Source organism: Rhodopseudomonas sp. RCAM05734, assembly GCF_052658035.1.
Genome location: NZ_CP199742.1, coordinates 2098085 through 2212928 on the forward strand (window position 1 = coordinate 2098085; position 114844 = coordinate 2212928).

Here is a 114844-nt window from a genome sequence, read left to right on the forward strand (position 1 = left end):
GATCTCTTTCTCAACGAGACCGCCAACTACGCCCATGTATTCTTCCCGGGCTCGACCTTCCTGGAAAAGAACGGCACCTTCACAAATGCCGAACGCCGCATCCAGCGCGTGCGCAAGGTGATGTCGCCGAAGAACGGCCTGGAAGACTGGGAAGTCACCCTCGGCTTCGCCAGGGCGCTGGGCTACGAGATGCACTACAATCATCCTTCGGAGATCATGGACGAGATCGCGGCGCTGACGCCGACCTTTAGCGGCGTGTCCTATGCCAAGCTCGACGAGCTCGGCTCGGTGCAGTGGCCCTGCAACGAGAAGATGCCGCTGGGCACGCCGGTCATGCATATCGACGGCTTCGTGCGCGGCAAGGGCAAGTTCATGCGCACCGAATACGTCGCCACCGACGAGAAGACCGGGCCGCGCTTCCCGCTGCTGCTCACCACCGGCCGCATTCTCAGCCAGTACAATGTCGGCGCGCAGACGCGGCGCACCGAAAATGTGGTCTGGCATGAGGAGGACCGGCTGGAGATGCATCCGCACGATGCGGAGATGCGCGGGCTCCGGGACGGCGACTGGTGCAAGCTGCAGAGCCGCGCCGGCGAGACCACCTTGCGCGCGTTGATCACCGAGCGCGTCGCGCCCGGCGTGGTTTATACCACGTTCCATCACCCGACCACGCAGGCCAATGTGATCACCACCGAGTTCTCGGACTGGGCCACCAACTGCCCGGAATACAAGGTCACGGCGGTGCAGATCTCGCCGTCGAACGGACCTTCGGAATGGCAGAAGGAATATGACGAGCAGGCCCGTCAGTCGCGACGCATCGCGGTGCCGGCCGTGGAAGCCGCGGAGTAGACATGCACGACCCGGTACGCTCGGTCACACGCACGATCTGGCGCCGCGACGGCGCCAGTGAAGGCGTGCGTGCGGTGCCGGAAGAGACCGCGCTGGCGATCACCTACAATGGCGGCACCTATGCCGTGATGATGGGGACGCCGCAGGACCTCCACGACTTTGCCATCGGCTTCAGCCTCAGTGAGGGCGTGGTTGCTTCGGCCGCCGAGATCCAGTCGTTCGAGGCCGTTGAATTCGACGACGGCATCGAACTGCGGATGTGGCTGGACGCCGCCACCGCGGACGGCATCAGCGCGCGGCGAAGGCGGATGGCCGGCCCGACCGGCTGCGGGCTATGCGGCATCGACTCCATCGCCGAGGCGGTCAGGCCGGCAGCGATCGTCGGCGCCGGCCGCCGCTTCTCGCCGCAGCAGATCGTGGCGGCGATGCAGGCGGTGCCTGCCTTGCAGAAGATCAACACCGAGACCCGCGCCGCCCATGCGGCGGCATTCTGGACGCCGGCGCGCGGCATCGTCGCCTTGCGCGAGGACGTCGGCCGCCACAACGCGCTCGACAAGCTCGCCGGGGCGCTCGTGCGCGATCGCATCGACGCCGCCGACGGCATGGTGCTGCTGACCAGCCGGGTGTCGGTGGAGATGGTGCAGAAGGCCGCGGCGCTGGGCGCGCCGCTGCTGGTGGCCGTGTCGGCGCCCACCGCGCTGGCGGTACGCATGGCCGCCGCCGCCGGCATCACGCTGGCGGCGATTACCCGCGGCGACGGCTTCGAAGTCTTCACCCATTCGCACCGCGTCGCCTTCGACGCCGTGACGCAGGAAACGGATCATGCAATCACCTTCGTCGCCTGAACGTCTGATCTATATGGCCAACCAGATCGGGACCTTCTTCAACAGCCAGGGCCAGGACAAGGCCGTGCCGGGCATCGCCGAGCACATCAAGAAGTTCTGGGATCCGCGCATGCGCAAGGCGATCATGGCCCATCTCGACGCCGGCGGCGCCGGCCTCGACATCAACGTCCGCGATGCGCTGGTGAAGCTGAAGGGCTAGCTGTCGTTCCGGGCTCGCTCGGGCTACGCCCTCGCGCCGGAATGACGGCGCGGTCCGAGATCTTGCAAAGCTTGCGCCTTCGGCCGATTGGCCCACCATCCCGTCGGATGGTGCGAATGGAGCGCGTCATGAACAAGTTTCTGCGGTGGTCGAGTTTGGCCGCCATCCTGCTGGCCCCGGTCTCGGTGCATGCCGACAGCTACCCCTCGCGGCTGATCAAGGCGATCATCCCGTTCGGTGCCGGCAGCGCCACCGACGTGGTGCCGCGCATCGTGTTCGAGCGGCTGGGCCCTGAACTCGGCCAGACCATCGTGGTGGAAAATCGCGTCGGGGCAGGCGGCACGCTGGGCACGGCGGCGGTCGTCAAGGCGGACCCCGATGGCTACACCATTCTCGGGCATTCCTCGGCGCTGGCGATCGGGCCAGCGATCTTCCCCAATCTACCCTATGACGTCGCAAAGGACCTGTCGTCGGTGCTGATGATCGGCGCCAACGCCAATGTGATGATCGTGCCGATGGACCGTCCGTGGCGGTCGGTGGCGGATTTCCTAACCGCCGCAAAGGCCAAGGGGTCGGCGATCAATTTTGGCTCGGTCGGCGTCGGCAGCGCCGTTCATATCAGTGCCGAAAAATTCCGCCGCGCCGGCGGCTTCGAGGCCACCCATGTGCCGTATCGCGGCGGGCCCGACGTGATCACCGACATCCTCGGCGGCCGCATCGACTTCTATTTCTGCCCGCTGGCCACCGCGCTGCCGCTGATCCGCGAAGGCCAGGTGCGGGCGCTGGTGGTCTCGACCGCCGTGCGCGCGACGGAATTGCCCGAGGTGCCGTCGATGGCCGAGGCCGGCCTGCCGGACGGCGCCAGCACGGTCTGGATCGGCGTCTTCGCGCCGTCGAAAACGCCGCGCGACATCGTCGACAAGATCCACGCCGCCGGCGTCAAGGTGCTGGCGGAGCCCGCGATGCAGGCCAGCCTGAAGAAGCTCGGCGTCGAACCCTATCCGATCGAGCCCGCGGCGATGGATACGCTTGTCGCCAAGGAGCTTGCCGCCAACATGCTGCTGCTCAAGGATGTGAAGTAGCAACTTCACCTCTCGCCGCCTGGCGAAGCTTGCTTCGCCGGACGGGGAGAGGGAAGTAACGCCATCCTGCCAGATCAGCGAACCAAGCCTAGCCCCCGAGATACGCTTCCCGAATCCGTGGATCGTCGGCCAGGACCGAAGCCGGCCCGGATAGTGTGATGCTGCCGGTCTCCAGCACGAAAGCGCGGCTGGCGATCTCCAGCGCCATCGCCGAATTCTGCTCCACCAGCAGCACGCCGAGACCGGTGCGCTTGTTGAGCTCGAGGATCTTGTCGAACACCTGCTCGATGACGATGGGCGCCAGTCCCAGCGACGGCTCGTCGAGCATCAGCAGGCTCGGTCGGCTCATCAGCGCGCGGCCGATGGCCAGCATCTGTTGCTCGCCGCCGGACAGCGACCAGCCACCCTGCTTGAGGCGCTCCTTGAGGCGCGGAAACAGCTCGAACACCAGCGCAAGGTCGTCCTCGACCTCGGCCTTCCTGTAGCGCCGCGACGCGGTGCCGGTGATCAGGTTCTCGCGCACGGTGAGTCCGGGAAAGATCCGCCGTCCTTCCGGGCAGTGCGCCAGCCCGGCGCCGACGATGGTTTCCACCGCGGTGCCGTGAATGGCCTCGCCCTTCCAAACGATGCTGCCGGCGGTAGGGCGGAGCAGGCCGGAGATGGTGCTCAGCGTGGTGGTCTTGCCGGCGCCGTTGCCGCCGATCAAAGCGACGATCTCGCCCATCTCGACGCTGAAGGAGATGCCCTTCAGCACCTCGATATGGCCGTAGGAGACGTGGAGGTTGTCGACCTTAAGCATGACGGTGCCGCCTGCCGAGATAGGCCTCGATCACCAGCGGATTGCGCTGCACCTCGGCGGGAGCGCCCTCGGCGATCTTCCTGCCGAAGTCCAGCACCGCGACACGGTCGCTGATGCCCATCACCAGCCGCACATTGTGCTCGACCAGCACCACCGTGATGCCGCGGTCCTTGAGCTTTGCGATGGTCGCGAGCAGTGTCATGCTCTCGGTCATGTTCATGCCGGCAGCAGGCTCGTCGAGCAGCAGCACGGCGGGCTGCGTGGCCAGCGCGCGCGCGATCTCCAGCAGTCGCTGCTGGGCATAGGGCAATTGCGCGGCGCGGTCGCGGGCGCGGCCGGCGAGGCCGACCGTCTCCAGCGCGTCGCGTGCGGCCTGTTCGATGCCGGCCTCGTTGGCCTTGTGGCGTGCATTCGACGTCATGATGTTGAACAGTGACGCCGGTGCCTTGCAGGCAGCCGCGACCATGACGTTCTCCAGCACGGTCAGGTTGGTGAAGATGCGGATGTTCTGGAACGTACGCGCCAGGCCGATGCGCGCGATGCGGTGCGGCTTGAGGCGGAAGATCTCTTCGCCAGCGATGCGGACCGAGCCGGCATCGGCATGGGAGGCGCCGGACAGCGCGTTGAGAAGCGTGGTCTTGCCGGAGCCGTTCGGGCCGATGATGGCCTGCACGATGCCGCGCGGCACGTCGAGGTCAACGCCGTCCAGCGCCACCAGGCCGCCGAAGCGCCGCGCCACGCCGCGTGCGGCGATGATCGGAGCATCCGTCATCGCGCACCTGCCTGGCGTAGCCGCGGTATCAATGTCGCGATCGACGCCAGCCCGCCCGGCGCCAGCACGATCACGGCGATGACGCCGAGGCCGTAGAGCACGAGGTACCACTGGCCGAGGAAGCGCAGCATCTCCGGCAGAACGGTCAGCGCCACTGCGCCGATGATGCAGCCGGTGATCGAGCCCATGCCACCGACGATCAGCATGGTCATCAGCAGGATCGCCTGCACCCCGGAGAAGCTGTCGGGACTGATGAAGCGGATCGACGAGGCATAGAGGCAACCGGCGAGGCCGGCATAGACGGCGCCGATCATGAAGGCGAGCAGCTTGGTGCGGACCGTGTCGACGCCGCTCTGCTCGGCCGCGATCTCGGAATCTTTGGTGGCGATCATGGCGCGGCCGAGCGCCGAATGGCGGATGCGGGACGCGACGAGGGCGGCCAGCGCCAATGCGGCGACCAGCAGATAATAGTGTTGGATCTGGCCTTGCGGCGCGAGGCCGAACACGCTGATGCCCGGGATCGCCCGCAGGCCGGAGGTGCCGCCGGTGACCGGCTCCCAGTGCACGATGATCAGCCTGATGATTTCGCCGAAGCCGATGGTGGTCATGGCGAGGTAATAGGTGCGCAGCCGCAGTGTCGGCAGGCCGAGCGCCAGGCTGGCGATCATCACCACGGCGACGGAAAGCACGGGCGTGGCGATCCACGGCATGCCGGCCTTGCCAGCAATCGCGGTGGTGTAGGCGCCGAGGCCATAGAAGGCGGCCTGGCCGAAATTGATCTGGCCGGTCCAGCCGGTGGCGAAGTTGAGGCCGAGCACCACGATGGCGTTGAGGATGGCGATGTTCAAGAGCTGGATGACATAGCCGTCATGGCTGACGAGCGGCAAAGCCAGCACGGCGGCGGCGACCAGGGCGAGGGGGAGCTTGCTGATCACCTCACACCTTCTCGCTGCTCTTCTCGCCGAACAGTCCGCGTGGCCAGGCCACGAGGACGGCGATCATCACGATGAAGGCATAGGCGTCGCGGAAATTCGACGAGATGTAGCGCGCGCCAAAGGTTTCGATCAGGCCCAAAAAGAGTCCGCCGATCACCGCGCCGGGCAGGTTGCCGAACCCGCCGATGACACTGACCACGAAGCCCTTGAGGCCGAGACTGCCGCCCATGGTCGGCTCGGCAAGGAAGATCGGAGCCACCAGCAGGCCGGCAACGCCGGAAAGCATGGCGCCCAGCGCGAAGGCCACGGCGATGGTACGGTTGACGGAAATGCCTACCAGGCGCGCGGTGTGAAGGTCCTGCGCGGTGGCCTGCATCAGGATGCCGAAGCGCGTCTTCGTCAGCATCAGATACTGCAGCAGCAGGATCACCGCCAGCGTGCCGAAGATGAGCAGCTGGTGCATCGAGATCACCACACCGGCGAAGCGCAGAGGCGGTCCGCGCACCGGGGAGGGCAGCGACACCGGTAGCGGCCCCCAGATGATCATCGCGATGTTTTCCAGTACGATGCCCATGGCGATGGTGGTGAGGATCACCAGGAACGGCGGCCGCCCGCGCAGGGGAAAGTACACCAGCACCATGAAGACGATCCCGACCAGCGCCATCGCCGCCAGAGTCACCAGCCACGCCACCGCCACCGGCAGTTCATGGGTGACTGCGCCCGAAATGCCGATGAAGGCGCCGAGCATCAGGAGTTGGCCCTGCGCGAAGTTGACGATCTGCACGGTGTTGAAGATCAGCAGCAGCCCCAACGCCACCAGCGCATAGATGCTCCCCAGCGCCAGGCCGTTGACGATAAGCTGTCCCATGAAAGGCCTAGAAACCCTTTTCCTTGATGTTGCCGGCGAGTTCCGGCGTCTTGCCCTTGTTGCGGTAGATGCCGAGCGTATGCGCGAGATCGCCCTTGGCGTCGGCCTGGTAGCTGATCAGCATGCCCTTCCAGTCCTTGGTGGCGGCAAGGCCGTCGCGGATCGCCGCCTTGTCGCAGCCGACCTTTTCGATGATCGACTTCAGCAGCAGCACGGAGTCGTAATAGGAGACGGTGAAGTTGTCGGCCGGCACCTTGTACTTGTCCTGCACCCGCTTGGCCCAGTCGATGATCTTGGGATCGGTGGAGGTCTGCGGGATCATGCCGCCGATCGCATAGCCGCCGTCGGCCTCCGCGGCGCTGAGGTTGTTCAGCGTGGTCTGCGCGACAATGCTGGTGTTGCCGATCACCGGCATCTTGATGCCGAGGTCGCCCATCTGCTTCAGCACCAGGGTGATATCCGAGGGCCGGCCGAACAAGATCAGGCTGTCGGCGCCCTTGTCCTTGATCTCCAGTAGCTGTGCGCTCATGTCCTTGTCGGACGGTGCGTAGGAAGTGATCGCCACCGGCGATACCTTGAGTTCGCCGAGTGCGGCCTGGATGCCCTTGGAGGCGCCGAGGCCGTAATCGTCGGCCACCGCCATGATGCCGGGCTTGGTCTTGGCCAGCGTCTTGACCAGATACTCCGGGATCAGGTCCGCGAGCTGGCCATCATGCACGTGGGTGCGGAACAGCCACTTCGAGCCCTGCGACGTCACCTTGGCATTGGTGGCGCCGACCACGAACGGCGTTTCGGACTTGTTGACGGCTTCGGTCTGCGCGAACACGTGCGGCGAGATCATCGAGCCCATGATCACCAGCGGCTTGCCGTCGATGATGCGGTTCATAGCATTGAGCGCGTCGGTAGAGGAGGCGCCGGTATCCTCGGTGGTCAGCGCGATTTTCTTGCCCGCGATGCCGCCGGCGGCATTGATCTCGTCGACGGCGAATTCGGCGCCGTTGCGCGCCTGGGTGCCGAGCAAAGCGAGGTTGCCGGTGAGCGGCGTGGTCAGGCCGATCGGAATGGTCGCCGGGCACGCGGCGGGCTCCGCTTGCGCCTGCTGCACCAGGGCGCTGGATAGGACGGCGCCGGCCATCAGCATCTTCATGGATATCTGGAACATCGGTGTTTCCTGTTTGCGCGTGGCGTGAGCGGTCTGTCCACTTGCATGCAAATGAAGTGCCACTTCGTACGGGATCTGCGGCAGCGCGCGGCCGCGAAATTGCATTGGTGTCGGTATCATGGCAATCACGCTGCCAGTTTTCCGGTGATGACACGCGATGGCCAAGCCGACCCAGATCCGAACCACCGACCGCGGCGCCGTCATCTACAAGGCGCTGTGGCACGCGATCATCGAGCAGGCGTTGCAGCCCGGTGCGAAGCTGCCGGAAGACGCCATCGGCGAAAAATTCGGCGCCAGCCGCACCATCGTCCGTGCGGCGCTGGCGCGGCTGGCAGCGGAGGGGCTGGTCGAGCTGCGGCGCAACCGCGGCGCGGCGGTGGCGACGCCGAGCTGGAGCGAGGCCCGCGATATCTTCGATGTGCGCATCGGCCTCGAGCGGCTGGTGGTGGCGCGGCTGGCCGGCAGCATGACCCGCGAGCAGATCAAGACGCTCAAGGCCCATGTGGATGCCGAGCAGGCGGCGCAGGGCGGCAACATGCCATTGCAGATCCGCCTTGCGACGGCCTTTCACATCAAGCTGGCGGAAATGACCGGCAATCCGGTGCTGGCGCGCTATGTCAGCGAAGTCGCCTCGCGCTGCGGGCTGATCCTCGCGCTTTATAACCGCCCGCACTCGCCGGAATGCGCCGTCAGCGAGCACCGCGACATCATCACCGCGCTGGCCGCCGGCGATGTCGCCCGCGCGACCGCGATCATGGATCATCATCTCGACGCCGTCGCCGACCGCGCGTTGATCTCGGCGCATCCAGCCAAGGAGCGCGACATCCAGGACATTCTGGCGCCGTATGCGAACGAAGCGGTCGCGACGAAAGCGAGGAAGAAGCGGTGACTTCCTTACCTCCCCCGCCTAGCGAAGCTTTGCTTCGCCTTGCGGGGCGAGGGAAGAAGCGCCCCTACGCCTCGATATCCAGCCGCACCAGGATCCGTTCCGCGCTGTCGTTCCAGACGTCCATCTGCACGATCTTGCCACCGCGCACGACAAACCTGTCCACGTAGCGGTTGCCCTCGAAGCTGGTACCGTCGTGCCATTCGCCGTAGAGCGTGCCGGTATTGTAGACCACCGTCTCGCCGTGGCCCGGCGACACATCGGTGCGTTCCATTTTCTTCTTCACCCATTTGTAGCGCATGGCGTTGAAGGCGGTGGTCTCGCGCGGATGCCTGAAGGTGCGCCCGCCGGTGAAGGTGATGGCGACATCCGGCGCCATGAAGCCCGCCGCGGTCTCGGGATCCGGGACCATCGAGGCCACCAGGAACCGCTCGACGATGCCGGCGGCTTCGGCGGTTGCATCGGGGGCGGCGGCTGAAAGCGGCATGGTGTGGTCTCCTGAGAGGTGGCGAACTGGCGATCGCCAAGCAAGGCGGGTGCCAGTCATGCCGAAAGATTGTATACGATCTGGGCGGCAAATGGGCGGATATTAGGCGCGCCAATCGCGGAAACTGCAATGGCGGCGGGGCTATCTTCGATTTCGCAGGCTTTCCAATCGCATACGTCGTGGCACACCGCTTGCTTGGAAATGCGCAGCGTCATTCAATCCGAAGGGGTCCGTCATGACATCAGCATTGCCCAGATTTTCCCGCCGCCTGCTGCTCGCCGCCGGTGCCGCGTCGCTGTCGCTTGTAGTCTCGCTGCCTGCTTGGGCGCAGGAAACCGTGAAGATGGGCGTGGTCGCCGCCATGTCCGGCCAGTCGGCGAAATCCGGCGAGGCCATCGTGCGCGGCCTGTCGCTGGCCATCGACGAGATCAACGCCAAGGGCGGGCTGCTCGGCAAGAAGGTCGAGCTGGTGGTGCGCGACGACGAGAGTAATCCCGCCAAGGGCGTGATCGCCGCGCGCGAGCTGGTGCAGCGCGAGAAGGTAGTGGCTTACTTCGGCGGCGTCGATACGCCGGTGTCGATGGCCATCGTGCCGTTCGCCAACCAGTCCAAGGTGCCGTTCATCGGCGTCTGGGCCGCCGGCACCGCGATCACCCGCAACGGCGCCGCCGAGAACTACGTGTTCCGCGTCTCCGCCGTCGATGCGCTGGTGGACGTGGCGCTGGTTGACTACGCCGTGAAGAAATATGCCGCCAAGAAGCCCGGCATGATCCTGATCAACAATCCCTGGGGCGAATCCAACGAGGCCGGCCTGAAGAGCGCGCTGGAAGCCAAGAAGATCCCGTTCGCCGGCATCGAGAAGTTCGAGACCGGCGATGTCGACGTCGTCCCGCAGCTGACCCGGCTCAAGGATGCCGGCGCCGACGCCCTGTTCCTGGTCGCCAACGTCGCGCCCTCGGCACAGGTGGTGAAGTCGCTGGACCGCATGGGCTGGAACGTGCCGATCGTGTCGCATTGGGGCCCCGCCGGCGGCCGCTTCACCGAACTTGCCGGTGCGTCCGCCGAGAAGGTGCACTTCATCCAGACCTTCAGCTTCTCCGGCAACACCTCGCCGAAGTCACAGGCGGTGTTCGAGGCGCTGAAGAAAAAGTTCCCGGAGATCAAGACCGCGGCCGACGTCACCCCCGCGGTGGGCATCGCCAACGCCTATGACGCCATGCATCTCACCGCGCTGGCGATCGCCAAGGCCGGCTCCACCGAAGGCCCGAAGCTGCGCGAAGGCTTTTACGAGATCGGCAGCTATGACGGGCTGATCAAGAAGTACGACAAGCCGTTCTCCAAGGACAATCAGGACGCGCTGTCGCCATCGGACTATCTGTTCACCTACTTCAAGGGCGACGAGATCCTGCCGCTGGTGAACTGACAACGAAGGCGTACCTTACCCTCCCCTGGAGGGGGAGGGTCGTATCGCACAGCGCGCAGCGCCGTGCGATACGGGGTGGGGTGAAGTGTTGTGCGCCGTCACTGCCGCTGTCACCCCACCCCGACCGCGCCTGACGGCGCGCTCGACCCTCCCCCTCCAGGGGAGGGGAACGTCTGTTAGGATCTCCCATGCTCGCCTCCGCCATCATATCGGGCATCGGTCTCGGCTCCATGTACGGGCTGATCGCGCTTGGCTTCCACATCACCTATGTGGTTTCCAATACCGTGAACTTTGCCCAGGGTTCGGCGATGATGCTGGGCGCCGTGCTCGGCTACACCTTTGGAATCAAATACGGCTGGCCGATGCCGCTCGCCATCGTCGCATCGCTCGCGATCTGCGCGCTGTTCGGCCTCGTCGTCGAGCGCATCCTGGTTCGGCCCTTCGTTGCCAAGGGCTCCAGCGCCTGGCTGATGGCCACGGTCGCCGCCGGCATCGTGCTCGACAATGCCGTGCTGTTCACCTTCGGCAAGGAGCCGCGCGGTTTTCCATCGGCGCTGGCCAGCAAGCCGGTCCAGATCTTCGGCGCCGGCGTCTATCCGCTGCAGCTGGTCATTCCGCTGGTCGGCGTCGGCATCGCGCTGGCGCTGCATCTGGTGCTGCGCAACACCCGCCGTGGCAAGACGCTGCTCGCGGTGGTGCAGAATCCCGATGCCGCACGGCTGATGGGCATCAACGTGCATCGCACGGTGGCAATCTCCTTTGCACTGTCCACAGCACTGGCCGGCCTCGCCGGCATCCTGATCGCGCCGTTGTTCAGCGTGAGTTCGGAGATGGGCACGCTGTTCGGCATCAAGGCCTTTGCCGTGGCGATTCTCGGCGGCATGGGCTCGGCCTGGGGCGTGGTGATCGCCGGGCTGATCTACGGCCTCACCGAAGCGCTGGTCACCTCCTATCTCGGCTCGGTCTATACCCAGATCGTGGTGTTCTCGATCGTTATCGCCGCCCTCGCGCTGATGCCGAACGGGTTGTTCGGCCGCGCCGCGATCAACAAGGTCTGAGCATGACGATGCTGTCCCGCCTTTCGTTGCGCGCCTGGGTGATGCCGCTGACCGTGTTGCTGTTGACGGGCGCGGCGCTGCTCTATGCGGCGAAGGCCGACGGCTATGTGCCGTTCGTCCTCGCGATGGTGGCGCTCACCGCCATCGTCGGCGTCGGCCTCAACGTGCTGGTCGGTCTCACCGGCCAGATCTCCATCGGCCATGTCGGCTTCTATGCCATCGGCGCCTATATAGTGGCGATCCTGACCCTCAAGGGCGTCAGCTTCTGGATCGCGCTGCCTTTGGCCGGCCTGATCTCCGGCGCCATCGGGTTGCTGCTGTCGCTGCCGGCGCTGCGCGTCAGCGGGCCGTATCTGGCCATGGTCACCATCGCCTTCGCCTTCATCGTGCAGCATCTGTCGATCGAATGGCGCGGCCTCACCGGCGGCTCCAACGGGCTGATGGGCCTGCCGTCGCCGACACTGGGGGGCGTGATGTTCACCGAACGCGAGATCGCGCTGCTGGCCATATCGATTGCCGGCGTGGCGACGTTTCTGTTCCACCGCCTCGCCAACTCCGCCTGGGGCAAGGCGATGGTCGCGGTGCGCGACGCCGAGGTGGCGGCGCGCTCCATCGGCCTCAACCCGGTCAGCGTCAAGGCCGCGGGCTTCATGCTGTCGGCGGTGTTCGCTGGTCTGGCCGGCGGCATCTTCGCGTCGCTGCTCGCCTTCGTGTCGCCGGACTCGTTTCCGTTTTCGCAATCGATCCTGTTCCTGTTCGCCTGCATCGTCGGCGGTGCCGGCTGGGTGCTCGGTCCAGTAGTGGGCGCGGTGATTACCGTAGTGCTGCCGGAGCTGCTGTCGTCGCTCGCCGAATATCGCCTGCTGTTCTTCGGCGCGCTGCTGCTGGTGGTGTTGTGGCTGGCGCCGGAAGGCATTCTCGGCACGCTTGCGCGACTGGTCCGCCGTATCGATCCGCGCACCGCGCAAGCCGGCGGCTTCGACGTGGCGGCGTTTCTCACGTCGGGCAACGACCGTGCGCCGCTGGAAGTACGCGATATCGGCATCAGCTTTGGCGGCATCAAGGCGGCGTCGGAAGTCTCCTTCAGCGCGGCGCAGGGCCGCGTCACCAGCGTGATCGGCCCCAACGGCGCCGGCAAGACCACCGTGCTCAACATGATCGGCGGCTTCTACAAGCCCGGCACCGGCAGCATCCGCCTCGGCGGCGAAGAGCTGGCGGGCGCGCCGGCATGGAAGGTGGCGCGCGCCGGCATCGGCCGCACCTACCAGACCACAAAGCTGTTCGAGACCATGAGCGTCATCGACAATGTGCTGATCGCCATGCGCCGCGGTCGGCTCGGCTCGATGCTGTCGGCGTCGGCTACCGCCAGCGATGAAGCCGCCGCCGAGGCGCTGATCGCCTTCGTCGGCTACAGGGGCGCACTCGCGGCCACTGCCGGCGACCTGCCTCATGTCGACCGGCGCCTGGTGGAGATCGCGCGTGCGCTGGCGATGCGGCCGCGGGTGTTGCTGCTCGACGAGCCCGCCGCCGGACTGATGGCCTCCGACAAGGAAGAGTTGAGCCTGCTGCTGCGGCGGATCGCCGATGTCGGCATCGCCGTCATTCTCGTCGAGCACGACATGCGCCTGGTCATGGGCATCTCCGACCACATCGTGGTGCTCGATGCCGGCAAACCCATCGCTGCCGGCACGCCGAACGATATCCGCCACGACGCAAAAGTGCTCGCGGCCTATCTCGGCGCCGCCGGCATGCAGGCGCGCCCGCGCGCCGCGCCATGGGCGGGCTCGCAGGATGCGGTGCTCACCGCGCTCGACCTCAGCGCCGGCTACGGCGCGGCGCCAGTGCTGCAAAAGATCAGTTTTCAGGTGAAGCCCGGCGAGATGGTGGCGCTGATCGGCGCCAACGGCGCCGGCAAGTCGACCATGATGCGGTCGGTCGCCGGTCTGCTGCGCCCCGTGGAGGGCGACGTTATCCTCGACGATATCCGAATCGAGGCCATGGCGGCGCACCGCATCGCCGCGCGCGGCCTGGCTTTGGTGCCGGAAGGCCGCCAAGTGTTTCCCGAGATGACTGTCTGGGACAATCTCGAACTTGGCGCCAATACCCGCGACAACGTCGATTATGCCAGCGAGATCGAGGCGCTGCTGCAGCGCTTCCCACGGCTGCGCGATCGCATCGACAGCCGGGCAGGGCTGCTGTCCGGCGGCGAGCAGCAGATGCTGGCGATCGCGCGCGGCATGATGGCGAAGCCGCGCATCCTGCTGCTTGATGAGCCGTCGCTCGGCCTTGCACCGGCGATGATCCAGGAACTGTTCGACGTGCTCGCCGACCTCCGCGACGAGGGCATCACCATTCTGCTCGTGGACCAGATGGCGGTGCTGGCACTTGCCGTCGCCGATCGCGGCTATGTCATCGACTCCGGCAAAATCGTCCGCGAGGACAGCGCCGCCAATCTCGCCAGCGATCCCGAAGTCGAGGCCGCTTATCTCGGCCACGTCGAGGCCGCGCAGTAGATGGTCATTACTCAGCCCGTGTCCCGGACGCAGTGCATTGCGCCGCCTCTCGGCGGCGTAGTGCACTGCAGATCCGGGACCGCCACAAACGCCGCGCTTGCTACGGTCCCGGATCTGCGGAGCGGCATAGCGGCGATGCAAGTGCATCGCCTGAGAATGCCGCACCGCGTCCGGGACACGGCTCCAACTTGCTTCAAGACAAGGACCCACCCATGATCTTCGATCTCATTCTCCGCAACGCCGCCATCGTCGACCGCGCAGGCCTGGCCGATATCGGCATCAGCAATGGCCGCTTCGCCGCGATCGAGGCGGGGCTCGCCGCCACCGGCGCGCCGGAAGAAGACGTGAAGGGTCGTCTCGTCATCCCCGGCTTCATCGAGACCCATATCCATCTCGACAAGTCCTGCCTGCTTGGCCGCTGCAATTGCGAGAAGGGATCGCTGGACGAGGCGATCGGCGAGGTGGCGAAAGCCAAGCGCGGCTTCACGGAGGAAGACGTCTATGCGCGGGCGTCAACGACGCTGGAGAAGGCGATCAAGAACGGCACCAACCGGATGCGCACCCATGTGGAGGTCGATCCCCGCGTCGGCCTCACCAGTTTTCGCGCGCTGAAGCAGTTGAAGAAGGACTACGCCTGGGCCATCGACCTGCAGCTCTGCGTGTTCCCGCAGGAAGGCCTGCTCGACGATCCCGGCTGCGAGGACGTCATGCTGCAGGCCATGCAGGAAGGCGCCGACGTGGCCGGTGGCGCGCCCTACATGGACAAGGATTCGCACGGCCAGATCGCAAAGATATTCGCGATGGCGCAACAATTCGGCACCGACATCGATTTCCATCTCGACTTCGGCCTCGATCCCGCGCATCTCGATCTCGACGAGGTCTGCCGCATGGCGGACGCCACCGGCTGGGGTGGCCGCGTCGCCATCGGCCACGTGACGAAACTGTCGGCGATGCCCAAGGCGGATTTCGAGGCCGCCGCGAAGCGGCTCGCCAATGCCGGCGTCGCGGTCACCGTGCTGCCGGCCACCGACCTGTTCCTCACCGGGCGCGACAGCGCATTCAACGTGCCGCGCGGCGTCACCTCCGCGCATGGGCTGCGTGCGCGCGGGGTCAACGCCAACATCTCCACCAACAACGTGCTCAACCCGTTCACGCCGTTCGGCGACGTCTCGCTGATCCGCATGATCAACCTCTATGCCAACGTGCTGCAGGTGGGCGCCATGGCCGAACTCGCCGGCTGCCTCGACATGGTGACCTCCTGCTCGGCGAAGATCCTCAATGCCGCGGATTACGGCATTGCCGTCGGCCACCCCGCCGACCTCGTGGTGCTGGATTGTGCCACCAAGGCGGAAGCGGTATGCGAGATCGCGCAGCCGCTGTTCGGCCTCAAGCGCGGCGTCCGCACCTTCACCAAACCGGCGGCGTCGTTGCACAAGCCCGCCTGATTCATCTCCGGAGATTTCGATGCCGATCAACGACACCCTGAATGCCTTTGTCGCCCATGGCCGCATCGACGTGCAGACCACCACCGAAGGCCCGCTGGCGGGCCTCACTTTTGCGGTGAAGGATTTCTACGACATCGCGGGCATGCCGACCGCCGCCGGCAGCCCGGAATGGCTGGCAACCCATCCGGTGCCGACGGTATCGACACAGATCTACGACCGCCTGCTGGCCGCCGGCGGCAAGTTTGTCGGCAAGACCCACACCGACGAACTGGCGTGGAGCCTGAACGGCGAGAATGCCCATTACGGCACGCCGACCAATCCGGCTGCGCCCGGCCGCATTCCCGGCGGCTCGTCGAGTGGTTCGGCATCGGCCACCGCCGGCGGCCTCGTCGACTTCGCCATCGGCTCCGACACCGGCGGTTCGGTGCGGCTGCCCGCCAGCTATTGCGGCGTCTACGGCATCCGCACCACCCACGGCCGCATTCCGCTCGACGCCGCGGTGCCGCTGGCGCCGAGCTACGACACCGCCGGCTGGTTCGCGCGCAGCCCACAGATAATGGAAGAGGTCGGCAAGGTCCTGCTCGACGGTGCGCGCCCGGCGCGTCCGGTGAAGAAGCTGCTCATTGCACGCGACCTGTTCGCCGCGGTCGATCCAAAGGTCAGCGCCGCGCTGCAGCCGGCGCTCGAACACCTCGTCAAGCTGGTCGGCAGCAGCGAGGATGTCGACGTCGCCCATGGCGACTATCCGGCCTGGCGCAACGTGTTTCGTGTCCTGCAGTCGGAGGAGGCCTGGGCGGCGCAGGGCGCGTGGATCGAGGCGGTGAAGCCGAAGCTCGGTCCGGGCGTCAAGGAGCGCTTCGCCGCCGCCGCCGTGACGGACAAGAGCGAGATCGCCGATGCCAAGGCGCTGCGTGAAAAGATCGTGGCGCGGCTGCTGTCTCTGATATCGGCGGATACGGTGATGGTGCTGCCGACATCGCCGGGCATCGCGCCGCTGCTCAACACGCCCGCCGACCAGCTCGACCTGTTCCGCGCCCGCGCCATCGAATTGTTGTGCCTCGCCGGCCATGCCGGCCTGCCGCAGATCTCGATTCCGGCGGCGACCCTGGACGGCTGCCCGCTCGGCCTCTCGATCATCGGCGGCAGGAATTGCGATGAGGATATCCTGCATCTGGCGGTGCAGATGGGGCAGGCTTAGCTCTTTTTACCTCTCCCCGCTTGCGGGGAGAGGTCGGAGGCCTGAGCGAAGCGAAGGGCTCCGGGTGAGGGGACTATCGGGTGAGACTCTGCCAGCCCCTCACCCGGCATACGCGCTGACGCGCGATGCCGACCTCTCCCCGCAAGTGCGGGGAGAGGTGAAGACGACAGCGCTCGCGTCAGCTACTTCCCTTTGCTGGCGCCCTTTTCCGCGGCGCGGCGCAGCGCTTCGGCGAAGGCGCCGCCCACCGCCGGCTCGCCGGGCTTGCGCGGCGCCGACGAACTCATCTTCTGCCGCTCGTTGACGCGCGGGCCGCGGTCGGCCTGCGGGCGGTCCGCCTTGGGGCCGACGGCATCGTCCATGCGCAAGGTCAGCGCGATGCGCTTGCGGGCGACTTCGACTTCCAGCACCTTGACCTTGACGATGTCGCCGGACTTCACCACCTCGCGCGGGTCCTTGATGAAGGTGTGCGACATGGCCGAGATGTGCACGAGGCCGTCCTGGTGCACGCCGATGTCGACGAAGGCGCCGAAGGCGGCGACGTTGGTCACCGTGCCCTCGAGGATCATGCCGGGCTTGAGGTCGCTGAGCTTCTCGACGCCCTCCATGAACACCGCAGCCTTGAAGGCGGGACGGGGATCGCGGCCGGGCTTCTCCAGTTCGCGCAGGATGTCGGTCACCGTCGGCAGGCCGAACTTGTCGTCGACGAAATTCTGCGGCTTGAGCTGGCGGACGATCTCGGCGCTGCCCAGCAGCGCCTTGATGTCGCTCTTGGTGGCTTCCAGAATCCGCCTGACGACCGGATAGGCTTCCGGATGCACGCCGGACTTGTCGAGCGGATCCTCGCCATCATTGATGCGCAGGAAGCCGGCGCATTGCTCGAACGCCTTCGGCCCAAGCCGCGGCACTTCCTTCAGCGCCTTGCGCGACTTGAACGGGCCGTTGGCGTCGCGATGCTGCACGATGCTCTGCGCGAGGCCCGAGCCGATACCCGACACTCGCGCCAGCAGCGGCGCCGAGGCGGTGTTGGCATCGACGCCCACCGCGTTCACGCAGTCTTCCACCACGGCATCGAGCGATTTCGCCAGCTTGCTCTCGCCGAGATCGTGCTGATACTGGCCGACGCCGATCGCCTTGGGATCGATCTTCACCAGTTCGGCCAGCGGATCCTGCAGGCGCCGCGCGATCGACACCGCGCCGCGCAGCGTGACGTCGAGTTCCGGCAGTTCTTCGGAGGCGAAGGCCGAGGCCGAATAGACCGACGCGCCGGCTTCCGACACCACGATCTTGGACATCTTGAGATCCGGCAGCAGTTTCACCAGCTCCATGGCCAGCTTGTCGGTCTCGCGCGAGGCGGTGCCGTTGCCGATGGCGATCAGGTCGACCTTGTGCTTGACCGCGAGCTTGCCCAGCGTTGCCAGCGAAGCGTCCCACTGCCGCTGCGGCTCATGCGGATAGACCGCGGTGGTGTCCACCACCTTGCCGGTAGCATCGACGATGGCGACCTTGACGCCGGAGCGGAAGCCGGGATCGAGGCCCATGGTGACGCGCGCACCGGCGGGAGCCGCGAGGAGGAGGTCGCGCAGGTTGGAGGCGAACACCCGCACGGCTTCGGTTTCCGCCGCATTCCACAGCCGCATCCGCAGGTCGATGTTGAGATGCACCTGGATTTTTGTGCGCCATGCCCAGCGCGCGGTCTCGGTCAGCCACTTGTCGCCGGGGCGGCCCTGATCGGAGATCGCAAAACGCTGCATGATCTTCAGTTCGTACGAGCTCGGCACGCCCGGCACCGCCGGCTGCGCATCGGGCTGCATCTGCAGTTCGAGAATCTCTTCCTTCTCGCCGCGGAACATCGCGAGAATGCGATGCGACGGCAGCTTGTGCAGCGGTTCGCTGAAATCGAAGTAGTCCTTGAACTTCTCGCCTTCGGCTTTCTTGCCGTCGCGGACCTTGGACGCCATCAATCCGTTCGACCACAACTGCTCGCGGATCGCGCCGATCAGGTCGGCGTCTTCGGCGAAGCGCTCGACCAGGATGGCGCGGGCGCCGTCCAGCGCCGCGGCGACATCGGCGACCTGCTTCTCGGCGTCGACGAAGGATGCGGCGACCACCAGCGGATCGTTCTGCGGCTGCGTCAGCAGCAGCTCCGACAGCGGCTCGAGGCCGGCTTCCTTGGCGATTTCCGCCTTGGTGCGGCGCTTCGGCTTGAACGGCAGATAGATGTCCTCGAGGCGGCCCTTGCTATCGGCGGCCATGATGGCAGCCAGCAGCTTGTCGTCGAGCTTGCCCTGTTCCTTCACCGACTCGATGATCACCACGCGGCGCGCTTCCAGCTCGCGCAAATAGTTGAGCCGTTCTTCCAGCGTGCGCAATTGTGCGTCGTCGAGGGCGCCGGTGATTTCCTTGCGGTAGCGGGCGACGAACGGCACCGTGGCGCCGCCGTCGAGCAATTCCACGGTGGCGGCAACCTGCTGCTCGCGCACGCCCAGTTCTTCCGCGATCTGTCGATTGATGTTTGCCACGCAAAGTTCCTTGTCACGTCGCGGCGGATCACGTCCCCGCCGTCGGGTCACGCTTATGGACCCATGGCGAGCGATTCATCAACCCCGCATGACATCGGGAAATTGTTCTGTGGATGAGCCTGTTATTGCTGCAAAAAGCGCCGCTTTCGAGCAAATCGGCAGCCCGGTGCGCTGCGAAAATATAACACTAGATCGCTGCCGCCGATCTGTGTAGACGGACGTTCCTCCCGGGAGCGGTCATGTCAACCTGCGGTCTTGATTTTGGAACGTCGAATACGACGCTGGGCACCGTCGTGGACGGGGTTCCGGTGCTGACCGCGCTTGAGGGCAGCCACACCACGATCCCCAGCGCGATCTTCTACGAGGTCGATGGCGCCGTGCTGATCGGCCGCAAGGCGATCGAATCCTATGTGGAGGGCGCACCGGGCCGGCTGATGCGCAGCCTCAAATCGGTCCTCGGCACCTCGCTGATCGAGGAGACCACGCGTACCGGCCGCGAGCGCACCAGCTTTCGCGACATCATCGCTTATTATCTCGCCGCGGTGAAACGCCGCGCCGAGTTCGCCACCGGCAGCGAGTTGCGCAACGTGGTGCATGGCCGCCCGGTGTTTTTCGTCGACAACGCGCCGGAGCAGGACCGCAAGGCCGAGGCGACCTTACGCGATATTGCCTCCGACATCGGCTTCGACGAAGTCACCTTCCAGTTCGAGCCGATCGCGGCCGCGCTGGATTACGAGCGCACCATTGCGCAGGAAGAGATCGCGCTGATCGCCGACATCGGCGGCGGCACCTCGGATTTCTCCATCGTGCGGCTCAGCCCGCAGCGGCATCGCCATGCCGAGCGCAAGGACGACATTCTCGCCAACGACGGCGTGCGCATCGGCGGTACCGATTTCGACCGCCAGCTCAGCCTCGGCGTGATCATGCCGCTGCTCGGCTACCGCACGGCGATGAAGCGCGCCGGCCTCGACGTGCCCTCGGGCTATTTCCACGATCTCGCCACCTGGTCGAACATCAACCGCATGTACGAGCAGAAGGTGATGAGCGAGGTGCGCCAGGTCCGCTACGAGGCAAAGCAGCCGGAGCTGCTCGATCGTCTGGTGCGCGTGCTCGACGAGCAGCGCGGCCACACGCTGGCGATGGAAATCGAGGAGGCCAAGATCGGCCTGTCGGAGGCGCAGAAGACCCGCATCGCGCTGGAATGGATCGAGCCGGGGCTGGCCGCCGGTGTGGCCCGCAAGGATCTGGTGGGGCACACCCAGCCGCTCGCCGACCGTATCACCGCGCGCATAAAAATCTGTCTCGACCAGGCGGGGCTGGGACCGGACGATATCGACGCCGTATTCCTGACCGGCGGCTCGGTGCAACTCGCCCATGTCCGCAAGGCCATCATCTCCGCGGTGCCATCCGCCCGCGCCATCGATGGCGACACGTTCGGCGCCGTCGGCAAGGGACTGACCATCGAGGCCGTCCGGCGCTACGGATCGCTGGGGTAGCAAAAAGCCGTGTCTGTCGTCCCTGCGCATGCGGGGACCCAGTAAACACAGCCGCCGCGGCTCCATCACCCACACCTGAGTTTACTGGGTCGCCCGGTCCTGGCGCGCAATTGCGCGCCCGGCCGGGCTACGACAGCTCGGCGCGTGGCCAAACCAACTTCCCCTTTCCCGCCAATCCCTTGACAACAAAAGATGGACGGCCATCTTGAAGGGATGACCAAGCTCTCCAACCGCGACCGGCTGCTCACCGAAGGCCTCAGGGTGGTGCATGCGCACGGCTATGCCGGAGCCAGCGTGCGGGACATCGTGCATGCCGCCGGGGTGCCGCAGGGCTCCTTCACCAATCATTTTGCGTCCAAGGAGGCCTTCGGCCTCGAAATCCTCGACATCTATCTGGCCCACGGCCGGGAGGCGATGGCGGCAACGCTGCGCAACGACGCGCTGCCGCCGCTGCAACGGCTGGCGGGCTATCTCGACGGGCACACCGCCCGCCAGTGCGATGAAAGCGTGCGCAACGGCTGCCTGTTCGGCAATTTCAGCGCCGAGACGTCCGACCACTGCGAGTCGATCCGCCTGCGGCTGGTGGAGATCTTCGCCGAATTGCAGGAGGCTTTTGCCTATTGCCTGCGCGCCGCGGTAACGGCGGGCGAATTGCCGGCCGATTTCGCGGTCGACGCCGTCGCCGGCTTCATCGTGTCGTCGCTGCAGGGGGCACATCTGTTGGCCAAGGCGGAGCGCAGCCCGGTGCCCATCGATCGCTTCCGGCAGGTGCTGTTTTCCCAGGTGCTGCGCCAGGCATCTCCCGATCTTCCGGTCGCCGCAAGGTAACCGGCTTCCCTCTCACATTGGATGGTTTCATGAGCGCCTTGTTCTCCCCGATCACCCTGCGCGGCCTGACCTTGCCCAACCGCATCGTGATCTCGCCGATGTGCCAGTATTCGTCCGAGGACGGCAAAGCCAATGAATGGCACGTGATCCATCTGGGCTCGCTGGCGCTGTCCGGCGCCGGCTTGCTGTGCCTTGAGGCCACTGCGGTGGAGGCGCTCGGCCGCATCACGCCGGGTGATCTCGGGCTCTACGATGACGCCACCGAGCAGGCGCTGAAGACGGCCCTGGCGGCGATCCGCAAGCATTCGAAGATGCCGGTGGCCATGCAGGTCGCCCATGCCGGCCGCAAGGCGTCGAGCCATGCGCCGTGGGACGGCGGCCAGCAGATCCCGGTGTCTGAGGGCGGCTGGATCGCTAACGCCCCATCGGCGCTGGCGCAGAAGCCCGGCGAGGTAGCGCCGGTGCCGTTCGACGAGGCCGGCCTCGCGCGCGTGCGCGATGCCTTCATTGCCACCGCCAGGCGCGCAGCACGGCTGGGCATCGACGCGCTGGAGATCCACGCCGCGCACGGCTACCTGCTGCACGAATTCCTGTCGCCGATTTCCAACCAGCGCAGCGACGCTTACGGCGGCTCACTGGAAAACCGTATGCGGTTTCCGCTCGAGGTGTTCGACGCGGTGCGCGGCGCATTCCCGGAGGACAGGCCGGTGGGCGTGCGCGTCTCGTCCACCGACTGGGTTGAGGGCGGCTGGGATCTCGAACAGACCATCGTGTTTGCGAAGGAATTGAAGAAGCGCGGCGTCGACTGGATCGATGCGTCTTCCGGCGGCGTGTCGCCGCTGCAGAAGATCGCGCTGAGCCCGGGTTACCAGGTGCCGTTCGCCGAGGCCATCAAGGCGGCGACGGGACTGCCGACCATCGCGGTCGGTCTGATCACCGACCCGCAGCAGGCCGAGGAGATCGTGGCGTCGGGCAAGGCCGACATGGTCGCGCTGGCGCGCGGCGTGCTCTACGATCCGCGCTGGCCGTGGCACGCCGCAGCAGTGCTGGGCGCCACGGTGGAAGCCCCGCCGCAATACTGGCGCTCGCAGCCGTCGACGCAGAAGGAATTGTTCGGCGCGACGAAGTTCGGGGGAAGGTAGCTTTTTCTTACCCTCCCCTGGAGGGGAGGGTGAAGAAAGAGGGCCGCTCAATCCTCGCCGCTGACGTGCTTGCGCCTGATGCTGCGCACCGTCCACCAGATGGCGAGCGCGGCCACCGGCACGAAGGCGGCGGTGACGATGCTCGGCTCCAGATGCAGCCGGCCGCTGTCATGTGCAGCTTTGGCGAGATAGCCGAACAGGCTGACCACGTAATAGGTGATCGCCGCCACTGACAGCCCTTCCACCGTGGTCTGCAGCCGGAGCTGCAGCCGGGTGCGGGCGTTCATGGATTTCAGCAGTTCCTGGTTCTGCTGTTCCAGTTCGACATCGACGCGGGTGCGCAGCAGGTTGGCGGCGCGGGTCAGCTTCACCGACAGGTTGGCCTGGCGGTTCTCGATGGTGACGCAGGTGCGCAGCGCCGGCTTCATGCGGCGGGCGAGAAACGAGGTCCAGGTCGGCAAGCCCCCGACCTTGCGCTCGCCGATCGTCTGCAGCCGCTGGGTGACGATATCCTCATAGGCGCGGCTGGCGCCGAAGCGGAAGCCGCTGATGGCCGCGCCGGCCTCGACGTCGGCGGCCAGCGCCGTGAGTTCGTAGAGCAGCCGGTGGTTGCTGGCGAGGTCGCCGGGCTGGCGCATCTCCTGGGTCACCTCGGCGAGGCGCTGTTCGCTGGCGCCGATCGACGGCGCCAGCCGTTGCGCTTCCGGCAGGCCGAGCAGCGCCAGCGTGCGGTAGGTTTCCAGCTCGATCACCCGCTGCGCCAGCGCGCCGGCGCGTTCCGCCGACATGCCGCGATCGACCAGCAGGATACGCACGAAGCCCGACGGCCCCGGCTTGAAATCGGTGGCATACAGCGCCGCCCCGTCGGAATTCTCCGCCACCGCGAGGCTGGCGCGGTCGAACAGGCGCTCCGGCGCGGTGCGCACGCCGTCCTCCGGCAACGCGTGCAGGTCGATGGCGACCAGCAACGGGCCGGGCTGCGGCACGAGCGTCATCGGCGAGGCCAATGAGGCAGCCTCGGGATGGAACGGAACGCCGCCGGGATCGGAGCGCATCTCCCAGCTATAGGTGGTGAATTCCGAATGCTGCTCCCAGCGCAGGGTGATGCTGCCGAAGGGGGCGCGGTGGTGCTTTTCCTGGGGTCCCGGCGGCTGCAGGCCGCGGGCCTCGCAGAACCGCACCAGATTGGCGCGGTCGACCTGGGCCTGGCTCCCGGAGGTGTCGAAGGCAAAATGGATGATGCGGCAGGGCACCTCGATGGCCGTGAAGGGCCGCGCATGGACCTCGCCGAGAACCGCCGCACGCAGCGGGTGCGGCACCAGATGCGCGCCTTGGCCTTCGCCGATCAGGACTTCTGCAGTCACCCGCGTCCCCATTCCCAATCGTCGGCCCCTGGCCGCGCCAGCCGGCCTCCTGATTAGCATTGCGGTCCCGCCGATAGAAGCCGAATCGGGTGGCGGGCGGATGTCGCGGGGATGACCATTTGCGCCGCAGCGGACGCATCCGTTTGCATTCCGTCGCCGGCTGGTTTTAATCTTCCCGAAGAGTCGCCGCGTTCCTCGCGCGGTCGGAATGGAGCGTGCTTGGTGACAGTTTCAATGCGGATCGGCACGCGCAAGAGCACGATGGCGCTGGCCCAGACCGAGGAAATCGCGCGCCGCCTGATTGCCGCCGATCCCGCCCTCGATGTCGAGATCGTCAAGTTCGAGCCGGTCGGCGACCGCGACCAGACCAGCAACCTGCTGCGCCATGGCGGCAAGGGCGGCGCCTTTGTCGGCGAAATCCGCAATGCCGTACGCGAGGGCCGGCTGCACGCAGCGATGCATTCGCTCAAGGACATGCCCGGCAACGAGGACACGCCCGGGCTGGTGATCGGCGCCGCCTTGGTGCGCGATCCGCCCACCGACGCGCTGGTGCTGCGTCCGGGCCTTACGCTGGAGGATCTCCGGCGCACGCGCGGCGAGGGCTACAGGATCGGTACAAACGCGGTCCGGCGCGCGGCCTATATCAGGCGATTGTTTCCGGCCGTCGAGGTGATTCATTTTCGCGGCGCCGCCGACACAAGGGTGCGCAAGCTCGACAATGGCGAGATGCAGCGGCTGCCCGGCGGCGGCGAAGTCGGCCCGGCCGACGCGCTGATCATGGCGCGCTCCGGCCTCGAGCGTGTCGGCCTGGCCAACCGCATCGCCTGCGATTTTTCGCCGCTGGACATGCTGCCGGCCGCCGGACAGGGCATTGTCGCGGTGGAATGCGCGGCGAATGACTGGCAAACGCGAAAAATTCTCGCATTGATCGACGATCCCGCGGCGCACCTGTCCTGCGACGCCGAACGTGAGGTGCTGTGGGTTCTCAACGGCCACTGCAACTCGCCGATCGCCGCCTATTCGGTGATTTCAGGCGGCGAAATGTCGCTCACGGCCTCGGTGCTGGATGAGGCGGGCGGTCATTTCATCGAAGTGACGCGGGTCGGCCCTGCCGACCGGCCGCGCGAACTCGGCCGCGCCGTCGGGCTCGATTTGCTGCACAAGGGCGCCGGCGACATCATCGAGCGCAGCCGGCCGGAGCATTAGGGGGTTACGTGTCCCGGACGCGCTGCGGCGTTCATGCCGCTGCGCAGAGCCGGGACCGTATCAAACGCAGGAGCTTGGTACGGCCCCGGATCTGCGGCGCACCACGCCGCAAGGGCGGCGCATTGCTCCGCGTCCGGGGCACGAAGCCCTGCGGCCCCCGCTTACCCCTCATCCCCCTCCGACATCCCCACCGCCCACAGCGCGAACGCATAGACGATGGCGATTTCGTCGAGGCGGTTGAAGCGGCCGGAGGCGCCGCCATGGCCGGCGCCCATGTTGGTGCGCAGCAGCACCGGGCCGCCGCCGGTCATGGTGGCGCGCAGCCGCGCGATCCACTTGGCCGGCTCCCAATAGGTGACGCGCGGATCGGTCAGCCCGCCCATCGCCAGGATCGCCGGATATTCCTGCGCGCTGACATTGTCGTAGGGCGAGTACGACAAAATGGTCTTGAAATCCTCGGCGCTTTCGATCGGGTTGCCCCATTCGGGCCATTCCGGCGGCGTCAGCGGCAGGGTGTCGTCGAGCATGGTGTTGAGCACGTCGACGAACGGCACCTCGGCGACGATGCCGGCGAACAGGTCGCCGGAGCGGTTGGCCACCGCGCCCATCAGCATGCCGCCGGCGCTGCCGCCGTGGCCGACGATGCGCTGCTCGCTGGAATAGTTGTCCGCGATCAGCGCGCGCGCCGCCGCGGCGAAGTCGTCGAACGAATTGGTCTTCTTCTCCTTCTTGCCGTCGAGATACCAGCCCCAGCCCTTGTCGGCGCCGCCGCGGATATGGGCGATGGCATAGACGAAGCCGCGGTCCACCAGCGACAGCCGGTTGGCGGAGAACGAGGCCGGCATCGCCATGCCGTAGGAGCCGTAGCCGTAGAGCAGCAGCGGCGCCGCGCCGTCGCGCACCAGGTTCTTGTGATGCAGGATGGATACCGGCACTTCGGCGCCGTCATGGGACGTCGCCATGATCCGCGTGGTGACGTAGTCGTCGGGATTGTGGCCCGACGGAATTTGCTGGCGCTTGCGCAGGTGGCGCTCGCGCGTCGCCATGTCGTAATCGTAGACTTCCGATGGCGTGGTCATCGACGAATAGGCGAAACGCAGGTTGGTGGTGTCGAATTCGTAGCCGCCCATGGTGTCGAGCGAATAGGCTGATTCGTCGAAGGCGATGGCGTGCTCGTCCTTGTTGACGAGGTCGCGGATCACGATGGAGGGCAGCGCGTTGGCGCGTTCCAGCCGAACCAGATGATGGGCATAGAGCTCGATGTCGATGATGTACACGCCGGCGCGGTGCGGGATCAGGTCGCGCCAATGTTCACGCGATGGCGACGCCAAAGGCGCGGTGACGATCTTGAAGTCGATCGCATGGTCGGCATTGGTGAGGATGAAAAGTTCGTCGCCGCGATCGGCCAGCGAGTACTGCACGCCTTCCTCGCGCGCGGCGACGAGGCGCGGCGGCGCGTCGTAGTCGGCGAGGTCGATCAGTTGCTGCTCGGAGGTCTCGTGGTCGCCGCCGGCGATCACGCAGAAGCGGCCGCTGGCGCTTTCATGGATGTGGGTGAACCAGCCGGCATCCTGCTCCTCATAGATCAGTCTGTCCTCTGCCTGCGCGGTGCCGAGGGTGTGGCGCCAAACCTGCATCGGCCGGTGGTTGTCGTCGAGCTTCACATAGAAGAACGCCTTGGCATCCAGCGTCCACACCACGCCGCCGTCGGTCTCCTCGACCAGGTCGGTGCTGTCCGTGCCGGTCGCCCAGTCGCGCACCCGGATGGAAAAATATTCCGAGCCCTTGATGTCCGCGGACCATCCCTCAAGCTTGTGGTCCGGCGAATGGCGGGCGCCGCCGAACTTGAAGTATTTGTGGTCGGCGGCAAGAGCGTCGCCGTCGAGGATGATGTGCGGCTCGCCGCCGTCGCGCGCCGTGCGGCCATATTGTTCGTGCTGGCCGCCCTCGCGGTATTTCCTGAGATAGGCGAACGGCCCATCCACCGCCGGCACGCTGGAATCGTCCTCCTTGATGCGGCCGCGCATTTCCTTGACCAGGGTCTTCTGCAGCTCAGCGGTCGAGCCGAGCAGGCTCTCAGTATAGGCGTTCTCCGCCTCCAAGTAGGTGCGGATTTCCGGATCCAGCACCGTGGGGTCGCGCAGCACCTCCTGCCAGTTGGTATCCTTCAGCCAGGCATAGTCGTCGGACACGGTAATGCCGTGGGCGGTGAAGCTGTGGGGATGGCGTGGCGCCACCGGCGCAGGGACGGGCTTGGTCATGACGGCTCTTTTCGGCAAAGGCTTGATCGGGAAGGCGGGATCGGACTAAGGCTGAAACCGCCGCGCAGTGCGGTATCCGGCGACGTCAGCAGGGATGCATCATGGATATAGAGATTCTCGACCGGCTTGCCATCCGCGACCTCGTCGAAAACTGGGTGCTGTGGCGCGACGCCGGCGACTGGGACCGCTTCCGCACCGTCTGGTTCGACGATGGCCGCATGATGGCGACCTGGACGCAAGGCACCGCGGACGAATTCATCGCCATGAGCAAGGAAGGCTGGGCCAAGGGCGTGTCGATCATGCATTTCCTCGGCGGCCAGTCGATCGATCTCAAGGGCACCCGCGCGGTGTCGCAGACCAAGATGACCATCGCCCAGCGCGCGCCGGTGCATGGCGTCGTGGTCGACGTGACGCTGACCGGACGGTTCTACGATTTTCTCGAAAAGCGCGACGGCAGATGGGGCATGGTGCTGCGCCAGCCGATCTACGAGAAGGACCGCATGGACACCGTGATGCCCAACGCGCCGCTGGTGCTGGACGAAAAATTGCTCAACAGTTTCCCGGACGGCTATCGCCACCTAGCCTATCTGCAGAGCCAGATCGGCTACCAGATCAAACCCGACATGCCCGGCCTGCGCGGCGCCGCCGTGGAAGCGCTGTATGTCAGCGGGAAGAAATGGCTGAATGGGGAGACGCTCGACAGGTAGATAGAAGCGCGCTGCTTCTCCCCTCCCCCTTGCGGGGAGGGTCGGGGGTGGGGGGCCACAATCGCTACAGATGAGTTTGCCCCCCCCCCCCCCCCCCCCCCCCCCCACCCCGGCCTCCACTTCCGACGATGCTGCGCATCGTCGTCGTTCGGCCGACCCGCCCCCAGCAAGGGGGAGGGCGACCATTCGCTTCGGTGCTACAACAACAAAAAAGTAAAAGGGAGACTCCACATGCCCGACTTCATCACCCTCGACGCGCTGGTGCGCAACACGGCCGAGGCCAGCCCTGCGAGGATCGCCGTCATCGATGGCGACCGGCAGCTCACTTACGCGCAGCTCGATGCGCTGATCGATCGCGTCGCTGCGGCCCTGCAGGCCAGCGGCGTGCAGCCACGCGAGGCGATCGCGATCTGCGCGCTGAGCTCGATCGAATATGTCGCCACGTTCCTCGGTGCCCTGCGTGCCGGCGTCGCGGTGGCACCATTGGCGCCGTCATCGACGCCCGTCGACTTCGCCGCCATGGTCAAGGATGCCGACGCAAGAATCCTGTTCATGGACGACGCCACCGCAGTCTCGCTGGCCTCGGCGGCGATTGAGCCTAGCGTGCAGCGTGTCGCGCTAGACAACGGCAGCGCCGGACAGACATTCAGCGCCTGGTGTGACGCCGCTCCCGCAAAACCCGCGCCGGTGACGGTCGATCCGGACTGGGTGTTCAACATCATCTATTCCTCCGGCACCACGGGCACGCCGAAGGGCATCGTCCACACCCACCACCTGCGCTGGCGGCAGTACGGCCAGCTCGATCCGCTCGGCTATGGGCCGGACGCCGTCACCGTGCTGTCAACGCCGCTTTATTCCAACACCACTCTGGTCTGCTTCAATCCGACCTTCGCCGGCGGCGGCACCGTGGTGCTGATGAAGAAGTTCGACGCCCGTGGCTTCCTCGAACTCAGCGCCAAACACCGCGCCACCCATGCCATGCTGGTGCCGGTGCAGTATCGCCGCATCATGGCGCTGCCGGATTTCGACAGCTTCGACCTCTCCTCTTTCGTGATGAAGTTCTCCACCTCGGCGCCGTTCGGCGCGGCGCTGAAGGCCGACATCCTCAAGCGCTGGCCCGGCGGGCTCACCGAATATTACGGCATGACCGAGGGCGGCGGCTCCTGCGCGCTGCTGGCACATGAGCACCCGGACAAGCTGCACACCGTGGGCCAGCCGATGCCCGACCACGAGATCATCCTGCTTGACGACGACGGCAAGCCGGTCGGCCCGGGCGAGATCGGCGAGATCTTCGGCCATTCGCCTGTCATCATGCAGGGCTATCTCAACCAGCCCGCCAAGACCGCCGAAACGTTCTGGCACGACGCCACCGGCAAGCGCTATGTCCGCACCGGTGATGTCGGCCGCTTCGATGAGGACGGCTTCCTCACGCTGATGGATCGCAAGAAGGACATGATCATCTCCGGCGGCTTCAACATCTATCCCAGCGATCTCGAGGCCGTGCTGACGGGGCATGCCGACGTGCTGGAAGCCGCTGTCGTGGCGATGCCGTCGGAGGAATGGGGCGAGACCCCGGTGGCGTTCGTGGTGCTGCGGCCGGGTGCGGCGGTGGATGCCGCCGAGCTGAAGCAATGGACCAATTCTCGCGTTGGCAAATTCCAGCGCCTCAACGACGTCGCGCTGGTCGATACTTTGCCGCGCAGCGCCATCGGCAAGGTGCTGAAGCGCGAGTTGCGGGATCAGAGACTGGCGATGGGGGCTGCATCGTAAGCAGCGAGGCAGGCTTCTTATCCCTCCCCCCAAAGCGAAGCTTCGCGTGGTGGGGAGGGTGGCCGGCCGTCAGGCCGGTCGGGTGGGGGCGGCGCAACATACGCCACCGAGCTTGGTGCGCCCCCACCCCGGCCTCCACTTTAGCGATGCTGCGCATCGCTTCGTTCGGCCGACCCTCCCCACCTCGCGCGGCTGCGCTGCGCTCCGGGGGAGGGAGACCATTTGCGCCTTCGCTTGATCTCAATAATGCGGCGGCGGTTCGTTGCTGGGCGCGCCGGAATTGTGCTCGGCTTCCTGCACGCGCTCGCCCAATGTCGCGACCTGCCTTGTCAGCGCGTCGATCTGCTTCCATTGCGCGGTGATGGTGGCGTTGAGCGTCTCGATGGTCTCGTCCTGATAGGTCAGGCGGGTTTCCAGCGCGTCGATGCGCGCGCTCAGTTCGGCCTCAGTCATGGGCGGCCTCTTTCGCGCGCGCGTGCAGCAGGTCGAAATCGTCGGAATTGATCGGCGCGTCCGCGGCGATCGACTGGCTTTCCTTGAGTCCATGGCCGAGCGCGATGCGGCCGTCGAACACGAAGCAGTCGCCGCGCCAGCGGCTCTCCCGCTCCGGCACCTGCTCGAGATATTTCAAAATGCCGCCCTTGAGGTGAAAGACCTCGGCAAAGCCCTGCGCCAGCAAATAGGAGCTGGCCTTCTCGCAGCGGATGCCGCCGGTGCAGAACATCGCGATCTTCCGGTGCTTCGCCGGATCGAGCGTGCGGGCGACGAAGTCCTTGAACTGGCCGAAGCTCTTGATCTGCGGATCGACCGCGCCTTCGAACGTGCCCATCGCCACCTCGAAGGCGTTGCGGGTGTCGAGCAGCAGCGTGTCGTCATCGGCCATCACCGCGTTCCAGTCGGCGGGATCGACATAGGTGCCGACCTGCCGGGTGGGATCGGCGTGCGGCGCGCCCAGCGTGACGATTTCCTTTTTCAGCCTGATTTTCAGGTGCAGAAACGGCATCGCCGAGGCGCGGGAGAATTTCAGTTCGAGCCGGTCCAGCCGTCCACCGAACAGCGCGCCCTGCGTCAGCTCCGCCACCAGGGCGTCGATGGCGTCGTCGGTGCCCGCCACGGTGCCGTTGATGCCTTCCTCGGCCAGCAGCACGCTGCCCCGGAGATTGAGGCCGGCACACAGCACCCGCAGCGGTTCGCGCAGCTCGGCGAAATCCGGCAAAGCGGCAAACTGGTAGAGAGCGGCAACCTTGAACATGGCGGGGGTTTACCAGCGCCGCGGAGCCGGGGAAAGGCCGGCGCACAGCCGTCATCCCGCTCTGAGCATTGCCCTCGACGGCCTTGGCATGCCAGATACGCTGCGTTCCCCGTCTCCAAACCGGCGCCCGATCGGCGCAAACCACCTGAAATGAGAATCTTGGCATGAGGAATTTCCATCTCGCCGGCCGCTCCACGGTCCATTCACTTAACGGCATGGCGGCGAGTTCGCATCCGCAGGCGACGCTGACCGCCATCGAGGTGCTGAAGGCCGGCGGCACGGCGGCGGACGCGGCGGTGGCCGCCTGCGCGCTGCAGGGGGTGATCGAGCCGCAGTCCACCGGCATCGGCGGCGACTGCTTTGCGCTGATCCAGCCCAAGGGCGAGGGCCGGGTGCATTCCTACAATGGCTCCGGCCGCGCGCCGAAGGCCGCGACCGCGGAGTGGTACATGGAGCGCAAGATGTATGCGATCCCGACCACGGGCCCGCACGCGGTTACCGTTCCCGGCTCCATCGATGCCTGGGCGACGATCCTGAAGGATCACGGCAAGTTCGGCCTCGACACCCTGCTGCAGCCGGCCATCAAGGCCGCCGAGGAGGGCTATGTGGTGGCGCCGCGCGTCGCCTTCGACTGGAAGAACAATCTCGAGAAGATCCGCGCCGGCATCAATGCGCCGCGCTATCTCTTGAAGAACAACGAGGCGCCGGTGGCCGGCGACGTCATGAAGCAGCCGGAACTGGGCCAGACCCTGCGCACCATCGCCAGGCTCGGCCCCGACGGCTTCTACAAGGGCTATGTCGCCGAGGACATGGTGGAGACGCTGCGCGCCAACGGCGGCCTGCACACCATGCAGGACTTCGCCGACCACACGACCGAGCGCACCACGCCGCTGTCGACCAACTACAAGGGCCTCGACGTCTGGCAGTGCCCGCCCAACGGCCCGGGCATCACCATGCTGGTGATGCTCAACATCCTCAGCAACTTCGATCTGGCCAAATATCCGCCGTTGAGCATCGAGCGCTTCCACCTCGAGGCCGAGGCTGCGCGCATCGCCTACCTGATGCGCGAGCAGGACATCGGCGATCCCGCTTATGTCGGCATCGACATCGAGCGCATTCTCTCCAAGCAGTTCGCCGCCGACTGGGCCGCAAAAATTCGCATGGACGCTTTGGTCGAACTGCCCGACGTCAAGCCGCCGATCAATCCCGAGACCGTCTACATCACCGTGATCGACAAGGATCGCAACGTCTGCTCGTTCATCAATTCGGTGGCGCATGCGTTCGGTTCGGCTGTCGTGTCGAACAAGACCGGCGTGGTGATGCAGAACCGCGGCGCCGGCTTCCGCGTGCAGCCCGGCCATCCCAACTGCATCGCCCCGGGCAAGCGCCCGCTGCACACCATCATCCCCTCCATGACGACGGAAAACGGCCGCGCCAAAATGTCGTTCGCTGTGATGGGCGGCCAGTACCAGCCGGTTGGGCAAACCCACGTGCTGACCAACATGGTCGACTACGGCATGGACGTGCAGGAGGCCATCGACCTGCCGCGCGGCCTGCATTACGAGGGCGTCTATGGGCTTGAGAGCGGCGTCTCCAGCGAGATCGCCGACGGACTGGCGAAAATCGGCCACGTCATCGGACGCCCGGTTTCGCCGTGGGGCGGCGCCCAGGCGATCTGGATCGACTGGGAGAAGGGCACGCTCACCGGCGGCTCCGAACCCCGCAAGGACGGCTGCGCGCTGGGGTATTGAGGGTCTCGTGACGAACCGAGGGACCGTTCCCCGGACGCAGCGCACCAAGCCGCGAAGCGGCGTGGTGCGCTGCAGATCCGGGGTCCCGCCGTTGTCACGCACGGGGATCCCGGACGCGGAGCGGCATGAAGAATGCCGCACCGCGTCCGGGAAACGGGTCGTGTCCTGGTAACTCCTGAACGCAAAAAAACCGGCCCCTTGCGGGACCGGCTTTCGCAGCGTCGCCTCAGCGTACGGAGGAGTCAAAACTCCGCCCGCTGAAATTCGCTCAGAGTTTCTTGTGCGCGAAGTCCGCGGCCTTGTCGGCGGCATCCTTGGCGGCCTGCTTGGCATCGCCGACGGCCTGCTGCGCGTGGCCCTTGCCTTCCTGGATCAGGCCTTCGCCCTGCAGGCGATCGTTGCCCGTGGCTTCGCCAATGCCCTGCTTGGCCTTGCCGGCCAGTTCGTTCGCGGTTCCCTTGATCTTGTCTGTGGTGGCACCCATGGGGTACTCCTCTCGGGTTGAGGCCGGCATCGGGAAAACGACTTTCCGAATGCCCGGCCCTGCGTGAGCTTCGCCGAGACAAGCGCCAGCTCAGTTGAATGTTCCTCGCTCTCCGGGACGTGATGTCGCATCCTTTCGCGACGCGCCGCGGAACCACCGAAAGCAACATCATGTCCGGACACGACCACAATCATCCTCACGACCATTCGCACGATCATTCTCACGACCACGATCACAGCCACGATCCCGACCGCTGGAAGCACGACGGCATTCGCGTGATCCCTGCCGACAAGCTCGATCCCAACGTGCCGTCCACCGCCGGCATGGACCGCAAGGCGGCGATCAACTTCGCCCGCACCGGCGCGCAGAAGCTCTGGGCCGGCACCGTGTCAATCAAGCCCGACGCCAAGACCGGCGCGCATCACCACGGCCACCTCGAAAGCGTGATCTACGTCGTGAAGGGCAAGGCCCGGATGCGCTGGGGCGATCGCCTGCAGTTCACCGGCGAGGCCGGTCCCGGCGATTTCATCTTCGTGCCGCCTTACGTGCCGCATCAGGAAATCAACGCCAGCCCCGACGAGGTGCTGGAATGCGTGCTGGTGCGCAGCGACGGCGAGGCAGTGGCGATCAATCTCGACATCGAGCCGGCGGAAAAGGTCGAGAACGTGCTGTGGGTCGATCCCACCCATCCCGACGGCGCGGTGACGAAGTAACCGCGATTCTCACCTCTCCCCGCTCTGCGCGGGGAGAGGTCGACATTCGCGAAGCGAATGTCGGGTGAGGGGCGGGGCACTGACTCAATATTCACTTGCTGATGTGCCTGCCGCTCAGTCGCGGTGATGCCGTGCCCCGACCCTCACCCCGGCCCTCTCCCCGCGCAGAGCGGGGAGAGGGAGCGCCACCCCAGCACGCTCTCCACCCATTTCGCCACCTGCAGCAGATGCAGGTCCTGCCTGTAAGCCCCGACCAGTTGCAGCCCGAGCGGCAGGCCCTTGGTGCCGAAGCCCGCGGGCAATGCGATTGCCGGCACGCCGAGCAGCGTCCACGGCGCGCAATATTCGGCGTCGCCGGTGTAGCCCAGTCCCTCCGGTGCCTCGCCGAAGGCCGGCAGCGTCAGCACCGCGTCGAAGCCGGCGAGATCGTCGGAGAAGGCCGCCTGCAGTTTTGCCTGTTGCGCACGGGCTGCGAGATAATCGGTGGCGGCGATGGCCTTGCCGCTCTGCACCAGCTCCTTGAGCCTGACGCTGGTGCGATCCGGAAACCGCGTCACCAGGTCTTCGAAGATCGAAGCACCCTCGGCAGCGAGGATGGCATTGATCGCATCCCAGTTGCCGGCGTCGAGTGCGGGCAGCTCCAGTTCCTCCACGACAGCGCCGGCGCTGCGCAATTTTTCGATTCCAGCGTCGAGCAACTGCTGTTGCGCTGCTTCGACGCGATCGTATTTGGCGAAGCGCACCACTGCGAGCCGCGGCATCGCCTGCGGTTGCACGCCATCCGCGATCGATACTTCGAACGCGGGCAGCGTGCGTCCATGGCGATCGCTGTCGCTGCTGCCTGCCAGCAGTGACAGTGCCAGCGCCACGTCGTCGACGCGACGCGCGAAAAATCCGACATGATCGAGCGAGGGGCTGAGCGGATGCACGCCGCTGCGCGGGATCGCGCCAAAGCTCGGCTTGAAGCCGACCACGCCGTTGAACGCCGCCGGGCGGATCACCGATCCCAGCGTCTGCGAGCCCAGCGCCAGCGGCACGATGCCGGCGGCCACGGCCGCGGCCGAGCCGGACGACGAACCGCCCGGCGTGTGCTTGGCGTTCCATGGATTGGTGGTGGGGCCGGGATGCCGCCAGGCGAATTCGGTCGAGACGGTCTTGCCGAAAATCGTCGCGCCCAGATTGCGCAGCCGCTCCACCACCCAGGCATCGGCGGCCGGCACGTGGTCCCTGTAAACAGGCGAGCCGTTGGTGGTCACCATGTCCGCTGTGGCGATGATGTCCTTGATGGCAACCGCAATGCCGGACAGCGGCCCGGGCTTTCGCGTGATGTCGGTCGGCAGCACCTCGAACGCCTTCAGCACCGGCTCGATGGCCTTTGCTTTTTCGAGCTGCGCGGCGGCGTAGGTGTCGGCCGAGGCTTCGTCGGCCCTGAAGCTGCGCAGCAGTTCGAGAACCCCGGCGTCTGGAACGATGAGGGAGGTCATGGTGGTGTTTCCTGAAATAAGCGCCAGACGCAAAATTTGTGTCCCGGAGGCGATGCGGCATTTCAGGCGATGCACTTGCATCGCCGCTATGCCGCTTCGCAGATCCGGGACCCACTACTTTAACAGCAAGCTGGGCCCCGGATCAGCGGCGCACCACGTCGCAAGTGCGACGCGTTGCACCGCATCCGGGGCACGAGCCTGAGATCTGCTGTCCGACCTTACTTCAGCTTCAGCGCCGGTTCGATGTACTTCTTCACCACGAACTTGTCGTAGTCGGGCTGCGCGGAAAGATTGCCGAGTGCAATCTGGGTATCCATGGAGACCTTCAGCGACGGCGCGGAGATGTCGACGCTCGGGGGATAGACGCCGTCGGCGATCATGCGCTTGACGGCGGATTCCACCACCGCCGGGTCCAGCGTCGGGAATTCCTTCTGCGCGACGGCCACCGTCTTGGCCGGGTCCTTGGCCATGAAGCGCATGGCCATTTCCATGCCGTTGGTGACGCGCTGGGCGAGGTCGGGGTCGACGTCGTTGCGCGCGGTGACGGCGGAGAAGGCGTAGGCGCCGTAGGCCTTCGGGAAGCCGAACACCACCTTCATGCCCTTGGCGACCACCTGGTCGAGGCCGGGCTCGTACATCACGGCGACGTCGGCCTGCTTGGCCAGGAACGGTCCGGGCTCGGTGCCGATCGCCACCTGGATCATCTCCACATCGGTCTTGGCGTCCAGCCCGTTCTCCTTCAGCAGCTTGATGAACAGCGAGGTGCTGGTGGTCGGCATGGTGCCGGTGACGATCTTCTGGCCCTTGAGGCCCTTGATGTCGGTGAACTTGAAGTCCGGCGCGGTGGCGATCCACACCGCGGCGCCGTTGACCACATTGGCGATGATGCCCACCGGCGCGCCCTTGGAGGCGGCGATCGCGGTCCATTCCGGGCCGTGGATCGAGAACTGCGCGCTGCCGGAAATCACCGCGGACAGCGCCACGCTTGGCGCGCCGGCGGTTTCCTTGGTGACGTCGAGGCCCTGCGCGGTGAAGAAGCCCTCGTCGATGGCCACGTAGAGCGGCAGGTACAGCATCGACTGGAACGCCTGCGAGATCACCACCTTCTTTGTCTGGGCCATCGCCGGGGTGGCGAGCAGCAATCCGGCCAGCGCGGTGGCGCCGACGATACGCTTGAGCAACGACATGGAAAGGTCTCCGTGGGTGGGAAGGAAATTCAAACCTGGATCTGGTGCGAGGTGCCGGTCATCTTCCACGGCAGCGTTTTGCGCTCGATGATGTCGATCACGTAATAGAGGACGAAGCCCATCACCATCAGCGTGAACAGCCCGACCCAGACCGAGTTGAGGTCGTACAGGCTGGAGGCGATGAAGATCATGTGGCCGAGGCCGCGCTGCGACGAGATGAACTCGCCGACCACCGCGCCGACCAGCCCGAAGCCGATATTGATGCGGAAGGTGGCGATGATCGCCGGCAGGGTCGACGGCACCACCGCCTGCCAGAACACCTGGTGCTTGTCGGCGCCCATGGAGATCATCAGCGACTGCAGGTCGGTGTCGGCGTCCTTGGCCGCCTGATAGGCCGCGATCAGCGCCACCAGAGCGGTGAGCGATACCGCCAGCGCCACTTTGGAGATCAGCCCGGTGCCGAACCACAGCACCACGATCGGCGCCAGCGCGATCTTCGGCACCGAATTGATGGCGACGATGAAGGGCTCGACAAGTTTGGCGACGAATGTCGAGTACCACAGCGCCAGGCCCACCAGCGAGCCGGCGATGGTGCCGATGATGAAGCCGAGGATCGCCTCGAACAGCGTGTACCAGGTGTCGGACAGCAGCTCGCCGGTCACGATCAGCTTCCACGCCTGGGCAAAGATGCCGAACGGCGAACCCATCAGGAAGGCCGAGATCCAGCCGATGCGCACGCCGGCCTCCCAGATCGCGAAGAACACGATCACCGCCAGCAATTGCAGCGCGGCGCGGCCGAGCGTGGTGTCGAAGGCCGAGCGTTTTCTGGCGCGACGTTTGGATGTCTTCAGCGGCGTGGCAGTGGTGGCGTTGGGGATCACGAGGCTCACGATGTCTTCTCGGTCTGGATGTCCAATTCGGCGCACAGCTTGTTGAAGTAGCCGGAGAACCTTGCGTCGTTGCGCGCCTCGATGGGCGAGTGCGCGGAAATGTCGATGTTGTGCACGATCTTGACCCGCGCCGGACGGCCCGACAGCACCACCACGCGCTTCGACAGCGCCACGGCCTCGTCGATGTCGTGGGTCACCAGGATCACCGTCTTGTGGTAGGTCTCGACCGCATCCTTCAGCACGCCTTCCAGATATAGCCGCGTCTGGTAGTCCAGCGCCGAGAACGGTTCGTCGAGCAGCAGGATGTCGGGATCCATGATCAGCGTGCGGATCAGCGCCACGCGCTGCCGCATGCCGCCGGACAGCGTTTTCGGATAGGCGTTCTCGAAACCGGCAAGGCCAAAACCCTTGAGATAGTCGCGCGCCTTGGCCTCGGCTTCCTGCCTGTCGACGCCGCGCGTCTCCAGCCCGAGCAGCACATTGCCGAGCACGGTGCGCCACGGAAACAGCAGGTCCTTCTGCATCATGTAGCCGACGCGGCCGCGCAGGCTTTCGATCTCCTCGCCGCGGTAGTGCATGGTGCCGCCATCGGGTTCCAGCAGGCCGGCGATGATGTTGAAGATCGTCGTCTTGCCGCAGCCGGACGGGCCGATGATGCTGACAAAATCGCGTTCGTTGATGGTGAATGAGAGATCGTCGAGCACGCGCACCTCGCCGGCCTTGGCTGCGAAGGACTTGGTGACGTTGCTGACGGTGAGTTGGACGGGCATGGGCGGCATCGGTTCTCCCTGATGCCGCCTCTAACGCAACTTGCGTGCCATTATCTGGCATTGCCGATGCCAGAAGAAGTCGGAGGTTTGGTGGGCCATCCGCGCGTCGCCTGCTCCCGCTTTGGGCAAGCTTCGAAACATTGAGGCGCGAATTTGTGCAACGCGCGAAATTGCATTTTTTAAAAACGCTTCAGTGTTCTTTGTTCAGAACACCCGACTTCAAGAGGTTGCGCGTTCGTGTGCGTGCGCTCAGCGCAGCGCCAGCAGGCCGCCGGCCACCGTCATGGTTGCCAGCGCCGACAAGGCCAGCGACCAGTGGATGCCGATCAGGCTGCCGACAAGGCCGACAGAGATGCCGCTGAAGGCGCGCAGGCCAAGGCTCGCCATGTTGAACAGGCCGATGACGCGTCCGCGCATCTCCATGGGCGCGTTGAGCTGCACCAGGCTCTGCGCCATGGCGCTGAACGACAGTTCGAGGAAGCCCGCGGCGAACAGGAACAGCAGCGCCAGCGTATAGCTGCGCGACAGCGCGAAGGCAGTCAGCGCGGCGCACCACGATATCGCCAGCAGCACCGCGGTGCGCGGCCGCGGCGGCAGCAGGCCGCGTCCTTCCAGCGCGAGGCCGGCGGCCATTGCGCCGGCCGCATCCGCCGCCAGCAGCGAGCTGTAGGCGACGCCTGGGTCGCCATGGCCGAGATCGCCGGCGAAGCCCGGCATCTGCGAACTGTAGGCGTTGCCGACGAAGAACGACGCCGCGCCGGCGAGCAGCGTCATCGACACGATCACCCGGTGCGGCCGCACATCGCGCATGGTCGTGACGATGTCGGCAAGGCCGCGCACAGCACGGCGCGGCGGCGGCGTGCCCTTGCGGAATTTGGGGCCGTAGGGCGCCTTCATCAGCCACAGCACCAGCGGCAGGTAGAAGATGGTGTTGAGCATGATGCCGTGGGCCGGGCCGAGCGCCAGCAGGATCACGCCGCCCACCGCGGGGCCGATCAGGATGCCGAGATAGCGCGCCATGGCGTTGAGCCGCACCGCGCTTTCCAGATCCTTGCCGCCGACCACGTCGTAGAGCAGCATCTGGTTCGGCGTCTGCCACAGCACGCCGGCGCAGCCGTGAATCACCAGCAGCACCATGGCCTGCCACATCTGCAGCGTGTCGGTGACGAAGAAATAGCCCCAGCCGAGCGAGGCGGTGATGAACAGGCCCATGCCGGCCTGGATCACGCGGCGCGGATCGAAGCGGTCCGCCAGCGCGCCGGAGGCCACCGAGAACAGCAGGAACGGCAGCCAGTGCGACAGGATGGCGAAGCCGCCAAGCGCTGGTGACTGGAATTTCTGGAACACCACCCAGTAGCTGATCACGTGCTCGATATTGTCCGCCATCATGGCGATCACATAGGTGATGAACTGGGCGCGGAAGCCGGGGTGGCGCAGCGCGGCAAAGGATTTTTTCGCAGGCGCGGCGGCAGGCGTTGCAATGGCTTCGGTCATGAGCGGCGGGTCATCCTTGAAGGAGAGGTCATTGCGAAGAACACTTGCGACGAAGCCATCCGGTCATTCTTCTTGTGGTTCCCAGATTGCTTCGTCGCTTCACGCTTCGCAATGACGAACCCGGCTGGGCGGGTATGCGTTGGGTGCGACGACAGTCGCCGGCTGCGCGTTCTCTGCAGAGCAGAGTTTCGCCGGCGACCGAAGCCTGCGCCGACCTGGCCGCATTTCGCCCACCGGCCGGCGGGGTGGCGCGCGACCGTGAAGTCGCGCCTGCCGCCGGGAGGGTCAGCCGGTGACTGCCATCACCGCTTCCTTGATCTTCGCCAGCGCATAGTTGCCGACCATGCTGGCTTCGATATGCGGCAGGTTAGGCACTTCGTCCGCTGCGACCACGCAATCGACGATGGCAGGACCGTCGCAGGCCAGTGCGTCGGCGATGGCCTTCTTCAGCTCGCCGGGCAGCTTCGCCGTGAACCCCTGCGCGCCGCAGGCGCGCGCCAGTGCGGCGAAATCCGGATTGGGGAATTCGATCGCCTCGCGGAACGGCGCGAGGCCGACGCTTTCGGCTTCCAGCGTGATCAGGCCGAGGGCGGAGTTGTTGTAGACGATGACCTTGATCGGCAGCTTGTGATGCACAGCGGTCATGAACTCACCCATCAGCATGTTGAAGCCGCCGTCGCCGGTCAGCACGATCACCTGCTTGCTGCGGTCCAGCGCCTGGATGCCGTTGCCCTGGCCGACCGCGGTGCCCACGGCAGCGTTGTTGAACGAGCCGGTGATGCGCTGGGTGCCGTTCTGCCGGATGTAGTTGGCCGACCACAGCGTGTTCAATCCGGTATCGAGCACGAAGATGGCGTCCGGCCGCGCCAGGTCGCCGGCCATGCGCGCCACCGCCTGCGGGTGGATCTTGTCCTTGCTGCGCGCGGGGTCGGCCTGCTCGTCGAGCATGGCATCCCATTTCGCGCGTGCGCGGCTTGTCTTGTCGAAGAAGTCTCCGTCCGTCTTGGCGGCCACCTTGTCGAGCAGCAGTTTCAGCGTCGGCCGCGCCGAGCCGATGACGCCGAGTTCGGTCGGCGTGCGCCGGCCCAGCACTTGCGCGCGCTCGTCGATCTGGATGACGTGGCCCTTGGGCGGCAGGAAGTTGGAATAGGGATAGTCGGTGCCGACCATGACCAGCAGGTCGCAGTCATGCACGGCGTTGTAGACCGCCTTGGTGCCGATCATGCCGAGGCCGCCCATCCAGCGCGGGTCATGAAACGCCATGATCTCCTTGCCACGCACCGAATGCACCAAAGGCGCTTTCAACCTGTCGCTCAGCGCGCGCAACAACTCGGCGGTGCCGAGCGCGCCATGGCCGCACATGATGACCACGCTCTCGGCCGCGTCGATGCGCCGGACGGCCTCGTTCACTGCGGCGTCGTTGGGCAGGATCTCGCCGCGGGGGACCAGCGTGGCCAGACTCGCGGTCGCGCCCGCCGCTTTCGATGTCAGCACGTCCACCGGCAAGGTCAGATGCGCGACGCCGGGGCCGGCATAGGCGGCGGAGATTGCCTGATGAATGACGCCGGGCGCCTGCGCGGCGGTGGACACTGTCTGGGTGTAGAGCGCCACGTCGCGAAACAGCAGATCCGGCTCGGTGGTCTGGAAGAAGTCGGTGCCCTTCTGCGCCCGCGCCATCTCGCCGGACAGCGCCAGCACCGGCGCGTGGTCGCGCGCGGCCTCGTAGAGTCCGGCCACCAGATGGGTCGAGCCCGGCCCCGTTGAGCCGGCGCAGACGCCGAGCCGGCCGGTGAGTTTGGCTTGCCCCGCGGCGGCCAGCGCCGCGCCTTCCTCATGGCGCACGCCGACCCATTCAATGGAACTGCGCCGCACCGAATCCGCCAGCGGATTGAGCGAGTCGGCGATCAGGCCGAAGATCTGCTGCACGCCGATTGTTTCGAGCACATGGACGAGTTCATCGGCGACGGTTTTCGACATGACAGCTCCGGGAAAAGCCGCGATGCGGCGAGGCAGGGATGCCCGCAGCATAGCCGCCGGATGCGCGGCTCGCACCGCGGTTGTCCCGATCCCCGTAAACAATATCGTGAGCGTTCGCCGGAACAATCGACAAGACGGCGGCGCTAGCAGAGCGACGTGACTTTCGACCGTCGTGGACGCCAACCTGCGAACAGCTTCTGTTCGAACAGGCAGATCCCGAGCAGAACCAGCCACGCCAGGCACATCAGCATCAGCGGATGCAGCAGCGTGCCTGTTGCGGCCCACAACGCCCAGATCACATAGGCCTGTGCGATCCCGGGAACGAACATCGCGAGCACCATGGCGGGCAGCCCAAAGCTCATCGCGTGCATGAGGGTGAAGAAGTAGATCAACACGCCGACGCTTGCGAGCATGATGCTACTCAAAACCCAGAGGGTTCGCCAGACCACAGCCCCGACCACCGATGCGCCGGCGGCGATGATGATCGTGGCCAGAATGCCGTCCGGATTGTAATGAGAAACGGCAGCTCCGGCCGTGGCCAGCGAAAGCGCGTCGATGATCCATTCGCGCACCTTGTCATGGCGGCACTCGGATTCACTCGGGCTGGTCGCTGGGCCGCTCTCGCTCATCGCCATTGGTCGCGCAAGCGGCAGCTTCGTTCAATGCTGCGCGGCGGCGAGCCGCAAGGTTGCCGGTCAGGGCTGCCGTCGGCTGCTGCCAAGGCAATTGAACGCCTTGCGAAATCCGTTGGCCTGTGCGTCCTCGGCGGAGCAGAACCAGCGCTCCAGCTTGGCGAGGGCGGCATAGCTGCGACAGCCCTGCATGTGGAAGATGCCGACGTGACCGGTCACGCGGGCGCGCGCAGAATATTTGCCCTTGATCGAACAACCCGGCGGCGTGACCGGTTCGTCGGGAAACAGCGATGCGCGCAGTTCCTGATCCTTGTCGCTGGCGCAGGATGTGCCCAGCAACGGCGCCGTCTTGTCCCAGCGGCGGAAATCCTGCGGCGCCACGAAGCAGCCGCGCCATAATCCCGCGCGGGCATCCCTTGCGGTCGCGGCGTCGGCCGCGAAGCGGCCCTTGACCGAGGGCTCGACGCTGACGGCATAGCCCAGCCGCACCAGTTGCCGGTTGAGGCTGTCCTTGTCGCCATCGATGGTGCAGAGGCCGGCGCGGCGCTGCTTGAACGTGGCATCGGCGCCGAGGTCCTCGCAGGTCACCTTGCGATCGGCGATCATCCTGGTCAGGCGATCGCGCGCATCGACGCCGCAGGCCCAGGAGTCGGCGTGCTCGTCGATGCAGGTCTGATCGACGGACGGGGCGTCGATGCCGTCCAGCCGGTAGGTGACGCCGGCAACGTCCAGCGTGCCGCCGTCCTTGACGATTGTACTGGCGGCCCAGCTCGGACCTGCTGCCAGGATAGTCACCAACGCAACGACAAAGCGCATCTGCTTCTTTCAGGTTTCGCGCCAAATTACGGGCATGAGCGAGAACGACGCAAGCGCAAAATGCCGCGCTGCAAACGCCCGTGTTTACGTGGCCGCCCCGCGTAGTCGCCGCAGGCGCAACGCCATCAGGCAAGCGCCGAGCGCGATCATCCCGAAGCTCGCCGGAACCCAGAACGCGGCGCTTGCCATGCCTGCGGCGGACATGTCGTCCCCGAGGCCGCTGAGGTTGGCGGCGAGTCCGGCAGCGGCCGCGCCGAGGGCGAAGCCCATTTGCTGCACGGTGGGAACCGACGTGGCGGCCACCGCCTCCTCGCCGGGCCTGGCGCTGCTCATGACGCTGTGCGCAACGAACGGCCAGCACTGGCCCATGCCGATGCCGAGCAGCGCGATGGCCGGAAGCAGGGGCGCCGTTGCCGAGCTCGACGTCAGCCAGGCCAGCGCCATCAGGCTGACGATCATGGTCGCCGGTCCCGTCACCATCAGCCGTTGCGGCCATGGCTTCGGCACGCCGGCGGTGACCAGCGATGCGCAGGTCCAGCCCAGCGAGGCGCTGGCGACGACAAATCCGGCGGCCAGCGGATCGAGTCCCTGGAAGTGCTGGAGGAACATCGGCACGTAGATCTGCAGCGGGCTGAACGCGATGCACAGCAGCAGCGCCAGCCACAACCCGACGCCGGCCGGCGTGCGCAGCGAAAACGCGTCGGTCGGCAGCAAAGGCGACGTGGCCGCACGGTTGATGCGCAGCATCAGCGCCAGCGACAGGATCGCCAGCGCGATCAGCCCGGCCTGGGTCAGCGGAGCGGCGACGATCGATGCCGACGACATCGCGGCGATGGCGATGCAGATCAAAGCGAGACGCCCGAACGGGACGCGGGGCGTCGTGCCGGGCGCGATTGTCCGTGGCAGCAGGAAGAAGGCGCCGACCGCCAGCAGCGCGGCGACGGCGGCGGTCGTGACGAACGCGGCGCGCCAGTGGCCGTAACGGGCGAACAGGCCGCCGACCATCGGGCCGAACAGCACCGACATGCTCCAGCCCGTCGACAGCAGCGCGATCACCCGTGCCCACACCGGCTCGGGAAACGTGCCGCGCACCAGCACATAGGCCACGGCCACTTCGAGGCCGCCGCCGAACCCCTGGATCAGGCGTCCGGCGACGATGAAATCCATGGTCGGCGCCAGCGAGCAGAACAGCGCGCCGCAGCCGAAGACTGTCACGCCAAGACAGTAGGTCAGCCGCGGACCGATGACCGCCGCGATCATGCCGGCGCTGCTGGCGGCGACAATGGAGGAGGCGAGAAAGGCGGTGGTCGGCCAGCTCAACATGTGGACGCCGCCGAGCTCGCCGACGATGGATGGCAGCACGGTGGCCAGCATCAGCACGTTCATCGACTGCAGCAGCACGCCGCTGAGCAGGATCGCCAGCGGCAAAATCCATTCCCGCCGCAGCAGAAGCCGCCAGCCGTGATGCGCGGGCCCGCTCAATGCTGTGCGTTCTTCCAGTCGCGCTTGATCTTCTTGGCGAGCGACCATTTGTGCACTTCGGTGGGGCCGTCATAGATGCGGAAGGCGCGGATCTCGCGAAAGGCCTGCTCGACGATGGTGTCGCCGGAGACGCCGTTGCCGCCCATCACCTGCACGCAGCGGTCGGCGATGCGCATCAGCGATTCCGACACTGCCACCTTGGCCATCGAGCTCTCGGCGGTGCCGAGCGAGCCGGTGTCGAGCACGCCGGCGCACCAGTCGATCATCAGCTCCGACGCCTTGATGTCGATCAGGTTCTCCGCCAGCATGAAGCCGACGCCTTCGTGATCCACCAGCGGCTTGCCGAAGGCATGGCGGCGGCAGGCATAGTCGGTGGCGATCTCGTTGGCGCGGATCGCCAGGCCCAGCCAGCGCATGCAGTGCGACAGCCGCGCCGGGCTGAGGCGGATCTGGGCATATTTGAAGCCGTCGCCGGCCGCGCCGAGCATCTGGTCGGCAGGCACCCGCAGGTTCTCGATAGCCACCTCGGCATGGCCGCCGGGCATCGAACTGTCGATGGTGTCGAGAATGCGCAGCGTACGGATCGCGGGGTCCGGCAGGTCCACCAGGAACAGGCAGGCGCCGTCGTCGGACTTCGCCATCACGATGCCGACTTTGGCGCCCTCCGCGCCGGTGATGAATTTCTTCTTGCCGTTGATGACCCAGTGATTGCCGTCGAGCGTGCAGGTGGTCTGCATCATCGACGGATCGGAGCCGGCGCCGCCGTCTTCCGCCGGCTCGGTCATGAAGAACGCCGAGCGCGCGCGGCCGGAGACCAGCGGCTCGAGGAAGCGCGCCTTCTGCTCGGCGCTGCCGACCTTGCCGAGCAGGTACATGTTGCCCTCGTCGGGCGCCATGGTGTTGCAGGCCAGAGGTCCCAGCGGCGACAGACCGGATGCGATCAGCGCCGTTGCCGTCTCACGCTGCGTCAGGTGCGATCCGTCCGGCAGAATGTGCGGCGTCAGCACGCCGGCGGCGCGCGCCCTGTCGCGCAGTTCCTGCACCAGTTCATCGCTCGGGCCGTGCGGTCCAGTGCGCGGATCCTTCTCGCAGGGAATCACCACGCTGCGGACAAAGGCCTCGACCTTGGCGGCGATAAGGTTGGCTCGGTCAGTCATGGATGCGAATTCTCCGGTCGCTCTCCGCCACGCAAGGCGATGACGGGCGTCTTACAGGAGGATGGATCGGAGGCAAACACGGCCGTCGTTTCGCGCAGCCCGGGCTTGGATGGGTTCCCCGGACGCGGTGCACTACGCCGCCTTCTGGCGGCGTAGTGCACCGCAGATCCGGGGTCCAGTTTGGGCGCAAAGGAAGTGAGCAGGGTCCCGGATCTGCGGAGCGGCATCGGCGATGCAAGTGCATCGTCTGAGAATGCCGCACCGCGTCCGGGACACAACTCACCCGTACCTGAAAACCGGATCTTCCAGGTCGATGGCGGGAAACTCGTTTTTCTCCGACCAGTAGTCCTGGTTGTGCTGCCATTCCGCCTTGTCGCCGCGCTTCGGCAGCAGATGCAGCCCGCGCATGATGTAGCCGGGATTGAAATTTTCCGGATCGATCCACGGCAGCAGCGGCATGTCGCGGTCTTCCGGCCGCAGCATGGGCTCCACGCGGGTCGCGCCGGTGTTTTCCATATGGTTGAGCAGGGCGCAGACGAAGTCGGCGACCAGGTCGACGCGCAAGGTCCAGCTCGCGCGAAAATAGCCGAAGATCCACACCATGTTGGGCACGCCGGTGAACATCATGCCGCGATAGGTGACGGTCTGCGAGAAGTCGAGCGGTTCGCCGTCGATGGAGAAGGCGATGTCGCCGAGCACATTGAGGTTGAAGCCGGTGGCGGTGACGACGATGTCGGCGTCGAGCTGCTTGCCGGATTTCAGGGCGATGCCGCTTTCCGTGAAGCGTTCGATCTCGTCGGTGACCACCGACGCCTTGCCTGCCTTGATGCCCTGGAACAGGTCGCCGTTGGGAATGAAGGCGATGCGCTGGCGCCACGGCCGGTAGCGCGGCGTGAAATGGGTGGCGATGTCGTAGTCCTCGCCGAGATAGGCTTTGACGCCCTTCAGCAGCTCCTGCTTCACCACCTCCGGCTCCTCGACGGCGCGCTTGGTGAAGGCGGCCTGGTCGAACAGGATCTTGCGGCGCACGATCTCGTGGATCCATTCCTCCTTGATCTCGAGCTGGCGCAGCGTCTCGGCGAGATCGTTGACGTTGCGGCCGGTGATGAAGAAGGTCGGCGAGCGCTGCAGCATGGTGACATGGGCGCATGTGTCGGCGATGGCCGGCACCAGCGTGGCGGCCGTCGCGCCGGAGCCGATCACCACCACCTTTTTGCCGGCAAGGTCGATATCCTCAGGCCAGGTCTGCGGATGCACCATGCGCCCCTTGAAGTCGGCCATGCCTGGCCACTCCGGCGTAAATCCCTGGGCGTGGTTGTAGTAGCCCTGGCACATCCACAGGAAGCGCGTGGCGTAGGTCGACGTCACGCCGTCATGGTTGACTGTCAGCGTCCACAGATTGTCGGCCGACGACCACGCCGCGGTTTCGATGCGGTGGTTGTAGCGGATGTGCGGCGCCAGATCGTTCTCGGCGATCACCTCGCCCATATAAGCGAGGATCTCCGCGGCGGTGGCGATCGGCGCCGAGGTCCATGGCTTGAAGCGATAGCCGAAAGTGTGCAGGTCGCTGTCGGAGCGGATGCCGGGATAGCGATGGGTCAGCCAGGTTCCGCCGAAGCTGTGCTGGGTCTCCAGCACCGCGAAGCTGGTGCCCGGACATTGCTTGCAGAGGTGATAGGCTGCGCCGACGCCGGAGATTCCGGCACCCACCACGATGACATCGAAATGCTGCGTCGAAACCGCCGATGCGCTGGCGAATTTTTCCTGGACGTTCATGGGCTCCCGCTTTTCGCTTTTTTGGCCGGTGCCGCCGCAATGGCGGCCCGGCTGTTACCGGCAGCCTAGTGGCTGACCGCGCGGTGCGGCAAGCGGTCCTGCCGGGGCCCCCGGTAAATATGTACCGCGACAATTTGGCGCGATGCGAACAAACTCGAACGAATTCAATCAGATTGAAATTTCTGGGACGATGCTCCGAAAGTCCTGGCAACGAAGAATTAACCGTGCCGGCCGGAAATTATCATCCCGGTCAAAAATCATCTTTTCTCAACGCCAGGCAGTTTTCCTTGATTCAGCTCTCCCTCAACGACGCATGGTCCAAGCCGATGATCGCGCCGACGGCGCCGATGCCGCCGGACTTCGCGGCCCCGGCGCCGCCCGAGGCGACCGCCGCGCCCGCCAACAATGATGCCAAGAATGATGCGGACGGAAAGGCCGTGCCGCCAAAGACCGCGAGCATCGGTCAGTCCGACGTCGTCAAAAGCTTCCTGCTGCGGCTGCAGGAGCTCGGCCTGTCCACCGTCTCCGGCACCGACGGCAACGACGTGTTGAGCGGCTGGTCGAACAGCCTGGCCGATGCCGGTGACGGCAATGACACCATCGACGTGTGGTCCGGCAGCGTGGTCGACGCCGGCGCTGGCAACGATACCGTGCGTGCGTGGTCGGACTCGCGGGTGCATGGCGGCGACGGCGACGATCGCATCGATGCGTGGTCGGAGAGCCAGGTCGATGGCGGCGCCGGCAATGACACCATCCACGTCTGGTCGAACTCCATCGTCTCCGGCGGCAGCGGCGACGACCGCATCGACGCCTGGTCGGGCGCCCAGGTCGATGGCGGCGACGGCAACGATGTGATCTCGGTATGGAGCGACAGCAAAGCCAGCGGCGGCGCCGGCAACGACTCCATCTATGCCGCCGCGGGCAACGCCATCGTCAACGGCGGCACCGGCGACGATTTGATCTCGGTGGGCGACAATTCCACGATCAGCTTCGCTGCCGGCGACGGCAAGGATACGGTCTACGCCGATCGCAACACGCGGCTGGAATTCGGCCAGGGCATTTCGGCGGCAGGCACCCATGTCAGCGTGTCCGGGCAGACCGCGACCATCACCTTCGACGGCAGCGACGACAAGATCACCATGAACCTGCACCCGCGCGGGCCGGCGACCCTGGCTTTCGCCGACGGCTCGACCCTGTCGGTCAGTGCCGAGGCCACTCCGACGGCGCCGCTGGACAAGCTCGCCTGATTGCGCGGATGCGATCGCGCCCGGCTCGTCCGGGCGCGTCGTGCATCACGCCGCCAGCGCGGCATCGCTCCGTCGGTCGAAGCGCGGCGGCAAGCTGTGCTCGGCTATGCAATCCGGAGGCGGGCTGCTGGCGCGCGCCAGATCCGATGGCCGGATCGCCATGCCGCCTCTGGGCGGCCCATCGTCGTCGTCGAGCCGGCGCAGCGCTGCGAGAATGGCCGCCAGCGCCACTGGGCGGTTGCCGCCCGGCACCTGGCGCAGCCAGGGCTGTGACTCCACGGCGTGGGCGTCGGATGCCCAGGACGACAGGATGATCCGCTTCTCGGCCGGGCTCAGCGAGTCGTCGCGCAGCACGTCGTCAGGATGTTTGAACGCCGAAGCGGGATGGATGAAGGCGTGAAAATCGATGATGCGCGGTGATGCGGAAAGATTGATATCCATGTGTACCTCCCGAACTCTCCTTTCAAAACGGGACGCTGCGAAAAATGCGAAAGCCGCCGCGCGGTTTCAAGACGCCCCGCTAAAATTTTTTCGTAGTGCCCGTCGGACGCCGCGGCAGAATGGTGCGCAGTGTCGCGGTCGTCGCCGTGCGCAATGCCGTGAGGGGCAATCTTCGCCCACAAGTTCCGGAGCATTCCTGCAGCGCATTCCCGCCGTTGCTCCGCGCGTCGTGCTTCTGTATTGAAGCAACGAAAGATTGCGGCGCGTCAGACGCCGGAACGAGAAACGACCGGGAGCAAACCATGAGCCAGACCGCCGCCGGCGCGCGCGCGATGATGCGCGGAGCCAAGACCGACATCGAGACCTCGACCATCCGCGCGATTTCGCTGCGGCTGATTCCGTTTCTGGTGCTGGCCTATTTCCTGGCCTATCTCGATCGCGTCAATCTCGGTTTTGCCGCGCTGACCATGAATGAGGAACTGAAGTTCACGCCGACCATGTTCTCGTGGGGCGCCGGCATCTTCTTCATCGGCTATTTCATCTTCGAAGTGCCCAGCAACATCGCGCTGGAAAAATTCGGCGCCAGCCGCTGGATTGCCCGCATCATGGTGAGCTGGGGCATCATCTCGGCGCTGATGGCCATGGTCAGCGGCCCCTGGAGTTTCTACACGCTGCGCTTTCTGCTCGGCGTCGCCGAAGCCGGCTTCTTCCCCGGCATCATCCTGTATCTCACCTACTGGTATCCGGCCGAATACCGCGCGCGCTTCCTCGCCGCCTTCGCCATCGCGGTGCCGGTGTCCACGGTGATCGGCGCGCCGGTGTCGGGCCTGTTGCTCGGCCTCGACGGCACGCTCGGACTGCATGGCTGGCAGTGGCTGTTCATCATCGAGGGCATTCCCTCGGTGGTGCTCGGCATCGTCACCTGGTTCTATCTCACCGACAAGCCGTCGCAGGCGACCTGGCTGAGCGCCGAGCAGAAGGCCTGGCTGTCGGCGAAGCTCGCGAGCGAGCACGAGGCCAAGGCGCAACACCGGATGACGCTGGGGCAGGCGCTGTCGTCGAAAAAGGTGCTGCTGCTGAGCGTGGTATATTTCGGCTTCGTCGGCGCGCTTTACGGCATGCAGTTCTGGCTGCCGCAGATCGTCAAGGCGTTCGGCTTCAACAATGTGCAGACCGGCTTCGTCACCGCGATCCCCTATCTGTTCGGCTCGGTGGCGATGGTGCTGTGGGCGCGGCATTCCGACCGGACCCGCGAGCGGGTCTGGCATGTCGGCCTGCCGCTGCTGCTCACTGCGCTGGCGCTCGGTGCCTGCGGCTACATCCAGGATCCCACGCTGACCATGGTGGCCATCACCGTGGCGGCGATCGGCGTGTTCTGCACCTTTGCGCTGTTCTGGACGCTGCCGACCGCGTGGCTGTCAGGCACCGCCGCCGCCGGCGGCATCGCGCTGATCAATTCGATCGGTAACCTCGCCGGCTTCGGCGGGCCGTATCTGATCGGCTGGATCAAGGAAGCCACCGGCAGCACGGCGACCGGTCTCTTGGTGCTGGCGATCCTGCCGCTGGTCGCAGGCCTGCTGGTGCTGTTCGGCAAGCACGGTACGACGACGGAATTCGTCGCGCCGGCGGCAGCGCGGCCGGTGAAGTAGTCGTCGTCCCGTTCGGGGTGAAAAGTCGAGCCGCAGCAAGCGCTTGCGGCTGATCCCGAGCGCGCGCCCCGGCTTTTGCGCGATCTCGCCACGGTGATGCCGCAACGAATTCGCCTGCCGCCGTTTTGCCCCGGGTTTGCCGCATCGATTCCGCAAGGCCGCGGCGGCATCCACTCCCACGCCAGCCCGCGACGCGGTCCCTTCCGGGAGCGACAATCTGCTCTTGTTGTGTTGACTGACGAATATTGACATTCGTCAGTCAACAATTCAAGCTATCCCCGACCTGCAGCCGAGGAGCGCCCGATGTCGCGTGAGCCGAGATTTCGTCGTTCATCCCGTCAGCCGGCCGCCGTGCTGGCGATCCTGCCGGCGTTTGCGCTGGCCGCTTGCAGCAAGGCTCCCGCCGAAAAGGCCGAAAACAAGCGCCCGGTGCTGGTCGCCGAGGTGCATTACACGCCGGAATCCCCGGCGCGCAGCTTTGTCGGCACCATCAAGCCCCGCATCGAGACCGATATCGGCTTTCGCGTCACCGGCAAGGTGGCGAAACGCCTGGTCGAGGTGGGACAGACCGTCGACGTCGGGCAAGCCCTTGCGATTCTGGACGAAGTCGATCTGAAGCTGCAGGCCGAGCAGGCGGTCGCCGAACTGTCCGCCGCCACAGGCGTGCTCGCGCAGGCCAGCGCCGCCGAAGGCCGCGCCAGCGAATTGCGCAGCAAGGGCTGGTCGACGCAGGCCCAGCTCGATCAGGCCAAGGCCGCCGCCGATGAGGCCCGCGCCCGGTTGAACCGAGCTGAGCGCTCGGTCGAACTCACCAAGAATAGTCTGTCCTATGCCACCCTGCTCGCCGATACCCGCGGCGTCGTCACCGCAACGCTGATCGATGCCGGCCAGGTAGTTGCCGCTGGTCAGACGGCCATCCGTGTGGCGCGCTTCGCCGAAAAGGAAGCCGTGGTGGCAATTCCGGAAACGCTGGTCGGGCGCGCCAAGGATGGCGTCGCCACGGTGTCGCTGTGGTCGGAGCCGACCAGGACATACGCTGCAAAGCTGCGCGAGATTGCGCCCAATGCCGACGCCTCGACGCGGACCTATCTGGCAAAGTTCTCGCTGCCCGATGCCGGCGACAGCGTGTCGCTGGGCATGACGGCGACGCTGACCCTGTCCGATCCGACCACCGCGCGCATCGCGCGGGTGCCGCTCTCGGCGCTGTTCAGCCAGGGCAACGGCTCGTCGCTCTATGTGGTCGATGACGCCGGCGCGGTTGCGCTGAAGCCGGTCACGGTGAAGTCCTACGAAACCAAGGACGTGCTGATCTCCGGCGGCGTCGAGGAAGGCGCCAAGGTGGTGGTGCTTGGGGTGCAGAAGCTGGACCCCGCGCAAAAGGTCCACGTCGTCTCCGCCCTGACGTTCTGAGCGAGGGGCGTCCGATGCATCGCTTCAACCTCTCCGCCTGGGCTGTCAGCCATCCCGCGCTGATCCTGTTCCTCATCATCGCGCTCGCCGTCGGCGGGTTCTTCTCCTATCAGAAGCTCGGCCGTGCCGAGGACCCGTCGTTCACGGTGAAGGTCGTGGTCGTCACTGCGATGTGGCCCGGCGCTACCGCAAAGGAACTGCAGGAGCAGGTCGCCGACCCCATCGAGAAGAAGCTGCAGGAGCTGCCTTACTTCGACAAGGTGCAGACCTATTCGAAGCCCTCCTTCACCGCCATGCAGGTCTCCTTCAAGGACAACGCGCCGCCGAAGGATGTGCCGTACCTGTTCTATCTGCTGCGCAAGAAGATCGCCGACGTGCAGCCGTCGCTCCCCACCGGGCTGATCAACCTCAACATCAACGACGAATACAGCGACGTCGATTCCATCCTCTACATGATGACCGGCGACGGCGCCGACTACGCGCAGCCGAAGAAAGCCGCAGAAGGCATGCGGCAGCGCCTGCTGAAGGTCGACGGTGTCACCAAGGTCAATCTGTACGGCACCCAGGACGAGCGGATCTACGTCGAGTTCTCGCACGCCAAGCTGGCGACGCTCGGCATCACGCCGAAGACCTTGTTCGATTCGCTGGCCAAGCAGAATGCCATCACCCCCGCGGGCATCGTGGAAACCTCGTCGCAGCGCGTGCCGCTGCGCGTCACCGGCGCGCTCGACGGCGCCAGGACCGTCGCGGAAACGCCGGTAGAGAGCAACGGCCGCGTGTTCCGGCTCGGCGACATCGCCACCGTCACCCGCGGCTTCGTCGACCCCACCGACTACAAGGTGTTCCAGAAGGGCAAGCCGGCGCTTGGCATCGGCGTCGTCACCGCCAATGGCGCCAACATTCTCGAACTCGGCAAGGAGGTCGAGAAGGCCAAGAGCGAATTCATGGCCGCGGTGCCGCAGGGCATCGAGGTCGAGCAGATCGCCGACCAGCCGCTGGTCGTGGAGCACGCCGTCGGCGAGTTCGTGCATTCCTTCATCGAGGCGCTGGCCATCGTGCTGTTCGTCAGCTTCGTGGCGCTGGGCTGGCGCACCGGCATCGTGGTCGCGCTGTCGGTGCCGCTGGTGCTCGGCATCGTGTTCATTGTCATGAACGCGATGCACATCGACCTGCACCGGATCACGCTGGGCGCGCTGATCATCGCGCTCGGCCTGCTGGTCGACGACGCCATCATCGCGGTGGAAATGATGGTGGTGAAGATGGAGCAGGGCTGGGACCGCGTCCGCGCGGCGTCCTTTGCCTGGGAGTCGACCGCCTTCCCGATGCTGACCGGCACGCTGATCACCGCGGTGGGCTTCCTGCCGATTGGCTTCGCCAATTCCGCGGTCGGCGAATATGCCGGCGGCATTTTCTGGATCGTGGCGATCGCGCTGGTGGCGTCGTGGTTCGTGGCGGTGATCTTCACGCCCTATATCGGCGTCAAGTTGCTGCCGAATTTCGCTGCCCACGGCAATGCCAACCACGATCCGCACGCGGTGTACGAGACCCGCATGTATCGCGGCCTGCGCAGCGTCATCGCCTGGTGCGTCGAACACCGCATCAAGGTGGTCGTGGCGACCGTCGGCATTTTCGCCGCCGCCATCGTCGGCTTCGGCCATGTGCAGCAACAGTTCTTCCCGCTGTCCGAGCGGCCCGAACTGTTCCTGCAGTTGCGTCTGCCGGAAGGCACGGCATTCGATGTTACGTCGAAATCCGTCAAGGCGGCGGAGACGTTGCTGAAGGACGACAAGGACATCGCGACCTATACCGCCTATGTCGGAAGGGGATCGCCGCGGTTCTGGCTCGGACTCAACCCGCAACTGCCGAACGAGGCCTTCGCCGAGATCGTCATCGTGGCCAGGGACGTCGAGGCGCGCGAACGGATCAAGGCGCGAATCGAGAAGCAGGTCGCCGACGGGCAGTTGCCGGAGGCGCGGGTCCGTGTCGATCGCTTCAACTTCGGCCCGCCGGTCGGCTTCCCGGTCCAGTTCCGCGTGGTCGGCCCGGACACCGCCGTGGTGCGCGAGATCGCCTACAAAGTCCGTGACGTAATGCGCGCCAATCCCAACATGATCGATCCGCATCTCGACTGGAACGAGCAGACGCCCTATCTCAAGCTTGTGGTCGATCAGGATCGCGCCCGCGCGCTCGGCCTGACGCCTCAGGATCTGTCGCAGTCGCTGGCGATGCTGATCTCCGGCGCGCCGGTGACCACGGTTCGCGACGGCATCGAGAAGGTCGGCGTGGTGGCCCGTGCGGTGGCGTCCGAGCGGCTCGACCTCGGCCGGGTCGGCGATCTCACCATCACCTCGCGGAACGGCATCGCCGTCCCGCTGTCGCAGGTCGCGACCATCGAATACGCCCACGAGGAGCCGATCCTGTGGCGGCGCAGCCGCGACATGGCGATCACCGTGCGCGGCGACGTCATCGACGGCGTGCAGCCGCCCGACATCACCACGCAGATCGCGCCCAAATTGCAGGCGATCCGCGACAGCCTGCAGCCGGCCTACCGCATCGAGGCGGGCGGCGCATTCGAGGAATCCGCCAAGGGCAATGCCTCGATCGCCGTGCTGTTTCCGCTGATGATCATCATCATGCTGACGCTGCTGATGGTTCAGCTGCAGAGCTTCTCACGGCTGGTGCTGGTGTTCCTGACGGCGCCGCTCGGCATCGTCGGCGCCTCGCTGGGGCTCAACGTCGCCAACGCGCCGTTCGGTTTCGTGGCGCTGCTCGGCCTGATCGCGCTGGCCGGCATGATCATGCGCAACGCCGTGATTCTGGTCGACCAGATCGAGACCGACGTCAGTCACGGTCTGACCCGGCGCGAAGCCATCGTCGAAGCCACCGTGCGCCGCGCCCGGCCAGTGGTGCTGACCGCGCTGGCAGCCATCCTGGCGATGATTCCGCTGTCGCGCTCCGCCTTCTGGGGCCCGATGGCCATCACCATCATGGGCGGGCTGTTCGTGGCCACCTTCCTGACTCTGCTATATTTGCCGGGCCTTTATGCGCTATGGTTTCGCAACAGCCTGGAAGAACGCGGTTCCGCCGAGGCCGTTGATCCTGCAACGCAGCGTGGCCATCCCGGGCCTGCAATTCCCCTTGCCGCGGCTGCCGAATAATTGAAGATTGCCTGCTGACATGACGCTTGTTCCCGATACGATCGAAGCCGATATGCGTGCCCGCATTCTTGTGGTGGCGGAGCGCCTGTTCCGTGAAATCGGCTATCAGAAGACCACCGTCGCGGACATCGCCAAGGTGCTGCGGATGAGCCCCGCCAACATCTATCGCTTCTTTGATTCGAAGAAGTCGATCCATGCCGGCGTGGCGCGGCATCTGATGGGGGAGGTCGAGGAAGCTGCCGGGATTATTGTCGGTGGGCGCGGCCCGGTTACGCCGCGGCTGCGCGAATTGCTCGCAACCGTCCACCGGATGAACTCGGAGCGCTATGTCGGCGACGCCAAGTTGCACGAAATGGTCCGGATCGCGATGGAGGAGAACTGGGAAGTCTGCTCCGCCCATATGGAGCACATCGCCACCATGATTGGCAGCGTGATCGCCGAGGGCGCGGCATCGGGCGAATTCCATGCGCCGGACGTGCCGCTCGCGGCGATGTGCGTCTGCAGCGCCATGATGCGGTTTTTCCACCCGCAGATGATCGCCGAATGCGCCCAGAAGCCGGGCCCCTCCCTGGACCAGATGATCGACTTCGTGCTTGCCGGGCTGGCGCCGCGCGGCTAGACGACAGCCACCGACGCCAGCAGGGGATGATCACCGTGACCGAGACCAGGGACTTGCATTTCTACGAGCCGGCCAACGGCCACGGCCTCAAGCACGATCCCTTCAATGCCATCATCGCGCCGCGTCCGATCGGCTGGATCTCGTCGCGCAGCGCCGCGGGACACGTCAACCTGGCGCCCTACAGCTTCTTCAACGGCTTCAATTACACCCCGCCGATCATCGGCTTTTCCAGCACGTCCCGCAAAGACAGCATCGCCAATATCGAGGCGACCGGCGAGTTCGTCTGGAATCTGGCGACCATGGATCTGGCCAAGCAGATGAACGCGACCGCCGCCCACGTGGCGCCCGAGGTGGACGAGTTCGCGCTCGCCGGCCTGACGGCGGTGCCGTCCAAGATCGTCAGCGTGCCGCGCGTCGGTGAAAGCCCGGTCTCGTTCGAGTGCAAACTGACCCAGATCATCCGGCTCAAGGGCGCCGATGGTCGCGATCTCGACGGGTGGATGACCTTGGGTGAGGTGGTCGCGGTCCATATCGACAAGAGCCTGATCAAGGACGGCGTGTACCAGACCGCGCTGGCACGCCCGATCGTGCGCGCCGGCCGCAGAGGCGACTATTTCGAGATCAGGCAAGACGCCATGTTCGAGATGAACCGGCCCGATTGAGCGGCTAGCCGCTGGCGTGACGACACGCCACGGCGGGAGAAATCGCGTTTTCGGAACCGAAGGCGTATGGTTCCGTTAACGGTGGCTCGCGTGGGCCCGTAGTCGCGACTGCCGCGACACGGGCCGGGCGCTACGCGATCCCAGGAGCGAATGTCGTGTCGTGACGGCGGCCTCCGTGCTGTGCGGTCGCCTCGACCAGGAGGTTTCCATGAGCTCATTTTCATTTCGCCGCGACGTCCTTACCAAGCCGATCTTTGCTTGGGCCAAGGGCGTGCTGCCGACCATGTCGAACACCGAGCGCGAGGCGCTGGAGGCTGGCGACGTGTGGTGGGATGCCGACCTGTTCACCGGCAATCCCGACTGGGCGAAACTGCTGAAGGTGAAGCCGGCGACGCTGACCGCTGAAGAGCAGGCCTTCATGACCGGCCCGGTCGATGAGCTGTGCGCCATGGTCGACGACTGGAAGATCAACTGGGAGCTGCGCGACCTGCCGCCGGAGGTCTGGGACTTCATCAAGCGCGAGAAATTCTTCGGCATGATCATCCCGAAGGAGTTCGGCGGCCTCGGCTTCTCGCCCTATGCGCATTCCGAAGTGGTGCGCAAGATTTCGTCACGCTCGGCGACCGCCGCGGTGACGGTAATGGTGCCGAACTCGCTCGGGCCGGGCGAGCTGCTGATGAAGTTCGGCACCGACGCGCAACGCAGCCGCTGGTTGCCACGGCTTGCCGACGGCACCGATATTCCGTGCTTCGGCCTGACCAGCCCGGAGGCCGGCTCCGATGCGGCATCGATGATCGATACCGGCATCGTCTGCAAGGGGACCTTCGAGGGCCGCGAAGTCCTTGGCTTGCGCCTCAACTGGCACAAGCGCTACATCACGCTGGGCCCGGTCGCGACATTGCTCGGCCTTGCCTTCAAGGCCGATGACCCCGACCACCTGATCGGTACGCAGGACGAACTCGGCATCACCGTCGCGCTGATCCCGACGCACCTTCCCGGGGTGGAGATCGGACGCCGCCATCTGCCTTCGATGCAGGTGTTCCAGAACGGCCCGAACCGCGGTCGCGACGTGTTCATTCCCATGGACTACATCATCGGCGGGCAGGAGCGCATCGGACAGGGCTGGAAGATGCTGATGAGCGCGCTGGCCGCCGGCCGCGGCATCTCGCTGCCGTCACTGTCGGCGGCGGGTGCGGCCCATGCGGCGCGCACTACCGGGGCCTATGCCCGGGTGCGCGAGCAGTTCAACGTGCCGATCGGCAAGTTCGAGGGCATCGAGGAGCCGCTGGCGCGCATCGCCGGCACGGCCTATCTGCTCGACGCGGCGCGGCGGCTGACCTGTACAGCGCTGAACCTCGGCCATCATCCCGCGGTGATCTCCGGCATCATGAAGCTGCACGCCACCGAACGGCTGCGCATCGCCATCGACGACGCGATGGATATTCATGCCGGCAAGGCTGTCATCGACGGGCCGCAGAACTATCTGGGAAGCGTCTATCGTTCGGTGCCGGTCGGCATCACCGTCGAAGGCGCCAACATCCTCACCCGCAACCTGATCGTCTTCGGCCAGGGCGCCATTCGCGCGCATCCCTATCTGCTGGAGGAGATGAACGCGCTGAGCGAGCCCGACAAGGCCAAGGGACTCGCTGCCTTCGACGCCGTCTTCTGGAAGCATGTCGGTCACAGCGTCGCGACGCTGTTCCGCGCCTGGGGCCGCAGCTGGACCAAGGGCGTCATCGCGCCGGCGCCCAACGCCGGCGACGCCACCATGTTCTACCGGCAGCTGCCGCGCTATTCCGCGGCGTTCGCGCTCTCGGCCGACATGGCGCTGCTGACCATGGGCGGCGCGCTGAAGCGCAAGGAGATGCTGTCGGCGCGGTTCGGCGACATCCTCTCGGAGCTGTACCTGCTGTCGGCGGCGCTGAAGCGCTGGCAGGACGAGGGGCGCCAGCAGATCGATTTCGCGGCGCTGGAATGGTGCATGCATTCGGGCTTCAAGACGATCGAGAACCGTTTTGCGGAGATCTTCGCCAATTTCCCCAACCGCTTCGTGGCCGGCTTCCTGAAATTCATCGTGCAGCCGTTCGGTGCCCGTGTCCTCGGCCCGTCTGATCTTACGGTGCATTGTTGCGCGCTGCTGCTGCTCGAGCCGTCCGCGGCGCGCGATCGGCTGACCCCCGACCTGTCGCATGTGGATGACGACCGAGGTGCAGCCCGGCTGGAGAAGGCGTTCATGCTGGTGACATCCGCGGAAGATATCGCCAGACGCATGCGTACCGCGAAGATTCGCAACTGGAAGGAAGCGGTGACCAAAGGCGTGATCACCCAGGCCGAAGGCGAGCAGATCGCCGCGGCGCAAGCCGCCACTGCCTTGGTGATCGAAGTCGATGATTTCGCGCCTGAGGAACTGTCGCCGCACTACAGGAAGCCGCCCGTGCGTCAGTTCTTCCAGGAGCTCGGTGAAACAAGGGCAGCAAGCTGATGGCGCGTCCGGTCTATATCATCGATGGCATCCGCACGCCGTTCCTCAAGGCACGCAGCGGCCCCGGCCCTTTCACGCCGGTGGACCTTGCCGTGCAATGCGGACGTCCGCTGCTGGCAAGGCAACCGTTTGCGCCGGATGCCTTCGACCAGGTCATCCTCGGCTGCGTCAACGTGATCGCCGACGAGATGAACCCGGCGCGCGTCGCGGCGCTGCGGCTCGGCATGGGCGAGGCGATGGTGGCCTTTACCGTGCAGATCAATTGCGGGTCCGGCATGCAGTCGATCGACACCGGTTACAGATATATCCGCGAGGGCAACGCCGACCTGATCCTCGCCGGTGGCGCCGAGGCACTGAGCTACGCGCCCCTGGTCTGGCCGCAGCAGGGCGTGCGCTGGTTCGCCGGCCTCGCTACCGCCAAGGGTATCCTCGGCAAGATGGCGGCGATCGCCAAAGCGCGCCCGGGCTATTTCAAGCCGGTCATCGGGCTTGAGCGCGGCCTGACCGATCCGATCACGGACCTCAATATGGGGCAGACGGCCGAGAAGGTCGGCCATCTGTTCGGGATCACCCGCGCCCAGTCCGATGCTTATGCGGTCGAGAGTCACAAGCGACTGGCCAATGCGCAGGCCCAGGGGTGGCTCAAGGGCGAGGTCGAGACCGCCTTCGCGCGCGACGGAAAATTCTACGATCACGACGATGGCGTGCGCGCGGATTCCTCGGTCGACAAATTGTCGACCCTGAAGCCGGTGTTCGAGCGGCCATGGGGCCAGGTCACCGCCGGCAATTCCAGCCAGATCACCGACGGCGCGTCATGGACCATCCTTGCCTCGGAGGAAGCCGTGGCGAAGCATGGGCTGACGCCGAAGGCGGTCATCGTCGACAGCCAGTGGTCGGCACTCGATCCCAGCATCATGGGCCTCGGCCCGGTGCTGTCATCCACCGAACTCCTGAAGCGCAATCATCTCTCGCTGCAGGATGTCGACACCTGGGAATTGAATGAAGCTTTCGCGACGCAGGTGCTCGGCTGCCTTGAGGCGTGGAAAGACGACAGGTTCTGTCGCGAGGTTCTCGGCCTCGACGGCGCTGCGGGCGAAATTGATCGCACGAAACTCAATGTCGATGGCGGCGCCATCAGCCTCGGCCATCCCGTCGGCACCTCGGGCAATCGCCTTGTGCTGCATCTGGTCAATGCGATGAAGCGGCTTGGCACCAAACGCGGTATCGCCACCGAATGTATTGGCGGCGGGCTCGGCGGCGCCATGCTGATCGAAAGCGTATGAGGAACGGCATGGACAGCAGGATCATGGACGTTCTCGGCGACCGCGCGCGCGAACTGGGACCAACGCCGGAGGCTGGCGTCTACAGAAACTTCAAACTCACCCGCGACGCCGACGGCATCGCCTGGCTGCTGTTCGACCGCGCCGGCACCAGCGCCAATACGCTGTCGGCCGAGGTGCTGGAGGAATTCGACACGGTGCTGACGGCGCTGGAAGGCCAGCGGCCGGCCGGCCTGGTCATTCGCTCCGCCAAGCCGTCCGGCTTCATCGCCGGCGCCGATGTCAACGCGTTTCGCGGCGCCACCGATGCTGCCGCCGTGGAGAGCGAGATCGGCCGGGCGCATGCGGTGATCGACCGGCTCGACGCGCTGAAGATCCCGACCGTCGCCGTCATCCACGGCTTCTGTCTCGGCGGCGGTCTCGAAGTGGCGCTGGCTTGCCAGTCGCGCATCGCGATCGAGGACGCACGTTTTGGTTTCCCCGAGGTGATGCTCGGCCTGCATCCCGGCCTCGGCGGCACCGTGCGCTTCACGCAGCCTGGTCAATCCGATGCAGGCGATGACGCTGATGCTCACCGGCAAGACCATCGACGCGCGCAAGGCGAAGGAGCTCGGCCTGGTCGATGCCGTCACCCAGGAGCGCCATGTCCGCAATGCCGTCCGGGATGCGGTGTTCGGCCGGCTGAAGCGCGCCCGGCCGGGACTGCTCAATAAGCTTCTGAACTTTTCGCCGGTGCGCGGCATTCTGGCCTCGCGCATGGTGGTGGAAGCCGGCAAGGCGGCGCCGCGCGAGCACTATCCGGCGCCCTATGCGTTGATTGCGTTGTGGGAGAAGCACGGCGGCGATCGCGCGGCGATGCTGGCGGCGGAGAAGACGTCGTTCTCAAGGCTGATGGTGACGCCGACAGCGCAGAACCTGATCCGGGTGTTTTTCCTGCGCGAGCAGATGAAGAAACTCGCCGGCTCGGGTCACGCGATCAAGCATGTCCACGTCATCGGCGCAGGCGCCATGGGCGGCGATATCGCGGCGTGGTGCGCCAATCAGGGCCTGCGCGTGACACTGGCCGACATGAAGCCGGAGCCGATCGCCGGCGCCGTCAAGCGCGCCGCGGATCTGTTCGGCAAGATCATCCGCAAGCGCACCGATGTACGCGACGCGCTGGATCGCCTGATCCCCGACATGGACGGTGAAGGCGTGCGCTCCGCCGATCTGATCATCGAGGCAGTCAGCGAAAAGCTCGAACTGAAGCAGAAGGTCTATGCCGGCATCGAGCCGCGCATGAAGCCGGGCGCCATCCTCGCCACCAACACTTCGAGCATACCGCTGGAAGATCTGCGCACCACGCTGACAAAGCCGGAGCGGCTGCTCGGCCTGCACTTCTTTAATCCGGTATCGCGGCTGCAACTGGTGGAAGTCGTCAGCCACGATCGCGTCGATCCCGCTTTGCTGACCCGGGCGCTGGCCTTCGTCGGGGCCATCGACCGGCTGCCGCTGCCGGTCAGGAGTTCACCGGGCTTTCTCGTCAACCGCGCGCTGACGCCCTACATGCTCGAGGCGATGGTGATGCTTGACGAGAAGATCGACAAAACCACCATCGATGCGGCGGCCGAGCAGTTCGGCATGCCCATGGGGCCGATTGAACTGGCTGATCAGGTCGGACTCGATATCTGTCTCGCGGTCGGCGATATGCTGCGCTCCAAGTTCGGCGACCTGCTGCCGCCGACGCCGGCGTGGTTGCGGGAAAAGGTGGCCAAAGGCGAACTCGGCCGCAAGACGGGCAAGGGCTTCTACGTCTGGAAGGACGGCAAGGCCGACAAGACATCGCCCAGAGAAGGTGCGCAACCGACCGCGGAAATGATCGACCGCCTGATCCTGCCGATGTCGAATGTCTGCGTTGCCTGTCTGCGCGAGGGCATCGTCGGCAGTGCCGATGTGGTCGATGGCGCAATGATCTTTGGAACCGGCTATGCGCCGTTCCGCGGCGGTCCGCTAAACTATGCGCGAGAACGCGGCAAGGAAAACGTCGTGGTCAAATTGCACGATCTGTCGGAAAAGTTCGGCCCGCGCTTTGTGCCGGATGCCGGTTGGGAGAATTTCACATGACTCAATTTGCGGCAGGCGGCGCTCATGTCTGAGTCATCGACGAAGCGGGCGGCCGATCCGACGACGGAACCAAACGGCGATCTGACCATCCGAACGCTGGCCATGCCGGCCGACACCAACGCGAACGGCGACATCTTCGGCGGCTGGCTTCTCAGCCAGATGGATATCGGCGGCGGCATTTTCGCCTCCAAGACCGCGAAGTCGCGCACTGTGACCGTGGCCATCGACGCCATGAACTTTCGCAAGGCCGTGTTCGTCGGCGACGTTGTCTCCGTGCATGCCACACTGGTGCGGATCGGCAGGACGTCGATCACCGTGCATATCGAGGCATGGGTACTGAGGCGCAACGAGAGCCACTCGATCCTGGTGACCGACGGCCATTTTACTTACGTCTCGATCGACGATCACGGCCGGCCGCAGACCATCAACCGGGACGGCCAGCCGCTATCGGCCTGACCGTCTTAGGAACCTTTGCGTACCGTCGCCGTTAGTGGCCCGGATTATGCATTAACGTTGCGTATACGGGGGCCGCCATGTCAGACACCTATATTATCGAAGTCAGTTCGCAGGCCGCGGGAATTGTCGTTCGTAATCCCGAGGGCTACCGGTTCTTCGCCGCGTCACACCGTTTTAACGCCATGGAGGGGCAGCTCGTTTCGCAATGCGCGCGAAGCCGAGCGCGCTGCCTTTCTGTTCGCCAGCCAGGGCTTCCCTGCGGCTGAGGGCTTTCCTGCGGCTGCGGTGGTCTCCGCAGCCTGAACGGGCAGGCTGTTTTGCCGCCCCTCTCCTTGCCGGGTGAGGGGAAACAAGCCGGTGAGGCCAGCCGCGTTGACGATCGCCGGCAACCGCCTCACCATGCGCGCCTCGCCAGAGGTGCATCGTGACCGGACTCAGCCATCGCCAGACAGAAATTCTGAATATTGCCCGCGCCACCGGTCGGGTGATGGTGGACGATCTCGTCCGCCGCTTCGAGGTCTCGGCGCAAACGATTCGCAAGGATCTCAATGACCTCTGCGATCAGCGTTCGCTGACACGGATTCACGGCGGCGCGATCATTGCCTCCGGCGTGGAAAACCTCGCTTACGAAGCGCGCCGCTTTGTGGCCGCCGAGGAAAAGCGCGCGATCGGCATCGCCGCGGCGGCGCAGATTCCCAACGGCAGTTCGCTGTTCATCAACATCGGCACCACCACCGAAGAAGTCGCCAATGCGCTGACGGCGCATGAGGACCTGCTGGTGATTACCAACAACCTCAACGTGGCGATGATGCTGTATCGCCATCCGCGTATCGAGGTGATCGTTGCCGGCGGCACCGTCCGGCGCTCCGACGGCGCGGTGATCGGTTCCACCGCCATCGGTCTGATCGGGCAGTTCAAGGTCGATTATGCCATCATCGGCGCCTCGGCCATCGACGGGGAGGGCGCGCTGCTGGATTTCGACTACCGCGAGGTGCAGGCCGCGCAGGCGATCATGGCCAATGCCCGCAGCATCATGCTGGTCGCCGACTCCACCAAGCTGCGGCGTACCGCGGCGGTGCGCATTGCCCATCTCAGCCAGATCCAGACCTTTGTCACCGACTTAGCCCTGCCTGCCGGGCTGCAGGCGATCTGCCAGGCGCGTGGCATCCAAGTCATCGAAGCGCTGTCGGGCTCGACCGGGGAACCCGACGAAACCGGAAACGATGCTCCCCCTGCGCAGGAAAAAGCAGGCTAGCTCTCCAAAAAGGCGGTTGCTTTCGCTTTTGGTTGTGATTTACTGAAAACCGAAAGCCAATCGCTGAATGCGAAGGTTGGGCGTCTGATGGCGCCGACCAGTTGGCGCAGGGGGGAGTTCGGGTGGGTCAGGTTTTCGACCTCGCTATTATCGGTGGCGGCGTCAACGGTTGCGGCATTGCCCGCGATGCTGTGGGCCGAGGCAATTCCGTTTTCCTTTGCGAAATGAATGATTTGGCCAGTGGCACCTCGTCCTGGTCGACCAAGCTCGTGCACGGCGGGCTGCGTTATCTGGAATATTATGAGTTCCGGCTGGTGCGCCACGCGCTGATGGAGCGCGAAATCCTCTGGCAGATCGCGCCGCACATCATTCGGCCGCTGCGTTTCGTGCTGCCGCACCATTCCGGGCTGCGGCCGGCCTGGTTTCTCCGGCTCGGCCTGTTTCTCTATGACCATATTGGCGGCCGCAAATTGCTGCCGCCGACCCGCACCCTCGACCTAGCCCATGACGGACTCGGCAAGCCGCTTGCGCCCGGCCGCTTCCGCCGGGGCTTTGAATATTCCGATTGCTTCGTCGACGATGCCCGTCTGGTGGTGCTGACCGCGCGCGACGCCTTCGACCGCGGCGCCGACATCCGCACCCGCACCCGCGCCACCGCGGTCAGTCAGGTCGACGGAATCTGGCAGGTCACCGTCGAGGACACGGTCAGCGGAGAGCGCAGCACGATCCGCGCCCGCGCGCTGGTCAACGCAGGCGGTCCCTGGGTGGAGAAAATTCTGGCGTCAGGCGCCGGGGTCAACGCGAAGGCCAAGGTAAGGCTGGTGCAGGGCTCGCACATTGTGGTGCCCAAACTCTATGCCCACGACCGCGCCTACATCTTCCAGAACGCAGATGGTCGCATCGTCTTTGCGATCCCCTATCAGGATGACTTCACCCTGATCGGCACCACCGATCTGGACTATCAGGGCGACCCCGCCCAGGTGAAAATCTCCGCCGACGAGATCAGCTACCTCTGCACATCCGTCAGTGAATATCTGGCAAAGCCCGTCAAGCCGGAGGACGTGGTGTGGACCTATTCCGGCGTTCGCCCGCTCTATGACGACGGCGCCAACGAGGCCAAGGCGGCCACGCGCGACTACGTGTTCGAACTGGACCTGCCCGGCGGCGCGCCGCTGCTGTCGATCTATGGCGGCAAGATCACGACCTATCGCCGGCTCGCCGAAGAAGCGCTGCAGAAGCTGGCGCCCTGGTTGAAAGGCACCAAGGCGGCCGAAGGCTGGACCGCGACGGCGCCGCTGCCCGGCGGCGACTTCGATGTCTCCGCGGTGGACGCGCTGATCGCCGAGCTGCGACGCGACTATCCATTCCTGACACCGGGCCATGCCGACCGGCTCGTCCATGCCTATGGCACGCGCGCGCACAAATTGCTCGGGCAGGCGGCATCGATGGCGGACCTCGGCCAGGACTTCGGCGCCACATTGACGGAAGCCGAAATCAGATACTTGATAGAGAACGAGTGGGCGGTGACGGCGGACGACATCGTGTGGCGACGCTCCAAGCTGGGATTGCGTCTGTCGGCGGCGGAGGTCGCGGCGCTGGAGGGCTGGCTTGCCGCCCGACGTGACGCGCCTAGGCCTGCAGAGCGAGCAGCGAGAGTGCAGACATGACCATCACCCTTGACCATGTCTCGCGCGCCGTGGATGGCATTCCCACCATCCGCGACGTCTCGTTGACGCTCGAAAGAGGCGCCCTGAGCGTCCTGCTCGGCCCCACGCTCGCCGGCAAGACATCGATCATGCGGCTGCTCGCCGGCCTGGACAAGCCGACGCAAGGCCGCGTCCTCGTCGATGGTAAGGACGTGACCGGCATTGACGTGCGCAAGCGCTCGGTGGCCATGGTCTATCAGCAATTCATCAACTACCCCTCGCTGACGGTGTACGAGAACATCGCCTCGCCGCTGCGCGTGCAGGGCAAGCCGAAGGCCGAAATCGAAAGCCGCGTGCGCGAGGCCGCGAAGCTTCTGAAGCTCGAGCCCTATCTCGATCGCACGCCGCTGCGGCTGTCCGGCGGCCAGCAGCAGCGCACCGCCATCGCCCGCGCCCTGGTCAAGGGCGCCGACCTCGTGTTGCTCGACGAGCCGCTGGCCAATCTCGACTACAAGCTGCGCGAGGAATTGCGTACTGAATTGCCGCGCATCTTCGAGGAATCCGGCGCGATATTTGTGTACGCCACGACGGAGCCGTCCGAGGCGCTGTTGCTCGGCGGCCGCACCGTGTGCCTGTGGGAGGGCGAGGTGCTGCAGATCGGCGAGACGTCGAAGGTCTATCGCCGTCCGGAGACCCTCAAGGTCGCCGAGGTGTTTTCCGATCCGCCGCTCAACGTGGTCGCCATCGAGAAGAAGAACGGCACGGTGCAGTATGCCGGCGGCGGGCAGGCGCCCGCCAGCGGGCTCTATGCGGACCTGAGCGACGGCGCCTACCGCGTCGGTTTCCGTGCGCACCAGCTGGAACTGGCCAACGGCATCGCCGGCCGCCACGCCTTTCCCGCCACGGTGACGGTGACCGAAATCACCGGCTCGGAAAGCTTCGTGCATCTGAAGCGCGACGCCTCCAACTGGGTGGCGGTGCTGCAGGGCGTGCACGAATTCGCGCCGGGTGATGTGCTCGACGCGGTGCTCGATCCCGACAATCTTTTCATTTTCGATGCCGACGGCCGACTGGTCGCGGCGCCAGAGGCGATGAGGAACTAGCGCCATGGCCCGTATCGATCTGGTCGATCTCGCACAGTCCTATGGCGGCCCCGATGCCGCCCCGGATTCCTATGCGCTGAAGCCGGTCTCGATGACCTGGCGGCAGGGCGGCGCCTATGCGCTGCTCGGCCCTTCCGGCTGCGGCAAGACCACATTGCTCAATCTGATCTCCGGGATCGTCGCGCCGACACGCGGCCAGATCCTGTTCGACGGCGTCGATATTACGCCGCTGTCGACGCAGAAGCGCAACATCGCGCAGGTGTTCCAGTTTCCGGTCATCTACGACACCATGACGGTGGGAGAGAATTTGGCGTTTCCGCTGAAGAATCGCGGCGTGCCGAAGCCCGAAATCGACAAGCGCGTGGCCGAAATCGCGGAGCTGCTTGACCTTACGCCGGTTCTCACCCGCAAAGCCACACGGCTGACGGCCGATGCCAAGCAGAAGATTTCGCTCGGCCGCGGTCTGGTGCGGTCCGACGTTGCGGCGGTGCTGTTCGACGAGCCGCTGACGGTGATCGATCCGGCGCTGAAATGGGAGCTGCGCTCGAAGCTGAAGGCGCTGCACCGCGCGCTGGATCTCACGATGATCTATGTCACCCACGACCAGACCGAAGCGCTGACCTTCGCAGATACGGTGGTGGTGATGCATGACGGTCGCGTGGTGCAGGCCGGCACGCCGGAAGAACTGTTCGACCGGCCCGCGCATACGTTTGTCGGCTATTTCATCGGCTCTCCGGGCATGAACATCGTGCCCGCCCGCGTAGAGGGCCGCGAAGCCCGCATCGATGGCCACACGATCGCGCTGCAGCGCAGTTACGATCGCCTGCCGACCGGCGCGAAGATCGAAGTGGGCGTGCGTCCGGAATTCGTCCATGTGGCGGCTCCGGGACCGGGGCGGCTTTCGGCGACCATCGAGCGGATCGACGATCTCGGCCGCGTGCGCTTTGCGCGGGTGCGGGTCGGCGATGTCAAGTTCTCGGCCCGGGTGCCGGCGGATTTTTCGATCTCCGGCAGCGAGGCGGGCCTGGTGTTCGATCCGGCGCGTGTTCACATCTATGCCGACAGCCGGCTGGTCGAGGGAGTCGTCTGATGGACAAGACCGTCAACCAGAAGGCCTGGTTCCTCGTGCTGCCGGTGTTTCTGGTGGTGGCGTTCTCCGCGGTGCTGCCGCTGATGACGGTGGTCAACTATTCGATCCAGGATACGTTCGGCAACAACCAGTTCTTCTGGAACGGCGCCGGCTGGTTCAAGGAGCTGCTCGATCCGAGCTCCGATCTCGGCGGGCGCTTCTATGCCTCGCTGTGGCGCAATCTGGCTTTCTCCGCGATTATCCTCGCCATCGAGGTGCCGCTCGGCATCGTCGTTGCGCTGTCGATGCCGCGCGAGGGCTGGCGGGTCGCCGCCTGCCTCGTGATCATGGCGCTGCCGCTGCTGATCCCGTGGAACGTGGTCGGCACCATCTGGCAGATCTTCGGCCGGCCGGACATCGGCCTGCTTGGCTATACGCTCAACCATATGGGCATGGACTACAATTACGTCTCCAACGAGTTCGATGCCTGGGCCACGGTCATCGTGATGGACGTCTGGCACTGGACCAGCCTGATCGCACTGCTGTGTTATGCCGGTCTGAAGTCGATCCCCGATGCCTATTATCAGGCGGCGCAGATCGACGGCGCCTCGCGCTGGGCCGTGTTTACTGCGATCCAACTGCCGAAACTGAACCGCGTGTTGCTGATCGGTGTGTTGCTGCGCTTCATGGACAGTTTCATGATCTACACCGAACCGTTCGTCGTGACCGGAGGTGGCCCGGGCAACTCGACCACCTTCGTCTCCATCGAACTGGTCAAGATCGCGCTCGGGCAGTTCGATCTCGGCAAGGCCGCGGCGCTGTCGCTGGTCTATAATCTGATCATCCTGATCGTCTGCTGGATTTTCTACACCGTGATGACCAATGTTGGGGTCGATCGCGGTCACCGAGAAGGAGCGGTCTGATGCATTCAATCCCCGGCCGTCGCCTGATCCTGTCGCTGTACCTCGTCTTCCTGCTGCTGCCGATCTATTGGCTGGTCAATATGAGCTTCAAGACCAACGGCGAGATCGTCTCGACGATGACGCTGTGGCCGCATCTGCCGACGCTGGAAAACTACATCCGGATCTTTACCGACGAGAGCTGGTATTCCGGCTACATCAATTCGTTGAAATACGTGGTGATCAATACGATCATCTCCATTTCCTTCGCACTGCCCGCAGCCTATGCGTTCTCGCGCTATCGTTTCCTTGGCGACAAGCATCTGTTCTTCTGGCTGCTGTCCAACCGGATGGCTCCGGCTGCGGTCTATGCGTTGCCATTCTTCAATCTGTATTCTGCGATCGGCCTGTTCGATACGCCTTGGGCGGTGGCGCTGGCGCATTGCCTGTTCAACGTCCCGCTGGCGGTATGGATCCTGGAAGGTTTTGTCTCCGGCGTGCCGCGGGAGATCGACGAGACCGCGTTCCTCGACGGCTATTCATTTCCGAAGTTTTTCGTCAAGATCCTGGTGCCGCTGATCGCCTCGGGCATCGGCGTCGCCGCCTTTTTCTGCTTCATGTTCTCCTGGGTCGAACTGCTGCTGGCCCGTACGCTGACCTCGGTCAACGCCAAGCCGATCGCGGCGGTGATGACTCGTACAGTTTCTGCCGCCGGCATGGACTGGGGCCTGCTCGCTGCTGCGGGTGTGCTCACCATCATTCCGGGTGCGCTGGTGATCTGGTTTGTCCGCAATTATATCGCCCGCGGCTTTGCGCTGGGCCGGGTGTAGGAGGACAACATGGAAAACATCGCATGGATGGCTTGGACACCGCCGACCGCAATCTTCTTTGCGCTGCTGGCGATGACACTGGGCACGATGACCTGGCTCGCAGCGGTCTATCCCGAGGCTGAGCGCGTCGGCATTCTGAGGATTCCCACCACCCGCGGCGATCGCCTGTTCGTGTCGCTGATCGTGGCGGCGGTCGTCCATCTGCTGTGGATCGGCTTTGTCGGGACCGACCCGATCGCCACGCTTCCCATCGGGGAAGAGGGACTTGGGATTTCGAGCCTGTGGCTCGCGACACTGATTTCGCTGGCTCTGGCCGTCGGCATTTTCCGCACGGTCTGAACCACGAAGACGACCAGGAGCGGGATCAACCCGGGCCTGCAGTAATGCTGCAACGGAGGAAGCAAATGAAACACATGACAAGACAACGCAGTCGTGTCCCCACGGTGCGCTTGATGATGACCAGCGCCGCCGCGCTGATCGCCGGATCGATCACGCTGGCAGCGCCGGCCCTCGCCGACGATGCCGCGGCGCAGAAGTGGATCGACACCGAGTTCCAGCCCTCGACGCTCTCCAAGGCCGATCAGCTGAAGGAACTGCAGTGGTTCGCGAAAGCCGCTGAGCCGTTCAAGGGCATGGAGATCAATGTCGTCTCCGAAACCCTGACGACGCATGAGTATGAATCCAAGACGCTGGCCAAGGCGTTCTCCGAGCTGACCGGCATCAAGCTCAAGCACGACCTGATCCAGGAAGGCGACGTGGTCGAGAAGCTGCAGACCCAGATGCAGTCCGGCAAGAATGTCTATGACGGCTGGATCAACGACTCCGATCTGATCGGCACGCATTTCCGCTACGGCCAGACCATCGCGCTGTCGGACTACATGACCGGCGAGGGCAAGGACGTCACCGATCCCATGCTCGACGTCAAGGATTTCATCGGCACGTCGTTCACCACCGCGCCCGACAAGAGGATGTATCGGCTGCCCGACCAGCAGTTCGCCAACCTTTACTGGTTCCGGTACGACTGGTTCACCAATCCCGACTACAAGGCCAAGTTCAAGGCCAAGTACGGCTACGATCTCGGCGTCCCCGTGAACTGGTCGGCCTATGAGGACATCGCCGAGTTCTTCACCAACGACATCAAGGAGATCAACGGCGTCAAGGTCTATGGCCACATGGACTACGGCAAGAAGGATCCCTCGCTCGGCTGGCGCTTCACCGACGCCTGGCTGTCGATGGCCGGCAACGGCGACAAGGGCCTGCCGAACGGCCTGCCGGTCGACGAATGGGGCATCCGCATGGAAGGCTGCCGTCCGGTCGGCTCGTCGATCGAGCGCGGCGGCGACACCAACGGTCCGGCGGCGGTCTATTCGATCGTCAAATATCTCGACTGGATGAAGAAGTATGCCCCGCCGCAGGCGCAAGGCATGACTTTCTCGGAATCCGGTCCGGTGCCTGCCCAGGGCAACGTCGCCCAGCAGATGTTCTGGTACACTGCCTTCACCGCCGACATGGTCAAGCCCGGCCTGCCGGTGATGAATGCGGACGGCACGCCGAAGTGGCGGATGGCGCCGTCGCCACATGGTGCGTACTGGAAGGAAGGCATGAAGCTCGGCTATCAAGACGTCGGCTCGGCAACCCTGCTGAAGTCGACCCCGGCCGATCGCCGCAAGGCCGCCTGGCTGTATCTGCAGTTCATCACCTCGAAGACGGTGAGCCTGAAGAAGAGCCATGTCGGCCTCACCTTCATCCGTGAAAGCGACATCTGGGACAAGTCGTTCACCGAGCGCGCGCCCAAGCTCGGCGGTCTGATCGAATTCTACCGTTCGCCGGCCCGCGTGCAGTGGTCGCCGACTGGCAACAACATCCCGGACTATCCGAAGCTGGCGCAGCTGTGGTGGCAGAACATCGGCGATGCGTCGTCCGGTGCGAAGACGCCGCAGGCGGCGATGGACTCGCTGGCGGCAGCTCAGGACTCGGTGCTCGAGCGACTTGAGCGGTCCAAGGTTCAGGGCGAGTGCGGACCGAAGCTGAACAAGAAGGAGACGGCTGAGTACTGGTACGCGAAGTCTGCCAAGGACGGCAACATCGCGCCGCAGCGCAAGCTTGCCAACGAGAAGCCGAAGGGCGAGACGGTCGACTACGACACGCTGATCAAGTCATGGCCGGCCACCCCGCCGCAGAAGCGCGCGTCGAACTGAGGCGTCTTGTTTCCCTCTCCCCGTCGGGGAGAGGGAGCGCAGCAGTACCAAACAACAAAAAGGCCGGGAGCGATCCCGGCCTTTTCATGTCGCGCCCAGCAATTGCCGTCACCCTCACTTGTCGTCACCCGCGAAGGCGGGTGACCCAGTAAACGCAGCTGTCAGCGTTGCGAATGCGGACCGTGGTGTTTACTGGATCCCCGCTTTCGCGGGGATGACAGCCATTGGGTGCGGTTAGGAGAGCCGGACGTGGGCTACTCCGCCGCCTGCTTCTTCTCGGCCAGCGTCGGATAGTCCGTGTAGCCCTTGGCGCTGCCGCCATAGAACGTCGCCTGGTCCGGCTTGTTGAGCTCCGCGCCGGTCTTGAAGCGCTCGACCAGGTCGGAATTGGCGATGAACAGCTTGCCGAACGCGATCAGGTCGGCTTCACCGGCCGCCAGCACCTTCTCCGCCAAAGCCAGGTCATAGCCGTTGTTGGCGATATAGGCGCCCTTGAAGCGCTTGCGCAGGGACGCGTAGTCGAACGGTGCGATGTCGCGCGGACCGCCGGTGGCGCCCTCGACGACGTGGATGTAGACCAGCTTCTCGGCATTGAGGCCGTCGACGATGTAGTCGAACAGTTTCTGCGGCTCGCTGTCGAGCGCAGCATCGTTGGCCGGGGTGACCGGCGAGATGCGGATGCCGGTGCGTTCGGCGCCGATTTCCTCGGCCACCGCTTTGGCGACTTCGAGAATCAGCCGGGCGCGGTTCTCGATCGAGCCGCCATATTCGTCGGTGCGCTTGTTGGTCGAGTCGCGGGCGAACTGCTCGAGCAGGTAGCCGTTGGCGGCGTGGATCTCCACGCCATCGAAGCCGGCCTCGATCGCGTTCTTCGCAGCCTTGCGGTAGTCCTCGATCAGGCCGGGGATTTCCGATAGCTCAAGGGCGCGCGGCTCGGAGGTCTCGGTGAACGTGTTGTTGACGTAGGTCTTGCCCTTGGCCTTGATTGCCGACGCTGAGACCGGCGCTCCGCCGTTCGGCTGCAGGCTGGTGTGCGAGATGCGCCCGACGTGCCAGAGCTGGATGAAGATATGACCGCCCTTGGCGTGGACTGCATCGGTGACTTTCTTCCAGCCGGCGACCTGCTCCTTGGTGTAGATGCCGGGCGTGTCCTGATAGCCTTGGCCCTGCTGCGAGATCTGGCTTGCTTCGGTGATCAGCAGGCCGGCGGTGGCGCGCTGGGCGTAGTATTCCACGGCAAGCGGGTTGGGCACGAAGCCTTCGATCGCGCGGTTGCGCGTCAGCGGCGCCATGACGGTGCGGTTCGACAGGGTGATCGGGCCGAGCTTGTAGCTCTCGAAGAGTTTGGAAGCGCTCATGTTGTTGTTCCGGAAAAATGGGGAATAGGCTGGAATTGTGCATTGCGATGCGGGTTGGCAATGGCTGGCCGGCCGGGATTTTCATGCAGGACAATCGATCTGCAAGCAGGCCGCGACAGAGAACAAAATGACTTCCGGCCACAGCAGCGATGGCCGAAAGCAATTGTCACGCGACTGTCACCAGCCACGGTTCCGCATCAGTTGGCGCCGAGAAAGTCGCGCTTGCCGATCTCGACGCCGCACATGCGCAGGATGCCGTGGGCCGTCGTGGCATGGAAGTAGAAGTTCGGCAGCGAGAAGCTGGTGAGATATTGCTGGCCCTTCAGCGTCATGGTCTTGCCGCCGCCGATCGGGAAGGTGATCTCGCGGTCTTCCGCGCCGTCGAACAGCGACGGCTTGACGCTTTTGACGTAGTCGGCGGTCTTGGCCAGCCGCTGCTTGAGTTCGCCGAAGGTTGTCTCGGTATCCGGGAACGACGGCACCTCGCCGCCGCTCAGGCGTGCAGACCCCCGCACGGCATGATCGCAGGTGATCTGGATCTGCTTGCTCAATGGCAGCATGTCCGGAAACAGCCGCGCAGCCAGCAGCACCTCGGGCTGGATCTTCTTTGCCTGCGCATAGGCGTCGGCCTTGTCGAGCAGTCCGGACAGGCTGGAGAGGATCTGCAGGTAGGCGGGGACGGCGGAATCGTAGAATGACATATGAGGCTCTTTCGCGGTGTTTCGGTCGGCAGCGGGAAGGTCGAGAAAGATGCTGCTGCATGGAACTGGGAAGTTCCCGGTGAAAAACAACCGTCGAGACACCGCAAAAGAGAAAAAATCAGCTCTGTGGCTTGCGGGCCATCTCGCGCAGCCGCCCCACGATGCCGGTGGGGAAGAAATACACCGACGCGATGAACAGCAGGCCGAGCCAGAGCAGCCAGCGGTCCGGATGCAGCAGACCGGGCAGAACGGGAAGTCCGGCATCGGCCGCTGCGGTGGAGGCAATGCCCATCAGGGCCTGAAGATAATTCTGGGCAAGAATGAAGACCACGGCGCCGACGATGGCACCGTACATGGTGCCCATGCCGCCGATCACGACCATCAGCAGGATGTCGAGCATGATGGCAAAGCTGAGCGAGGTGTCCGGCCCGGCATAGCGCAACCATAGCGCGTTCAGCGCGCCGGCAGAAGCTGCAACGACGGCGGCAAGGCAATTGGCGTAGGTCAGATGAAACACCGTGCGAAAGCCGAGCGCCTCGGCGCGGAAACGGTTTTCGCGGATCGCCTGCAAGACGCGGCCGAACGGTGAGTTCACCACGCGCAGCAAGGCCAGGATCATCGCGGCGGATGCGACGAAGATCATGTAGTAGGTGAGCGTGCGACCGGTGACGGCGACGCCGAATACGTCCTTCTTCACAAACACCGTGCCTGGCCGCAGCAATTCCGGCAACTGGAAGCTGCGGCCGTCCTCGCCGCCGGTGAGCCATGACAATTGCGACGCCAGCACCAGGAAGGCGGAAGCCACCGCCAGCGTGATCATGGCGAAGAAGATCGCCTCGACCCGCAGCGAGAACAGCCCTATGCCGAGTGCCAGCAACGCGGCGAGCGGCAGGCCGATGGCAAGGCCGACGGCTACGGCGGTCCATGTCGGTCCCATCGCATACAACGCAATGGCGATGGCATAGCTGCCGATGCCATAGAACATCGTATGCGCGAATGACACGGTGCCGGTGTAGCCGAGCAGCAGATCGTAGGACGCCACAAGGGCTGCGAAGATGCAGATCTTGGTTGCGACATTCAGCGCCTTGGCGCCGGGAAACACGAACGGTGCCACCGCCAGCGCGACGATGATCGCGAGAAGCAGAACATTGAGAATACGGCTGCGCGGCAGATCGCCGGAAAGGATCATCATCGATTTGTCACCGCGTAGAGTCCGCGCGGTCGCCACATCAGGATTGCGACCATCAGCAGGATGTTCGAGACCAGCGCCAGTTTCGGCACCAGGAAGCCGCCGTAATTGGCGACCATCGCCACCAGGATGGCGCCGATGAAGCAGCCGTTGATGGAGCCGAGCCCGCCGATGATCACCACGATGAACACCAGCACCGTGAGGTCATTGCCCATGGAGGCATGCACCTGTTCGCGATACAGCGCCCACATGATGCCGCCGAGGCCGGCGAGGCCGGAGCCGACCATGAAGACGCCGAGGAACAGCCGGCGGATGCGGTAGCCGAGCGCCTCGACCATCTCGCGATTCTCGACACCGGCACGGATCAGCAATCCGATCTTGCTGCGGTTCAAAGTGAGCTGGATGCCGAGGAACACCACAAGGCCGACCAGCATTGCCAGCAGGCGATATTTGGCGATGGCGATGTCGCCGATGATGAAGGAGCCGCGCAGCGAGGTCGGCAGCGGCAGTGGAATGATCTGCGGCCCCCACAGCGCATACAGCGCCTGTTCGGCGACGATCAGCCCGCCGGTGGTCATCAGGATCTGCTTGAGGTGCTGGCCGTAGACCGGCAGGATCAGCACGCGCTCCACGATCAGGCCGATGGCGCCGGACACACCCATGGCCAGCAGCGCCGCCGGCGCCAGCACCGCGAGATTGAGTAGCAGTGAATCCGCCTGCACCCAGGACGCCAGCGGCAGCAGCACCAGCGTCGCTGCATAGGCGCCGACGGCGATGAACGCGCCGTGGCCGAAATTCAGCACGTCCATCAGCCCGAACACCAGCGTCAGGCCGGAGGCCATGATGAAGATCATCATGCCCATGGCGAGGCTGGCGACGGTCAGCGTCGCCCACGAACTGCCGGAGCCGATCAGTGGGATCACGGCGATCGCCAGGATCACCGGCAGCAGCACCGGCAGGAAATCGCGCTTCGGCTTGGGCAGCGCGTCGGTTGCGGCAAGGTCGGTCATTGATGCGCCTCCAGGCTGAGGCCGAGCAGCCGCTCCTGCAATGGTGTGTCGGCGGCCAGCGCCGCCATCGCGCCGCGATGCACGATCGCGCCATTGTCCATCACCAGCACGGCGTCGCCGATCATCTGCGCCACGTGAAAATTCTGTTCAACCAGCAGGATGGTGGCGCCCGAGCGCTTGATCTCGGCGAAGCATTCGATCAGCGCGCCGACAATCGCCGGCGCCAGACCCTTGGTCGGCTCGTCGATCAGCAGTAGTTTTCGCGGCTCGACAATGGCCCGCGCGATCGACAGCATCTGCTTCTGTCCGCCGGACAACAGGCCTGCGCGCGACAGCCAGAATTTTCGCAGCGCCGGGAAGAAGCCAAAAATCCATTGCAGACGAGCATCGTCGAGCGGGCCGTCGCGTGCGGCGAGGATCAGGTTTTCCTTCACCGTGAGATCCGAAAACACCGCCATGCTCTCCGGCACGTAGCCGACACCGAGGCGGGCGATATCCGGCGTCGCCAGCCCTTCGATGCGCTGGCCGCCGAGGGTGATTTGTCCGGATGATGCCTGCCAAAGGCCCATGATGGTGCGCAGCGTGGTGGTCTTGCCGGCGCCGTTGCGGCCGAGCAGCATGGTGGTCTGGCCCTCAGCGATGGCGAGGTCGACGCCGTGCAGGATGTGATAGCGCCCAATATGGGTGTGGACACCCGCCATGGTCAGCATGTCGGTCATGCGGCGGTCTTTCCCGGCGCGATCCCGAGATAGGCTTCCTGCACGATCGGCGAGGCGATGACCTCCTCCGGGCTGCCGTCGGCCACCAGGCTGTCCGTTATGCAGCACGATGATGCGGTCGGCGAGCGAGCGCACCACGTCCATCTTGTGCTCGACCAGCAGAATGATCTTGGTCGTGTCCTGCTTCAATCGGGCGATCAGGTCGAGCACGACTGGCACCTCGTCGACGCTCATGCCGGCAGTCGGTTCGTCGAACATGAAAACCTTCGGCTGCAGCGCCATCATCAGCGCGACCTCCAGCTTGCGCTGGTCGCCATGGGACAGCACGGTGGCGGCGACGCTGCGGCGGTGGCCCAGCGCGACCTGGTCGAGAATGGCGTCGGCGGTGGCGATCAGATCGCGCCGGGTCATCCATGGCCGCAGCATGTCGTAGTGCGTGCCGCTGTGGGCCTGCACCGCAAGGCGGACGTTTTCCTCGACGCTGAGATTCGGAAACAGGTTGGTGAGCTGGAAGGCGCGGCCCAAGCCGGCGCGGGTGCGCAGCGGCGCGGACATGCCGGTGAGATCGACGCCGTCGAACAACACGCTGCCCTCGGTGGCGCGCAACTGCCCGGAGATCAGGTTGAAATAGGTGGTCTTGCCGGCGCCGTTGGGGCCGACGATGGCGGTGAGCTCGCCGGGCCGGAACGTGCAGCTTACTCTGTTGACCGCGACATGTCCGCCGAAGCGGATGGTGAGGTCGCGGGTTTCGAGGGTGGAGGTCATTGGCGGAGGTTCCGTGTCCCGGACGCGGTGCGGCATTCTTATGCCGCTCCGCAGATCCGGGACCCATGATGCGTGGTGTGATTGTGGGCCCCTGATCTGCGGTGCACAACGCCGCTGTGCGGCGATGTGCACCGCGTCCGGGGCACGAACATTACCGCTTGTTCCGGATCGGAATGTTCATGTCCTCGATCTTCAGTTCACGGATGGGCTCGTTGACCGCCCAGGCCAGGTCTGGATCGACCTTGACCTTGAAGTGGTACATGCTCTGCAGCGCCTGGTGGTCTTCCTTGCGGAAGATCATCTTGCCCTTGGGAGTGTCAAACTCCATGCCCTCCATTGCTGCGATCAGCTTCTCGGTGTCGGTGGATTTTGCTTTCTGTACCGCGGTCACCGCAGCCATGGCAGCGGAAAAGCCGCCGGCGGTGAAGAAGTCCGGCGGCGCATTGAAGCGCTTCTTGTGCTCGGCGACGAACCAGTCGTTCACCGGGTTCTTCGGGATGTCATAATAATAGTAGGTCGCACCTTCCATGCCGGGCAGCCGCTTGTAGGCGGCGAGCGCCGGCAGGATGTTGCCGCCGGTGGAGAGTTCGATGCCGTAGCGCTTCGGGTCCATGTCCTGCAGTTTTGTCAGCGGGTCGCCGCCGCCGGCCCAGATCACCCAGATGATCTTGCGGCCGGGCTTGTCCTTCAGCGCGTCGAACAGCCGCTGGCCGGCCGCGGTGAAGTCGGTGGTGGTGGTCGGCACGTATTCTTCGGCGGCCAGTGTGGCCCCGGTCTTGGCCAGCGCTTCCTTGAAGGCTGCAACGCCGTCGCGGCCGAAGGCGTAGTCCTGGCCCAGGGTGGCGATGGTGACGCCGGGCTTGCCGATCGCCACCGCATTGGCGATGGCATCCTGCGAGGAGTTGCGGCCGGTGCGGAAGATGTAGCGATTCCATTTTTCGCCGGTGATCTGGTCGGCCACCGCCGGCTCGACGATCAAAATCTTCTTGTTCTCTTCGGCGACCGGCAGATCGGCCAGCGCCGCGGCCGACGACGAGGTGCCGATGGCGATGTCGGCATTGTCGTCCTGATAGGCTTCCGCGAGCGCCGCCTTGGACAGGTCGGGCTTGCTTTGGTCGTCCTTGGTGATGACCACGATCTTGCGGCCGTCGACCATCATGGTGCCCTTGGTGGCGTATTCGAAACCCATGCGCAGGCCGGTCTCGGTCTGCTTGGCATAGGCCTCGAGCGGGCCGGTCTTGCCATAGATCAATGCGATCTTGAGATCGTCGGCATGCGCAACCGTGGTGGTTAGCAAAGCGGTGGCAGCGAGCATGAAAAAGCGACGCAAGGTCAGTCCTCCCGATTTTGTTGCGGGACCCTAATGCATTTTCCCGCGCAGTGGAAAGAGCGATTAGCGTGCACCTGCCCGCAGCTGCGTCAGCAATTCGGCTGTGGGCCAGGAGTCGGCCGGCAGGCCATACTTAAGTTGCATCGTCTTCACGGCAGAACGGCTCTGCTGGCCCATGATGCCGTCGATCTTGCCGACATTGAAGCCGGCGCGGGTCAGCGGCTGCTGCATCTCCTTGAGTTCGTTGAACGGCAATTGCGCGATCTGCGCCGATGGCCTGCGCATCGGCGCAGCCCCGGCGATCCGGGTGGCGAGGTAACCCGCAGTGGTGGAATAGATCAGCGAGTTATTCCATTCGGTGTAGGCGGCGAAATTGGCATAGGCCAGAAATGCCGGGCCAAAGCGCCCCATGGGCAGCAGCAGCGAAGCCGGCATGGAGTCGTTTGGCAGCGGTCGGCCGTCCGGGTAAGTGACGCCGAACTGCGCCCATTTGGACCGCGGCAGTTGAATGGTCAGGTCGGCCTGGTCCCAGGGCACATCGGCTGAGACTTTGACTTCCTGCAGCCACGGTTCGCCGCGCCGCCATTTGAGGCCATTGGCAATGTAGTTGGCGGTCGAACCGATCACGTCATCAGGGCTGCGCAGAAGATTGCGGTGGCCGTCGCCGTCATAATCGACCGCGTAATTGAAGTAGTGCGTCGGCAGGAACTGGGTCTGGCCGAGCTCGCCGGCCCATGAGCCAATCATCTCCTCAGGCGAGAGATCGCCGCGGTCGATGATCTTCAGCGCCGCGATGGTTTCGCCCTGAAACATCTTCGAGCGCCGGCAGTCATAGGCGAGCGATACCAGCGAGGGCAGGGTTGGCAGATTGCCCATCTGCGCGCCGAAGTCGCTCTCCAGCGCCCAGAATGCAGCGATGACCGCCGGAGGCACGCCGAACTCCTTCTCTGCGCGCGCAAACGCCGCCGCGTGCTGCTTGATCTTGAGCTGGCCGTTCTGCATCCGGTAGTCCGCCGCCATGCGCCGCGAGAACTCGGTGAACAGCTGGCCGAACACCCGCTGTCCCCTGTCGCGGTTGACGATCTTGGGATCGTAGACCAGCCACGGCGAGGCTGCCGCGACCGCGCGTTGGGACACGCCGGCGGCCACGGCCTGCTGCTTCAGCCCGGCGAGGAACTGGTCGAAGCTCTGGCCATTGTGGCAGGCGGCGCCGCGCGAGCCCGATGATGCGGTGGGCTTGGCCGCCGCGACGTTGGGTCTGGCCTGCGGGGCGGCCGAGACAGGTTGCGCGGAAGCCGGGGAGGAGAGGCCGGCAATGGCAAGCGCTACACCACAAACAAACGATCGCATCCGCAATGACATCGGCAACATCGTCACAGGCCTCTCCTCGTTATGCCCGGCCTTGTGCCGGGCATCCACGTTTCATCACTAGGGAATACAGTCGTGGATGGCCGGGACAAGCCCGGCCATGACCGAGAGGGCGGCTGTTTTTCTATCACTACAGCTCCCGTGCATTGCTGAACGCAAAGCTCGACACCCGCCGCGTGTTCTCGTCGAGGATCAGCGTCCTTGTGATCGGCGGCTCGGCGCGCTGGCTGCAATTTTCGCGTTCGCACAGCCGGCAGTTAACGCCGATCGGCGTGCCCTCGGCCTTCTCCAGGTCCATGCCGCCGGCATAGACCAGTTTTGGCGCGTGGCGGATCTCGCAGCCGAGCCCGATGGCGAAGCGCGGCTGCGGCTGGCCGTGCGGCGCCGGCGGCCGGCGCACCATCTGGGCGATGGAGAAATAGCGGCTGCCGTCAGGCAGTTCGATGAGCTGCCGGAGCAGGCGGTCCGGCGTGTCGAAGGTGGAGTGCACGTTCCACAACGGGCAGGTGCCGCCGAATTTCGAGAACGGAAAGGTGCCCGACGAAAACCGCTTCGACACGTTGCCGGCATTGTCGACGCGCAGCATGAAGAACGGTACGCCGCGTGCGGTCGGACGCTGCAGCGTGGTGAGGCGGTGGCAGACCTGTTCGAAGCCGACATTGAAGCGCTGGCCGAGCACCTGCAGATCGTAGCTCAACGCCTCCGCGGCGCTGTGGAACGCGGCATAGGGCATCAGCACCGCGGCGGCGAAGTAGTTGGCCAAGGTGATGCGGTAGAGTCGCCGCGGCGTGTCGTCGAGCGGACCGGCGCGTCCGACGATCGTCTCGAAGGCGCTGCTGCATTCCGACAGGCCGAGCTGGAATGCGAGTTGAAAGGCGCGGCCGGGCGCATCCACCAGTTCGGAAATCAGCAGTTGCCGACGGTGGCGGTCGAAACGGCGCAGCGTCTCGCGCATCACGTCCACCGGCATAATACGGGTGACCACGGAGTGCTTTTCACGCAGGCGGGTGCTCAGTGCCGCATAGAGGTCCTGCGCCGGCACGTTGATCTCGTCGCGCAGGGCTTCGGCGGCCTGCTCGAGTTCGGGGAAGTAATTGCGATTGGCCTCGATCAGGTCGCGGATGCGCTCGATCGGGTTGGCCTCGAAGCGATGGCCCTCGTCGCGGTCGGCCATCTGCGCCGCCACCATGGTCTCGCCGCGCCTCGCCTCGGCATAGGCCGCGTAGAGCCGCTGCAGGGCGTGGGTGACGCCGGGGCACAGTTCTGCGAGGTCGCGCAGTTCCTGCTTGGGCAGATCGATCTGGCGGAACAGCGGATCGGAGAAGATCTCGTTCAGTTCTGCGAAGAAGCGGTCTTCGTCGGCGCTGGCGAGGTCGCGCAGATCGAGGTCGTAGGTCTGCGCCAGCCGCATCAGCAGCTGCGCCGTCACTGGTCGCTGGTTGCGCTCTATCAGGTTGATATAGCTGGGAGAAATGCCCAGGCCCTCGGCAATCTGGGTCTGCGACAGACCGAGCTGCTGGCGAATGCGGCGGAAGCGCGGGCCGACGAACAGCTTCTTGCCGGTATCGCTGGCCATCTCAAAATCCCCCGATTGTGACAAAATTTACAAAATGACATTCGTGACAAGTCATGACGTTACATCGCATCACCATTGGCTGACAAGCCATCTATCGGATCTTCTCCATATAGCGTTTAGCTCTCAGCACGTTTCGCAACGCATTGTCATGAATGTCGAAGCGATGGCCGGGTAGCGATGCGGATCGGCCGTCACCGTAAGGGATCAAGGACATGAACTTCCAGCCACGTGGAATCAGCGATCTGGCCATTCAGGGGCCGTCCTCCTATCAGAGCGAAATCGAAGCGGCGGCAGCGCTGCTCAAGGACAAGGACACCTGGAACGGCGTCAAGGCCGAAGCTGTGGCCCGCATGCGCCTGCAGAACCGCTTCAAGACCGGCCTCGACGTCGCGCGCTACACCGCTGCGCTGATGCGCGCCGACATGGCGGCCTATGACGCCGACAGCACCAAGTACACCCAGTCGCTCGGTTGCTGGCACGGCTTCATCGCGCAGCAGAAGCTGATCTCGGTGAAGAAGCACTTCGGCACCACCGACCGCACCTATCTCTACCTCTCGGGCTGGATGATCGCGGCGCTGCGCTCCGAGTTCGGACCGCTGCCCGACCAGTCCATGCATGAGAAAACCTCGGTGCCGGCGCTGATCGAAGAGCTCTACACCTTCCTGCGGCAGGCCGATCAGCGTGAGCTGAACGCGATCTTCCGCGAGCTCGACGCTGCCCGCAAGGCTGGCGACAAGGCCAAGGAAACCGCGCTGATCGACAAGATCGACAATTTCCAGACCCACGTCGTGCCGGTCATCGCCGACATCGACGCCGGCTTCGGCAATGCCGAGGCGACCTATCTGCTGGCCAAGAAGATGATCGAGGCCGGCGCCTGCGCGCTGCAGATCGAGAATCAGGTGTCGGACGAAAAGCAGTGCGGTCATCAGGACGGCAAGGTGACGGTGCCGCATGAGGTCTTCCTGGCGAAGATCCGCGCCTGCCGCCACGCGTTCCTCGAACTCGGTGTGGAAGACGGCATCATCGTCACCCGCACCGACTCGCTCGGCGCGGGCCTGACGCAGCAGATCGCTGTCAGCCACCGTCCGGGCGACCTCGGCGACCAGTACAACAGCTTCCTGGATTGCGAAGAGGTCGATGCAACCGCGGTCGGCAACGGCGACGTGATCATCAGCCGCAACGGCAAGCTGCTGCGTCCGAAGCGTCTGCCCAGCAACCTGTACCAGTTCCGCGAAGGCACCGGTGCGGACCGCTGCGTGCTCGACTGCATCACCTCGCTGCAGAACGGCGCGGACCTGCTGTGGATCGAGACCGAGAAGCCGAATATCGAGCAGATCGCCTCGATGGTCGACCGTGTGCGCGAAGTGATCCCGAACGCCAAGCTGGCCTACAACAACTCACCGTCGTTCAACTGGACGCTCAACTTCCGTTGGCAGGTTTACGACGAGATGAAGAAGGCCGGCAAGGATGTCAGCCAGTACAACCGCGCCGAGCTGATGAAGGCGGAGTACGACTCGACCCCGCTGGCGATCGAAGCCGATGAGCTGATCCGCACCTTCCAGGCGGATTCGGCCAAACGCGCCGGCATCTTCCATCACCTGATCACGCTGCCGACCTATCACACGGCCGCGCTCTCGACCGACAATCTTGCCCGCGAGTATTTCGGCGAGCAGGGCATGCTCGGCTACGTGAAGAATGTTCAGCGCCAGGAAATCCGTCAGGGCATCGCCTGCGTCAAGCATCAGGACATGGCCGGCTCCAACATCGGCGATGATCACAAGGAATACTTCGCCGGTGAGGCCGCTCTCAAGGCCGGCGGCGCGCACAACACGATGAACCAGTTCGGCTAACGGCAAACAACAGGAGACGACCATGAGCAGCAATTTTTGGGTGATCGGCGGCGAGTTCGGTTCGATGAACTTCCACAAGCTGGTCGAGGGTTCGGCCCAGGTGCAGGGTCCGTTCAAGACCCGCCAGGAGGCTGAAGACGCCTGGAAGACCGTGTCGGAAGAGAACCGGCATCGCGCAGGTGTTCGCTTCTCCATCGTCGAAGAGCCGCAGCGCGCGATCGCCTAAGCGGCCGCCACTCGAATAAGAAGACGTCCCAAGGACGTGGACGGCCTCACCCGGGCGACCGGGTGGGGCCGTCGATGTTTATACACGGCACAAGTATCTGGGAACAAAGGGTCTTTTCCCGGCCTCTGGTTACTGATAGGTTAGTTGCGGTAAGGCTACCGCCGGAAAGGCCCAGGAAATGTCGGACGCGTACAAGACCGGATCCGGTTCGGCCGGCAACGCCCGGCCGATGCGGTTGCGCGACGCCCTGCGGCAGGCGCGGATCGAGGCCGCCGATCGCACCGGAGTGGTGGTCGATCTGCGCGATGCCGAGGTCGCCCGGCTCGAAATCCTCAATGAGGCGCTTGACCCGTTGTTCGCGGAAATTCCCGATAGCGTCGACATGTTCGATCGCGGCATCACCCAGGGCGACACGCCGCGGCTGTGGATCGACATGGTCGCCCATGTGGTGATGGGCAGGGACAAGCGGATCTATCGCTTCGTCCAGGACACCCGGTTCGGCCGCGTGGTGATCGCCGAATCCCACGATGTCGCCTCCGTCGTCCAGGCGGTCACCGCCTACGTCGCGCGCCGCATGATCGAGCGCGAACAGGCGCTGGTCCAGACGCCGCCGCCGGTTGCCGTCATCAAGCCGCGGAGTCGGTTCTGGCCGTTCGTGGCGGGCGTGGTGGTCGGTGTTGCCGCGCTGTTTGCGGTCGCGCTGGCCATGGCGTTACGCGGACATTGAACATCTGTCGAAGCGGCCGAGTCCCTTATGGTGAGGAGGCGTTTCTTCAGCACCGTTTCGACCATGAGATGCGTGACCCATCCTTCGAGAAGTGCGCAAGGGCGCGCTCCTCAGGATGAGGTTCGTTGATCGTCCCGCAGCTCGATGTTTTGCAGTTCGCCAATACCCGGACCGTTTCCAAATCCGCGCACCTGCTGCCAGCACTTCCATCCCTCGCCTTCGCGCGTGATGGAAAACAGGTTGTAAGCTGCTGCGGGCTTGTGGCCGTCGGCGATCGACGATGCCGAAGGCACGCCGACCACGGGAATTTTGCCGCGGAAGCCGTCCACCCAGATGGTGGCGTGCACGTGGTCATGGCCGTGCAGCACCAGATCGACGCCGTGGCGCTTCAGCACCGCCTGCAATTCCAGGGAATCGGTGAGCCGCTTGTGGCTGTGCTTCGAGCGCAATGGATGATGGATCAGCAGCACGCGAAACGACGGGTCGCTCGACAGTCCAGCCAGCATGCGGTCGAGCGCGGCGATCTGCGCGAGGCCGAGCGCGCCGGTGGCCATGAACGGTGCGGTCGGCACGGCGGTGGAGACGCCGATCAGCGCCAGCGGTCCGCGGCGCCGCAGATAGGGAAACCCGGTGGCAGCGCCGGCACCGTCGCCGCGCATATAGTCGCCCCAGGCTTCGGAGGCGAGGTGGCGCGTCTCCGCCACATAGGCGTCGTGATTGCCGGGCACCAGCGACACGCGGTCGGGCGGCCCAACACGTTCCAGCCAGGCGCGCGCTGGCGCGAATTCGCCCCTAAGCGCCAGATTGACCAGATCGCCGGTGACGGCGATATGGTCCGGCCGCTGCGCCAGCATGTCGGCGACCAGCGCGTCGAGCACGTCGCGGCGATGGATGGTGTGGCGGTTGCGGATCCAGTTGAGATAGCCAAGCACGCGCTTGCCCAGCAGCTCGCGCAGGTGCGGCACCGGCAGCGGCGGGATATGCGGGTCCGACAGATGCGCGAGGGTGAAAGCGGTCATCGAAAAGATCTCATGCACCCTGTGAAAGTCCCGGACGTTTTGGCAAGGTGGGCAACCTGACGCAAGGATTTCAGCCGCAATGACCCCACCGACGCTGCGGCAGAAGCTCGAACCCACCCTGCGAAAGATCTTTCATCTGTATTTCCGCTTCGCCCGCGGGATGACCCTGGGCGTGCGCGCGGTGGTGCTCGACGCCGACAACCGCGTGTTTCTGGTCCGGCATACCTATGTGGCGGGCTGGTATCTGCCCGGCGGCGGGGTCGAGGTCGGCCAGAGCTTCCGCGCGGCGCTGGACCGCGAATTGATGGAAGAGGGCCGCATCGAGGTGCTTGGCGAGCCGGTCCTGCACGGTGTGTTCCTCAACAGCCATGTCTCGATTCGCGACCATGTGATCGTCTATGTGGTCCGCCAGTTCCGCCAGGACCGCTTGCCGGCGCCGAATCGGGAGATTGCCGAATGCGGCTTCTTTGCCCTCACCGCGCTTCCGCCTGACACCACCACCGGCACCCGCCTGCGGCTTGCCGAGGTGCTGGACGGCAGGCCGATCATCCCGACCTGGCGGGAATGAGGGGCTTCCAGCCCGGCGATGGACCCAGCGCCCGTCAGATGCTATTCCGCGCTCCGACATGACCGACCTTTCTCTGACCATTCTGGCGGAAACCGCCAACGACGCCCAGATCATCGAGCGGCTCCACGCGCGCACGTTCGGCCCCGGTCGTTACGTGCTGTCAGCCTACCGGCTGCGCGAACACGTCGATCATCTGCTCGACCTGTCGTTCACCGCGCGGATCGGCACCCTGCTGGTCGGTTCGGTCCGGCAATTGCCGGTCTGCATCGACGATACGCCTGCTTTGCTGCTCGGGCCGCTGACGGTCGAGCCGCCGTTCCGCAGCCGCGGCGTGGGCCGCGCACTGCTCGACCGCGCCATCAATGATGCCCGCAAGGCCGGGCACCGCCTGATCGTGCTGGTCGGCGACGAACCCTATTACAGCCGCGTCGGTTTCAAGCAGATCCCGAAGGGGACGGTGACCATGCCGGGCCCGGTCGATCAGCGACGCCTGCTGGTCCTCGAACTGGTCGACGGCGCCGCAGCCGGAATCGCCGGCAAAATCCGGCCGGATTGGGATCAGGTGAAGTAACGCCCCGACGCTTTGCGAAACGGCGGCGAAGCTCTCCGCTGTCGTCGCCTGGCCTGCGCGCAATTGCGCGCCAGGACCGGGCGACCCAGTACACACCGGCGCCAGTGATAAAACCGCGCTGCCGGCGTTTACTGGGTCACCCGCTTGCGCGGGTGACGACACGTGGGTGTGAAGGCGCGTCTGTGAAGCCGTTTCTCAGAACTTCAGATTCGCGAATGCCCGCACGTTCAGCCCCGGCATCAGCACCTCGTCCTTGTTGTAGGACGATGCGTTGCGAATGTTCTCGTTCAGCAGGTTGTTGCCGACGAGGCCAAGGGTCATCTCCTTCGCGCCGTAAATGCGCGGATCGAGCTTGGTATTGTAGCTGAACTCGGCCTTCAGCAGATTGTAGCCCGATGTCGGCGTCTCGCCGATCGTGGCAATGTCGTTCTGCGCGAAGGCATGCAGCAGGTTGATGCGGGTCAGCCAGTTGGCGTCGCGCCAGAACACGCCGCCGCCGGCGCGCATCGGCGGTATCCGGGGCACGTTGGTGCCGTCGGCAAACGTCGCGCGGACGATGTCGAACTGGTTCTCGATGCCCCATGTGCCGCCATAGAGCTGCGCAACGTCGAGCTGGCTCTGGAATTCGGCGCCGCGGAAGGTCGCGTCGCGCTGCGAATAGACCGCCTGGCGGCCCTCGTTGCCGGGATCGCCGTTGCCGCACGATGCAAAATCGTCGCCGCACATGACGCCGGTGAGCCTGCGATAGATGAAGTTGTTGAACTTCGTGTAGTACGCCGTGGCCTCGAAGCGCAGCGGGCCGGTGGCCTTGCGCAGGCCGACTTCCACCGACTGCGCGGTCTCGATCGTCAGGTTGGGATTGCCGATATCGAAGGTCGCGGTGGCGTCGTGAGCGCCGCGCGAAAACAGCTCGGCCGGTTTTGGCGCGCGCTCGGTGTATTGGCCGGTGATGCTGGCAACCAGGCCGGCCGGCAGATCCTGAATCAACCCGACGCTGCCGCTCATCGGCGTGAAGGACGGATTGCGTCCGGTGCTGGTCTGCGTGCTGCCGTCTGGCAAGAAGTCCGCCGGGAAATCCGGTGTCGCGCCGTGGAGCTCGACATGCTCGATGCGACCGGCGACCTGCGCCTTGGTGGTCTCGCTGAATTTCAGCTCGTTGAACACATAGCCGGCGATGCGCGAATTGTTGTTCGGACTCCACAACCCGTTATACAGAGTGCCGGGATTGTCGGGGCTGGGGGCGGTCAGTTCCTGATGGCCGCCCTGCAGGCCGAATGCCGTGGTCACCGTGGCGAAGCGGGCGTTGAACGGCATCATCTGTACCTCAACGCGGGCTTCCTGCTCCTTGTTGGTGAAGGTCTGGCGCACGCCGTCGGTGGTGGGATCGTTGACGTCGGACAGGCCGATTTCGTTGTGGCGATAGTCGGTCGCGCCGGCCCAGAAGCGGATCGCCTCGATCGCCGCGGAGTCGGGCCGGTATTCACCCTTGGCGGTGACCTTGGTCTGGTGCGCGTCGATGCGGGTCCCGTGGTCGGCACCGTCGATCCCGGGGATATGGTACAGCGCATTGTTTTGCGTAATCGCAGCGCCGAAGAAACCTCCGTCGAAGAAGTAGGAGCCGCCGACCGATGCGCCGCTGGTTTGCGCCGGGGAATTAGGTTGCCGTCCGTTGACCGCGCGCGTGGTGTCGGTGAGGTAGGGATAGCTTGGGATGTTATAGTCGGTGGCCTTGCGGCCATAGACGTCGGCATGAACCGCGACATTGCCGCCGGCGGCGTCGAGCAGGACCCCGCCATCGATGCCGCGATCGGCAGAACTGATCGAGGTGCGGGTTTCGGCATTCATGCAACCTCCCGAAGCGCCGATTGCTGGCGCTTTCGCCGGCAGGCCGTAGCTCTGGAACGGCGCCGTGGCGCAGGCCGGCATGGCGTCGGGAATTCGGTTGTTGGTAGCAGACACCACGCCGCCGATGGACGTGGAGCCGTAGCGGAGCGCTGCGGGACCGCGGACCACCTCGACCTGGTTGGTCGCCAGCGGATCGACCGGGACGAAATGATCCTCGCCGAGGTCCGACGCGCCACCGGCGCTGGTGCCGTTCTCGACGATGCCGACGCGGTTGACGTCGAGGCCGCGGATGATCGGCCGGCTCGATGCGCCCGGCGCAAAGCTGGAGCCGGTGATGCCGGGCTTGGAGAACAGAAGATCGCCGAGAGTGGCTGCGCCGGAGCGGCGGATCTCGTCGTTGGGCACCACGGTGACGGTAGCGAACTGGTCGGTCACGATCGGCAGCACGCCCTGCTGCGGCGCAGCTGCGGCGGCCTCGACCGGCGCCGGACCGGCATTGCGGCCGGGTGCCGCGCGCGCGACCCGGGCCGGCGCACGCGGCGGCTGCGGTTTGCGACGCACGATCGGGCTCGGTGCCGTGACATTGATGGCCGGAAGCTCGACGCTCCCCGCCGGTGCCTGCGCTGCGGCGGGGCTGGCCAGGCAGCCGAGACCGACAATGGCGGAGCCGCCCAGAAGCACGGCGCGATAGATATGGGATGACATGGTGGAATCCTGACTATCCGGCGGCGGCGCATGACGCGCGCTTCGCACCGGGACCCGCGGATGGCAGATCGAACTTTCGGGAATCGCCGCCTGATGGCCGCGATCGGCAAAGGTTGAAGTCAGGAGAGCGGTGGGGCGCGGGACTGGAATCCGCTGTTGAAAGCGTCCAGATGGACGAATTCGACGACGGTGGCCATGTAGAGAAATTCTGCTGCCTGAGGCAGTTGCAGAATCGGTGGCGTGGCGAACAGCATCGTCCCGGCCATCGCCATGACGGCGCAGATGGCGCAATTGTCGGCGGGATGCTGATCAGGCGCAGGAAGCTGGTCGGTAGGAAGGTGGAGTGACGCGATGGCCGAGCCGGTCGGCGCCTGGGCGCTCGCCGGGTGGATATGGCCGAACGACAGCACAAGCTGGATCGCCAGCGCGAGCAGCGCCAGTCGCGATCCATTCCTGATATGTGTTCGAAACCACTTCATGCCGTCAGGCGCCTTGCATCGGCCATGGAGCCCTCCATGCCGCCCGATGTTATACTGTAACATCGCAGGCGACGGGAGCCGATGTCAATGACGGACAGGGGCTCCCAACCAAGCGCCCCCTCGCTGTGGGATTACGGCAACGCTTGCCGCCGCCTTGCCTTGGCCAGTCCTTTCCAACGATAGCGTCACGGCTATGCGGCGTTACGGAGCCGCGCGCCGCGCAATGGCCGTGGTGTGTGCGCCGGCGACGACGCGTGTGGTCATTTTCTGGAATTGCCGCGCTGCCGGCGACAGGCCGCGACCGGTCCGCTGGATCCAGGATAGCTGGCGCATGATGGCCGGTCGCACGAGCGGGAAAGCGATCAGTCCCGGATACTGTTCCGTAGGCATCATATAGGACGGCAAGATCGCATAGCCGATGCCCTTCGCGGTCATCGACAGTGCCGTGTTGATGAGGGACACCTCATGAGTCGGGACAAGTGTCTTGCCGTCGCGCGCCAGTCGACGGTCGATCTGCGCGCGGATCAGCGTGTCGCGCCGCATCGCGATGGTCGGCAGCGTCGCGAGCTCGTCCCACGACAGCGTGTGCATCGCTGCGATCGGACAGCCCGGCCAGCCGATGGCGCTCAGGCGTCCCTTGACCAGAGGCGTCAGGGTGACCTCGGGCACAGGACCATCGACGCTGCCGATCGCGAACTCCGCATCCGACGCGAGAAGCGTGCCGACAAGCTGATCGGCTGCGACGTCGCGCATGATGACGTCAACGCCGGGATATGCAGTGCGAAACTCGGCGAGCACCGCCGGCATGAGGGCCGAGGCTGCACCGGCCGATGCGACGAACACCACCGTGCCGGTTCGGGCTTCCGCCAGACTGCGCATCTGGCGCGAGAGGCCGAGGGTGTCGCCGAGGATGCGCTCTGCCGCTTGCACGGCTTCACGCCCGGCGGCCGTCGGCGTGCACGACCTTGTCGTGCGATCGAACAGCAGAACGCCCAACTGCAATTCAAGCTGGCGGAGCAGCAGGCTGATTGCCGCCTGGGTGACGTGCAACTGTTCGGCCGCGCGCGTCATGGAGCTGGCGCGGCTCACTGCGACCAGCGCTTCCGGCTGGCGAAGCGTGATATTCATTAGGTCACCTTATCAATTATCTCTCAGAAAGAGAATTCTCTTATCAAATTTTCTTGTTAGCCTCCACGCAACGCGCATAGACGCGGTCGGGGAAGGTAACAATGCAGAGTTATGAGACGTCCGTCGTCATTGTCGGCGCTGGACCGGTGGGACTCACCGCGGCGCTGGACCTCGCGTCCAGAGGAATCGATGTCATCGTGCTCGAAACCCGGCACGCCGGTGAGCCGCCCAATGTGAAATGCAATCACGTTTCGGCCCGATCGATGGAGGTCTTTCGCCGGCTCGGCATCGTCGCCGAGGTCCGCGACGCCGGTCTGCCGGCCGACTTTCCCAACGATTGTTCGTATCGCACCACCGCGACCGGCATCGAACTGGCCCGCATCGTCATTCCATCGCGTGCGACGCGCTACACCGCGACCGATGGCCCTGACACGTGGTGGCCGACACCCGAGCCTCCGCACCGTATCAACCAGATCTATCTGGAGCCCATCCTGTTCGCGAGCGCCGTTGCGAATCCCAAGATCACCATCCTGTCTCGCACCGAGATGGTGCACTTCGATCAGGATCTGTCGGGGGTCTCGGTCGACGCCCGCGAACTCGACGGGGACCGCGCTTTCACCATCCGCGCCCGCTACCTCATCGGATGCGATGGGGGCCGGTCATTGACGCGCAAGCTGATCGGCGCGGCTTTCGTCGGAACACCGGTCATTCAGCGTGTCCAATCGACGCTCATCGATGCGCCGGACCTCAAGACCTTGATGCAGCTGCACACGCCGGCCTGGATGGTGCTGTCTCTCAACCCGCGCCGGACCGGCACAATGGTTGCCATCGACGGGCACGACCGGTGGCTGATTCACAACCATCTGAAACCGGACGAACCGGAATTCGATTCGGTCGATCGCGACTGGTCCATCCGCACGATCCTGGGTGTTGGACCTGAGTTCGTTTACCGGGTCGTCAGCAAGGAGGATTGGGTCGGCCGCCGTCTCGTTGCCGATCGCTTCCGCGACCGTCGTGCGTTCATCTGCGGCGATGCTGCACATCTGTGGATGCCTTACGCCGGCTATGGGATGAATGCCGGGATCGCAGATGCGGTTTCGTTGTGCTGGATGCTGGCAGCGCATCTCAACGGCTGGGCGGATGCCGGCCTGCTCGACGCTTATGAGGCCGAACGCCAGCCTATCACTGAACAGGTGTCGCGGTTTGCCATGGAGCACGCGATTGCCAGCATCGGCCAGCGCGCCGCGGTGCCTGCGTTGATCGAGGAAGATTCGGAGGCCGGCGCGGAGGCGCGTGCCGCGATCGGTCTTGCTGCCTACGAACTCAATGTCAAACAGTACTGCTGCGCCGGACTGAACTTCGGCTATTTCTACGACCGGTCGCCGGCGATCGCGTATGATGGCGAGACGCCTCCGTCCTATACGATGGGTGATTTCACGCCCTCGACCGTGCCGGGCGCCAGAATGCCGCATGTCTGGTTGAACGACGGTCGCTCCGTCTTCGACGCGATGGGCCCGGGCTATACGCTGTTGCGCTACGACCCGGCCTGCGACGTGACGGAGTTGCTTGGGGCCGCACGGCGCAACGGCGTTCCCCTGACGCTGCTTGAACTCTCGCCTGCTGAGGCTGGCCCGGCACGGCCAGCCGAAAATCTCTTGCTGGTGCGACCTGATACTCATATCGCGTGGCGCGGCCATCGTGCGCCATCGGATCCCGAGGCGTTGATCCGTCGCCTCACCGGCAGATCAGCGCCGTCGCATCCGGAGCATGAACGCGCTGTGGCGCATGCTCTTTCGGGAGAACGCGCATGAGTCTCTTTGCTCCCAACCGCAGAACGTTGCTGGCCGGTGCGGCAGCCTCGATCGTGGCCGGTGCGACGACGGCGTGGGCCTATCCGCACCAGATGATCAAGATTGTCGTCACTTTCCCGCCCGGCGGCAGCGCCGACATCTTCATTCGTGCGCTCGAGCCGATCGTCACGGCCGATCTCAAGCAGGGCTTCGTCATCGAAAACCGCGGCGGGGCGGGCGGCAATATCGGTATGCAGGCCGTGATGCAGGCCAAGCCCGACGGCTACACTCTCGGCGTGGCGCCGGCAGGCGCATTGACCATCAACCCGCATCTCAATCCGTCGACGCAGTTCGATCCGATCAAGGACCTGGTACCGATCACGCTGCTCGCCGACATTCCCTTTGTGCTGGTGGCAAACGCCGACGCGCCGTTTGCCACGCTGAAAGAAGCGCTGGCAGCCGCCACCGCGAAGCCCGGACAACTGTCGATCGGGTATGGCGGCAATGGCACGGTGATGCATATGACGGCCGCGCTGCTGCTGCAGTCGGCGCGGATCAAGCTCACGCTGGTTCCCTATCGGGGCACGGGTCCGGTGGTCACCGACGTGCTGGCCGGCCATATCCCGCTCGCGGTTCTGGATATTCCCAGTTCGCTGGAATTGATCCGCGCCGGCCGGCTGAAGCCACTTGGCGTCACCAGCGCCAAGCGCGTGTCGTTCCTGCGCGACGTTCCGACGCTCGCTGAGCAGGGCGTGACCGGGTTCGAATCGACCGGCTGGTTCGGCCTCGTCGCCCCCGCCGCCACGCCGGGCGACATCGTGGCGCGTCTGAACGGTGCCTTTGTCAAGGCGCTCGGGGATCCGGACGTGATCGAAAAGCTGCGCACGATCGGCGCCCAACCTGCACCGTCCACGATCGAAGCCTTCGCCGCCTATATCCGCTCGGAAAGCGACAAGTGGGGGCATCTCACACGGGATATGAACCTCTCGGCGCAATAGCAGCGCGAGCCGCTATCGCATTATGGCGGGATTCATCTCGATAGAATCGTGTCCCGGACGCAGTGCAATGCGCCTCCGCCAAGAGGCGTAGTGCACTGCAGATCCGGGACCTCCACAAACGATACCGCCTGATACGGTCCCGGCTCTGCGGAGCGGCATAGCGGCGATGCAAGGGCATCGCCTGAGAATGCCGCACCGCGTCCGGGACAAGATTGAAATGCTTCACTCTTGATGGATCAGACTCTAGCGGCTCTCGCGCAGCCATGTGGCGGCGAAGGCGCCGAGCAGCAGCAGTAGCCCTATCAAACCGGCGAAGACCGGAAGCACGCCGACGCCGCGGACCACGCTGGCGTCGCGCATATGCACGCCCATCCAGCCGTCGCCACGGAACACCGAGGATGAGCGCACCGGCACGATGCGTGGCAGATCGAGGCTGGCGCCGTCATGGATCCGCCGGGAGTCGCCGCCGGTGGCCTGCGCCAGCGGCCGCAACATCTCCGTCGTCGAGGTGACTTCGGAGAATTCCTTGGGGTTGATCGGACCGATATTGATCAGCGCCTTCAGTGTGCCGTCGGTGGCTTGCCAGAGCCCGAGTTCGTCGGCGGGCGTGCTGGCGCGCCACAGGCCTGGTTCGCCGGCAGCCAATGTCAGCTCGCGCGTCTTGCCGGATGGCGAGGTCACCGTCACCGGCGCCACCGTGTCGCCCATGGTCTGCCTGTTGACCACGAGGTCCTTGCCGGCGATCGAGAGCTTCAGCGCCTCCTCATCGAGATCGGGCTGCTTCATCAGCCAGTGCGACATCCTTCTCAGCAGATCGAGGTGCGGGCCGCCGCCTTCATAGCCACGCGCCCAAAGCCAGATGTGATCCGACAGCAGCAGCGCCACGCGGCCCTCGCCGGAGCGCGACAGCAGCAGCAGCGGCTTTCCATCGGCGCCGGTCATCACCGGCGGCGTGGTGGTGTTGCGGGTCTCGACGGTGCGGAAGAAGCGGCTCCATTTCGGCGGCTCGGAGGCGCCGCCTTCAAGGCCGCGGGTCACCGGATGGCGTTTGCCCATGTCGGACAGATGCGCATAGAACGGCCTTTCGGTCACGCCGACCGGCTCGGCGGGCAGCACTGAATCCAGCGGCGTGCGCCAGATGCTGGTGCTCGAGGCGTAGTCGGGACCGGCCGACACCAGCACCGCGCCGCCGTTGCGCACATAGCGCGCGATGTTGTCGAAATAGGCGATCGGCAGCACACCCTGACGGGCATAGCGATCAAAGATGATCAGTTGGAATTCGTTGATCTTGACCTGGAACAGTTCGCGGGTCGGAAACGCGATCAGCGAGAGCTCGTTGATAGGCGTGCCGTCCTGTTTTTCCGGCGGCCGCAGAATGGTGAAGTGCACGAGGTCGATGGACGCGTCGGATTTCAGCAGGTTGCGCCAGGTGCGCTCGCCGGCATGCGGTTCGCCCGATACCAGCAGCACCCGCAGTTTGTCGCGCACGCCGTCGATGGCCACCACCGCGCGGTTGTTGACCAAAGTCAGCTCGTTCTCTAGCGGCGAAGCCTCGATCTCGACGATGTTCGGGCCGGCGTGCTTGATATCGATGTCGATGCTGACGGTCTGGCCGGACATCACCGTGCGCTCGCTGAGCACGTCGCCGTCGCGGCGGACGACGACCTGGGCGCGCTGCCCGGTCACGCCCTGATCGTCGAGCCGGTAGGTGATGGTCTGTGGCTGCCCGACGATGCCGAAGCGCGGCGCCGCGGTAATGGCGATGCGGCGGTCGCGTTCGTTGCTGCGGCCGGTGATCAGCGCATGCACCGGCGCGGTAAAGCCGAGTGCTGCGGCATTGGCGGGAATATCGTGCACGCGGCCGTCGGTGATCAGAAAGGCGCCGGCGACGCGGTCGGTGGGCACATCCGACAGGGCGGACGACAGTGCGCCGAACAGCCGGGTGCCGTCGGTCTCGCCGTCGGCCTGGCCGGCCTCGACGACACGGACTTCGAGGCCCTTGACCTGCTTGAGACGGTCGACCAGCGCCTGCTGTGCTTCGGCGGTCTCCTTGGTGCGCTCGCCAAAGCTCTGGCTCGGGCTCTTGTCCACCACCACGGCCGCCACGGAGGTCAGCGGTTCGCGCTCCTCGCGCGTGAATGACGGATTGGCCAGCGCCAGCAGAATCAGCACCAGCGCCGCCACCCGCACCAGCGCGCCGCGCGCGCGGCCGATCCGCAGCAGCACGGCGATCACAGCGATCGCGGCGATGCCGATCCACAGCACGATGGTCGGGACGAGCGGCGTGAAGACGATGCCGTATTGCATTTACGTGATGCCTCCACAAACGCCGTCATGCCCGGCCTTGTGCCGGGCATCCACGTGCATCTGGTGCAGAAGGCCGTGGATGGCCGGGACATCTCGCGAAGCGAAGCTTCGCGCTTGCCCGGCCATGACGGCTGAGAGGTCGGAGGCTCGCAACATCATCATTGTCCCAGCCGTTCGATCAGCGCCGGCGCATGGACCTGGTCGGCCTTGTAGTTGCCGGTCAGCGTGTACATCACGATGTTGACGCCGGCGCGGAAAGCGAATTCGCGCTGGCGCGGTTCGCCGGGGGTCAGTGGCAGCATCGGCTGGCCGTCCGGGCGCAGCGCCCATGCGCCGGCGAGATCGTTGGAGGTGATGATGATCGGCGACACGCCGTCGCCGCCGCGCGCCGGGCGTGAGGCGGCCTCGTCCGCATCCTCGCGCGGCAGCGCCTCGACCCAGGTCGGTCCGGAGTTGAAGCGGCCGGGGAAGTCGCGCAGCAGGTAGAACGTCTTGGTCAGCACGTGTTCGCGTGGCACCGGCTCGAGTTCCGGCACATCAAGCGACGAGAGGATGTTGCGCAAGGTCAGCATGCCCGGCGTCTGCGACTCGCCGCCCGGTCCCGGCGGCGCCTCGACGGCGTCGCGGGTGTCGAACAGAACGGTGCCGCCCTGCTTCATATAGGCGTCGATGCGGTTGATGGCATCCTGCGGCGGCTTCGGCGCGCCCGGCACGATCGGCCAGTAGATCAGCGGGAAGAAGGCCAGTTCGTCGCGGGCGGGATCGATGCCGACCGGCTCGCCGGCCTCCAGCGCGGTGCGTTGCGCGAGGAAGAGCGTCAGCCCGGTCATGCCCGCCTTGACGATGGAATCGACGTCGGCATTGCCGGTGACTACGTAAGCGAGGCGCGTCTGCGCCACCGCCTTGATGGCGAAGTCGTCGCTGGCGGCATCGGCGCGCACCGGCGATGGCGAGCCCATCGTGGCGGTCAGCGCCAATGCCAGAGCCAGTGCGGCGGTCGCTGCACGCCGCCGTATCAGCGCGGCAAAGCCGCCGCCGAGCAGGGCGACGATCACCGCGTCGATCAGGAACAGCGCCAGCGCGGTGGACAGCAGAATGCCTCTGAGGTCGCGCGGTTCGGCCGATGTGTAGCTGGCGCGGCGCGCCTTCAGGGCCGAGGTGTCGAGCGGAGCAAGGCGGTCGGCGGCAGCCAGCGCATTGACGGCGAGCGGTCCGTCGGCGGGGCCGTAGAAGCCGGGCGGATGTTCGACCGTGGCGCGGTCGCGGAAGTCGGCGGGCAGCGGCTTGGCGGTGGAGGGGGCGGGCCGAACGCGCCAAAGCCGCCCAGCGTGCGCAGCGGCGCCACCGTTTCGGTGCCGGTCTCCGCAGCGACGCCCGGGCCGGGAGTCGAGGTGTAGCCGGAGATATCGACGATCCGGCGCAGCATCTCCACGAAGGTGCCGGACAGCGGCAGGTCGGACCAGCGCATGTCGGCGCTGACGTGGAACAGAGTGACCAAGCCCTTGCCGCGATGTTCGCCGGTCACCAGCGGGGTGCCGTCGACCAAAGAGGCCCAGGTCCGGGTCGCCAGCGCCGCGTCGGGCTCGGCGAGCACCTGACGGTTGATGGTGACATCGGGGGGAACGGCGAGGCCGGCGAACGGACTGTCGGCGGCGAACGACGCCAGATGCTGCGGCTTCTCCCAGGTGAGGCTGCCGCCGAGGCTGCGTCCGCCGCGGCGCAGTTTGACCGGCACCAGATCATCGTCGGCCTGGGCGAGGCGGGGACCGGCGAAGCGCACCAGCACGCCGCCCTGCGCGATCCAGGCGTTAATGCGCTCGCGGATTTCCGGCGACAGCGTGCCGACATCGGCGAGCACGATCATCGGCAGTTTCTGGTCGAGGAACTGGGCGATGGCCTGCTGCGGCGCGCCGCGGTCGCCGAGTCGCACATCCGCGAACGGCGCCAGCGCACGGGTCAGGTAGAAGGTCGAGGCCAGCAGCGGCTGCGCGGTATCGGTGGTGGCGCCGGAGACGATGCCGATGGCGCGGCGGCGCCAGCGCTTGTCGAGCAGTTGCACCGCGCCGGCCGAGCGCTCGCCGGAAATTTCGAGCCGCGCGATGTCGTTGCGCAATTCCACGGGCAGTTCGAATGCGGCTTCGGTCTCGCGCTCCTGCGGCGCGAAGGTGAACTTGGCCTCGCCGATCGGCGAGCCCTTCTGGTCCAGCCCGCGCACCACGCCGCTATCGAGTCCGCCGGCGCTGGCGCGCAGCACCTTGACGGTCATCTTGGCCGCGGCGTTCTCCGCGGCGGCCAGCGCATGGGCCGGCGCCGCACCGCCGTCATAGATCGTCAGCGTGCGGTCGCCGATGACCTTGCCGAGACCTTCAGAGAATTCGGTGTCGCGGCCGGTGTCGACGCCGTCGGACAGCCACACCAGCTCGCTGTCGCCGGTGGCTTTCAGGAAGCGTTCGATGGCCGGCAACGTCTCGACCCGCTCGACCGCATAGGGCTTTGGCGCCGGCCGGCGCAGCGCCACGCGCGCGGTGCCGCCCGGCAGCAAAGTGATGTCGCGGGTCGGCTCCGACAGCGGCACCAAGGCGACGCCGCGGCGATCGCTGTCGGCATTGGCGATCAACTCGTCGGCGGCCCGGATGCGCGCATCCCAGCTCGACGCGGCACTCCAGCCGTCATCGAGCAGGATCACCAGCGGCGCCTTGCTGGCGGTCGCGCCGGTCTGCGGATTCCAGATCGGGCCGGCGGCGGCGAAGATGATCAGCGCTGCGGCGAGCAGGCGCAGCAGCGTCAGCCACCACGGCGAGCGTGACGGGGTTTCTTCCTTCGGCGCGATCTCGAACAGCAGCCGGGTCGGCGGAAACGACACGCGCTGCGGCCGCGGCGGCATCACCCGCAGCAGCCACCACAGCACCGGAAGGCTGACGAGACCTAGCAGCAGCAGCGGCTGGGCGAAAGCGAGGGGGAAGGCTGCCATCATGCGATCCGTCCTGCCTTGACGACGGCGCCGCCGCTGTTGCCTTTGTTGACCATCATGCCGTTGTGCAGGAATAGCAGCAGCTCTGCCGCCGAACGGCTGGTGGTGTGGGTGGAGAACATCCAGCCCAGCTTGTCGGCCTCGGCGCGGATCTGGTCGCGATGGATGGCGACGCGGTTGACGTAGTCCTCCGCCCATCTTTCGGCGCGGCCGGCGGTGATCAGCTGACCGGTTTCGGGCTCGATGAATTCGACGCGTCCGGAATAGGGAAAGCTCTCTTCGGCGGGATCGACTACCTGCACCAGCGTGCCGTGCGCGCCGGAGGCCGACAGGCCGGCCAGCATGGTCCTGATCTCGGACATCGGCGACCAGAAGTCGGACAGCACCACGATCTCGGCCAGCGCCGCCGGCACGAAGGACGGCGGCAGGCTGTCGCGTGCGCCGGTGTCGTGCAGGATCGCCTGCGCCATCTTGTCGAGCACGCCGCGGCTGGCGGTGGGATTCATCAGGCCGGGAATGCCGACGCGTTCGCCGCCGGCCACCAGCAGTTCTGCCAGCGCGAAGGTGACGATCAGCGCGCGCTCCAGCTTGCTGTCGCGCGCCTGCTTCGAGGCGAACGCCATCGATAGCGACCGGTCGGGCCACAGCCAGATGGTGTGCGCGGCTTCCCATTCGAGTTCGCGCACATAGAGATGATCGTCGCGTGCCGAGCGCCGCCAGTCGACGTTCTGCGCCGGCTCGCCGGAGACGAAGCGGCGATACTGCCAGAAGCTTTCGCCGGAGCCGGCGCGACGGCGGCCGTGCAGGCCGTGGATCACATTGGCGGCGATGCGGCGGGCCTCGAGCACCAGACGCGGCAGCGTCGCGGCGAGCGAGCGGCTCTCCCCGTCGGCGCGTCGGACTGCGATGGCTTCGTGGCTGGCCTGCTCCGCCGTTGCAGCCATCAACCGATCCGTTTCTTCAACTGACGGATCACGTCGGGAATGGTGCGGCCCTCGGCGCGCGCCGGGAAGGTCAGCGCCATGCGGTGCTTGAGAATGGGCTCGGCGAGATCGAGCACATCGTCGATCGACGGCGCAAGACGGCCGTCGAGCAGCGCCTTGGCGCGTACGGCGAGCATTAGCGACTGGCTGGCGCGCGGTCCGGGGCCCCAGGCGATCAGCTTGCCGGCATCGCCGGCGTCGGGACCAGGACGCGCCGAGCGCACCAGCGTCAGGATCGCTTCCACCACGCTGTCGCCGACCGGCAGGCGACGCACCAGGCGCTGCGCGGTGATCAGCACATCGGAGGTGATGGCGGCCTTGGCGATGGTCTCATCGGCGCCGGTGGTTTCGAACAGGATGCGGCGCTCGGCGTCGCGGTCGGGATAGTCGACGTCGATTTCCATCAGGAAGCGGTCGAGCTGGGCTTCCGGCAGCGGATAGGTGCCTTCCTGCTCCAGCGGGTTCTGCGTCGCCAGCACATGGAACGGCTTCGGCAGGTCGTGCCGTGCGCCGGCCACGGTGATGTGCTGCTCCTGCATCGCCTGCAGCAGCGCCGACTGGGTGCGCGGGCTGGCGCGGTTGATCTCGTCGGCCATCAGCAGTTGCGCGAACACCGGACCGGCGATGAAGCGGAACGAACGCTTGCCGGTGCCGCTCTCGTCGAGCACTTCGGCGCCGAGAATGTCGGACGGCATCAGGTCCGGCGTGAACTGGATACGCTTGGCGTCGAGGCCCAGTGTCACGCCGAGCGTCTCGACCAGCTTGGTCTTGGCGAGGCCGGGGACGCCGATCAGCAGCGCATGGCCGCCGGACAGAATCGTCACCAGCGTGTTCTCGACGACCTTGTCCTGGCCGAAGATCACAGTGGCGATCGCTTCCTTGGCCGCGCGCATCTGTCCTGCGACCTGCTCGGCGGAACGGATGATCACGTCTTCCAGTTTTTCGACACTGTCGCCAGCCATCCGTTGCTCCTTCGCGTGAAACGCCACCGATGGCGTCGTCTTGCCATGAACCTCATGCTAAACTCTAGCGAAGGCCATGTATTTGTTGAATTAAACTATCCCCACCTTATCCGGCGGCAGCTATGGATCGCATCACGATACGGCGAGTTGGATCAGAACACCGCAACCGAGAACTTGCAGCAATCGTGCCAGCGGCAGTCTCAAACTCAGGGCAAACAATGGCGAAGCAAGGGCAGATCGCGACCCAAGGCCTCGACGGGCTGACCAATGCAGCCAGAGATGCCGCTGCGGGCGGTAAAGCCGGGAAGGGCTTGCCGCCGGTGCATCTGTGGAATCCGCCGTTCTGCGGCGATCTCGACATGAGAATCGCTGCCGACGGCACCTGGTTCTACCTGGGAACGCCGATCGGCCGCCCGGCGCTGGTGCGGCTGTTCTCGTCGATCTTGAAGGTCGAGGACGGCAAGCACTTTCTCGTGACCCCGGTGGAGAAGGTCGGCATCACCGTCGATGATGCACCGTTCCTGGCGGTGGAGATGGTCAGGGAGCAGGATGCGGGCGGCCAACTGCTGCGGTTTCGCACCAATGTGGACGACTGGGTGGTCTGCGATTCGGCGCATCGGCTTCGCTTCGAGATGGCGGCCGATGGCGGGCTGGTGCCTTATCTCCACGTCAGAGCCGAGCTGTGGGCGAAAGTGACGCGCGCGGTCTATTACGATCTGGTTGACATGGGCGAGGAGCGGGTGGTCGATGGCAAGGCGATGTTTGGAATCGCCTCCGCGGGTGAGTTCTTCGCAATGGCGGATACGGAGCAAATGAGGGAAGCGCCTTGAGTGAGTCGTTGCTGACGACGGACGCGACTGCCGCGGACAGACCCTCGTCAGATTTGAATTTTGTGGAATTCTTCAACCGCGCCCGGGCGCGATTGAACTTCGACGTACCTGCCGGCCTCACCGACGCCGCCGTTGTGCCGGTGTCCGGCGACGCCGGCACTGACCGCATGTTGCAGATCATCGCCGCCGAACAGCCGATCCGGCCCGCCGCTGTGCTGATCGCGGTGGTCCAGCACGAACAGCCGACCATTTTGCTGACGCAGCGCGCCGCGCATCTCAACGACCATGCCGGGCAGGTCGCCTTTCCCGGCGGCAAGATCGACGCATCAGACGCTTCGCCGCTCGACGCCGCCTTGCGCGAGGCCGAGGAGGAGGTCGGGCTTGACCGCTCCTATGTCGAACCGATCGGCTATCTCGATCTCTACGGCACCGCCTTCGGCTTCCGCATCCTGCCGACGGTGGCGCGGGTCAAGCCCGGCTTCACGCTGCGCGTCAACGAAAATGAAGTCGAAAGTGCCTTCGAGGTGCCGCTGGCGTTCCTGATGAATCCGGCCAATCATCGGCTGCACAGCAAGGAATTCCGCGGCGCGGAGCGCTCCTATTACGCGATGCCATTCGAGGAACGTTATATCTGGGGCGCGACCGCAGGCATCCTGCGCGTGCTGTATGAACGGATTTGCCTGCCATGATCCGTCCGGTCCTCACGGAAATCGGCATCTTCCTGATTCCGTTCGCGCTCTATGCCGTGTTCCTGCTGGCCAGCAGGAACGGCGTGCTGGTGCAGACGTCGTGGCCGGTCCATGTGCTCGTCAAGCTGGCGATCGCGGCCCTGCTGCTGACCATTCTCAGCCTGGTGCTGCTTGCGAACTTCTCGGGTGCGCCGCCGAGTTCGACCTACATTCCCGCGCATATCGAGAACGGCAGGCTGGTGCCCGGGGTCGAGAAATGACCGACGCGCGTGTGCTCCATGACGCGCCCTGGCTTACCTCCGGCGCGGCGGCCCGCGTGCTGGCGCTGCTCAATGGCGGCGGCGAGGAAGCGCGTGTCGTCGGAGGCGCGGTGCGCAACGCGCTGATGCGGCTGCCGATCGGCGACATCGATATCGCCACCACGGCACTGCCCGACGAAGTGATCCGCCGCGCAGCGGCTGCGAAGATCAAGAGCGTACCGACCGGCATCGCGCATGGCACGGTGACGCTGGTGGTGGACGGCCAGCCGTTCGAGATCACCACGCTGCGCGAGGATGTCGAGACCTTCGGCCGCAAGGCGACAGTCGCGTTCGGTCGCGACTGGGTACGCGATGCCGAGCGCCGCGACTTCACCATCAACGGCCTTTCGGTGTCGTCAGACGGCGTGGTGCACGACCATGTCGGCGGGCTGGAAGACATTGCAGACAGGCGTGTGCGCTTCATCGGCGATCCCGACCGCCGCATTGCCGAGGACTATCTGCGCATCCTGCGCTTCTTCCGCATCCACGCGATGTATGGCGCCGGTGAGCCGGAACGCGCAGGCCTGCTCGCCTGCATCCGCGGACACGCCGGCATGGCCGGCCTCTCCGCCGAGCGTGTGCGCATGGAAATGCTGAAACTGCTGGTCGCGGATGGCGCGATGGCGGCCGTGCAGGCGATGGCCGATGGCGGGCTGCTGCTGCAGATTTTCGGCGGCGTTGCCTATACCGGACCGTTCGCGGCGATGCTGGCCGCGGAAGCGGCGCTGGGCTGGACGGCCGATCCGATTTTGCGGCTCGGCGCGCTCGGCGTAGCGGTCACCGAGGACGCCAAACGGCTTGCGACGCGCTTGCGACTGACCAATGGCGAAACCAGGGCACTGGATTCCATGGGGCATCGCTGGTGGCGGCTCCGGGGAATGGATGAAGCCACGGCGCGGCGCCGGCTGTATCGCCTCGGCGAGCAGCGCTACCGCAACCGGGTCATGCTGGCCTGGGCGCGTGCCGGATCAAGCGTCGATCCCGCTCCCTGGAAAATCCTTGTCACCTTGCCTGAGCGCTGGACCGCGCCGAAATTCCCGTTGAAGGCGGCCGACTTCATCGCGCGCGGCATTGCCAGGGGGCCGGCACTCGGCCAAGTCATCGCGCTGGCGGAAGACGCCTGGCTGGCGCAGGACTTCCCGCTCGAACCGGAGGCCATGACGGCCATCGCCGATACGACGGTGGCCCGGTTCAGCGCCGACCATCTGCTGTAGGAGCCACTTCCTGAGGTGGCATCGCCCGGCCGGCGCGCAATTGCGCGCAAGCCGGGTGACGACAACCTTGCCTGGAATCACGCAACCTTGGCGGACTCGTCTTCTTCTTCATCTTCTTCATCTTCTTCTTCGTCGTCGGTTTCGTCGACTTCGAGAACCTCGAGCACCGCCAGCGGCAGCGTCTCGCGGAACAGGTCGCCTTCGTCGCCCATCCACATGCACACGACCGAGGTCTGGTTGACTTCGGCCACGGTCAGCGGATGACCGCCGGACTTCAGCATGACGACATCGCCTGGTCTCAAATCCATAATCTGCTCCTTGATGGGGTTATCGCGAGCGGGAGCCTAACGGTTTATCATGACAGGCCGATCACGCAGACGGTTTAGCCGATTATGGTTCGCGTGTCTGCCGCAGCAATGCTGCCAGTTCGGCGCCGAGGCCGGTGCTGTCGAGCGCCGGTGGGTCGGCGCGCCGAAACGATGTCTCATTTGCTGCGGCGATGGCCGCACGGGTTCCGACTTCGACGGAATAGAGCACCGGCACCGGTACGTCGTGCTGGATTCGCGCCGCAAGCCCGGCCAGTGCCGCGCCGCCGAGGATCACCACCTCGGCGCCATCGTCGATGGCGCAAGTGGTGCAGGCGGCCGCCAGTTGCACCAGCGCGGCGTCGGGATTTTCGGCAATCTCGCCGCCGGTAGGCGCGATGGTACGGACCGCGGCGAGGCGATCGGCCAGGCCGAGCGTGGCGACGAATTCGGTCAGCATCGGCTGCCACAGCGCGCCGCCGGTGACGATGGCGAAGCGGCGGCCGCGCGTACAGGCGGCGATGCAGGAGGCTTCGGCCATGCCGACCACCGGCACGTCGACCAGTTCGCGCAGCGCCAGCAGGCCGGGATCGCCGAAGCAGGCGAGATACACCGCGTCACAACCGTCGCCGTGGACAGCCAGGGCATCGAGCGCGGCGTGACCGGCAATGGCCGCCGAGGCCCGGCTGGAAATGTAGCGGGCACCGAACCGGCCGGTGACCGGCACGAACGCGGCCGCATCGCCGGCGATTGCGCGGACGTGCGATGCGACCAGGTCGGTGACGCCTTGCGTGGTGTTCGGATTGATCAGCAGGATGCGCAAGGGTGGTCTCGGGCCGCAGGGTGGGCAAAGGCGCCGTGCCCACCGCCCCGCGAAATGGTGGGCACGCCTCGACGCGCTGCGCGCGCCGAAAGTTTGCCCACCCTACGATCGCAGCGTCATTATGCAATCCCGCGTTATGCAGCGACCTTGCTTGCCACCTGCTCCAGCTCGGCGACGGCGTCGTCCGAGAGGTCCAGTTGGGCCGCATCCAGATTTTCCCGCAGGTGTCCGAGTGACGAGGTGCCGGGGATCAGCAGGATGTTGGGCGAGCGGCGCAGCAGCCACGCAAGTGCGACTTGCATGGGGGTGGCGCCGAGGCGTGCGGCGACCGCGGACAGGCCGGAGGATTGCAGAGGGGTGAAGCCGCCGAGCGGAAAGAACGGCACGTAGGCGATGCCGTCGCGGGCCAGCTGGTCGATCAGCGCATCGTCGGCGCGATGCGCCAGGTTGTAGTGGTTCTGCACGCAGACGATGTCGCAGATGCCGCGGCCTTCCGCGACCTGCGTCGCCGTGACGTTGCTCAGCCCGATGTGACGCACCAGACCCTGACGCTGCAGGTCCGCCAGCACCGTGAGCATCGGCGCGATCGATCCCTCGGCGGGGCCGTGGACATCGAACATGATGCGCAGGTTGACCACGTCGAGCACGTCCAGGCCGAGGTTGCGCAGGTTGTCGTGCACGGCCTGGGTCAATTGCTTCGGCGCGAACGCCGGACGCCATGAGGCATCGTCGCCGCGCAGTGCGCCGATCTTGGTGACAATGGTGAGATCGTCGGCATAGGGGTGCAGCGCCTCGCGGATGATCTGGTTGGTGACGTGCGGGCCGTAGAAGTCGCTGGTGTCGATGTGGTTCACCCCGGAGGCCACGGCCTCGCGCAGGACGGCCAGCGCGGCGTTGCGGTCTTTCGGCGGACCGAACACGCCGGGCCCCGCGAGCTGCATGGCGCCGTAGCCGAGCCGCGTCACGCTGCGGTTGCCGAGGGTAAATGTGCCGGATTTTTCGATGGTCGACATGGTCGCTCTCCGTTGTTGGTCACGCACAGATAGCGGTCGCGACATCGCGCGATAATCCGGTATAATCGGGACGGGCTGTGCGGAGAAGCGAACAATGGATGTCGATCTCGGGGACTTGAACGCATTCGTGGTTGTGGCCCGGGCAGGGGGCTTTCGCGCCGCCCGGATCGGCGGACGCAGTGCGTCCGGTCTCAGCGAGGCGGTGCGGCGGCTGGAAACCCAGTTGGGCGTCCGGCTGCTCAACCGAACCACCCGCAGCGTGGTGCCCACCGAGGCCGGCGCGCATCTGCTGGCGCGGCTGGGGCCGGCATTGACCGAGGTCGAGGCCGCCATCGACGTGGTCAACGGGTTTCGCGACCGGCCGGCGGGGCTGTTGCGCCTCAACGTGCCGGTCAGCGCCGCGCGGCTGGTGCTGCCCCACATCGTCCCGGATTTCCTCGCGGCCTATCCCGACGTGCGGATGGAGATCGTCACCGAGGAGAGCTTTGTCGACGTGCTCGCCACCGGATGCGATGCCGGCATCCGCTACGACGAGCGGCTGGAACAGGACATGATCGCGGTGCCGATCGGGCCGCGCGTGCAGCGCTTCGCCACCGCGGCGTCCCCGGCCTATCTCGATCGCCATGGCCGGCCTCAGCACCCGCGCGATCTGCTGGGCCATGCCTGCCTGCAGGGCCGCTTTGCCAGCGGCGCGATGCCGCCCTGGGAGTTCGAGCGCGCCGGCGAGGAAGTGCGTGTCGATGTGACCGGGCCGCTGGTGGTGCGGGTCGGCGGCGGCACCGATCTCGCGATCGACGCGGCGATCGCCGGCACCGGCATTGTCGCGCTGTTCGAGGACTGGCTGCGCCCGCATATGGAGAGCAGCGCGCTTGAGCCCGTGCTGGAACCGTGGTGGATGAGTTTTTCCGGGCCGTTTCTGTACTACCCCGGCCGCCGTCTGGTGCCTGCGCCGCTGCGGGCATTCGTGGATTTTATCAGGGCATCGGGATCGCGATCCTGACGGCGTGCCACCCCGGAGCCGTTTGCTGCCGCCGAAATCACTGGTATGGCAGGGGCCATGGAGCCATCACTGGTCACAACGACTGCGACGCCGCCCGCCCGTGCCTGCGGGACCTGCACCATGTGCTGCAAGGTCTACCGCATCGAGGACCTGAACAAGCCGGCCGGCAAATGGTGCACGCATTGCGCCATCGGCTCGGGCTGCAAGATCTACGATGTCAGGCCGCAGCAGTGCCGCACCTTCGACTGCGTCTGGATCCAGGACCCCTCGATGCCGGACTCCTGGAAACCCGAACATTCCAAGATCGTGTTCTCGGTCTGGCCGGCTACCGGCTTCATCTATGGTCAGGTCGATCCCGGCGCGCCGTTCGCATGGCAGAAGGAACCGTATCTGTCGGGGCTGCGCGCCTGGTCGGAGAAGCTGCTGCAGGAGCGCCGGCACATCCTGATCTTCGTCGGCAGCAACGCCACGTTGATCATGCCGCCGGGGCCGGTGCCGATCGGGCCGATGTCGCCGCAGGACGGGTTTGTCGTTCGTGAGACTTTCACGGCGCGCGGCAAGGATTATGTAGCGACGCGGGTGGCGCAAGGGGGCTGACGACAGCAGAACGCCGACGGCCGCGGTGGCAGGCGTCGGCGTGCTGTATCGGTTTTGTGAATTAGGCCGCGCGCACGTTGCCGAGGAAGCGGCTGACTTCGTTTTTCAGCCGGGTGCTATCCTGGGAAAGCGACTTGGCGGCCGTGAACACCTGGGAGGAGGCCGCGCCGGTTTCGGAGGCGCCGCGCTGCACATCGACGATGTTGGACGACACCGCCATGGTGCCCTGCGCCGCCTGCTGCACGTTGCGGGAGATTTCCTGGGTGGCCGCGCCCTGTTCCTCCACCGCCGAGGCGATGGTCGAGGAGATCTCCGACATCCGGCCGATGGTGTTGCCGATTTCCTGAATGGCGTTCACCGACTCCTGCGTTGCTGCCTGGATTCCGCTGATCTGCTGGCTGATCTCGCCGGTGGCCTTGGCGGTCTGTTCCGCCAGCGCCTTTACTTCGGAGGCGACGACAGCGAAGCCACGGCCGGCATCGCCGGCGCGCGCCGCCTCGATGGTAGCATTCAGCGCCAGCAGGTTGGTCTGGCCGGCGATGGTGTTGATGAGTTCGACGACGTCGCCGATCCGTGCCGCAGCCTTGGCCAGTTCGCCGACGCGCGCATTGGTGTGGCGCGCCTGCTCGACAGCCTGGTTGGCGATCCCTGCGGATTCCTGCACCTGGCGGCTGATCTCGTTGACGGAGGAGGTCATCTCTTCGGTCGCCGAGGCCACCGACTGCACGTTGGCAGAGGCTTCTTCCGAAGCCGCGGCGACGGCGGTGGTGAGGTCCTGCGCGCGTTCCGCTGTGGACGTCAGCGTGCTGGCTGAGGCCTCGAGTTCGGTGGATGCCGACGATACCGTCTCGACGATTTCGCCGACCGCGGCTTCGAATTCGCCGGCCAGCTTCATCATCTCGGCCTTGCGCTGGGTGGCAGTGCGGACTTCCTGTTCCTTCTGCTCGGCCTCCATCGCGCGCACGCGCAGCCCGTTGTCCTTGAACACCTGCAGCGCCTTGGCCATGTCGCCGATCTCGTCATTGCGCTCGGTATAGTCGATGGCCTCGCCGAGATTGCCTTCGGCCATCACTCTCATCTTGGCATTCATGCGTTGCAGGGGCGTCGTGACCCGGACAATCACGATGATTGCGGAGGCGAGGCCGATCAGCACGGCGATGGCCGCGACGGTGTAGGTCGTAGATTTTGCCGACGCGTAGGTCTGGTTGGCGACCGTGATGGCTTTTTCCGCGCCCTGGTTGTTCAGATCGATATCGGCATCGAGGGAGGCCAGCCCCGCGTTGAAAGCTTTCGCGCCTTTGATGAACAGCGCCGCAGAATCCTCTTTCTTGCCGGCTGCCGCAGCGGCCAGCGCCCGTTTGTGAAAGACCATGTAGGTGCTCCATTGGTCGGTAAACGTCGACCACAGGGCTTTTTCTTCAGGGTTTGACATCAGCGACTGATATTTGAGAAAGAGCTTCTCGATGTCGGACTGCGCGATGACCAGTCGGGATCCGGTATCGGCAAGGATCGCCGGATCGTCGTTCTGGACGATTCGGGTCTCTAGCAGCCGAATCCGGGTCGCCAGATACTTGATCTCGCCGAGCACCTTCATCGAGGGCAGCCAGTTGCTGGCGAGATCCTCGGCGCCAGCTTGAATCTGCTGCGACTTCGAGATGGCCGTCACTCCTTGTCCCGCACTCAGGAGGACGAGCGCCGAGAGGATGCCGATGAGCGTTGTTTTCAGGGTGAGGCGCATGAGGTGCAGTCGTTCTTCGCTGGACCGCGACGGCTCCAAGCCATTGCAGTCTGGTGTCATTAAAATGCTGATGAAAATCGCCACGTACTGAAGCGAATTGCCGGTACTATCGGGGGCAAACATTGCCCTTACATTAATACCATCATTCAATATCGACGGGCATGTCGGGGAATATCGGTCGGACGTGACCGTTCAGCTCTGAAGCCGGATTGCCGCGCGCGTTCGCAGGCTAACTGAAGACAAAGAAAAGCCGACGCCTGCGGTGGCAGGCATCGGCTTGCTGTGTCGGCTTTGTGACTTAGGCTGCGCGCACGTTGCTGAGGAAACGGCTGACTTCGTTCTTCAGCCGGTTGCTGTCCTGGGAAAGCGACCTGGCGGCGGTGAACACCTGGGAGGAGGCCGCGCCGGTTTCCGAGGCGCCGCGCTGCACGTCGGCGATGTTGGACGACACCGCCATGGTGCCTTGCGCGGCCTGCTGCACGTTGCGTGAGATCTCCTGGGTCGCAGCGCCCTGTTCCTCCACCGCCGAGGCGATGGTCGATGAGATCTCCGACATCCGGCTGATGGTGTTGCCGATTTCCTGAATGGCACTCACCGAATCCTGGGTCGCGGCCTGGATGCCGCTGATCTGCTGGCTGATCTCGCCGGTGGCCTTGGCAGTCTGTTCGGCCAGCGCCTTGACCTCCGACGCCACCACGGCGAAGCCACGGCCGGCTTCGCCGGCGCGCGCGGCCTCGATGGTGGCGTTCAGCGCCAGCAGGTTGGTCTGGCCGGCGATGGTATTGATGAGTTCGACCACATCGCCGATCCGGGTCGCGGCCTTGGCCAGTTCGCCGACGCGGGCGTTGGTGCTGCGCGCCTGCTCGACGGCCTGGTTGGCGATCCCTGCGGATTCCTGCACCTGGCGGCTGATCTCGTTGACGGAAGAGGCCATCTCCTCGGTCGCCGAAGCCACCGACTGCACGTTGGTGGATGCTTCTTCGGAGGCGGCCGCAACGGCGGTGGTGAGGTCTTGCGCCCGTTCCGCTGTCGACGTCAGCGTGCTGGCGGAGGCCTCGAGTTCGGTCGAGGCGGACGACACCGTCTCGACGATCTCGCCGACCGCGGCTTCGAATTCGCCGGCCAGCTTCATCATCTCGGCCTTGCGCTGGGTGGCGGTGCGGACTTCCTGTTCCTTCTGTTCGGCTTCCATCGCGCGCACGCGCAGCCCGTTGTCCTTGAACACCTGCAGCGCCTTGGCCATGTCGCCGATCTCGTCATCGCGCTCGGTGTAGTCGATTGTCTCGTCGAGCTTGCCGTTGGCGATGACCGTCATCTTCGCATTCATGTTCTGAAGCGGGGTGGTGACGCGGAAGATCACCAGCAATGCGGAGGCCATGCCGATCACGAGCGCGATGGCGGCAACCGCGTAGGTCAGGATCTTCGCGGCGACATAGATATCGCCGGCCCGCACGACGGCGGCATCCGCACCCTTGTTGTTCAGGTCGACGCCGGCATCGAGTGCGGTCAGCGCCGCGTTGAAATTCTTCGCCGCGGGGCCGTTGAGCATCGCCGCGGCCTCTGCCTTCTTGCCCCCGGCAACGGCCACGAGAACCTGCTTCTGGATTGCCAGGTAAGCGTTCCATTTCTCCTGGAATGACGACCACAGGGCTTTTTCTTCCGGCGACACGATGAGCAGCTGGTAAGCACTGGAGCGCTTGTTCATGTCCGAAAGTGTCGCGGCCATTCGGGTTTCGCTCTCGCTGCGGATCGTGGCGTCCTCGTTCAACGCGATTCGCGATTCGAACAGCCGGATGCGCGTCGCGAGATATTTGATCTCGCCGAGCGTCTTGACCGAGGGCAGCCAGGACTTGCCGATTTCCTCGGTGCCCTGGTTGATCTGCTGCGATTTGGAAACTGCTGTGAATGCCTGTCCGACGATGAGGAGGATCAGAATCGAGACGATGCCGATGAGGGTTGTTTTTAAGGTCAGGCGCATAATGGGGGGGGGACTCGCGATGTTGGGACCGCCAGCGCGAGATCGCCCGACGGCCTGAAATCAAAACCGACTCTGGAAAATCGCTACAAACTCAAGCGAATTACCACCAATATCGGCTCCGGACGTTTCCCTTGCGTTAATATTAAACGTGTCAGCGGCCCCGGGGCCGCGAACTGCACATTATCTGGATCTGGAATACGGCAGCCCGTGCGCTCAGTCACTTATGCCGGGACGTGCACGGATGCTGCTTTTCGATGGCGACGCTTGCGTCGGAGACGGAGCTCAGGTCGCAGGTCCGTAGTAGCAGCAGCTTTCGCCGCAGCTGTCGCGATGAACGCTGACGCGCACGATCGTTCCGGCGTGCGAGACGCGGTCCCAGATGTAGCGCGTCAGATTTTCCAGCGTCGGCAGCCCGAGGTCCGCGACATTGTTGAGCAGCTTGTGGTCGAGCCGCTTCTGTACATCGGCCATGCCGCGATCGAGCACGCCGAGATCCATCACCATGCCGGTCGCCGGATCCTGCGTGCCGCGGATGGTCACCTCGGCGCGGAAGGAGTGGCCGTGGATCTCCTCGCTGGCTTCGCCCAGCGTGGTGCCGGCCAGCGCATGCGCAGCCTCGAAGCGAAACGATTTTGTCAGTTCCCACATGGTTGTGCTCGTTACCTGATGCCGATGGACTTGTGAGTCTGCACGCTCATCCGCCAATGCGGATGCTGCAGGCAATAGTCGATGGTGCGTGCGATGTTCTGCGCGGCATCCGGGCCGTCCATCGCCTGCAGTGAAAAGCGCTCGAAAGCGAGGCCGGCGAAGCGTTCCGGCATGGCTTCGGGCTGCGGATAGACCAGCTTCAGCTCGTGCCCGCTGCGAATGCGTAGTTCCGCGCCGGCCTTCGGGCTGACGCAGATCCAGTCGATGCCGTCCGGCGCTTCGACCGTGCCGTTGGTCTCGACGCCGATGCTGAATCCCTGCCGGTGCAGGGCCTCGATCAGGGCGGCATCGACCTGCAGCAGCGGCTCGCCGCCGGTGAGCACCACGTAGCGGTCGGTCTCGCCGGCCATCCATTCCGCGGCAATCGTCGCGGCGAGGGCCTCGGCGGTGGCGTAGCGTCCGCCGAGCGTGCCGTCGAGGCCGACGAAATCCGTGTCGCAGAATCGGCACACCGCCTCGGCGCGGTCCTGCTCGCGGCCGCTCCACAGGTTGCATCCGGCAAAGCGGCAGAACACCGCCGCGCGCCCGGCATGGGCGCCTTCGCCCTGCAAGGTCAGGAAGATTTCTTTTACCGCGTAGCTCACGTCGCCGGCTCTCCGTTGGGAGGGGGCGGTCTAGCGCAGCCGCGCGCCCAATGCCATTCGGAATCCCGTGCCGTCTATTCGCCGCTCTGGATCGGAACCGACTTGTCCGCGCTCGCATCGCGCGCGGCGCCGAGCAGCCGGCGCACTTTCACGACCAGATCGTCGTCGCGAAACGGCTTCTGCACGATGCGGTCCTCGCTGACATCCTCCAGCGCCGACGTATCGGCATAGCCGGTGACGAACAGGATCGGCAGGCCGGGCCGCCGCAACCGCACTTCGCGCGCCACTTCGGCGCCGTTCATGCCGGGCATGGCAAAATCCAGCACCAGCAGGTCGTAATCGGTGGCGCTCTCCAGCAGGTCGAGCGCGGCGCCGCCGCTGCCGGCCTCGATCACGATGCAGCCCAGTTCCTGCAGCATCGCCGAGGTGACTTCGCGCACGGCGCTGTCGTCGTCGACCAGCAGCACGCGGCGCGGCCGACCCGACATCCGGCCGGTGGGCGCGATCCTCTGCTCGGCAGGTTCGGGGGCCTGGCGGGCCGTCGATCGCGGCAGATAGACCTTCACGGAGGTCCCCTGGCCCACCGTGCTGTCGATCTGGACGCCGCCGCCGGATTGCTTGGCGAAGCCGTAGACCTGCGCCAGCCCCAGTCCGGAGCCCTTGCCGACCGGCTTGGTGGTGAAGAACGGCTCATAGGCCTTGGCGAGCACCTCGGGCGGCATGCCCGAGCCGGTATCGGTCACGGACACCATGACGTATTGCCCGGCCGGCGGCGCATCCGGCCGCTGCGGCGGGCCGAGCATCACATTGGCGGTCGCCACCGTCAGCGAGCCGCCCACCGCCATGGCGTCGCGGGCGTTGATGGCGAGGTTGAGGATCACCAGTTCGATCTGCGTGGCATCCACCAGCGCCGGCCACAGGTCGGGCTGCAGCACCGTCTCGAGCCGGACCTCGCCGCCCATCGAACTCTGCAGCAGGTCGCGCATGCTGGCGACGGTCTCGTTCAGATCGAGCGGCTTGGCCTCGAGCCGCTGCCGGCGCGAGAATGCCAGCAACTGCCCGGTCAGCCGTGCGCCGCGATCGGCGGCGGCCTTCATGTAACCGAGCCGCTCGCGCGCCTTGCCGCCAATGCCGGCCTGCTCGAGCGTGCGCTCGAGAAAGCCGATATTGCCGAGCACCACGGTCAGCAGGTTGTTGAAGTCATGGGCGACCCCGGAGGTGAGCTGGCCGACCGCCTCCAGCCGCTGCATCTGCCGCAGCGTCGCTTCCACGCGCCCGCGCTCCTCGATCTGCGCCACCAGGCTGCCGGTTGGCCGCGGCCAGTTCGGAGGTGCGTTCGCTGACGCTGGCTTCCAGCCGCTCGGTGAAGCGGCGCAGTTCGGCCTCGGCGCGCACCCGCTCGGTGACGTCGGATCCCTCGACGAAAAGCCCGCGGACGGCGCCGTTTTCCTCGACGACTGGTTGATAGACGAAGTCGACGAAGCGTTCCTCGAATGCGGTAGCGGGCGTGCGCTGCAGAAGAACCTTCTGGCCGGTGCCGACGAACGGCCGGCCGCTGCGAAAGCAGTCGTCGAGAATCTCGAGAAAGCCCTGGCCCACCACCTCCGGCAGCGCCTCGCGCACCGGAAGGCCGATGACCTTGCGATTGCCGATCAACCGCATGTAGGCGGCATTGGCCAGCGTAAAGACGTGATCCGGCCCGTCGAACATCGCCATGAAGCCCGGCGCCTGC

At 65.4% G+C, this 114844-nt stretch carries 95 protein-coding genes and 5 pseudogenes (2 of these 100 cut by a window edge); 50 read left to right on the plus strand and 50 right to left on the minus strand.

All coding sequences use genetic code 11. The features are described 5' to 3' along the window. The 4 genes from fdhF to ACUXVA_RS10000 all read left to right on the plus strand — a co-directional run. Positions 1 to 849, plus strand: the 3' portion of a protein-coding gene (gene fdhF / locus ACUXVA_RS09985; protein ID WP_445491909.1) for a formate dehydrogenase subunit alpha. Its footprint begins 2061 nt before the window's first position; 849 of the gene's 2910 nt are visible here — the last part of the coding sequence; the start codon falls outside the window, past its left edge; it ends in the stop codon at positions 847 to 849. A 2-nt stretch (positions 850 to 851) separates the two neighbouring features. Then, the gene (gene fdhD / locus ACUXVA_RS09990; RefSeq protein ID WP_265080450.1) at positions 852 to 1694 is read left to right on the plus strand and encodes a formate dehydrogenase accessory sulfurtransferase FdhD; all 843 of its coding nucleotides are present in this window, start codon (positions 852 to 854) and stop codon (positions 1692 to 1694) included. After that, entirely contained in the window at positions 1672 to 1893 is a 222-nt protein-coding gene (locus ACUXVA_RS09995) for a formate dehydrogenase subunit delta (RefSeq protein ID WP_265080449.1), read from the plus strand. Before fdhD ends, ACUXVA_RS09995 begins: the two co-directional genes overlap by 23 nt. Positions 1894 to 2021: 128 nt before the next feature. Next, positions 2022 to 2975 carry a Bug family tripartite tricarboxylate transporter substrate binding protein gene (locus ACUXVA_RS10000; protein WP_445491912.1) on the plus strand — a complete coding sequence of 318 codons (954 nt, stop codon included), beginning with the start codon at positions 2022 to 2024 and terminating at the stop codon, positions 2973 to 2975. An 88-nt stretch (positions 2976 to 3063) separates the two neighbouring features. On the opposite strand, the gene ACUXVA_RS10005 is transcribed toward ACUXVA_RS10000, so the two are convergent. The 5 genes from ACUXVA_RS10005 to ACUXVA_RS10025 are packed head-to-tail and all read right to left on the minus strand — an operon-like array spanning position 3064 to position 7511. Continuing rightward, the gene (locus ACUXVA_RS10005) at positions 3064 to 3774 is read right to left on the minus strand and encodes an ABC transporter ATP-binding protein (protein WP_265080447.1); all 711 of its coding nucleotides are present in this window, start codon (positions 3772 to 3774) and stop codon (positions 3064 to 3066) included. After that, complete coding sequence (locus tag ACUXVA_RS10010; RefSeq protein WP_265080446.1) at positions 3767 to 4546, minus strand: ABC transporter ATP-binding protein; 780 nt, start codon at positions 4544 to 4546, stop codon at positions 3767 to 3769. Before ACUXVA_RS10010 ends, ACUXVA_RS10005 begins: the two co-directional genes overlap by 8 nt. Continuing rightward, entirely contained in the window at positions 4543 to 5481 is a 939-nt protein-coding gene (locus ACUXVA_RS10015; protein WP_445491915.1) for a branched-chain amino acid ABC transporter permease, read from the minus strand. The genes ACUXVA_RS10010 and ACUXVA_RS10015 overlap by 4 nt, the downstream gene beginning before the upstream one ends. Before the next feature lies 1 nt (position 5482). Next, on the minus strand, positions 5483 to 6349 hold the full coding sequence (locus ACUXVA_RS10020; protein WP_445491917.1) for a branched-chain amino acid ABC transporter permease: 867 nt from the start codon (positions 6347 to 6349) through the stop codon (positions 5483 to 5485). A 7-nt stretch (positions 6350 to 6356) separates the two neighbouring features. After that, a complete protein-coding gene (locus ACUXVA_RS10025) occupies positions 6357 to 7511 on the minus strand; it encodes an ABC transporter substrate-binding protein (protein ID WP_445491919.1) in 1155 nt (384 codons plus the stop codon). Between the two features lie 157 nt (positions 7512 to 7668). Here ACUXVA_RS10025 and ACUXVA_RS10030 point away from each other — a divergent pair, with 157 nt between their 5' ends. Continuing rightward, positions 7669 to 8400: a GntR family transcriptional regulator gene (locus ACUXVA_RS10030; protein ID WP_265080441.1), complete on the plus strand. Its 732-nt coding sequence runs from the start codon at positions 7669 to 7671 to the stop codon at positions 8398 to 8400. Between the two features lie 64 nt (positions 8401 to 8464). Here ACUXVA_RS10030 and ACUXVA_RS10035 read toward each other — a convergent pair whose 3' ends face one another. Continuing rightward, on the minus strand, positions 8465 to 8884 hold the full coding sequence (locus tag ACUXVA_RS10035; protein ID WP_265080440.1) for a nuclear transport factor 2 family protein: 420 nt from the start codon (positions 8882 to 8884) through the stop codon (positions 8465 to 8467). 56 nt (positions 8885 to 8940) lie between these two features. Next, the gene (locus ACUXVA_RS10040) at positions 8941 to 9099 is read right to left on the minus strand and encodes a hypothetical protein (protein ID WP_265080439.1); all 159 of its coding nucleotides are present in this window, start codon (positions 9097 to 9099) and stop codon (positions 8941 to 8943) included. 20 nt (positions 9100 to 9119) lie between these two features. Here ACUXVA_RS10040 and ACUXVA_RS10045 point away from each other — a divergent pair, with 20 nt between their 5' ends. The 5 genes from ACUXVA_RS10045 to ACUXVA_RS10065 all read left to right on the plus strand — a co-directional run bounded on the left by ACUXVA_RS10045 (position 9120) and on the right by ACUXVA_RS10065 (position 16521). Beyond that, positions 9120 to 10307: an ABC transporter substrate-binding protein gene (locus ACUXVA_RS10045; RefSeq protein ID WP_265080438.1), complete on the plus strand. Its 1188-nt coding sequence runs from the start codon at positions 9120 to 9122 to the stop codon at positions 10305 to 10307. 188 nt (positions 10308 to 10495) lie between these two features. Beyond that, positions 10496 to 11365, plus strand: a complete 870-nt coding sequence (locus ACUXVA_RS10050; RefSeq protein ID WP_265080437.1) for a branched-chain amino acid ABC transporter permease — start codon at positions 10496 to 10498, stop codon at positions 11363 to 11365. Positions 11366 to 11373: 8 nt separating this feature from the next. Then, positions 11374 to 13878 (plus strand): branched-chain amino acid ABC transporter ATP-binding protein/permease, encoded by a 2505-nt coding sequence (locus tag ACUXVA_RS10055; RefSeq protein WP_445491923.1) that lies wholly within the window; start codon positions 11374 to 11376, stop codon positions 13876 to 13878. Positions 13879 to 14090: 212 nt separating this feature from the next. Continuing rightward, entirely contained in the window at positions 14091 to 15323 is a 1233-nt protein-coding gene (locus ACUXVA_RS10060) for an amidohydrolase family protein (protein ID WP_445491925.1), read from the plus strand. Between the two features lie 19 nt (positions 15324 to 15342). Further along, positions 15343 to 16521 (plus strand): amidase, encoded by a 1179-nt coding sequence (locus ACUXVA_RS10065; RefSeq protein ID WP_445491927.1) that lies wholly within the window; start codon positions 15343 to 15345, stop codon positions 16519 to 16521. 182 nt (positions 16522 to 16703) lie between these two features. Here ACUXVA_RS10065 and ACUXVA_RS10070 read toward each other — a convergent pair whose 3' ends face one another. Beyond that, complete coding sequence (locus tag ACUXVA_RS10070) at positions 16704 to 19043, minus strand: Tex family protein (RefSeq protein WP_265080434.1); 2340 nt, start codon at positions 19041 to 19043, stop codon at positions 16704 to 16706. A 239-nt stretch (positions 19044 to 19282) separates the two neighbouring features. On the opposite strand from ACUXVA_RS10070, the gene ACUXVA_RS10075 reads away from it, so the two are divergent. The 3 genes from ACUXVA_RS10075 to ACUXVA_RS10085 all read left to right on the plus strand — a co-directional run bounded on the left by ACUXVA_RS10075 (position 19283) and on the right by ACUXVA_RS10085 (position 22509). Next, positions 19283 to 20539, plus strand: coding sequence for an Hsp70 family protein (locus ACUXVA_RS10075; RefSeq protein ID WP_265080433.1), 1257 nt, complete (start codon positions 19283 to 19285; stop codon positions 20537 to 20539). Between the two features lie 192 nt (positions 20540 to 20731). Continuing rightward, entirely contained in the window at positions 20732 to 21367 is a 636-nt protein-coding gene (locus ACUXVA_RS10080) for a TetR family transcriptional regulator C-terminal domain-containing protein (RefSeq protein ID WP_445491930.1), read from the plus strand. Positions 21368 to 21396: 29 nt separating this feature from the next. Then, complete coding sequence (locus ACUXVA_RS10085) at positions 21397 to 22509, plus strand: NADH:flavin oxidoreductase/NADH oxidase (RefSeq protein ID WP_265080431.1); 1113 nt, start codon at positions 21397 to 21399, stop codon at positions 22507 to 22509. A gap of 47 nt (positions 22510 to 22556) precedes the next feature. Here ACUXVA_RS10085 and ACUXVA_RS10090 read toward each other — a convergent pair whose 3' ends face one another. Then, positions 22557 to 23873, minus strand: coding sequence for a DUF3422 family protein (locus tag ACUXVA_RS10090; protein WP_265080430.1), 1317 nt, complete (start codon positions 23871 to 23873; stop codon positions 22557 to 22559). A 234-nt stretch (positions 23874 to 24107) separates the two neighbouring features. On the opposite strand from ACUXVA_RS10090, the gene hemC reads away from it, so the two are divergent. After that, entirely contained in the window at positions 24108 to 25079 is a 972-nt protein-coding gene (gene hemC / locus ACUXVA_RS10095) for a hydroxymethylbilane synthase (RefSeq protein WP_413776549.1), read from the plus strand. Between the two features lie 161 nt (positions 25080 to 25240). On the opposite strand, the gene ACUXVA_RS10100 is transcribed toward hemC, so the two are convergent. Next, positions 25241 to 27340, minus strand: a complete 2100-nt coding sequence (locus tag ACUXVA_RS10100) for a S9 family peptidase (RefSeq protein ID WP_445491932.1) — start codon at positions 27338 to 27340, stop codon at positions 25241 to 25243. 101 nt (positions 27341 to 27441) lie between these two features. Here ACUXVA_RS10100 and ACUXVA_RS10105 point away from each other — a divergent pair, with 101 nt between their 5' ends. Together ACUXVA_RS10105 and ACUXVA_RS10110 are read left to right on the plus strand one after the other, a co-directional pair. Then, positions 27442 to 28047 carry a nuclear transport factor 2 family protein gene (locus tag ACUXVA_RS10105; protein ID WP_265080428.1) on the plus strand — a complete coding sequence of 202 codons (606 nt, stop codon included), beginning with the start codon at positions 27442 to 27444 and terminating at the stop codon, positions 28045 to 28047. A gap of 231 nt (positions 28048 to 28278) precedes the next feature. Next, positions 28279 to 29817, plus strand: coding sequence for a class I adenylate-forming enzyme family protein (locus ACUXVA_RS10110; RefSeq protein ID WP_265080427.1), 1539 nt, complete (start codon positions 28279 to 28281; stop codon positions 29815 to 29817). Between the two features lie 240 nt (positions 29818 to 30057). On the opposite strand, the gene ACUXVA_RS10115 is transcribed toward ACUXVA_RS10110, so the two are convergent. Both ACUXVA_RS10115 and trhO read right to left on the minus strand, forming a co-directional pair. Beyond that, complete coding sequence (locus ACUXVA_RS10115) at positions 30058 to 30270, minus strand: SlyX family protein (RefSeq protein ID WP_265080426.1); 213 nt, start codon at positions 30268 to 30270, stop codon at positions 30058 to 30060. Beyond that, positions 30263 to 31069 (minus strand): oxygen-dependent tRNA uridine(34) hydroxylase TrhO, encoded by an 807-nt coding sequence (trhO, locus tag ACUXVA_RS10120; RefSeq protein WP_265080425.1) that lies wholly within the window; start codon positions 31067 to 31069, stop codon positions 30263 to 30265. The genes ACUXVA_RS10115 and trhO overlap by 8 nt, the downstream gene beginning before the upstream one ends. A 164-nt stretch (positions 31070 to 31233) precedes the next feature. Between trhO and ggt the strand changes: the two genes are divergently transcribed. Then, positions 31234 to 32820 (plus strand): gamma-glutamyltransferase, encoded by a 1587-nt coding sequence (ggt, locus tag ACUXVA_RS10125; RefSeq protein WP_445491935.1) that lies wholly within the window; start codon positions 31234 to 31236, stop codon positions 32818 to 32820. A gap of 268 nt (positions 32821 to 33088) precedes the next feature. Here ggt and ACUXVA_RS10130 read toward each other — a convergent pair whose 3' ends face one another. Next, complete coding sequence (locus ACUXVA_RS10130) at positions 33089 to 33304, minus strand: CsbD family protein (protein WP_265080424.1); 216 nt, start codon at positions 33302 to 33304, stop codon at positions 33089 to 33091. Positions 33305 to 33474: 170 nt separating this feature from the next. Here ACUXVA_RS10130 and ACUXVA_RS10135 point away from each other — a divergent pair, with 170 nt between their 5' ends. Further along, a complete protein-coding gene (locus tag ACUXVA_RS10135; protein ID WP_265080423.1) occupies positions 33475 to 34017 on the plus strand; it encodes a cupin domain-containing protein in 543 nt (180 codons plus the stop codon). A 143-nt stretch (positions 34018 to 34160) separates the two neighbouring features. Here ACUXVA_RS10135 and ACUXVA_RS10140 read toward each other — a convergent pair whose 3' ends face one another. The 11 genes from ACUXVA_RS10140 to ACUXVA_RS10190 form a co-directional block, all read right to left on the minus strand. Next, complete coding sequence (locus tag ACUXVA_RS10140; protein WP_265080422.1) at positions 34161 to 35501, minus strand: amidase; 1341 nt, start codon at positions 35499 to 35501, stop codon at positions 34161 to 34163. A 218-nt stretch (positions 35502 to 35719) separates the two neighbouring features. Beyond that, positions 35720 to 36688 (minus strand): ABC transporter substrate-binding protein, encoded by a 969-nt coding sequence (locus ACUXVA_RS10145; RefSeq protein WP_265080421.1) that lies wholly within the window; start codon positions 36686 to 36688, stop codon positions 35720 to 35722. Positions 36689 to 36717: 29 nt separating this feature from the next. Further along, positions 36718 to 37578, minus strand: a complete 861-nt coding sequence (locus ACUXVA_RS10150; protein ID WP_265080420.1) for an ABC transporter permease — start codon at positions 37576 to 37578, stop codon at positions 36718 to 36720. Next, positions 37575 to 38357: an ABC transporter ATP-binding protein gene (locus tag ACUXVA_RS10155; protein WP_445491939.1), complete on the minus strand. Its 783-nt coding sequence runs from the start codon at positions 38355 to 38357 to the stop codon at positions 37575 to 37577. Before ACUXVA_RS10155 ends, ACUXVA_RS10150 begins: the two co-directional genes overlap by 4 nt. Positions 38358 to 38597: 240 nt before the next feature. Then, a complete protein-coding gene (locus ACUXVA_RS10160; protein WP_445491941.1) occupies positions 38598 to 39842 on the minus strand; it encodes an MFS transporter in 1245 nt (414 codons plus the stop codon). 285 nt (positions 39843 to 40127) lie between these two features. Further along, on the minus strand, positions 40128 to 41819 hold the full coding sequence (locus ACUXVA_RS10165) for a thiamine pyrophosphate-dependent enzyme (RefSeq protein ID WP_445491943.1): 1692 nt from the start codon (positions 41817 to 41819) through the stop codon (positions 40128 to 40130). A gap of 143 nt (positions 41820 to 41962) precedes the next feature. Next, positions 41963 to 42448, minus strand: a complete 486-nt coding sequence (locus ACUXVA_RS10170) for a hypothetical protein (protein WP_265080416.1) — start codon at positions 42446 to 42448, stop codon at positions 41963 to 41965. Positions 42449 to 42514: 66 nt separating this feature from the next. Continuing rightward, a complete protein-coding gene (locus tag ACUXVA_RS10175; protein WP_265080415.1) occupies positions 42515 to 43267 on the minus strand; it encodes a thermonuclease family protein in 753 nt (250 codons plus the stop codon). 84 nt (positions 43268 to 43351) lie between these two features. Further along, complete coding sequence (locus tag ACUXVA_RS10180; protein ID WP_445491946.1) at positions 43352 to 44749, minus strand: MFS transporter; 1398 nt, start codon at positions 44747 to 44749, stop codon at positions 43352 to 43354. Continuing rightward, on the minus strand, positions 44746 to 45906 hold the full coding sequence (locus tag ACUXVA_RS10185) for an acyl-CoA dehydrogenase family protein (RefSeq protein WP_265080413.1): 1161 nt from the start codon (positions 45904 to 45906) through the stop codon (positions 44746 to 44748). Before ACUXVA_RS10185 ends, ACUXVA_RS10180 begins: the two co-directional genes overlap by 4 nt. Before the next feature lie 279 nt (positions 45907 to 46185). Further along, positions 46186 to 47682: a flavin-containing monooxygenase gene (locus tag ACUXVA_RS10190; protein ID WP_265080412.1), complete on the minus strand. Its 1497-nt coding sequence runs from the start codon at positions 47680 to 47682 to the stop codon at positions 46186 to 46188. A gap of 287 nt (positions 47683 to 47969) precedes the next feature. Here ACUXVA_RS10190 and ACUXVA_RS10195 point away from each other — a divergent pair, with 287 nt between their 5' ends. Next, a complete protein-coding gene (locus ACUXVA_RS10195) occupies positions 47970 to 48929 on the plus strand; it encodes a calcium-binding protein (protein WP_445491949.1) in 960 nt (319 codons plus the stop codon). Positions 48930 to 48974: 45 nt separating this feature from the next. On the opposite strand, the gene ACUXVA_RS10200 is transcribed toward ACUXVA_RS10195, so the two are convergent. Continuing rightward, positions 48975 to 49370: a hypothetical protein gene (locus ACUXVA_RS10200; RefSeq protein ID WP_265080410.1), complete on the minus strand. Its 396-nt coding sequence runs from the start codon at positions 49368 to 49370 to the stop codon at positions 48975 to 48977. A gap of 302 nt (positions 49371 to 49672) precedes the next feature. Between ACUXVA_RS10200 and ACUXVA_RS10205 the strand changes: the two genes are divergently transcribed. The 18 genes and pseudogenes from ACUXVA_RS10205 (at position 49673) to ACUXVA_RS10290 (ending at position 72189) form a co-directional block, all read left to right on the plus strand. Then, a complete protein-coding gene (locus ACUXVA_RS10205) occupies positions 49673 to 51019 on the plus strand; it encodes an MFS transporter (protein ID WP_445491951.1) in 1347 nt (448 codons plus the stop codon). A gap of 303 nt (positions 51020 to 51322) precedes the next feature. Beyond that, positions 51323 to 52429 carry an efflux RND transporter periplasmic adaptor subunit gene (locus ACUXVA_RS10210; RefSeq protein WP_445491953.1) on the plus strand — a complete coding sequence of 369 codons (1107 nt, stop codon included), beginning with the start codon at positions 51323 to 51325 and terminating at the stop codon, positions 52427 to 52429. Between the two features lie 14 nt (positions 52430 to 52443). After that, positions 52444 to 55587 (plus strand): efflux RND transporter permease subunit, encoded by a 3144-nt coding sequence (locus ACUXVA_RS10215; RefSeq protein ID WP_445491955.1) that lies wholly within the window; start codon positions 52444 to 52446, stop codon positions 55585 to 55587. Between the two features lie 19 nt (positions 55588 to 55606). Beyond that, a complete protein-coding gene (locus ACUXVA_RS10220; protein ID WP_445491957.1) occupies positions 55607 to 56206 on the plus strand; it encodes a TetR/AcrR family transcriptional regulator in 600 nt (199 codons plus the stop codon). Positions 56207 to 56232: 26 nt separating this feature from the next. After that, on the plus strand, positions 56233 to 56868 hold the full coding sequence (locus ACUXVA_RS10225; RefSeq protein ID WP_265080405.1) for a flavin reductase family protein: 636 nt from the start codon (positions 56233 to 56235) through the stop codon (positions 56866 to 56868). Positions 56869 to 57076: 208 nt separating this feature from the next. Continuing rightward, the gene (locus tag ACUXVA_RS10230; RefSeq protein WP_445491959.1) at positions 57077 to 59350 is read left to right on the plus strand and encodes an acyl-CoA dehydrogenase; all 2274 of its coding nucleotides are present in this window, start codon (positions 57077 to 57079) and stop codon (positions 59348 to 59350) included. Continuing rightward, positions 59350 to 60633: an acetyl-CoA C-acetyltransferase gene (locus ACUXVA_RS10235; RefSeq protein ID WP_445491961.1), complete on the plus strand. Its 1284-nt coding sequence runs from the start codon at positions 59350 to 59352 to the stop codon at positions 60631 to 60633. The genes ACUXVA_RS10230 and ACUXVA_RS10235 overlap by 1 nt, the downstream gene beginning before the upstream one ends. 8 nt (positions 60634 to 60641) lie before the next feature. Then, positions 60642 to 62733, plus strand: a pseudogene (locus tag ACUXVA_RS10240) (3-hydroxyacyl-CoA dehydrogenase NAD-binding domain-containing protein). 24 nt (positions 62734 to 62757) lie between these two features. Then, positions 62758 to 63189: an acyl-CoA thioesterase gene (locus ACUXVA_RS10245; RefSeq protein WP_265080402.1), complete on the plus strand. Its 432-nt coding sequence runs from the start codon at positions 62758 to 62760 to the stop codon at positions 63187 to 63189. Between the two features lie 77 nt (positions 63190 to 63266). Further along, positions 63267 to 63492: pseudogene (locus tag ACUXVA_RS10250) on the plus strand (hypothetical protein). Between the two features lie 121 nt (positions 63493 to 63613). Further along, a complete protein-coding gene (locus ACUXVA_RS10255) occupies positions 63614 to 64444 on the plus strand; it encodes a DeoR/GlpR family DNA-binding transcription regulator (RefSeq protein ID WP_445491964.1) in 831 nt (276 codons plus the stop codon). Positions 64445 to 64566: 122 nt separating this feature from the next. Next, positions 64567 to 66111, plus strand: coding sequence for a glycerol-3-phosphate dehydrogenase (glpD, locus tag ACUXVA_RS10260; protein ID WP_445491966.1), 1545 nt, complete (start codon positions 64567 to 64569; stop codon positions 66109 to 66111). Beyond that, complete coding sequence (locus ACUXVA_RS10265; protein WP_445491968.1) at positions 66108 to 67193, plus strand: ABC transporter ATP-binding protein; 1086 nt, start codon at positions 66108 to 66110, stop codon at positions 67191 to 67193. The genes glpD and ACUXVA_RS10265 overlap by 4 nt, the downstream gene beginning before the upstream one ends. Positions 67194 to 67197: 4 nt before the next feature. Further along, positions 67198 to 68283 (plus strand): ABC transporter ATP-binding protein, encoded by a 1086-nt coding sequence (locus ACUXVA_RS10270; RefSeq protein ID WP_445491970.1) that lies wholly within the window; start codon positions 67198 to 67200, stop codon positions 68281 to 68283. Next, a complete protein-coding gene (locus ACUXVA_RS10275) occupies positions 68283 to 69185 on the plus strand; it encodes a carbohydrate ABC transporter permease (RefSeq protein WP_445491972.1) in 903 nt (300 codons plus the stop codon). The genes ACUXVA_RS10270 and ACUXVA_RS10275 overlap by 1 nt, the downstream gene beginning before the upstream one ends. Beyond that, positions 69185 to 69991: a carbohydrate ABC transporter permease gene (locus tag ACUXVA_RS10280; RefSeq protein ID WP_265080395.1), complete on the plus strand. Its 807-nt coding sequence runs from the start codon at positions 69185 to 69187 to the stop codon at positions 69989 to 69991. Before ACUXVA_RS10275 ends, ACUXVA_RS10280 begins: the two co-directional genes overlap by 1 nt. A gap of 9 nt (positions 69992 to 70000) precedes the next feature. After that, positions 70001 to 70330 (plus strand): DUF2160 domain-containing protein, encoded by a 330-nt coding sequence (locus ACUXVA_RS10285; RefSeq protein ID WP_265080394.1) that lies wholly within the window; start codon positions 70001 to 70003, stop codon positions 70328 to 70330. 65 nt (positions 70331 to 70395) lie between these two features. Beyond that, complete coding sequence (locus tag ACUXVA_RS10290; RefSeq protein ID WP_445491975.1) at positions 70396 to 72189, plus strand: ABC transporter substrate-binding protein; 1794 nt, start codon at positions 70396 to 70398, stop codon at positions 72187 to 72189. 254 nt (positions 72190 to 72443) lie between these two features. On the opposite strand, the gene ACUXVA_RS10295 is transcribed toward ACUXVA_RS10290, so the two are convergent. The 9 genes and pseudogenes from ACUXVA_RS10295 to ACUXVA_RS10335 all read right to left on the minus strand — a co-directional run bounded on the left by ACUXVA_RS10295 (position 72444) and on the right by ACUXVA_RS10335 (position 82205). Further along, complete coding sequence (locus ACUXVA_RS10295; protein WP_445491977.1) at positions 72444 to 73547, minus strand: alkene reductase; 1104 nt, start codon at positions 73545 to 73547, stop codon at positions 72444 to 72446. A 197-nt stretch (positions 73548 to 73744) separates the two neighbouring features. After that, a complete protein-coding gene (locus ACUXVA_RS10300) occupies positions 73745 to 74248 on the minus strand; it encodes a DUF1993 domain-containing protein (protein ID WP_445491979.1) in 504 nt (167 codons plus the stop codon). Between the two features lie 118 nt (positions 74249 to 74366). Next, the gene (locus ACUXVA_RS10305; protein ID WP_445491981.1) at positions 74367 to 75440 is read right to left on the minus strand and encodes a branched-chain amino acid ABC transporter permease; all 1074 of its coding nucleotides are present in this window, start codon (positions 75438 to 75440) and stop codon (positions 74367 to 74369) included. Next, positions 75437 to 76447, minus strand: a complete 1011-nt coding sequence (locus ACUXVA_RS10310; protein WP_265080390.1) for a branched-chain amino acid ABC transporter permease — start codon at positions 76445 to 76447, stop codon at positions 75437 to 75439. Before ACUXVA_RS10310 ends, ACUXVA_RS10305 begins: the two co-directional genes overlap by 4 nt. After that, on the minus strand, positions 76444 to 77166 hold the full coding sequence (locus ACUXVA_RS10315; protein WP_265080389.1) for an ABC transporter ATP-binding protein: 723 nt from the start codon (positions 77164 to 77166) through the stop codon (positions 76444 to 76446). Before ACUXVA_RS10315 ends, ACUXVA_RS10310 begins: the two co-directional genes overlap by 4 nt. Beyond that, positions 77163 to 77931: pseudogene (locus ACUXVA_RS10320) on the minus strand (ABC transporter ATP-binding protein). Before ACUXVA_RS10320 ends, ACUXVA_RS10315 begins: the two are co-directional and overlap by 4 nt. 151 nt (positions 77932 to 78082) lie before the next feature. After that, positions 78083 to 79246 (minus strand): substrate-binding domain-containing protein, encoded by a 1164-nt coding sequence (locus ACUXVA_RS10325; protein WP_413776548.1) that lies wholly within the window; start codon positions 79244 to 79246, stop codon positions 78083 to 78085. Positions 79247 to 79324: 78 nt separating this feature from the next. Beyond that, positions 79325 to 80611 carry a lytic murein transglycosylase gene (locus tag ACUXVA_RS10330; protein ID WP_445493273.1) on the minus strand — a complete coding sequence of 429 codons (1287 nt, stop codon included), beginning with the start codon at positions 80609 to 80611 and terminating at the stop codon, positions 79325 to 79327. Between the two features lie 148 nt (positions 80612 to 80759). Then, complete coding sequence (locus ACUXVA_RS10335) at positions 80760 to 82205, minus strand: helix-turn-helix domain-containing protein (protein WP_265080386.1); 1446 nt, start codon at positions 82203 to 82205, stop codon at positions 80760 to 80762. 212 nt (positions 82206 to 82417) lie between these two features. On the opposite strand from ACUXVA_RS10335, the gene ACUXVA_RS10340 reads away from it, so the two are divergent. The 3 genes from ACUXVA_RS10340 (at position 82418) to ACUXVA_RS10350 (ending at position 85008) form a co-directional block, all read left to right on the plus strand. Beyond that, positions 82418 to 84055: an isocitrate lyase gene (locus tag ACUXVA_RS10340; protein ID WP_445491984.1), complete on the plus strand. Its 1638-nt coding sequence runs from the start codon at positions 82418 to 82420 to the stop codon at positions 84053 to 84055. Between the two features lie 22 nt (positions 84056 to 84077). Continuing rightward, positions 84078 to 84281, plus strand: a complete 204-nt coding sequence (locus tag ACUXVA_RS10345; RefSeq protein ID WP_265080384.1) for a DUF4170 domain-containing protein — start codon at positions 84078 to 84080, stop codon at positions 84279 to 84281. A gap of 178 nt (positions 84282 to 84459) precedes the next feature. Next, positions 84460 to 85008, plus strand: coding sequence for a hypothetical protein (locus ACUXVA_RS10350; protein WP_445491987.1), 549 nt, complete (start codon positions 84460 to 84462; stop codon positions 85006 to 85008). A gap of 110 nt (positions 85009 to 85118) precedes the next feature. On the opposite strand, the gene ACUXVA_RS10355 is transcribed toward ACUXVA_RS10350, so the two are convergent. Then, complete coding sequence (locus tag ACUXVA_RS10355) at positions 85119 to 86027, minus strand: metallophosphoesterase family protein (protein WP_445491989.1); 909 nt, start codon at positions 86025 to 86027, stop codon at positions 85119 to 85121. Positions 86028 to 86106: 79 nt separating this feature from the next. Here ACUXVA_RS10355 and ACUXVA_RS10360 point away from each other — a divergent pair, with 79 nt between their 5' ends. After that, complete coding sequence (locus ACUXVA_RS10360) at positions 86107 to 86595, plus strand: NUDIX domain-containing protein (RefSeq protein WP_265080381.1); 489 nt, start codon at positions 86107 to 86109, stop codon at positions 86593 to 86595. A gap of 58 nt (positions 86596 to 86653) precedes the next feature. Beyond that, complete coding sequence (locus ACUXVA_RS10365; protein ID WP_265080380.1) at positions 86654 to 87166, plus strand: GNAT family N-acetyltransferase; 513 nt, start codon at positions 86654 to 86656, stop codon at positions 87164 to 87166. 195 nt (positions 87167 to 87361) lie between these two features. Here the strand turns inward: ACUXVA_RS10365 and ACUXVA_RS10370 are convergent, their stop codons facing one another. From ACUXVA_RS10370 to ACUXVA_RS10380, 3 genes are all read right to left on the minus strand, one after another. Next, a complete protein-coding gene (locus ACUXVA_RS10370) occupies positions 87362 to 89716 on the minus strand; it encodes a TonB-dependent receptor (RefSeq protein ID WP_265080379.1) in 2355 nt (784 codons plus the stop codon). Positions 89717 to 89835: 119 nt separating this feature from the next. Beyond that, positions 89836 to 90195, minus strand: a complete 360-nt coding sequence (locus tag ACUXVA_RS10375) for a hypothetical protein (protein WP_445491992.1) — start codon at positions 90193 to 90195, stop codon at positions 89836 to 89838. Between the two features lie 201 nt (positions 90196 to 90396). Next, complete coding sequence (locus ACUXVA_RS10380) at positions 90397 to 91323, minus strand: LysR family transcriptional regulator (protein WP_445491994.1); 927 nt, start codon at positions 91321 to 91323, stop codon at positions 90397 to 90399. A 101-nt stretch (positions 91324 to 91424) separates the two neighbouring features. Between ACUXVA_RS10380 and ACUXVA_RS10385 the strand changes: the two genes are divergently transcribed. Both ACUXVA_RS10385 and ACUXVA_RS10390 read left to right on the plus strand, forming a co-directional pair. Further along, on the plus strand, positions 91425 to 93134 hold the full coding sequence (locus tag ACUXVA_RS10385; RefSeq protein ID WP_265080376.1) for an FAD-dependent oxidoreductase: 1710 nt from the start codon (positions 91425 to 91427) through the stop codon (positions 93132 to 93134). After that, positions 93131 to 94111 carry a Bug family tripartite tricarboxylate transporter substrate binding protein gene (locus ACUXVA_RS10390; RefSeq protein WP_265080375.1) on the plus strand — a complete coding sequence of 327 codons (981 nt, stop codon included), beginning with the start codon at positions 93131 to 93133 and terminating at the stop codon, positions 94109 to 94111. Before ACUXVA_RS10385 ends, ACUXVA_RS10390 begins: the two co-directional genes overlap by 4 nt. A gap of 243 nt (positions 94112 to 94354) precedes the next feature. Here the strand turns inward: ACUXVA_RS10390 and ACUXVA_RS10395 are convergent, their stop codons facing one another. The 4 genes and pseudogenes from ACUXVA_RS10395 to ACUXVA_RS10410 form a co-directional block, all read right to left on the minus strand. Continuing rightward, positions 94355 to 96418, minus strand: coding sequence for a hypothetical protein (locus ACUXVA_RS10395; protein WP_445491997.1), 2064 nt, complete (start codon positions 96416 to 96418; stop codon positions 94355 to 94357). 158 nt (positions 96419 to 96576) lie between these two features. Beyond that, positions 96577 to 99389, minus strand: a pseudogene (locus tag ACUXVA_RS10400) (DUF4159 domain-containing protein). Further along, entirely contained in the window at positions 99389 to 100333 is a 945-nt protein-coding gene (locus tag ACUXVA_RS10405) for a DUF58 domain-containing protein (protein WP_265080373.1), read from the minus strand. The pseudogene ACUXVA_RS10400 and the gene ACUXVA_RS10405 overlap by 1 nt, the downstream one beginning before the upstream one ends. Continuing rightward, positions 100333 to 101334 carry an AAA family ATPase gene (locus ACUXVA_RS10410; RefSeq protein WP_265080372.1) on the minus strand — a complete coding sequence of 334 codons (1002 nt, stop codon included), beginning with the start codon at positions 101332 to 101334 and terminating at the stop codon, positions 100333 to 100335. Before ACUXVA_RS10410 ends, ACUXVA_RS10405 begins: the two co-directional genes overlap by 1 nt. Before the next feature lie 218 nt (positions 101335 to 101552). Between ACUXVA_RS10410 and ACUXVA_RS10415 the strand changes: the two genes are divergently transcribed. Genes ACUXVA_RS10415 through ACUXVA_RS10430 form a run of 4 tightly spaced genes read left to right on the plus strand, consistent with a single transcriptional unit; the run spans position 101553 to position 104366 of the window. After that, positions 101553 to 102164, plus strand: coding sequence for a DUF1285 domain-containing protein (locus ACUXVA_RS10415; RefSeq protein WP_265083847.1), 612 nt, complete (start codon positions 101553 to 101555; stop codon positions 102162 to 102164). Positions 102165 to 102217: 53 nt separating this feature from the next. After that, positions 102218 to 102853 (plus strand): CoA pyrophosphatase, encoded by a 636-nt coding sequence (locus ACUXVA_RS10420; RefSeq protein ID WP_445492000.1) that lies wholly within the window; start codon positions 102218 to 102220, stop codon positions 102851 to 102853. Next, a complete protein-coding gene (locus tag ACUXVA_RS10425; RefSeq protein ID WP_265080370.1) occupies positions 102850 to 103113 on the plus strand; it encodes a DUF6111 family protein in 264 nt (87 codons plus the stop codon). The genes ACUXVA_RS10420 and ACUXVA_RS10425 overlap by 4 nt, the downstream gene beginning before the upstream one ends. Then, entirely contained in the window at positions 103110 to 104366 is a 1257-nt protein-coding gene (locus ACUXVA_RS10430; protein ID WP_445492002.1) for a CCA tRNA nucleotidyltransferase, read from the plus strand. The genes ACUXVA_RS10425 and ACUXVA_RS10430 overlap by 4 nt, the downstream gene beginning before the upstream one ends. Positions 104367 to 104443: 77 nt before the next feature. On the opposite strand, the gene ACUXVA_RS10435 is transcribed toward ACUXVA_RS10430, so the two are convergent. From ACUXVA_RS10435 to ACUXVA_RS10445, 3 genes are all read right to left on the minus strand, one after another. Beyond that, positions 104444 to 104674 carry a DUF2158 domain-containing protein gene (locus ACUXVA_RS10435; protein ID WP_445492004.1) on the minus strand — a complete coding sequence of 77 codons (231 nt, stop codon included), beginning with the start codon at positions 104672 to 104674 and terminating at the stop codon, positions 104444 to 104446. A gap of 82 nt (positions 104675 to 104756) precedes the next feature. Further along, the gene (locus ACUXVA_RS10440) at positions 104757 to 105494 is read right to left on the minus strand and encodes an aspartate/glutamate racemase family protein (protein ID WP_445492006.1); all 738 of its coding nucleotides are present in this window, start codon (positions 105492 to 105494) and stop codon (positions 104757 to 104759) included. 134 nt (positions 105495 to 105628) lie between these two features. Next, the gene (locus ACUXVA_RS10445; protein ID WP_445492008.1) at positions 105629 to 106507 is read right to left on the minus strand and encodes an aldo/keto reductase family oxidoreductase; all 879 of its coding nucleotides are present in this window, start codon (positions 106505 to 106507) and stop codon (positions 105629 to 105631) included. Positions 106508 to 106601: 94 nt separating this feature from the next. Here ACUXVA_RS10445 and ACUXVA_RS10450 point away from each other — a divergent pair, with 94 nt between their 5' ends. Together ACUXVA_RS10450 and ACUXVA_RS10455 are read left to right on the plus strand one after the other, a co-directional pair. After that, positions 106602 to 107507 carry a LysR family transcriptional regulator gene (locus ACUXVA_RS10450; protein WP_445492010.1) on the plus strand — a complete coding sequence of 302 codons (906 nt, stop codon included), beginning with the start codon at positions 106602 to 106604 and terminating at the stop codon, positions 107505 to 107507. 57 nt (positions 107508 to 107564) lie between these two features. Next, on the plus strand, positions 107565 to 108104 hold the full coding sequence (locus ACUXVA_RS10455) for a YkgJ family cysteine cluster protein (protein ID WP_445492012.1): 540 nt from the start codon (positions 107565 to 107567) through the stop codon (positions 108102 to 108104). A gap of 61 nt (positions 108105 to 108165) precedes the next feature. On the opposite strand, the gene ACUXVA_RS10460 is transcribed toward ACUXVA_RS10455, so the two are convergent. From ACUXVA_RS10460 to ACUXVA_RS10480, 5 genes and pseudogenes are all read right to left on the minus strand, one after another. Then, entirely contained in the window at positions 108166 to 109842 is a 1677-nt protein-coding gene (locus ACUXVA_RS10460) for a methyl-accepting chemotaxis protein (protein WP_265080366.1), read from the minus strand. Between the two features lie 298 nt (positions 109843 to 110140). Continuing rightward, on the minus strand, positions 110141 to 111820 hold the full coding sequence (locus ACUXVA_RS10465; protein WP_445492014.1) for a methyl-accepting chemotaxis protein: 1680 nt from the start codon (positions 111818 to 111820) through the stop codon (positions 110141 to 110143). 282 nt (positions 111821 to 112102) lie between these two features. Next, a complete protein-coding gene (locus tag ACUXVA_RS10470; protein WP_265080364.1) occupies positions 112103 to 112468 on the minus strand; it encodes a 6-pyruvoyl trahydropterin synthase family protein in 366 nt (121 codons plus the stop codon). 11 nt (positions 112469 to 112479) lie between these two features. Further along, positions 112480 to 113112, minus strand: a complete 633-nt coding sequence (queE, locus tag ACUXVA_RS10475) for a 7-carboxy-7-deazaguanine synthase (RefSeq protein WP_265080363.1) — start codon at positions 113110 to 113112, stop codon at positions 112480 to 112482. Positions 113113 to 113186: 74 nt separating this feature from the next. After that, positions 113187 to 114844 (minus strand): annotated as a pseudogene (locus ACUXVA_RS10480) (response regulator) (it continues 338 nt past the right edge of the window).

Excerpts from the sequence above, each read along its gene's own strand:
- ACUXVA_RS10415 (WP_265083847.1), top strand. The coding sequence starts at position 101,553 with ATGGCGAAGCAAGGGCAGATCGCGACCCAAGGCCTCGACGGGCTGACC.
- ACUXVA_RS10355 (WP_445491989.1), bottom strand. The coding sequence starts at position 86,027 with ATGACCGCTTTCACCCTCGCGCATCTGTCGGACCCGCATATCCCGCCG.
- ACUXVA_RS10220 (WP_445491957.1), top strand. The coding sequence starts at position 55,607 with ATGACGCTTGTTCCCGATACGATCGAAGCCGATATGCGTGCCCGCATT.
- ACUXVA_RS10115 (WP_265080426.1), bottom strand. The coding sequence starts at position 30,270 with ATGACTGAGGCCGAACTGAGCGCGCGCATCGACGCGCTGGAAACCCGC.
- ACUXVA_RS10295 (WP_445491977.1), bottom strand. The coding sequence starts at position 73,547 with ATGAGCGCTTCCAAACTCTTCGAGAGCTACAAGCTCGGCCCGATCACC.
- ACUXVA_RS10325 (WP_413776548.1), bottom strand. The coding sequence starts at position 79,246 with ATGCTCGCTGCCACCGCTTTGCTAACCACCACGGTTGCGCATGCCGAC.
- ACUXVA_RS10315 (WP_265080389.1), bottom strand. The coding sequence starts at position 77,166 with ATGACCGACATGCTGACCATGGCGGGTGTCCACACCCATATTGGGCGC.
- trhO (WP_265080425.1), bottom strand. The coding sequence starts at position 31,069 with ATGTTCAAGGTTGCCGCTCTCTACCAGTTTGCCGCTTTGCCGGATTTC.
- ACUXVA_RS10010 (WP_265080446.1), bottom strand. The coding sequence starts at position 4,546 with ATGACGGATGCTCCGATCATCGCCGCACGCGGCGTGGCGCGGCGCTTC.
- ACUXVA_RS10365 (WP_265080380.1), top strand. The coding sequence starts at position 86,654 with ATGACCGACCTTTCTCTGACCATTCTGGCGGAAACCGCCAACGACGCC.
- ACUXVA_RS10030 (WP_265080441.1), top strand. The coding sequence starts at position 7,669 with ATGGCCAAGCCGACCCAGATCCGAACCACCGACCGCGGCGCCGTCATC.
- ACUXVA_RS10160 (WP_445491941.1), bottom strand. The coding sequence starts at position 39,842 with ATGACCGAAGCCATTGCAACGCCTGCCGCCGCGCCTGCGAAAAAATCC.
- ACUXVA_RS10385 (WP_265080376.1), top strand. The coding sequence starts at position 91,425 with ATGCAGAGTTATGAGACGTCCGTCGTCATTGTCGGCGCTGGACCGGTG.
- ACUXVA_RS10265 (WP_445491968.1), top strand. The coding sequence starts at position 66,108 with ATGACCATCACCCTTGACCATGTCTCGCGCGCCGTGGATGGCATTCCC.
- ACUXVA_RS10055 (WP_445491923.1), top strand. The coding sequence starts at position 11,374 with ATGCTGTCCCGCCTTTCGTTGCGCGCCTGGGTGATGCCGCTGACCGTG.
- ACUXVA_RS10375 (WP_445491992.1), bottom strand. The coding sequence starts at position 90,195 with ATGAAGTGGTTTCGAACACATATCAGGAATGGATCGCGACTGGCGCTG.
- ACUXVA_RS10300 (WP_445491979.1), bottom strand. The coding sequence starts at position 74,248 with ATGTCATTCTACGATTCCGCCGTCCCCGCCTACCTGCAGATCCTCTCC.
- ACUXVA_RS10230 (WP_445491959.1), top strand. The coding sequence starts at position 57,077 with ATGAGCTCATTTTCATTTCGCCGCGACGTCCTTACCAAGCCGATCTTT.
- ACUXVA_RS10080 (WP_445491930.1), top strand. The coding sequence starts at position 20,732 with ATGGACGGCCATCTTGAAGGGATGACCAAGCTCTCCAACCGCGACCGG.
- ACUXVA_RS10045 (WP_265080438.1), top strand. The coding sequence starts at position 9,120 with ATGACATCAGCATTGCCCAGATTTTCCCGCCGCCTGCTGCTCGCCGCC.
- ggt (WP_445491935.1), top strand. The coding sequence starts at position 31,234 with ATGAGGAATTTCCATCTCGCCGGCCGCTCCACGGTCCATTCACTTAAC.
- ACUXVA_RS10290 (WP_445491975.1), top strand. The coding sequence starts at position 70,396 with ATGAAACACATGACAAGACAACGCAGTCGTGTCCCCACGGTGCGCTTG.
- ACUXVA_RS10450 (WP_445492010.1), top strand. The coding sequence starts at position 106,602 with ATGGATGTCGATCTCGGGGACTTGAACGCATTCGTGGTTGTGGCCCGG.
- ACUXVA_RS10205 (WP_445491951.1), top strand. The coding sequence starts at position 49,673 with ATGAGCCAGACCGCCGCCGGCGCGCGCGCGATGATGCGCGGAGCCAAG.
- ACUXVA_RS10025 (WP_445491919.1), bottom strand. The coding sequence starts at position 7,511 with ATGTTCCAGATATCCATGAAGATGCTGATGGCCGGCGCCGTCCTATCC.
- ACUXVA_RS10350 (WP_445491987.1), top strand. The coding sequence starts at position 84,460 with ATGTCGGACGCGTACAAGACCGGATCCGGTTCGGCCGGCAACGCCCGG.
- ACUXVA_RS10190 (WP_265080412.1), bottom strand. The coding sequence starts at position 47,682 with ATGAACGTCCAGGAAAAATTCGCCAGCGCATCGGCGGTTTCGACGCAG.
- ACUXVA_RS10455 (WP_445492012.1), top strand. The coding sequence starts at position 107,565 with ATGGAGCCATCACTGGTCACAACGACTGCGACGCCGCCCGCCCGTGCC.
- ACUXVA_RS10035 (WP_265080440.1), bottom strand. The coding sequence starts at position 8,884 with ATGCCGCTTTCAGCCGCCGCCCCCGATGCAACCGCCGAAGCCGCCGGC.
- ACUXVA_RS10445 (WP_445492008.1), bottom strand. The coding sequence starts at position 106,507 with ATGTCGACCATCGAAAAATCCGGCACATTTACCCTCGGCAACCGCAGC.
- ACUXVA_RS10215 (WP_445491955.1), top strand. The coding sequence starts at position 52,444 with ATGCATCGCTTCAACCTCTCCGCCTGGGCTGTCAGCCATCCCGCGCTG.
- ACUXVA_RS10085 (WP_265080431.1), top strand. The coding sequence starts at position 21,397 with ATGAGCGCCTTGTTCTCCCCGATCACCCTGCGCGGCCTGACCTTGCCC.
- fdhD (WP_265080450.1), top strand. The coding sequence starts at position 852 with ATGCACGACCCGGTACGCTCGGTCACACGCACGATCTGGCGCCGCGAC.
- ACUXVA_RS10040 (WP_265080439.1), bottom strand. The coding sequence starts at position 9,099 with ATGACGCTGCGCATTTCCAAGCAAGCGGTGTGCCACGACGTATGCGAT.
- ACUXVA_RS10425 (WP_265080370.1), top strand. The coding sequence starts at position 102,850 with ATGATCCGTCCGGTCCTCACGGAAATCGGCATCTTCCTGATTCCGTTC.
- ACUXVA_RS09995 (WP_265080449.1), top strand. The coding sequence starts at position 1,672 with ATGCAATCACCTTCGTCGCCTGAACGTCTGATCTATATGGCCAACCAG.
- ACUXVA_RS10430 (WP_445492002.1), top strand. The coding sequence starts at position 103,110 with ATGACCGACGCGCGTGTGCTCCATGACGCGCCCTGGCTTACCTCCGGC.
- ACUXVA_RS10105 (WP_265080428.1), top strand. The coding sequence starts at position 27,442 with ATGGATATAGAGATTCTCGACCGGCTTGCCATCCGCGACCTCGTCGAA.
- ACUXVA_RS10245 (WP_265080402.1), top strand. The coding sequence starts at position 62,758 with ATGTCTGAGTCATCGACGAAGCGGGCGGCCGATCCGACGACGGAACCA.
- ACUXVA_RS10145 (WP_265080421.1), bottom strand. The coding sequence starts at position 36,688 with ATGTCGTTGCTCAAGCGTATCGTCGGCGCCACCGCGCTGGCCGGATTG.
- ACUXVA_RS10370 (WP_265080379.1), bottom strand. The coding sequence starts at position 89,716 with ATGTCATCCCATATCTATCGCGCCGTGCTTCTGGGCGGCTCCGCCATT.
- ACUXVA_RS10335 (WP_265080386.1), bottom strand. The coding sequence starts at position 82,205 with ATGGCCAGCGATACCGGCAAGAAGCTGTTCGTCGGCCCGCGCTTCCGC.
- ACUXVA_RS10140 (WP_265080422.1), bottom strand. The coding sequence starts at position 35,501 with ATGACCTCCCTCATCGTTCCAGACGCCGGGGTTCTCGAACTGCTGCGC.
- ACUXVA_RS10270 (WP_445491970.1), top strand. The coding sequence starts at position 67,198 with ATGGCCCGTATCGATCTGGTCGATCTCGCACAGTCCTATGGCGGCCCC.
- ACUXVA_RS10200 (WP_265080410.1), bottom strand. The coding sequence starts at position 49,370 with ATGGATATCAATCTTTCCGCATCACCGCGCATCATCGATTTTCACGCC.
- ACUXVA_RS10285 (WP_265080394.1), top strand. The coding sequence starts at position 70,001 with ATGGAAAACATCGCATGGATGGCTTGGACACCGCCGACCGCAATCTTC.
- ACUXVA_RS10305 (WP_445491981.1), bottom strand. The coding sequence starts at position 75,440 with ATGATGATCCTTTCCGGCGATCTGCCGCGCAGCCGTATTCTCAATGTT.
- ACUXVA_RS10050 (WP_265080437.1), top strand. The coding sequence starts at position 10,496 with ATGCTCGCCTCCGCCATCATATCGGGCATCGGTCTCGGCTCCATGTAC.
- ACUXVA_RS10000 (WP_445491912.1), top strand. The coding sequence starts at position 2,022 with ATGAACAAGTTTCTGCGGTGGTCGAGTTTGGCCGCCATCCTGCTGGCC.
- ACUXVA_RS10310 (WP_265080390.1), bottom strand. The coding sequence starts at position 76,447 with ATGACCGACCTTGCCGCAACCGACGCGCTGCCCAAGCCGAAGCGCGAT.
- ACUXVA_RS10395 (WP_445491997.1), bottom strand. The coding sequence starts at position 96,418 with ATGCAATACGGCATCGTCTTCACGCCGCTCGTCCCGACCATCGTGCTG.
- ACUXVA_RS10060 (WP_445491925.1), top strand. The coding sequence starts at position 14,091 with ATGATCTTCGATCTCATTCTCCGCAACGCCGCCATCGTCGACCGCGCA.
- ACUXVA_RS10075 (WP_265080433.1), top strand. The coding sequence starts at position 19,283 with ATGTCAACCTGCGGTCTTGATTTTGGAACGTCGAATACGACGCTGGGC.
- ACUXVA_RS10470 (WP_265080364.1), bottom strand. The coding sequence starts at position 112,468 with ATGTGGGAACTGACAAAATCGTTTCGCTTCGAGGCTGCGCATGCGCTG.
- ACUXVA_RS10005 (WP_265080447.1), bottom strand. The coding sequence starts at position 3,774 with ATGCTTAAGGTCGACAACCTCCACGTCTCCTACGGCCATATCGAGGTG.
- hemC (WP_413776549.1), top strand. The coding sequence starts at position 24,108 with ATGCGGATCGGCACGCGCAAGAGCACGATGGCGCTGGCCCAGACCGAG.
- ACUXVA_RS10175 (WP_265080415.1), bottom strand. The coding sequence starts at position 43,267 with ATGCGCTTTGTCGTTGCGTTGGTGACTATCCTGGCAGCAGGTCCGAGC.
- ACUXVA_RS10275 (WP_445491972.1), top strand. The coding sequence starts at position 68,283 with ATGGACAAGACCGTCAACCAGAAGGCCTGGTTCCTCGTGCTGCCGGTG.
- ACUXVA_RS10170 (WP_265080416.1), bottom strand. The coding sequence starts at position 42,448 with ATGAGCGAGAGCGGCCCAGCGACCAGCCCGAGTGAATCCGAGTGCCGC.
- ACUXVA_RS10410 (WP_265080372.1), bottom strand. The coding sequence starts at position 101,334 with ATGGCTGGCGACAGTGTCGAAAAACTGGAAGACGTGATCATCCGTTCC.
- ACUXVA_RS10130 (WP_265080424.1), bottom strand. The coding sequence starts at position 33,304 with ATGGGTGCCACCACAGACAAGATCAAGGGAACCGCGAACGAACTGGCC.
- ACUXVA_RS10390 (WP_265080375.1), top strand. The coding sequence starts at position 93,131 with ATGAGTCTCTTTGCTCCCAACCGCAGAACGTTGCTGGCCGGTGCGGCA.
- ACUXVA_RS10340 (WP_445491984.1), top strand. The coding sequence starts at position 82,418 with ATGAACTTCCAGCCACGTGGAATCAGCGATCTGGCCATTCAGGGGCCG.
- ACUXVA_RS10380 (WP_445491994.1), bottom strand. The coding sequence starts at position 91,323 with ATGAATATCACGCTTCGCCAGCCGGAAGCGCTGGTCGCAGTGAGCCGC.
- ACUXVA_RS10345 (WP_265080384.1), top strand. The coding sequence starts at position 84,078 with ATGAGCAGCAATTTTTGGGTGATCGGCGGCGAGTTCGGTTCGATGAAC.
- ACUXVA_RS10100 (WP_445491932.1), bottom strand. The coding sequence starts at position 27,340 with ATGACCAAGCCCGTCCCTGCGCCGGTGGCGCCACGCCATCCCCACAGC.
- ACUXVA_RS10360 (WP_265080381.1), top strand. The coding sequence starts at position 86,107 with ATGACCCCACCGACGCTGCGGCAGAAGCTCGAACCCACCCTGCGAAAG.
- ACUXVA_RS10155 (WP_445491939.1), bottom strand. The coding sequence starts at position 38,357 with ATGCCGCCCATGCCCGTCCAACTCACCGTCAGCAACGTCACCAAGTCC.
- ACUXVA_RS10110 (WP_265080427.1), top strand. The coding sequence starts at position 28,279 with ATGCCCGACTTCATCACCCTCGACGCGCTGGTGCGCAACACGGCCGAG.
- ACUXVA_RS10435 (WP_445492004.1), bottom strand. The coding sequence starts at position 104,674 with ATGGATTTGAGACCAGGCGATGTCGTCATGCTGAAGTCCGGCGGTCAT.
- ACUXVA_RS10330 (WP_445493273.1), bottom strand. The coding sequence starts at position 80,611 with ATGCGATCGTTTGTTTGTGGTGTAGCGCTTGCCATTGCCGGCCTCTCC.
- ACUXVA_RS10165 (WP_445491943.1), bottom strand. The coding sequence starts at position 41,819 with ATGTCGAAAACCGTCGCCGATGAACTCGTCCATGTGCTCGAAACAATC.
- ACUXVA_RS10465 (WP_445492014.1), bottom strand. The coding sequence starts at position 111,820 with ATGCGCCTGACCTTAAAAACAACCCTCATCGGCATCGTCTCGATTCTG.
- ACUXVA_RS10020 (WP_445491917.1), bottom strand. The coding sequence starts at position 6,349 with ATGGGACAGCTTATCGTCAACGGCCTGGCGCTGGGGAGCATCTATGCG.
- ACUXVA_RS10225 (WP_265080405.1), top strand. The coding sequence starts at position 56,233 with ATGATCACCGTGACCGAGACCAGGGACTTGCATTTCTACGAGCCGGCC.
- ACUXVA_RS10210 (WP_445491953.1), top strand. The coding sequence starts at position 51,323 with ATGTCGCGTGAGCCGAGATTTCGTCGTTCATCCCGTCAGCCGGCCGCC.
- ACUXVA_RS10065 (WP_445491927.1), top strand. The coding sequence starts at position 15,343 with ATGCCGATCAACGACACCCTGAATGCCTTTGTCGCCCATGGCCGCATC.
- ACUXVA_RS10280 (WP_265080395.1), top strand. The coding sequence starts at position 69,185 with ATGCATTCAATCCCCGGCCGTCGCCTGATCCTGTCGCTGTACCTCGTC.
- ACUXVA_RS10460 (WP_265080366.1), bottom strand. The coding sequence starts at position 109,842 with ATGCGCCTCACCCTGAAAACAACGCTCATCGGCATCCTCTCGGCGCTC.
- ACUXVA_RS10405 (WP_265080373.1), bottom strand. The coding sequence starts at position 100,333 with ATGGCTGCAACGGCGGAGCAGGCCAGCCACGAAGCCATCGCAGTCCGA.
- ACUXVA_RS10235 (WP_445491961.1), top strand. The coding sequence starts at position 59,350 with ATGGCGCGTCCGGTCTATATCATCGATGGCATCCGCACGCCGTTCCTC.
- ACUXVA_RS10185 (WP_265080413.1), bottom strand. The coding sequence starts at position 45,906 with ATGACTGACCGAGCCAACCTTATCGCCGCCAAGGTCGAGGCCTTTGTC.
- ACUXVA_RS10135 (WP_265080423.1), top strand. The coding sequence starts at position 33,475 with ATGTCCGGACACGACCACAATCATCCTCACGACCATTCGCACGATCAT.